The organism is Chromobacterium sphagni (genome assembly GCF_001855575.1).
GTDB lineage: Bacteria > Pseudomonadota > Gammaproteobacteria > Burkholderiales > Chromobacteriaceae > Chromobacterium > Chromobacterium sphagni.
Window position 1 is genome coordinate 2,184,214 of record NZ_MKCS01000001.1, and the last position, 112,052, is coordinate 2,296,265.

Below are 112,052 nucleotides of genomic sequence, written 5' to 3' on the forward strand. Positions count from 1 at the left end.
AGGGCGACGCCCTGGTGCCGCGCGCCTGGGGCAACCAGGGTGTGCGCTTCAATCCGGAGTTCCTCAACGGCGTCGGCCGGCTGATGGCGCTGGCCAGCAGCCAGCTGCAGGATGGCGAAAACAGCCGCTTCGAACTGCAGCCGCTGCCGACGCCCGGCCTGTCCGAAACCGTGCTGACGATAGACGGCCAGGAGCTGCGCTACCGCAACGGTCCGCAGCCGTGGCAGCCGTTCAACTGGCCAGGCAGCGGCGGCGGCGAAGGCGCGCGCATCCAGGTGGTGAACTACGCCGGCGCCAGCACTGTGGTGGGCAACCAGCAGGGCCGCATGGGCCTGATGCGCCTGTTGTCCAGCGCCAAGGTCGGCGACGGTGCGGACGGCTCCTCCCAGTTGAGCTGGACCCTGCCCAAGGGCAGCGGCGCCGAGGCGCAGACGGTACGTTTCAATTTCCGCATGCTGGGCGGCGTCAATCCGCTGCAGTTGAACCGGCTTTACAAACTGACGTTGCCTGAACGCGTGACGTTGTAATTGGAGATGAGCGGCATGGCGTTCAATTTCAAGCGCACCCTGGAGGTGCCACCGCAGTTCTGCATTTTCGGCAAATTGCCGCGGCGGGCGGATTTCGTGCGGGTCAATGCCACCCATCCGGCGGCCATGCAGCTGGACCAGTTGCTGGCGCAAAGCCTGCAGCGGATGGCGTTCGACGAGGGTGCCACCCGCCGCTACCTGGCGATGCCGGCCACTTCGTTCGTGTTGCAAAGCCGCGACCAGAACTGGCTGTCGCTGGGCGTGATCCAGCCCAGCCGCGACGAGGGCGGCCGCAGCTATCCGCTGGTGGCGGCGTCGCTGGTGGCGATAGACAACGCGCTGCCGCCGACCGCCATCCTGCTGCTGGCCAATGAGCTGTTCTTCACCGGCTTGAAGGATCAACTGGCCAACGCCATCGACAATTCGGTGGAAATGCTGGCCTGCAAGCAGTTTCTGGAGGAGCAGCTGCGCTTCGGCGCCTCGTCGGTGGCCGACATCGACCTGGCGCAGCAGCTGTTGGAAAAACACCTGGCAGTGACGCCGGCATCGGCGTTGGCGAACGGCCTGCGCGAAATGGGCGACGGCGATCTGGAGTCGGTGCTACTGGCTTTCGTGTTCCACCACCGCCTGCTGCGCAAGTTCCGCGACAGCCTGCCGGTGCAGGCCTACTTCCTGCCGCTGCCGGCGGTCGAGGGCGAGAACGTGCTGGCCGCCGTCACCTGGCTGGCGCTGTACCACGCCGCCACTTTCGACAATGGCGACGCGCAGGAGCAATGCCTGATCCTGCGCCGGCCGGAAGGCCATTTCCTGGTGCTGCTGCCGGCCGGCCTGAACGAGCAGATCGCCAGCCAATGCTGGGGCGCGCCGCTGGACGCCAAGTTCGTCGTTGACATCAACGACGCCAAGGCGCCGTGGCGCAGCCATCAGGCCTATGCCGAGGCGGCCTATGTGCTGGGCCGGCAACTGAACGATCCGGGCCTGTCTTTGGCACAGCTGCGGACTGTTTTAACCAGTCTTTCGCGCAATATCGCGTAGTCATTTTTGAACCTTTTGAACATCTAGAGAAAAGCCATGGGTAAAGAAAGCACTCAGAAAAAACTGTCGAGGGTACGTCCGCCGCGCGTGCAGATCACCTACGACGTGGAGATTGGCGACGCGATCGAAACCAAGGAACTGCCCTTCGTGCTGGGCGTGCTGGGCGACTACTCCGGCCACAGCAAGGAGCCGCTGCCGAAGATGAAGGAGCGCAAATTCGTCCAGATCGACCGCGACAACTTCGACGAAGTGCTGAAAGGCATGGCGCCGCGACTGGCGATGAAAGTCGACAACGCGCTGAAGGACGACGGCAGCCAGCTGTCGGTGGAGCTGAATTTTGAAAGTCTGGCCGATTTCGAACCGCAGAACGTGGTGCGCCAGATCGATCCGCTGAACCAGTTGCTGGAAGCGCGCACCCGTCTGGCCGACCTGCGCAACAAGCTGGCCGGCAACGACAAGCTGGAAGAGCTGCTGGACGAAGTGGTGCGCGACACCGAAAAACTGCGCCAGATCGGCGAGCGCGGCGGCAAGCAGGAAGGAGGCGAACAGTGAGCGCGGAACTGCAACAACAGGCGGCCCCGGCTGCGGCGGTGGGCGGCAGCCTGCTCGACAGCATCATCGAGCAAAGCCGCATCGCCACCAACGACAGCGAAAAAAGCCACACCCGCGATCTGATCGGCGAACTGGTGGACCAGGTGCTGAAAGGCAGCGTGACGGTATCGCGCGACCTGTCCGCCAGCATCGACGCCCGCATCGCCGAGATCGACCAACTGATCTCGGACCAACTGAACAATGTGATGCACCACGGCGACTTCCAGAAGCTGGAAGCGTCCTGGCGCGGCCTGAAGTACCTGGTGATGGAGTCGGAAACCAGCACCCAGCTGAAGATCAAGGTGCTCAACGCGTCAAAGAAGGATCTGGTCAAGGACTTCAAGGCCGCGGCCGAATTCGACCAGAGCGCGCTGTTCAAGAAGATCTACGAGGAAGAGTACGGCACCTTCGGCGGCGCGCCTTACGCCGCGCTGGTGGGCGACTACGAATTCACCCGCCATCCGGAAGACTTCTATCTGATGGACGAGCTGTCGCACGTGGCCGCCTCCGCCCACGCGCCGCTGATCACCGCCGCCGCGCCCGGCCTGTTCGGCCTGGAGACCTTCGCCGACATCGGCAAGCCGCGCGATCTGGCCAAGATCTTCGACACCGTCGAATACGCCAAGTGGAAGTCGTTCCGCGAGTCGGAAGACTCCCGCTACGTCGGCCTGGTGCTGCCGCACGTGCTGGGCCGCCTGCCCTATGGCCGCGACAACGTGCCGGTGGAGGATTTCGACTTCGAGGAAAACGTCGACGGCAGCAACCACGACAAATACCTGTGGACCAACGCCGCCTACGCCTACGCTGCGCGCCTGACCGACGCCTTCGCCCAGTACGGCTGGCTGGCGGCCATCCGCGGCGTCGAGGGCGGCGGTCTGGTGGAAGGCCTGCCGGCCCACACCTTCAAGACCGACGACGGCGAAGTGGCGCTGAAGTGCCCCACCGAAGTGGCGATCACCGACCGCACCGAAAAGCTGCTGTCCGACCTGGGTCTGATCTCGCTGGTGCACTGCAAGAACACCGACTACGCGGCCTTCTTCGGCGGCCAGTCGGTGCAGAAGGCCAAAACCTACAACACCGATTCGGCCAACGCCAACGCGCGCCTGTCCACCCAGCTGCCCTACATCTTCGCGGTATCCCGCATCGCGCATTACATGAAGTCCATCATGCGCGACAAGATCGGCAGTTTCGCCTCGCGCCAGAACGTGCAGGACTACCTGAACACCTGGCTGGCCCAGTACGTGCTGCTGGACGATTCCGCCAGCCAGGAGGCCAAGGCCAAGTATCCGCTGCGCGAAGCGCGCGTGGACGTGGTGGAAGTGCCGGGCAAGCCCGGGGTCTACCGCGCCGCCGCTTTCCTGCGTCCGCACTTCCAGCTGGATGAACTGACCATTTCATTGCGTCTGGTAGCCGAGTTGCCGCAACCGGCGGGCTGACGCTTTGCTAGCTAGGGGGTGAAATCCCCCCATTTTTCGACCCTTCGTAAGGAGAAGTACTAATGGCTTTTGATGCATTCCTGAAAATTGATGGCATTCCTGGTGAGAGCGGCGACGACAAGCACAAAGACTGGATCGAAATCCAGTCGTTCGCACACAAGCTGGAACAGCCGGCCCAGGCTTCGGCCAGCACCGCCGGCGGCGCAACCGCCGAGCGCGTGAACCACGCGGTGTACGAAATCACCCACTTCCTGGACAAAGCCAGCCCAAAGATCTATGAGGCTTGCTGCACTGGCAAGCACATCAAGGACATCACCATCGAGCTGTGCCGCGCCGGCGGCGACAAGGTGAAGTACATGGAGATCAAGATGGAGCAAGTCCTGATCGCCAAGGTTGAGCCGCAAGGTTCCGCCACCGATTCCGGCTTCCCGTCGGAAAAGGTGAGCTTCAGCTACGGCAAGATCAAGTGGACCTACACCCAGCAGAAGCGCGCCGACGGCGCCGGTGGCGGCAACGTCAGCGCCGGTTGGGACCTGACCGCGAACAAAGTTATCGCCTGATTCCGCCTGCGGAATGTGAACCCGCCCGGACCTGGGCGGGTTTTAAGTCTTTTATTGTCACTTGGGGAAGTGTAGCTATGAAACGTTTGTTGATTACCGTGGCTGTCGCCGTGCTGTGTAGTGCTTGCCAGACGGTGCCCACAGCGGCTCAACAGGCCGAAAAACAGGCTGCTGCCGCCGCCGAGCAGGCCAAGTCCGAAATAGCCAAGGCCGCTGCCGCCAACTACGCCGCCGACTCCACGCTGATCCCGTTCGAAAAGATGAACGGCAAGCTGACCCCGGTGGGCGAAGCCCAATTGGATCTGCTGCTGCCCGATCTGAAAACCGCCAAGTCCATCATCATCCGCGGCCACTGCTACCGCAATGATATCGGCAATGCCAAGGCCGCCGCCCAGGCGCGCGCCGCCGCGGTAAGACAGTACCTGCTGATGGCCGACATCCCGTCCAGCAAGATCACCGTGCGCTTCGACACCGAGCGTCCGCTGCACGGCGTGCGCCTGCTGGTGAGCAACTGATCGCGGCGGATCCGCATTGAAGCCGCACCGCTGTTATCGCCCCATCAGCCTGGCAAGCGATAGCCGGCGCGGCCGCAATTTTCAGCCTTATCACTATCGATTCAAACAAGAATATCCATGGACCTCCTCGCCAGCTTCGCCTCCGCCTTCAGCCAGGACCACCGCCTGCTCACCCTCGGCCTGGGCGACGGCCACATCGCGGCCGAGCAGTTGCTGCCGCAAAGCCTGGACGGCGAGGAAGGGGTGTCCAAACCGTACCGCTTCACCCTGACCTGCCTGTCGCCCGATGGCGCCATCGAACTCAAGACCCTGCTCGGCCAGCCGGCCCGCATCGGCATCGCCGACGCCCAGGGCGTGGAGACGGTGCGCTGCGGCGTGGTCTCGCAAGCGCGGCTGCTAGGCTCGGACGGCGGTTTCGCCAAGTATGGCCTCACGGTGGAGCCGCCGTTCGCGCTGCTGCGCCACCGCCGCACTTCGCGGGTGTTCCAGGACCTGACGGTGCCGGACATCGTCCAGCAGATCCTGCGGGAACACCAGGCCGCCAACCCCGCCTTCGCCCGGGGGCAGGCGCTGCAGATCCAGGCGGGCCCGGCGTCGCCGCGCAGCTACTGCCTGCAATACCGCGAGAGCGACTACGACTTCATCGTCCGCCTGCTGCACGAGGAAGGCTACGCCTGGCGCTTCGAGCATATCGACGGCGACAGTCCCCAGGTCAAGCTGGTGGTGTTCGACGACGCCTACAGCCTGCCGCCCGCCCCGCTCGAACGCGTGCGCTTCCACCGCAGTGACGCCACCGAAGAGGAGGACGGCCTCACCGGCTGGAACAGCAGCCGCCAGATTGTGCCCGGCCAGGTGGCGCTGGCCAGCTTCGACTACCAGCCGGTGTCCACCCGGCACACCGGCGACAGCAGCCAGATCGACCAGGGCCAGGGCGGCGGCGCGCTGCAATCCAGCCTGCAGGACTACGACGCCCAGGGCCTGTATTACGCCGGCGACGCCGACCAGCTGTCCCGCTACGCCCAGCTGCGCCAGCAGGCGCACGATCTGCAGGCCAAACAATTCGAAGGCGCAGGCTCGGTCCGCGGCCTGACCGCCGGCCAGTGGTTCCGCCTTGACGACCACCCGGCGCACCAGGCCGACAGCGCCGAACAGCGCGAATTCGTGGTCACCGGCCAGACCTTGCGCGCCCAGAACAACCTGCCGGCCGACCTCACCCGCCAGTTGAACCAGGCCGCGCCCGGGCTGCTGGCCCTGGGGCTGGAGAGCGACGCCGCCGTGACCGCCGGCGCCCAGGCCGCGCCGTTCGCCACCACGCTCCAGGCCCAGCGCCGAGGCATCCCGCTGACGCCGGCCTACGCCCACACCGCGCAGGCCAAGCCGACCAGCCTGGGCGTGCAGACCGCCACCGTGGTCGGTCCGCCGGGCGAAGACGTCCACACCGACCAACAGGGCCGCATCAAGGTGCAGTTCCACTGGCAGCGGCCGGACGAACACCCGACCATCGGCGCCGGACTCGACGACAAGTCGTCATGCTGGCTGCGCGTCGCCATGCCCAGCGCCGGCGCCGGCTGGGGGCACCAGTTCATCCCGCGCATTGGTCAGGAAGTGCTGGTCGACTTCATCGAAGGCGACATCGACCGGCCGGTGATCACCGGCGTGCTGTACAACGGCAGCCACCCGACGCCCGACTTCAGCGGCGCCGGCTCGCTCCCCGCCAACAAGACGCTGTCCGGCATCAAGAGCAAAGAACACCAGGGCGGCGGCTACAACGAGCTGCTGTTCGACGATACCCCCGGCGAAGTGCGCGCCAAACTCAGTTCCGAATCCGGCAAGACCCAACTGAACCAGGGCTTCCTGACCCAGCCGCGCAGCAACGGCAAGGCGACGCCACGCGGCGAAGGCTTCGAGCTCAGAACCGACCAGCACGGCGCCATCCGCGCCGCCCACGGTCTGCTCTTGTCCACCGAAGCGCAGAACGGCGCTGGGGGCAAACAGCTGGCGCGCGAGCACGCCCAGAGCCAGCTCGACGCCGCCCTCTCCCTCAGCCAGGCGCTGGCCGAAACCGCCACTGGCCAGCTGGCGGATACGATGGAAACCGGCCCCGACGCCATCGGCCCGGACAACGCCAAAGCCGGCAAAAAACCGGACGGCCACCTGCAGCACCACGTCGACGCGCTGAAGGCCTGGGAAGCGGGATCGAACACCGACAAAGACGGCAAAACGGCGAAAGAGCAAGCCGGCCGGCAGCCGCTGCTGGTGCTGTCCGGCCCGGCCGGCATCGCCTCCCTGACCGAGCAAAGCCAGACGCTATTCGCCGGCAGCAACCTGAACCTCGTCGCCCAGCGCGATGCCAACCACACGACGGGGCGACGCTGGCTGCACAACGTCGGCCAGCACATCAGCCTGTTCGTGGCCGGGGTGAAAGACAAGGTGGCGCTGAAGCTGATCGCGGCCAAGGGCAAGGTGCAGATCCAGGCGCAGAGCGACGCGATGGAGATCACGGCGGATCAGGATGTCGCCATCACCTCGGTCAAACAGAAAATCCACTTCAACGCCAAGAAGGAAATCCTGCTGACCAGCGGCGGCGCTTACGTGCGCATCAAGGACGGCAAGATCGAGCTGCACGCGCCGGGCACCGTCAGCTTCAAGGGGGCCAGCCATGATTGGAGCGGGCCGGCGAGCATGAACCTGCCGTTCCCGCAGTTTCCCAAGGAGGTGTGCGTAGAGTGCCTGCTGCGTAGCGCCAAAGCCGGTTCTGCTTTCAGCAAGGTGCAATGATGAAGCTGATCCATTCTTTTGATACCGAGGCGCTGGCAACCCTGTTGCAGCAAGACGCGTCGTTAAGCGAGAACTTGCAGCAATATTTGCTGTTTGATGGCGCGCTCAATCCTGGCTTGCTCAAACATATTCGTCTTAGCGGCATGCCATGGCTCAGCGTGTTTACCCAAAGCGATGATGGCGATGAACAGTTGATGTCCGCGTCGCCGTTATTGGTGCAGTGGGAAGAACTGCGGTACGCGCAGATACAGCGTTTTCTGATGCAGTGTGATGGCATGCCTATGGTCAGCGTGTGGCGCACCCCGGAAAGCTTGCCCGAGTTGGCGGCGCGTTTGCTGCCGTGGTGTGTGGTGAAGGCGGATGACCAGCATTTCAACCTGCGCTTTCCAGATACCCGCCGCCTGGTAGACATCGTGGGCGTGCTGGATGATGAACAGCGCGGTCAGTTTTTTGGCCCGGCGGTCTTGTGTGTCGTTCCCACGCGTTTCGGCGCTTGGGAAACCTTGGCCATGCCGCGAGAGGCGCTGCCTCTGGCAGAGAAGGCGGTATTGAATGCCGAGCAAACCCTGGCATTGATTCGCGCAGGGGAGGCGGATGAAACGCTGTATCACATGCAATTCCATCGCGCGATACGGCCTGAGGTGCTGGCGGATTGCCATCCTGCTGTCGAGCAAGCCTTGTCGCAGGCCGACAAGAATGGCGTGGATGCGCCGGATGAACGTTATCAATGTTGTCTGGATGCGTTGCGGGATCCCGCAGCGTTCAATTTGAGGGGATAGGGCATGTTGGGTCGAATCGGCAAGTGTTTGGCTTTGGTGTTGGCGTTGCTGCCGCTGTCTGCCATGGCGGATGAGTTTGTTGGGGATTATGTGCTGCAGCCCTCGGGCGAGATGCAGCAGATTTATGGCGATGACGGCAAACCGGCGCGCTTGGTGACCGTGGAAAAGCGCGATGGCGGTTATTGGTTGAATGTTAAAGGCCTGATGGGCAGCGGAGAGCCGCAAAAGGCGGAGCTGCAAAAGGATGGCAAATACCTGGCGCAGTGGCTGGGCTGGACGCCAGATGCTGATGCGCCGGCCATCCGCTCCACCGCACTGGTGGGCGACCGGATCGCGCTGTTCCATATCGCCAAGGGCACCGAACTGCAAAGCGCCAATGGGCGCAGCCACGTGATGCGCACGGATTACTTGCTGGTAATGCCGGGCATGGATCTGGCGCTGGAGCGTGTGCCGGCAGACCAATGAGCCTGACGCAAGCGAGGTGTTGCCGCTGGATGGTTCCCTCGCTGGCTTGCCTAATGCTTAGCGCCTGCGCCGGCATGGGCGGCCAGCTGGGCGCGTCGATGACGGTGGTGAATTACAGCGGCAAGGGCTACGACTGGGTGGCGGTGGCGCAGCCGCAAACGCCCAAGCAGGCGGAAGCGGCGGAAATGATTGGCCCATACGGCGCGGGCGGCATCATGTGCTGCGTCAACCTGCCAGCCCAATGGCAGCCGGGCATGCAATTGATAGTCCAGACCAAGGATGAAACCAAGGCTAAGACCGCTGCGGAATGGGATAAGGAGAGAATTCCATTACAGCTACGCACTGTGGATGTGCCACGTTATGAGGCCAGCGATGTCGGCACGGTATGGGTGCAATTGCTGCCGGACGACAAGGTGGCGTTGGTGGTCAGCCGTTACGACCCCACGAATGCAAATTGGCCGGGTGCGATCAAGGGCTGGCCGAAGCCTTCTCTGGAGTACCGTCGCCAATTATGGGATCAGGAAATGAGACTTTTGACTAAAGATCTTGCTGATTTCCAAGCGCAGATTAAGAAAGATAGTGCGAATCGGGAAAAATACCAAGATGCCATTGATTCTGTTCAGGATCAAATCAATAGATTGGGAGGGCGGCCGTGACGAAGCTCTGTGGTGATATACCAATCACAAGCCATGATCCGAGCCAATATGAAGTTTTTTTTGATAGTTCGGATCGGGCGGCAATAAGAAAATATGAGCAGAGGGAACTTCCCCCAATAGGCAACCCAAACGCCAGCTGCGATTTTAATCTGTTTTTCGGTTTTTTCTTCGACGGCACGCGCAATAACTATAACCTCTGCACCGAAAACGAGGGGTTTTCCAATGTGGCGCGCTTGTACGACACTTACCCAGGTAAGGCTGTGCCGGGGTGGTCAAAGAAGCACTGCCTCTGGACGGGAGTGAGGATTATCCCCACTTTTTCAAAGTGTATATTCCGGGTGTAGGCACGCCGTTTCCGCAAGTCAATGATCGCGGAGGCAGCAGGCTAGATTTGAAAAACAGGAGACTCAGGTGGGTATCGTGATGAAAAGAATGGTCTGGCTACTGTTGTGTTGCACGGCGCTGAGCGCTTGCGCCGGTATGGGTGGCCAGTTGGGCGCGTCGATGACGGTGGTGAATTACAGCGGCAAGGGCTACGACTGGGTGGCGGTGGCGCAGCCGCAAACGCCCAAGCAGGCGGAAGCGGCGGAAATGATTGGCCCATACGGTGCGGGCGGCATCATGTGCTGCGTCAATCTGCCGGCCAAATGGCAGCCAGGCATGCAATTGATAGTCCAGACCAAGGATGAAACCAAGGCCAAGACCGCTGCGGAATGGGATAAGGAGAGAATTCCATTGCAGCTACGCACTGTGGATGTGCCACGTTATGAGGCCAGCGATGTCGGTACGGTGTGGGTGCAGTTGCTGCCGGACGACAAGGTGGCGCTGGTGGTCAGCCGTTACGATCCATCGAATGCGAATTGGCCGGGTGCGATCAAGGGCTGGCCGAAGCCTTCTTTAGAGTATAAAAGGAAAATCTGGGCAGAAGATTTGAAAAGAGAAACAGAATTATTAAAAGTTATGCAGCAGGCTATACAGGATCCGAAGGTGAGTAATAAGGATAGGCCTGCTATGCAAGAAACAATAAATGATATTAAGATAAATATTGATAAGCTTGAGAGGGCATTGAAATGACAGCGCTAGCAAGCTTATATGATACTTCGTGGTCGGATCCTACAAATGCCGCGAAATTTTTTGATCCAGTAAAAGATATTCCAAAGTTAAGGCAGTTCGAAAAGCGGGAACTTCCCCCAGTAGGTAACCCAAACGCCAGCTGCGATTTCAATCTGTTTTTCGGTTTTTTCTTCGATGGCACACGCAATAACTATAACCTGTGCACCGAAAACGAGGGGTTTTCCAATGTGGCGCGCTTGTACGATATTTACCCAGGTCAGGCTGTGCCGGGGGTGGTCAAAGAAGAACTGCCTTTGGACGGGAATGAAGATTATCCGCACTTCTTCAAAGTGTATATTCCGGGCGTAGGCACGCCGTTTCCGCAAGTCAATGACAGCGGAAAGGGCATGGATGCCACCTTTGGCGCCGCCTCCGCCTTGTTTGGCCATGAGCGCATCGTCTGGGCCTTGATGCAGGCGATCAATAACCTCAACCGCTATTTTGTTGGGCAGGAGCTGCTGGACAAGGGCAAGATCGCTGCACTGAGCAAACAACTGGTGATTACCGGCTGGCACTTGAAGAAAGAGCGCTGGCTGACCGCGCGCGAAATGGAGCAGGGCAAGCAGAGCACCTACGATCTGCTGCGCGCGCAACTGAAGCTGCTGCACGGCTCGATCAAGGATTTCATGCATGCGCCGGGCGAGAAGCCGGCCAATATGTCCAAGGGCAAGGTGGGGAATATCCATCTGTCCGCATTCGGCTTTTCGCGCGGCGCCACCAAGGCGCGCTGCTTCAGCAACTGGATGCAGCGCCTGTGCCAGCTGGATGCGGAATTGACCGACCAGCCGGGGCAGATGACTCTGGGCGGCTTCCCGGTGAAGTTCGACTTTTTGGGCATCTTCGATACCGTGGCATCGGTGGGCCTGGCCTCGTCCACGCTGTTGTTCGACGGCCATGCGGAATGGGCGGACGCGGAGACCTCGCTGCGGGTGCCCATGGGCATGCCCTGTGTGCATCTTGTGGCGGCACATGAAATCCGCCGCAGCTTCCCGCTGGACTCGATCGAAATGGGTGCGGGCGTGCCCCCGGGCGGCGAAGAGATCATGTTTCCCGGCGTGCATTCGGATGTGGGCGGCGGCTATCTGCCCAAGGAGCAGGGGCGTGGCGTGTCCGACAAAGGCAGTGACATGCTATCGCGGATTCCCTTGGCGGTGATGTACCGCAAGGCGCGGCTGGCCGGCGTGCCGCTGAAGGCGGAAAAGGCCAAACCTGCCGCCCAACTGCGCATGCAGGTGGACCCAAAATTGATAGCCGACTTCAACGCCTATCTCGCCACGCTCGGCGTCGAGGCCGGCAAGCCCGCGCCGGAAAAAGCGTATAAGAGCTTGCTGAAGGATTTGTATTTGCCCTACATCGCCTGGCGCTTGAGCTGGGTGGACAAGCAGGACGATGCGTCCTTGCGCGCGCATTTCGACAATCTGCAAAACGCGTCCAACACGGACGTCAACGACTTGCTGGGCGGCAACGTCAGGCTGGCCGAACATCTCAGCTATTACAAGCGTTGGAGCAGTGGCGAGATGGAGCAGATTGGCAAGATGAGAAAGGCTTACTACCCGCCGACGCTTGATCCCAAGGTGGTCAAAGACTGGGCCGAGTTCAAGGACATTTGGCCGGAGCTGGAAAAGGGCGAGCAATCTTCATTGCTGAAACCGGCCGCCAGCCGTCTGTTCCAGTATTACGTGCATGATTCCTATGCCTGGTTCCGGCTAACCGGCAAGGAAGAGCCAGAAATTTTGGCCATGCTGGAGAAAATGTCGCATCAGGACCCAAATACCTTATCGGAAGAGGAAAAAGGTTGGGTCAAGTTATATGTGGAATCTGGCCGCAAACAGGTTCCCAAGGGCGTGACAGGCGGGCAGGAGCCATTCAGCGTAGGCGCCGGTTATCTGCGTTATCGCAAAGTGTATGCCGGGGCAGATAATGTTTTGCTGACCAGACGCGGATTCAATGCATTTGATGCTCAGGTTGCATGAGTTGAAGAATAAATAACAGGTGGATATGAATCGACGTAATTTTATGATGGCGCTTCCGGCCTTAGCGCTCAGCGCTTGCGCCACCCCGGCTTTGTTCAAACAGAGCCAGGCCGATAATATTGTTTATTACGATGAAAATGCGCAAGGCTTTTTTGTTACCGCCGATGGAAAAAACTTGGTGGTGCTGGGCAAGGATTATCACTATGTAATGGATGATCTGGGCAATTTGCCATTGCTGTTGAAATCTTCATTAAAGCCGAGATTGCAAGCATCTTTCGATTATTTTTCGGTATCCACCAAAAACAAGGTGGATGGCTATGTCAATCTGACTTTAACGGGGGAAGTCTCGGATACAGAGCGCAAGTCGCTGCTCGATGAAAAATTCCAATACGATAACTACCCTGGCAGTTGGAAAAAAACTTACCATGCCCATGGCACGCGTTACTCTGCGAAAGGATTTGAGATGCCCGCAAGTATCGGCAAGTTTAATCAACCCTATACAATTCGCGTGGCGGAGCACCACTCGCCAGGTTTGAAACGGGCGATCATATTGCTGACCCCTGTGACGCTTGCTGTTGATGGTGTCTTAGTGTTGGGCGGGATTGTGATGTTCCCCTTGGCTGTCGGCGTATTAGCCGCTACCCACTGATAATATTTGCCCAGACGATGCTTGAATCTCTTCTCCCCTACTACGAACGCGAACTCGGCCAGCTGCGCGAGCTGTCCGGCGAGTTCGCGCGTCGCTATCCCAAGATCGCCGGCCGGCTGCAGATGGAAGGCGACCAGTGCGCCGATCCTCACACCGAGCGGCTGATCGAATCGTTCGCGCTGCTGGCGTCCCGCATCCACAAGAAGCTGGACGACGAATATCCCGAGGTGGCGGAGAGCTTCCTCGATGTGCTGTATCCGCATTATCTGCAGCCTATCCCGTCGGCCACCATCGTGCAGTTCGAGTGCGATCCGGCGCGGCCGGAGATCGCCAAGCGCTATCGGGTGGAGCGCGGCCAGCCAGTGCATGCGCCGGCCATCGGCGGGGTGGTGTGCAAGTTCCGCAGCGCCTATCCGGTCGACCTGTATCCGCTGTCGCTGCACAGCGCCAAGCTGGAGCTGACCAGCGGCTCGCCCTATCTGCGCCAGCTGGCGCCGGATGCGGCGGCCTTGTTGACGCTGGAATTCCACACCCACGGCGGCCTGGCGGTCAGCGATATCGGCCTGGAGTGTTTGCGCTTCTTCCTGGACGGCGAGCCGGCGCTGATGCACCTGTTGTACGAGCTGATGCTGTCCAAGGTGCTGCGCATCCGCGCAGGCGACGGCAGCGAGGATCCGGCCAGGAATGTGGTGCTTCCGGCCTCTGCCATCCGTCCGGTGGGTTTCGGCCGCGACGAGGGCATGCTGGAGTACGACGAGCGCTCGTTCATGGGCTACCGTTTGTTGACCGAATACTTCTGCTACCCGGAAAAATTCCTGTTCCTGGACATCGCCGATCTGGGCAAGGCGGCGTCGCGGCTGCAAGGCGAGAAGCTGGTGCTGCAGCTGGCGCTGGCGGACTACCCGGACAGCGAACGCCATCACCGCCTGCAAAGCCAGTTGCAGGCGCATCACCTGAAGCTGGGTTGCGCGCCCATCGTCAATCTGTTCCACCATCCCGCCGAACCCATCCGCGTCAGCCACCAGAAGGCCGGCTACGCGGTGCTGGCGGATTCGCGCAAGCAGCAGGCCTACGAGATCATCCAGATCCGCCGCGTGGTGCGGGTGGAAAAATCCGGCGATGGCGAGAGCAGCGAGGAAGTGCCGCCGTTCTATGCCACCCGCCACGGCGGCGAACAGCAGGCGCCGCGCTTCTACTGGCACACCAGCCGCGAAGGCTCGCCGCGCGCCGGCGACAAGGGCACCGACCTGGAGCTGCACCTGGTGGACCTGCAGTTCAATATGGTGCGGCCGGCGGCCGAGGTGCTGAGCCTGGACCTGCTTTGCAGCAACCGCGATTTGCCGGAGCAGATTCCGTTTGGCGGCAGCCAGGCCGCGCAGCGCACCGATTTTTCCTTGCCGGGGCATTCGGTGGTGAAGCGGGTGCGGCTGCTGCGCAAGCCGTCCGCCAGCCAGCGCAGCCCGCTGGGGCGCGCGGTGCAGTGGCGGCTGATTTCGCATCTGTCGCTCAACTATATGTCCATCGTCGATTCCGGCGTGGGCGCCTTGCAGGAAATGCTGGCCTTGTACAATCTCACCGCTTCGCCGGTGAACGTGCGGCAGATCCAGGGCATAGCGGGCATCCACAGCGAGGCGGCGGTGACGCGCGTCAGCGGGCGCGATTTCGCCGGCTTTGTGCGCGGCAGCGAAATCCGCCTGAAACTGGACGCGGATTATTATGTCGGCGGCAGCGTGTATCTGTTCGCTTCCATCCTGGAGCGTTTCTTCGCGCTGTACTGCGCGCCAAACAGCTTCACCCGCCTGCGGGTGGAAACCGTGCAGCAGAACGAGGAGGTGGTATGGCCAGCCCGAGCCGGCGAAGCCCTCGTGATCTGAGGCAGGAGCTGGCGCGCGACGCCAGCCAGTTTGGCTTCTTCCAGGCGGTGCGCCTGCTGGGCCTGGCCGCGCGCAAGCGTCCCGGCGTCCGCCGCAGCCGGCTGCCGGACACGCTGCGTTTCCGCACGCTGGCGTCGTTGTCGTTTCCCGCCAGCGAGCTGATCCAGTATCGGCCGGCGGAAGAGGACGGCGGCGGCCCGGACGAGATGACCATCAGCTTCCTCGGCCTGACCGGCCCGAGCGGCGTGCTGCCCACCGCGTACACCGAGCTGTTGCTGGAACGCAAGCTGCGCCACCGCGACAGCACCATGCACGCTTTTTTCGACCTGTTCAGCCACCGCGCCGGCGCGCTGTTCTACGAGGCCTGGTGCAAGTACCGCAGCTGGGTGAACGTGGAGGCCGGCGAGCGCGACGGCTTCACCCGCAACTTGCTGGACCTGGGCGGAGTGGGCTTGTCGCAGCTGCGCCAGCAGATGGGGCCGGGCGCGCGGCTGGACGAGCGCATGTTCGTCTACTTCGCCGGCCTGCTCAGCCAGAAGCCGATGTCGGCGCAGGCGTTGACGACGCTGGTGGAAGGCTTTTTCGGCGTCGAGGCCTGCCTGGAGCAGTTTGTCGGCCAATGGCTGGCGGTGCCGCAGGCGGAGCAGAGCCAGCTGGGCCTGGACGGCTGCGAGCTGGGTTTTTCCGCATTTGCCGGCGAGCGCATCTGGGACAGGCAGACCAAGCTCAAGCTGCGGCTGGGGCCGCTCAGGCGCGCCGAGTTCGACGCGCTGCAGCCGCACGCCGACGGCGCCCAGGCGCTGCGCGCGCTGATGCAGTTCGCGCTGGGCCACGCGCTGGCGGTGGAGGTGTGCCTGGTGCTGGACAAGCGCGACGTGGCGCCGGCGGTATTGGGCGCCGCCTCGCTGCGCCTGGGCGGAGACGGCTGGCTGGGCATGCCGGAGCGCCACCCCGACGATATGCGCTACACCCTGTTGAACTGAGTGGAAAGGCACGCAATGAGCATTTTGTCGCGCTTGCTGGGGCGCAAACCCGCGCCTGCCCTGCGAGTGGAAAAACCGGATACGCCGCCTGAGCTGCAGGCCGCGGTGGCCGCTTTGCAGCAGGAGCAATGGCAGCAGGCCTTGCGGCTGGCGCAGCCGCCAGGGCCAGTGGGCGACGGCGTTTTCCTGCAGGCACAAGTTGTTCGAACTGGAGCCTGGCGCCCACAACGCGCTGCAGCTGGCCACCAGTTCGGTGATGGCGGGAGACGTGGCGCGCGGCAAGACGTGGCTGATGAAGTTCGACCAACTGAACCATGCCAGCCGCGAGGTGCCCTGCGCGTCGGCCTACGTCAATTTCATTTCCGCGTTGGCCCAGGCCGGCCATGCGCGGGAAACGCTGCCGTATTTGGCCTGGCTGCGCGAGCTGCACCGCCAGCTGAAGATCACCGACGACATGTTCCTGCACCAGCGCGGCGTGCCGTTTTTCCATGTGTTCCTGGAAAACAGCTGGCCCTTGTTGCGGCAGTGCCTGGACGACAAGCAGTTGCTGGATTGGCATGAAGCCATGCTGGCGGACCTGGACGAGGGCGGCTGCGCCGAGGTGCGCGCCTGGCTGGCCCAGCAGTTGCCGGCGCCGGCGGCAAACGACGAAGCATTCAAAGAATCCCCTTAATTTTTAGTATTGGAAGCATATGTCCGTATCGCTGAAATCCCTGATAGACCGGTTGACGCCCACCGCGCGCCAGGCCATCGAGCAGGCCGCCAGCCGCGCGCTGGCCCGCACCCATTTCGAGATTGAGATCGAGCATGTGCTGCTGGCGATGTTCGGCCAGGACAACAACGCCGCGCTGGCCGCGCTGCAGGCTCTGGACGCCGACCTGCCGCGGGTGGAGCGCGAGCTGGACGCCGCGCTGGACGCCTTCCGCAGCGGCAACACCCGCAACCCGGTGCTGTCGGCCTGGCTGCCCAAGTGGCTGGAAAAGGCCTGGCTGTCGGCCAGCGCCGAATACGGCCAGGACCAGGTGTCCACGCTGGACCTGCTGCTGGCGCTGTGGAGCGACGACGCCTTGCGCGGCGCGCTGCAGTCCGGCTCGGCCGCGCTGGCGCGCCAGGACGCCGGCAGGCTGCAGGGCGCCTACGTCGCGCTACGCAAGCACGGCGGTGAGGCGGCGGCCAATGCCCAGGCTGCTGAAGCGCAGGATGACGACGCCGAGGCGGAGGCCCAGGCGCCGCAGTTGCGCCGCGGCAGCCCGGGGCTGGACAAGTACACAATAGATCTCACCGCCCAGGCGCGCGCCGGCAAAATCGACCCCATCCTGGGCCGCGACGTCGAAATCCGCCAGATGATAGACATCCTGATGCGCCGCCGGCAGAACAACCCCATCCTCACCGGCGAGCCCGGGGTCGGCAAGACCGCGGTGGTGGAAGGCCTGGCGCGCAAGATCGTGCTGGGCGAGGTGCCGCCGGTGCTGGCCGGCGTTACGCTGCGCACGCTGGATCTGGGTTTGCTGCAGGCGGGGGCAAGCGTCAAGGGCGAGTTCGAAAACCGCCTGCGCCAGATGATAGACGAGGTGAAGGCCAGCCCGGCGCCCATCATCCTGTTCATCGACGAGGCGCACACCCTGATCGGCGCCGGCGGCGCAGCCGGCCAGAATGACGCCGCCAACCTGCTCAAGCCGGCGCTGGCGCGCGGCGAGCTGCGCACCATCGCCGCCACCACCTGGGCGGAATACAAGAAGTATTTCGAGAAGGACGCCGCGCTGGCGCGCCGCTTCCAGGTGGTGAAGGTGGAGGAGCCGGCGCCGGAGATCGCGGTGCAGATGGTGCGCGGCCTCACCCACGCGATGGCCGACCACCACCAGGTGGAAATACTCAACGAGGCGGTGGCCGCCGCCGTGCACCTGTCCAGCCGCTACATTGCCGGTCGCCAGTTGCCGGACAAGGCCATCAGTGTGCTGGACACCGCCTGCGCCCGGGTGGCGCTGTCGCGCGCCGGCAAGCCCGGACCGATAGAGGACGTGTCGGTGCTGATCGCCAACATCGACCGCGAAGTGGCGGCGCTCAAGCGCGAGGAGGGCCACGCCGAGCGTATCGCCGAGCTGGACGCCCAGCGCAAGGAGCTGCAGGCCGACCTGGAACAGCTGCATGAGGCTTGGGAGGCGCAGCGGAAGCTGGTGGCCGAAATCGACGGACTGAAGGCGCAAAAGGACGAGGCCAAGTCGGCCAAGGGCAAGAAGATCAGCCCGCTGCAGGCCAAGCGCAAGGCGCTGCGCGAGCTGCAAAAGGCGCAGCCGCTGGCGTTTGAATGCGTGGACGAAAGCGTGATCGCCGACGTGATTTCCGGCTGGACCGGCATTCCGCTGGGCCGCATGGTCAGCAACGAGCTGGAGCAGGTACGGAAGCTGGCGCAGCTGTTGGGCGAGCGCGTCATCGGCCAGGACCACGCGCTGGAGCAGATCGCCGAGCGGGTGCAGATCGCCAAGGCCGGCCTGGAGGACCCGGGCAAGCCCAAGGGCGTGTTCCTGCTGGTGGGGCCGTCCGGCGTCGGCAAGACCGAAACCGCGCTGGCGCTGGCCGAGTCGCTGTATGGCGGCGAGCGCAATCTGATCACCATCAATATGTCTGAGTATCAGGAAGCGCACAGCGTGTCCGGCCTGAAAGGCTCGCCGCCGGGCTATGTCGGCTACGGCGAGGGCGGCGTGCTGACCGAGGCGGTGCGGCGCAAGCCCTACTCGGTGGTGTTGCTGGACGAGGTGGAGAAAGCGCATCCGGATGTGCTGGAGCTGTTCTTCCAGGTGTTCGACAAGGGCGTGCTGGAAGACAGCGAAGGCCGCGAGGTGGATTTCAAGAACACCATCATCCTGCTGACCTCGAACGCCGGCACCGACTTGGTGATGCGCGCCTGCGAGCATGGGGTGACGGTGGAGGACGTCAACCGCGACCCGACCGCGGAAGACCTGGTGGAAATCCTGCGGCCGATATTGCAGAAGACCTTCAAGCCGGCTTTCCTGGGCCGCCTGACCATCGTGCCCTATTTCCCGATCAGCGACGAGGTGCTGCGCGCCATCGTCGGCCTCAAACTGGACAAGATCCGCCGGCGCATCGCCGACAACCACGGCGCGCAGGTTGAGTTCCCGGAGGAACTGGCCGAGCAGATGGCGGCGCGCTGCCTGGATGTGGACAGCGGCGCGCGCAATGCCGACGCCATCCTCACCCGCACGTTGTTGGCGCAGATTTCCAGCGACCTGCTGTCGCGGATGGCCGCTGGCCGGCCGGTGAAGAAGATCGCCGTCTCGCTTAAGGGCGAGCAGGTGAAAGTGCGACTGAGCTAAGGAGTTATCCGCATGTGGAGAATGTTGGGCCTGTTCGGCGGCCTCACCATAGGCTGGTGGGGCCTGCTGTGGCTGGTGTTGCCGGTGAGCTGGCAACGCATCAGCCCGTCCGCGATTTTGTTGCTGCACCTGGGGCCGCCGATGCTGTTGAGCGTCGGCATCAAGCTGTGGGCGCATCTGAAGGAAAAACGCGCCCAAGCCGAAGCGCAGCGGCAGGAGGCGCTGGCGCAGAGCGAGCGCGACGGCCAGCGCGAGGCCGCGCGCGCGCAGCATATGGCCGCGCTGGCGGAGCGACAGCGCGCGGTCGGCTGCCGCTGGCTGTGGGCGGCGGCGCTGCCGGCCAAAGACGAACCGGCCTGGTTGGCCGAGACCGCCGACGGCAGCTACTGGCAGGCGCTGGATGCGGACGACGTGGAGCCGGGCGAGGCGCTGGACGCGCTGGAACCCTATCTGGCGGAGATGTTGTCCAGCTTGTACGCCGAGGCGCCGGGCGCGGCCTGGTTGCCGCTGTATCTGGAGACGATGCCGCTGGTGTCCGGCGTGGAGCAGTTGACGCGGGCCAAGGCGCTCAAACAGGCCGCGGCGGCCGAGGCCCTGGGCGCGGATTGCCACGTGTCCGGCGATTGCCGCTTTCTGCCGGGCAGCGGGCCGATCGCCGACCGCGTGCTGCAGGCGCTGCAGCAGGACCCGGAATTGCCGGGCGTGGTGGTGGTGGCCGCCGACGCGCCGCTGGCGCAACAGGATGACGACGAGGATTGGGGCGCGCCGGACCCGGCGCTGCAGGCGCACCGCCGCTGGCACGGCGAGCCCGGCATGGCGGTGGTGGCGATGGTGTTCCTGCGCGACGGTCTGCCGGTTCCACAGGCGATGCTGGCGGAAGAGGGCGCCGATCCCTATCAGCCCTACTGGGAGAAGGAGTTCTCCGGTCCGGCCGCCGGCTGGGGCGCGGTGCCGGCCAGCCGCCAGGCCAGCCTGGCGCAGCTGCCGCTGCTGGCGGTGATGGCGCAGTCCAGTTCGGCAAGCTTGGCGCAGGACAAGGCGCTGCAACTGGCGCGCCAGCTGCAGCCGGTGCTGGACAACGCGCTGGTCAACGCCGCGCTGCTGGATTATCCGTTCAGCCCGGAAGAGGCCAAGCCGGACACGCGGCAGGCGGCCGGCCTGGCTTGGCTGTGCCACAACAGCGGCCAGATCGACGTCGGCGGCGTGCGGCTGGCGGCCATCGCCACCGCTTTGTCGCGGCATGAGGTCGAATTGCACCCGATAGACGAGGCCAGCAATGTGGTGCGCGAATGGGGCGATGCCGGCGCGGCTACGTCCATGCTGCTGGCCGCCACCGCGGTGAGCCACAGCGCGCGGCTGCAGGCGCCGGCCGTCATCACCCAGTTCCATCACGATCAGGTGTCGCTGGCGCTGGCCAGGCCGCCTGCAGAGGAGACCATGGCATGAAGGCGGCAATCCGTTTGGGCGACCCCACCGACCATGGCGGCAAGGTGGTGAGCGCCGCGTCCAGCACCACGCTGTTCGGCAAGCAGGTGGCCTGCGTCGGCGACTCTGTCACCTGCCCCAAGGACGGCCACGTCAACTGCACCATCGTCGAAGGCGACGGCGGCTGGCTGGTGGGCGGCAAGGCGGTGGCGCTGGACGGCCACAAGGTCAGCTGCGGCGCCACCCTGATTTCCACCCTGCCGCAAGTCGGCAAGGCTTAGCTCCCTGTATTGGGGCATGGCCCCGGAAACGAAGACAGAATCATGGAATACAATATCGAACATCTGTTGCAGCCGGTAAGCGTCCACGCTCCGGCCGGCGAAGACCTGGCCTATTCCGCCACCTTCGACCAGATCCGCGAGGCGCGTCGCAGCGACGACCCGTCGCTGTCGCAGGGCGACTGGGAACAGGCGCTGAAAACGGCGGAATGGCCGCAGGTGGTGCGGCTGTGCGAGGACGCGCTGCAGAACAAGAGCAAGGACCTGCAACTGTTGGCCTGGTATGCCGAGGCCCAAGTGCAGGTCAACGGCGTGGCCGGCCTGGCGCGCGGCTTGGCGCTGGTCAATGGCTGGCTGGGGCAGTATTGGGAAAACGGCTTCCCGGAGCTTGACCCGCACGATCTGGACGAGCGGGTGGCCAAGCTGGAATGGCTGAACCAGCAGCTGGGCGGCGCGCTGCGCAATGTCCCGCTGATCAAGTCGGAGTTCGGTGCTTACAGCTGGAACCAGTGGCAGCAGTCGCGCGAGGTGGAGAACCTGGGCTTGAAGGACAGCGCAGCCCGTGAGGCCGCCATCGCCGAAGGCAAGCTCAGCGGCGAAGCGTTCGAGAAAGCCGCTGCCCAGTCCGGCCACGGCTGGTTCCAGGCCAAGGCCGAGGAGCTGGTGAGCGCGCTGACCGCCTATGAGGCGCTGGACGCGCTGGCGGACCAGCGCTTCGGCGCCGCCGCGCCCAGCCTGGCTGACATCCGCAACGCCATCTACGCCTGCCAGGACCTGGTGCTGCGCTACCGCCAGCAGTTTGCCGTCAACAAGCCGGCCGCCGCCCCGCAGCCGCAGCCCGCAGAGGAAAGCCGCACCGTGAGCCAAGCCGCCCCCAGCCCGGCGTACAGCGCCGCCCCCGCCAGCACGTTCAACGGCCAGATCCGCAGCCGCGAGGAAGCGGTGCGCATGCTGGGCGAAGTGGCGCGCTACTTCCGCCACAACGAGCCGCACAGCCCGGTGTCGCTGCTGGCGGAACGGGCCGCGCGCTGGGCCGAGATGAGCCTGGAGGAGTGGCTGCAGCATGTGGTGAAGGATAGCGGCACCCTCAGCCAGCTGCAGGAGCTGCTGGACGTCAAGACCGAGTAAAGTCCCCGCCGCCCGGCTATTGGCGGCGTACGGCGGATTCGCATGGCGCGGCGCCTTCATCGGCCCGCGCCATATTTCGTTTCCAGGCCGGGTGCGGGCATTCAATCCGTTGCCTGGCGCAGCCTGGGCGGGGAGTTGCTGCCCAGGCTGGCGCGGCGCTACCCGCGGCGGCGGCCAGGCTGGAGCTGGCCGCCGCCTATGGCGGGCTGAGCGCAGTTGAGCGCGGCCGAGTCCAGGCTCTGCGCTGCGACGTCAGCCTGCCGCGTTTCGGTTTGGAGCCGGAGCTCTGGCGGCAGTTGGCCGGCGAAGTCTCCCAAGTGTTCCATCTGGCGGCCAGCGTCGATTTCGCTCTGCCGCTGGCCGAGTCGCGCGCCGCCAATGTGGATAGCTCCCGAGAGGTGCTCGCCTTCTGCCGCGCCTGTGCCTGGCGCGGCAAGCCGGACTTCCGGCCCAACTACGTGTCCACCGCCTATGTCGCCGGGCGGCGGCAGGGGTGGTTGACCGAGTCCGAGCGCAACTGCGGCCAGGCGTTCTGGAATGCCTACGAGCAGTCCAAGCTGGAGGGCGAGGAGATGGCTGCGGCGGCGATGGATGAGATTGCGCTGACGATTTACCGGCCAAGCCAGATCATCGGCGAATCTCGGAGCGGCCGTATTCGCAAGTTCTTCGGCTACTACGAATTCCTCAAGCTGGCGGAGCGCGACCGGATGCCGGTGCTGTTGGCTGATCCTGGCGCCCGGCCTGATCTGGTGCCCACCGATTACGTGTGCGACGCGATGCTGCATCTGAGCGAGCGTCCCGAGGCGGCCGGCCGCGTCTATCACCTGACTGCGGGCCTGTCGCAGAGTCTGAGTTTCGAGCGCATTTTCGGTTTGATGTACCAGGTGCTGGCCGAGCGCGGCGGCGGAGTCCGTCAGCCGCGGCGGTATCGTCACGGCGAATTGGAGGCGCTGGCGACGCCGGCCGAATTGCAGCGCTACCACCTCAGCCCGCTCAAGCTGCTGCAGCGCACCTACCGGCCCTATCTCGACTCGGAGCGGGATTTCGATTGCGCAGCCACCCAGCGCGAACTGGCCGCAGCAGGCATCGTGCTGCCCGACATCGAACGCACGTTGCGCTTGTCTACCGGATACGCGCTGGACTCCCGCTATGGAACGGCGGGAAGCTCGGCGGCCGCCAATTTGAAGTTGTCTGACAGAATGCAGGATGGAAGCCATGAAGCCCAAGTTGCTTGAGATACTGTGATGCCCTCATTGCCGCGCGAGCCTGCGGCTGGCCGAGGTCGAGGCCGGCGGCGATGCCGGCGTGGAAAGCGCAGCTGGACTGCTCCGGCTGCGGCAACGACGGCCAGCTTGGCCTGAATCAGGGCTATCTGAGCTATGCCAGCGGCGGTGAGCAGTGGTTGGCGGGGCGGGAGCGCTTCAGCTGGGGACCGGCCACTTTCCGTTCGCCCAGCAACCCGTTTTACTTCGATAGCGGCAAGACCAATCCGTTGGCGGATACGCCGGGCATAGACCTGGCGCGCTGGACCCACAGCCAGGGAGCCTGGCGGCTGACTTCCGCCTATGTTTCCGATACCCGCACGCTGGCCCCGCCGCGGCAATTGCAAACCATGTTGTTCAAGCGGGATCGCCAGGGCGACAGCACCTTGTTCAGCTTGATTGTCAGCCAGCCGCGCAGCCAGGGCCTGGGGCCGTTCTGGGGCGGTTTCGCCCAGTACACGCCTGACGATGCCTGGCTGTTGTATGCCGAGGCCTCTAGCCAGCGCGGCCAGACACCGCCTTCCACGCAGGGCGTCGCCGCGCCGCAGGCCGGCTCTCGCTGGTTGGCCGGAGCCAGCTATACCCGGGAAAGCGGGCAGGTGTTGTCCGCCGAATATCTGTTCAATGGCAGCGGCCGTCCGACGGGCTGGGTGCCATTGCCGTCGGACGGCCAGGCATCGCTGCGCAACCGCCATTACCTGTGGGCCAGCCTGCAGAGCAATCCACAGGAGCTGAACCGTTACTGGCGGCTGGAGTGGACCTTCAATCTGGACGATCGCAGCCGCAACGCGATGGCTTACGGCGAGACGCGGTTGAGTGACCGCCTGTCCGGCTTTGCGATGCTCAATCTGACAGGAGGCGGCGCGGGCTCGGAATATGGCGGCGCGTTCCGCGGCAGCCTGACTCTGGGATTGAAGCTGTACCTGCTGTGAGTCCTTTGGCAAGGCCTGCGCCTGCGCAGCAAGCAATGCCGTTGGGGCGGCGTGTGTGCGCTTCCGTGCTTGATCCATTCCTACTATTCGGTGCCGGAGCCGGCGACGATTTGTTTGAATGCGCTCGTTTCGATGGGCGTGCGTGGATGTCCTGTTGCGTGCCGTTTACGGTGTTTACGGCGTTGGCGGCTTGCCGCCGCCAACGCCGTAGGCCTATGGGGTCAAACGCGCTCCAGCACGATGGCCAGGCCTTGACCCACGCCCACGCACATGGTGCATAGGGCATAGCGTCCGCCGGTGGCTTGCAGTTGGGCGGTCGCGGTCAGCGCCAGTCGGCTGCCGCTCATCCCCAGAGGATGGCCCAGCGCGATGGCGCCGCCATTCGGGTTCACTCTTGCGCAATCATCCTGAAGCCCTAGCGCTCGTGTGACCGCCAATGCCTGGGCGGCAAAGGCCTCGTTCAGCTCAATGACATCGATGTCTTCGATGCGCAGCCCGGCCTTGCGCAGCGCCTTGAGGCTGGCCTCGATCGGACCTGCGCCCATGATGCGCGGCGCGATGCCGGAGCTGGCGGATGCCACCACCCGCGCGCGCGGACGCAGGCCATGGCGTTGTGCCGCTGCGGCCGAGGCGATGATCATCGCCGCCGCTCCGTCATTGACGCCGGAAGCATTGCCGGCGGTGATGCTGGAGTCGGGGCCGAATAGCGCTTTTAGCTTAGTCAGCTCTTCCAGCGAGGTTTGGCGCGGGTGCTCGTCGCGGTCCACGATCAGTGGGTCCTGCTTGCGGCGCGGAATCGGTACCGGAATGACTTCGCTTGCGAAGAATCCGGTTTCCAGCGCCGCGAAATAACGCTGTTGGCTGCGCAGCGCGAAGGCGTCCTGATCCTGGCGGCTGACATTGAAATCGCGCGCCACATTCTCCGCGGTCGCCGGCATGGTGTCCACGCCATACCGGCTCTCCATGGCCGGGTTGACAAAGCGCCAGCCGATGGTGGTGTCGTAAATCTGCATGTCGCGGCCGAAGGCCTTTTCCGACTTCGGCATTACGAACGGCGCGCGCGACATCGATTCCACGCCGCCTGCGATCAACAATTCGGCTTCGCCGGATTTGATGCCGCGCGCCGCCAGCGCCACCGCGTCCAGGCCGGACGCGCACAGGCGGTTGACGGTCAGGCCCGGGACCGTTTCCGGATAACCTGCCAGCAGCAAACTCATGCGGGCCACATTGCGGTTGTCCTCGCCGGCTTGGTTGGCGCAGCCCAGGATCACCTCGTCGATCGCCGCCGGGTCTAGCCGCGGGTTGCGTTCGAGCAGGGCGCGCAGCGGGATCGCCGCCAGATCGTCGGCGCGCACTCCGGACAACGCGCCGCCAAAGCGGCCAATGGGAGTGCGCACAGCGTCGCAGATGAAAGCGTCGGTCATCATGGTTTCCTTTCAGCTCAGGCTGACTTGCGGTTGCAACAGGGTGGACAGCAAGCCGCGAGCGGCGTCAATCTCGTCGGCGCAAACATGGTGCGGCATGCCCGGATACACGCGGAAATCCACCTCGGCGCCGGCGCGGCGGAAGGCTTGTGCGGTGTGCTCGATGCGCTCCAGCGGCATCCAGCTGTCGCAATCGCTGGTGCCGAAGAACGCCGGGAAATCCAGTTGTCGGGGTGGCGTTCCCCACTCCACGCCCTCGGGGCCGAACAGACCGCCGGAGAAGGCTATCAGTCCGCCAAACGAGGCCGGGCGGCGGTAGATGTACTCGGTCGCCAAGCAGGCGCCCTGGGAAAAGCCCATCAGTACGATCTGGCGGTCGGCGAAGCCGTAGCCGCGCAACTCTTCGATGGTGGCGCTGACGCAGTCCAGCGCCTGGTCCAGCGAAGGCTGATTGCTGTCCAGCGGCGCCATGAAGCTGTGGGGATACCAGGTTAAGCCCTTGGCGATCGGCAGGATGTAGGCGACATCGGCCAAGCCGATGGCCTCACCGTTCTTGTAGGCCTCCTGGGCGCTCTGGCGGCGGCCATGCAGCAGCACTACGGCAAGCTTGGCCTGGTTCAGCGGCGCGCCGTAGATTTCCAGGTCGTGCTCTTTATGCGGGGTTTGAGCGGTTGCGTTCATGGAAGTCAGTCCTTGATGATGAGGTATTACCGGATGCCCAAGATCTGTTTGGCTTCAGCAGGAGAGGCAACGTCGCGGCCGACTTCTCCGGCCAGCCGCGCCAAGCGTTCCACCAACTGAGCGTTGTCGCGGGCCAGTTCGCCATAGCGGTAATAAACGTTGTCTTCCAGGCCGGTGCGCACATGGCCGCCCAGCAGCATGGTGTGGAGATTGATCGCCAGTTGGTGTTTGCCGATGCCTAGCGCCGACCACACGCTGTCCTGGGGGATGCTCTCCACGAAATGCAACAGGTTCTTGCAAGTGGCGGCCGCGCCGCCTTGTATGCCCATTGCGAAGCTGAAGCACAGAGGACCAGTCAAATAGCCATCTTCTTGCAATTTCAGCGCCTCGCCGATGATGCCCTGGTGGTAGACCTCGATTTCCGGCTTGGCGTGGTATTCGCGGATATCCAGCGCCAGCGCCCGGGCCAGTTCTGGCGGATTGATAAAGGGTTTGCTGCCATGGTTGACCGAGCCGCAGTTGAAGGAGGCGATGTCTGGACGGAATTGCAGATGATTCCAGGCCTCTTTCTTCTCCAGGTGCGGCGGCAGATTCAGGCCGGAAGTGCTCAGATTGATCAGGATGTCGCAGCGCTCGCGGATGCGGTGGACGATCTCGCCGTAGATTTCCGCGTCATAGCTGGGTGTGCCGTCCGGATTGCGGGCGTGGATGTGAGCTACCGATGCGCCGGCGTTCCAGCAGTCGTAAGCCGTCTGGGCGATTTCCTCCGGCGAGAACGGCACCGCCGGATTTTTTTGCCGGCTGGTGATGCCGCCATTGATGGCGGCGATGATGATGAGTTTTTGCATGGTGGGAAAGCTCGGTTAAAAAATAGGGGAATGGTTATGAGCGAGGGGTCAGGTCTTGTTGTGGGCGGGGACCGCTCGTGGCTGTCCCGCGGAGTCCGGGCGCTTGGACACCAGATAAATCCCGATGCCGATCAGCACCCCGCCCGCCAGTTCGTGCAGCGACAGTGAATAACCGAAAGCGGCAAAGGAAATTAGCGTGGCGAATAATGGCGATAGAAACAGGAAACCGCTGGTGCGCACCGCGCCGCCCAGCTCCAAGGCCATGAACCACAAGGCCATGGCTCCGGTAGTGGCAGGCAGCGCCAGCCACAGGAAAGCCATGAGTGTCTTGTCGGTATGAGGGAAGGCCAGGGCTTCGCCGCTGGCGTAAGCCAATAGCGCCAGGCAGGCGGAGCCCACCAGCATTTGCCAGTAAGTCAGCACCCAGACGTTAACGGCGATGCGGCTGCGCTTGATCACCAAGGTGGAGGCCGCCCAGCAGGCCGCGCCGCACAATACCAGCGCGTCGCCGGCGCCAAAGCCGTCCAGTTTGTTGAGTCCGATGCACATGGCTACGCCGAAAAAAGCAATGATCAGACCGACGGCTGCCAGCGGGTGGATTTTTTCTTTCAATACCAGCCGGGACATCAGGGCCACGATCAGCGGTGTGCACGCCATTAGAATGGCGGCTTTGGCCGGTGTGGTGATTCTCAGGCCAAGATTGAGAAAGCCCATTGAGCCGGCCGTCTGCAGCAAGCCGATCAGAGCCAGAACGCCCCAGGGGCGATGGCGGACAAAGGTATGCCGGTAGCGGATGCGCTGCCATAGCAGGATGGGGATGATGCCGGCGGAGGCGGCAAGAAAGCGGAATACGGCGGCCCATAGCGGCGGCATTTCCGAGAGCACGATTTTGGAAGAGGGGAACGTTGAGCCGAACAAGAAGGTTGCCGCCAAGATGAGCAGCCAGTACTTCTTGTGATTATACATAGCGTTAGACATGTATTAGGCCTAGCATAAAAAGTTTATTTATTCATATATCATATTCGAATAGTTTGCACCGTGCTTCTTGAAAGCAGACAATCATTGCTTCAAATAAGACAGGATGGGAGTCGGCGGCGCGGTAGGCAGAGCGCGCAGGGGCTCTGCCGCGATGACGAGGAAATGCTTTGGCAGCGGAGAGTTGGCGGTACCGCTCAGGAGAAATACTGGCTGGGAGCCCTATTCATGATGCGGCGGAACATCGAGGAGAATGCGCTCGGAGTGTCATAACCCATATCGGACGCGATCAGGGTGATCGGTTCGCCGGCGCTCAGCCGCGGCAAAGCGGATATCGCGCAGACTTGTTGGCGCCAGTATAGATAGGACACGCCCAGCTCTTGTTGGAACAGCCGCGCCAGGGTACGGCTGGATGCGCCCACTAACTCGGCCCATTCATTCAGGTTGCGGCGGTCGCCCGGATTGTTCAGTATCGTCGAACATATGCGTTGCAAGCGGTGGTCGTTTAGCGGCGGCAAAGGCAGGGCCGCCTCCGTAGACCATTCGATCTCGCTGAGCAGTAAATCCAGCAAACGCTCCTCCCGCTGATTGGAATGCAGAATGCTGCGGGTGCGCATCAGGCGGATGATGATCTCTCGCATAAGCGGCGAGATGGCGACAGCTTTGGGCGTGCGAGGCAACTGCTCCAGATAGTGGGCAGATTGGATATACAATGTGCGCAAAGACACTAGGCCGCGCGCCCGCATGCTGTGTTCCACGTTTGGCGGCATCCAGATGCCGCGCTGGGGCGGCACCAGCCACAGGCCGGTACTGGTAGACAATTCCATCACGCCGGTGGCGGCGAAAATCAATTGTCCTTCGCAATGGCTGTGTTTGCCGACCTGATGCCCGCTGGGGAAGTCCTTGGACATGGTCCACGCGAAAACGTCCGCTAGGTGTGCATCGCTAGATTCTGTTGCCATGCTGCTGCTTTCTTGGGTTTGTCGAGGTAGGCCGAAGAACCGCTGAATAATACTGCACCGCACAAAATATTCATATAGAATAAAATCTGATGCTTTCCTGGCTCGCAGGCACTGAGTCTGACTTGGTCGGATGGCGGCGTTGTTCATGCTTGCTATTTATCCATGCGCCGTGTCTTGCGGTCGAACGGCAAGCGAAACGGGCATCCAGAACCTGCCACTTCATTGGAGAGGACGGGTGTTTGACGGCGCTGTTGCATAAATCCTGGACAGGGCGAGCTTCCCCTTTCCCCAAACAGATTTATGCCACAGCCACCGTGCGCGGACGGCCCTGCATGCTGAAGCGGTTCAAGATGGCGGCACGCACTTGCAGCTTTGCCACTTGGCCATCGAAGCGCCGGGCTGTCACCCTTTCACCCAGCAACTTGAAGCAATGCATCTTGGTTTCGACCAAGCTGCGGCGATGGTAGCCACTCCAGCGTTTCCAGATCGCCCTGCCCAATCGCTTGGTGGCCCGCAGAATCTCGTTTCGAGCCAGCACACCCGGCCAACTTCCTTTCCACGGCCGCGCATTCTTGCGCGTCGGGATGCACTCGATTGCGCCGCGCGCGGCAATCGCCTCATGACATGCCTTGGTATCGAAAGCCCCTCGCCACTCACGCAGGCTATCGGCTCATCGACCGGGATTTGCACCAAGAGCGAAGGCAGCATTTGCGCATCGCCCTGGCGCTTGTCTGTCACCTCCATGGCGCGGATTTGCAGGGTTTTCGCATCGATGCCCAAATGCACCTTGCGCCATTGCCGGCGATACTCCGCGCCATGCTTCTTGGTTTTCCACTCGCCTTCGCCCAGCATTTTGATCCCAGTGCTATCCACCAGCAGATGCAGCGCGCCTGAGCTTTTCTGGTTGGGAATCTTGACCTGCAGCGTCTGCTGCCGGCTGGATAGCGTGCTGTAATCTGGGACGCCCCAGTCCAGGCCCGCCAACTTGATCAGGCTTTGCATGAAACCGATGGTCTGCCGTAAAGGCAATCCAAACAGGTTTTTGATGGTCAGGCAGAATGGAATGGCGGCATCAGAACAGATCATCCGATTTCTGCGCGAAGCGGAGGCAGGCATGCCGATTGCCGAGCTGTGTCGCAAGCACGCCTTCTCGAAGGAATTCTGCAGCCGTGCCATGTTGACCTGGGCACACGCCCGTGGGGTTCAGCTGTTTCTCATCGAGCCGGGGAAGCCCAATCAGAGCGCTTATATCGAATCGTTTAACGGACGCTTCCGCGATGAGTGTCTGAACGAACACTGGTTCACCAGCCTACGCCATGCCCAGGTCGTCATCGAAGCTTGGCGGCGGGAATACAACGACGAAAGGCCCAAGAAGTCCATTGGTGGTTTGACGCCGGCAGCTTACGCCAAATCACTCGCTGAAAAATCAGGTAAATTAGCTCCGGACTCTAAAGCCCTCTGCTACTGAAAACGGGGGGGGGGGGCGTCGCCTGGATTCTAAATTTCACCTGTCAGCTATTCAGAAAAATTCAGGAAAGGTAATTAATGACGACTCCCGGTTTGGATCGAGATAAATATGCTAAAGCTAGTAAGTGGCAGAAGATCTCTCATTGGATATTTGTTTTTTGCGGCTTGCTTAATTATTTTTATTTTCCTTCGAGGAAAATAGCTGCCCCATTTTAGACGTCGAAGTTCAGACTTGATCTGACAGTCTCCGTTTTTGGGAAAAGGTGGGGGAAAGGGGATAGACCACGTTTAATTTCATCAGGTTGTGTTGATGGAAAACGTGGTCTGTTCCCCTATTTTTCTGAACCAGCAGGTGGGCACCTTCATGGCCAACAAGGCGGCGAAGGAGGCTGCGGACAAGGCGAATTTTGACCCGAGCAAGAGCGAGACGGAAAGAGCGCAATTGCAGGCTGCTGCGGATGATGCCGCCAAGTGGGCGCCGGGCGGTAGCTACAGCCAGATCCTCACCGCCGTTACGGCCGGCATAGGGGGCAACGTGGCCAATGGCCTGGCCGGCATGGCGCAGAACGCCGGCATCGCTTACCTGCAGGGACTGGGTGCGCAGGAAGTGAAAAAGCTGGCGGACCAGTTGGAGAAAGACCAGAACCCCAAGGTAGAAAGCGAAACCGTCCGCGCGGTGTTGCACGCTGCATTGGCTTGCGTCGGCGCGAATGCCAGCGGCCAGAGCTGCGGCGCGGGGGCGGCGGGCGGGGCGGCCAGCGTGGCGCTGAATAATGCGCTGGACGCCATCCAGCACACCAATGCCGACAAGATGACAGCGGAAGAGAAGTTGCAGCGCGAGAATTTGGTCAATGCCCTGGTGACGGGCGTGGCGGCCAGTACGGGCGGCGCGAACACGGCCGCAACGACGGTGAATGCGGCGAAGACGGAGATGGAGAATAATGAGTTTGGGAAGGATGAGCAGTTAAAATCGCAAGGCTTGGTAGCCGCACAGAAAATCTGCCCAGATCAAAAGTGTCGTGACGGGTACTCCAAGAAAATTGACAAGTTGATTCGGGACTCCTCAGTTGCTCAAGTGAGACCTAATATTGATGTTGTGGTGGGGGAAAAGGATCATGTTTCTTTCTATCCTGAGAGAAGTGCAAAGAATTATAGCTTTCTTTCTGATAACCAGAGCTGAACAGTCTCAGGTCAGATAGCCTATGGAGTTGGTATTCAGGTTACTTTGGATAGTAAGGGAGGCTGGTCTGCTAACCCAGTAGTTGGTCAGGGTTTAAATGGATTTGTAGGGGTGACGACAAATGTATATGGTAATCCTGACGGTATTCATTCTCAGGCTTCAGTGAATGGAGGTGCTTTGTTCTCTTATGGGGCCACAATAGGTGTTAGTAAGAATGGGGCGTTCTTGCAAACGCAAGTTGGTGTAGGATTGGGTGAGTTTGTTGGCTCTAAAGTGCAAGGTTCTGTTTCGATTCCACTAAAAGGGGTGTCTAAGTGATAGTTATGCTATTTATTGCCTTGGCGGCAGTAGGAGCAATGTTTCAAAAAAGGCTGTGTGAGTTGAATGGTGATAAGTTTCATTTTTTATTTACGCCAGATAAAAAGGTTTCGTCAAAGCTGCATGTTGCATTGTTTTTTGGGTATCGTAAGTATGGTGATAAGGAGTTGACTTTTTTGGGGGTTATTACTCAGATATTAGCTTTGGTAATTTTAATTATTTTTCTAAAGATAGATTTTTTTAATCATGACTCAATGGTTTGTGCGGGCATTTTATTGATGCAAACGGGCTTTGTTGCACAAATCACCGCGTACCCCAGATATCTCCACTACGTCAACGCCGCGGCGGAACTCCCGGCTTCACCGGGATTCAGCCCAACAGTGGACGATTTCGCGTAGGGCGGATGCCCCGTTCACGGGGCGATCCGCCGCTGAGAGCTTGGCAGATGACTGCTTGCCAAACTTGACCCCGGCGCGGTGTAAGGGGGATAATTCTTGGTTTATTCAAATGCTTAGTCAACGCCGCCTTGAGGGCGAAAAGGCAGGCACTACGCAATGAGAGCGAGTGGTGCCGTCGCACTTTGTGTAGCACCGGCGTGACGGAAATAGGCGGAAATCAGCCGGAATGAATGTAAACAAGACTGCACCAAATGGCGCTGAAACCCGCGCCAGTCAAGAATCTCACGGGAATAGACCGTCCCGGCGCATGAGCGTGGCGCCTATGCTGGATCGGCGCTACTGGTCGTAAAATCCAATAAATTTCAATTGATTGGCGTTGTTGTTTTTGCGCTGTAGCACTGTCGAATGCACCGAATGACAAAGCCGCCTGGGACACCAAGGCGGCTTTGTCATTCCGGATTATCATGCTTGTTGCGCAATGAAACGCGTTATCGCCCAATGCAGTCGTTCGCCATCGGATACAGATGCTGTGTTAGTGCAATGATGCGCCCGGTCGTGGGCCTATCATCGATTCGATTCCTTCCTGTTCCACTTCTTTCAGGAAAAGATCGAATGCTTTTTGGTCGGACTCAAACTCGCCGTCGAAGACGATGGAATTGTTGTACTCATCCACAATTTCGAGCGTCCATCCCGTGTCAGGCAAGCGGTAAATACACACTTCTACGGTCTTGCCCTTGACGGTGTATTGCTGTTGCAACGGGGATTCAATCAAGTCATTTTCGTCGTACATAGTAGGACCTGCTCATGGGTTAGGCATGGCTTGGATGGTAACACTGGTATGCTTCAACGGTTGGCGCCAGCTTCCGGTACGCTTGAGTACGCTACTTTGGCCTGTCCTGGCAGGTAGGCAGGTGCAGCATGTTCTCTTTCAAGGAAGTGACATTAAATGAGTTTTCACCTGTACTTTAGTGTAGGTTTGTCGACTTTCTGACGAGACCAGCTTGTTGATGCTTGCAGGGCATCATAAAATCCTTATCCCCTTTTAGTTCAATGACATACCCTCTTTGGAGGGTATTTTTATTTGGGAATCGGATGGATTTGAACGCACTGCTGGCCAGTTTCGCCTCCGCCTTTGGCCAAGATCGACGGGTATTGACTTTGCAGCTGGGTACCGGGCAGATCGCCGCCGAGCAGCTGCTGCCGCTTAGCCTGCAGGCCGAAGAGGGTCTGTCCCAACCTTACCGCTACACGCTGACCTGCCTGTCGCCGGACACCCATATCGAACTGAAGTCGCTGCTGGGCCAGCCGGCGCGCATCGGCATCGAGGATGCTTCGGGCGGCGAGTCCATCCGCTGCGGCGTGGTAGGCGAGGCCAGACTGGCCGGCGCCCATGGCGGCTTCGCCAAGTACGAGCTGACGATCGAACCGCCGTTCGCGTTGCTGCGTCACCGTCGCACTTCGCGCGTGTTCCAGGACCTGACGGTGCCGGACATCATCCAGCAGATACTGAGCGAACATCAGCAGAGCAATCCGGCCTTCGCCCGGGTGCAGACCCTGTCCATCCAGGTGCAGCCGGCCCAGCCGCGCAGCTACTGCCTGCAATACCGCGAGAGCGATTACGAATTCATCGTCCGCCTGATGCACGAAGAAGGCTACGCCTGGCGCTTCCTCCATCAAGACGACGATGGCCCGCAAGTTCAGCTGGCGGTGTTCGATGACCCGCACAGCCTGCCGGCCGCCCCCCTGAGCCGCGTGCGCTTTCACCGCGCCGACGCCACCGAAGACGAAGACGGCCTGACCGAATGGCAAGCCGCCCGTCAGATCGTGCCCAGCAGCGTGGCGCTGGCCAGCTACGACTACAAGCCCGTCTCCACCCAGCACAGCGAAGACGGCAGCCGCATCGAACAAGGCCAGGCCGGCCAGTCGCTGCAGAGCAGCCTGACCCAATACGACGCGCCGGGCCTGTATTACGCCGGCGACGATGAACAGCTGGGCCGCTACGCCCAGCTGCGCCAGCAGGCGCATGATCAGCAGGCCAAGTCCTTCAGCGCTAGCGGCACCGTGCGCGGCCTGCAGCCGGGCCAATGGTTCCACCTGGACGACCATCCGGCACATGAAACTGATAGCCCGCAACACCGCGAATTCGTGGTCACCGGCCAGCGCTTCCAGGTGCGCAACAACCTGCCGAAGGATCTGGCCCAGCACGTCGGCGCCCAAACCGACGCCGCCCCGTTCACCACCGCCCTGCAGACTCAGCGCCGCGGCATTCCGTTGACCCCGGCCTATGCCGGCACCGCGCTGGCCAAGCCCAAATCGCGCGGCGTGCAGACCGCCACCGTGGTCGGCCCGGCAGAACCGACGGACCAAGCCGCTGACGAGATCTACACCGACGACCAGGGCCGCATCAAGGTGCAATTCCACTGGCAACGGCCAGAGGAGCATACAACCTTCGGCGCCAACCTCGACGACAAATCCAGCTGCTGGCTGCGCGTAGCCATGCCTAGCGCCGGGGCTGGTTTCGGCCACCAGTTCATCCCGCGCATCGGCCAGGAAGTGCTGGTCGACTTCATCGAAGGCGACATCGACCGCCCGCTGGTGACCGGCGTGTTCTACAACGGCAGCCACCCGACGCCCGACTTCAGCGGTGCTGGCGCGCTCCCCGCCAACAAAAAGCTGTCCGGCATTAAATCGAAAGAACACCAGGGCGGTGGCTACAACGAGCTGCTGTTTGACGACACACCCGGCGAAGTGCGCGCCAAACTCAGCTCCGAATCCGGCAAGACCCAGCTGAACCAAGGCTTCCTCACCCACCCGCGCAGCAACGGCAAGGCCCAGCCGCGCGGCGAAGGCTTCGAATTGCGCACCGACCAGCACGGCGCCATCCGCGCCGTGCATGGTCTGCTCTTGTCGACCGAAGCGCAGAACGGCGCCGGCGGCAATCAGCTGGCGCGCGAGCATGCGCAAAGCCAGTTGCAGTCCGCCGTCGCGCTGAGTCAGGCGCTGGCGGAAACCGCCACCGGCCAGCTCGCCGATACCATGGAAACGGGTCCTGAAGAGATCAGCCCGGACAACGCCAAGGGCAGCAAGCAGCCTGATGGCCATCTGATGCATCATCTGGATGCCCTCAAGGCTTGGGAAGCCGGCAGCAATACCGACAAGGACGGCAAGACGGCCAAGGATCAACCAGGCCAGCAACCATTGATCGTTCTTTCGGGGCCCGCTGGCATCGCCAGCGTTACCGAGCAAAGCCAAACCGTCTCAGCCGGCACCAATCTCAACTTGGTCGCTCAGCGCGATGCCAACCACAGCACGGGACGACGCTGGCTGCACAATGTCGGTCAACACATCAGCCTGTTCGTGGCCGGGGTGCAAGACAAGATGGCCATGAAGCTGATTGCTGCCAAGGGCAAGGTACAAGTCCAGGCGCAGAGCGATGCGATGGAGCTGACAGCAGATAAGGACCTCACCATCACTTCGGTAAAGGGCAGGGTGCAGATCGCCGCCCGTCAGGAAGTGCTGCTCGCTAGCGGTGGCGGCTACATTCGGATTGCTGGCGGCAATATTGAGGTGCATTGTCCCGGCGAGGTCAGCATTAAGGGGGCTCGCCATAGCCTGAGCGGTCCAACTAATTTGGCAAGCGCTTTTAAGCAGGAAGGAAGAAAAGCAGATCTACATATTCGCTATGAAGATGTTGATGGAAACAGTCCTGCCGAAAAAGCCATCAAACTTCGCACGCGAGATGGTGGTGAATTATCAGCCAGTCCTGATGATTCAGGATGGTTTAAGCTGGAAAATGTGGACTTTGATAACTTCATTGCTTCGCAAGAAGCGCGTCGGAAAAATTAAATTATGCAAGGCAAAATGCTTCCGGAAAATATCGTATATATTGATCTCCCTGGCGAAAATGCAAAAGGGGTAATGACGGGGTGTGCTAATCGAATTATTCTAAAAAAGCACCGGGATGTAATCGTTGAAATTAATATCAAGAAAGGCGATACATACCTTGCAAGATCGATCCAATCTGATTTCTACTGTGACCGTGACAAGCAACTAATACAATACAAAAAGAAACAGCATGTTATTTTTAAGGATGGAGAAAAACTCCATCTTTGGGTTTCTCGTGATTTTAAAGGCTGTTTAGTTATTGAATCTTTGCCCGGGGGATTGATTGGCCAGTTCAAGGTAAATGCTATAGATGTAAATAATTATGGAAGTGCACCCAGGGACAAACCTGCCCCATTCATGATTAGTTTGTCTGGCAGTCCAAAAAAAGAAGCAGGCTCAGCTGTGCATCCTCACGGAACGTCGATGCTTGAACTGAATAACCTAAACCCTTACAATTCAAACCCAGTCAAAGTGCACGCTGCGGATATGAAGCCTGTTGTGGATAATCATCAAATTGTTCAGGTTGTGGATTTGAATGTTAAAACTGCTCCTGCGGAATTGTGGGAGCATTTTAAAAAGGGCGGGGATGGGACTGGATTGTATAACTATGACCCCAGCAAGGTGGCCACGCGTAACTGGCTTTATGGGCAGTTAGCAGGAACAACTGCATATGTGGCAGATAATTGGGAATGGCTGAGGCATGCAATTGACACCAAAACCAGCAAAGGGACGCAGTTGGTAAAAGCCCGCTTTCATTATGTAAGAGGAAAGCTGAGAATATACTTTTCAGGATACAGCAGGAACAATCCTGTTTTTGGCGCTGGCGGGTTTGGCATAAAAAATGAAAATGTTTTGAAGATTTTTTATGGGGCGGGAGATGTAAAAAGTACTTTCTCTTCGGCATGGCAAGCTGCGCGCTCAACAGTAAAAGGTAATGCTCTGATCACCTTTATATTCTCATCAGCAACCGCGGTAGCAGAGTGGCAAGCTGATGCAAAGAAAGATGGGTATGACTTGTTTGCTAATATATTCGTTTCGTTATTGAAGGCAATATTAGTTGCTTACATAACATCTTTTGCAGTAGCGATTATTGGAGCGCTGTGGTGCATAATTGTGGGTAGTTCAATGGCAATTCTTGCAATTGGGGCGATAACCATTGTATTAACCTTAGCTTTTTCTTACGTGGCGGATGCTTCGGATAAAATGATTGGAAAAGCTCTCGTGAATGATGGGAATGGCGATGGCATGGCAGCATATTTAGCCCCCTTGCTGAGAGAGGCAGAAAAAAAGATATCTTCAAATTGGAATTATTTGAAAAATAAATTTGGAAGTGAATATGAAAAATTCTCTTTGGAAGGAGTGTTTTAATTGAGAATAGACAAGGGAATTTTTCATGTCTTGGAGCGCTTGTGCCTTGCCTCGATGGCTGTTTTTCTGACAATAGCACTTGCTCTGAACTCAATGCTATACCAAGGATCTTTAAGCGATGTGGTATCTATACTCTGCTATGTCGTTCTGACGTTAGGAGTCGCTTACCTAATAGCCCTTCAATTCAAGAGGGAGAAAAAACAAATCGAGTTTGGAGTATTGTCATTCTTGTCTATACTTCCTATTTCTATGTTTTTTGATATGACCCTTTTGGGCCAATTTATTCATGTTTCAAAATTTTCTTTGATCAGTGTTTTAATTTTATTTTTCTCTATAACAGTAAATGCATGGTGGGCCTATAGGATGGCTCGTGGGTTTAAAAAAATATTCTATACACCTGATTTGCGAAATCAAATATATAAAGAGACAGATGGTTTTTTCCTGTTCAAGCGTGGAAGTCAAGAATTGCCGATGAAACGTGTTGGTATTTCTCTTGGTGTCTCAGTGTCAGCACTGGTAAAGATTATGCCTGTTTACATTATCCTTATATTCTTATCGTATTTTAGAAATGAATTAAATTTATTGCAAAGCATCTTATCTCTACTGTCACTACCTTTGGCAATGATGTTTAATGGAGTTCTTGTTTTTTGTTTTTGTATCTATTTGTATTATCCGTCTATTTTGAAGAGAAATGACAAAAAAGAAGTTGTCTATCAATTTTAGAGACTGGCTTGTAATTAGGTATAGTCATTTTTTTATGGGGAAGATTTTCAATAGCATAGGGCATGTTGAGCAATTGACGCATGTCTGGCAACGTGCCATTCAGTTTGCTGTTGATTGGCGAGCTTCAAATTGGAGGTGCGATGGGACGTCCAGTCCGCCGCGATGTCGCCAAGCGATTGGAGAGCATCGGCATCTTTGAGTTTTTCATTAGCCATCTTGGTATGCCAACTGGTGGGTCTTTCGACATATATTCCGCTCTACGGTGAATGATTTCGCGTAGGGCGGATGTCCAGCAAGCGGGGTGATCCGCTACTGCATGATTGACAGATGTCTGCTTGCCAAACTTGACCCCGGCGTGGGGTAAGGGGGATAATTCTTCGTTTATTCAAATGCTTAGTCAACGCCGCCTTGAAGACGGGAAGGCAGGCACTACGCAATGAGAGCGAGTGGTGCCATAGCTCCTGAAAGTCGCACTTTGTGTAGCACCGGCGTGACGGAAATAGGCGGAAATCAGCCGGAATGAACGTAAACAAGACTGCACCAAATGGCGCTGAAACCCGCGCCAGTCAAGAATCTCACGGGAATAGACCGTCCCGACGCATGAGCGTGGCGCCGATGCTGGACTGGACCGACCGCCACTACCGCTACTTCGCCCGCCAGATCACTCGCAACGCCTGGCTGTACACCGAGATGGTGACCACCGGCGCGCTGCTGCACGGCGACGTGGCGCGCCACCTGCGCTTCGACGACGCCGAGCACCCGGTCGCGCTGCAACTGGGCGGCAGCGAGCCGGCCGAGCTGGCGCGCTGCGCGCGCCTGGCGCAGCAATGGGGCTACGACGAAGTGAACCTCAACGTCGGCTGCCCGTCTGAAAGAGTGCAGAAAGGCGCTTTCGGCGCCTGCCTGATGGCCGAGCCGCAATTGGTGGCGGACTGCGTCAAGGCGATGCGCGACGCGGTGGACATCGACGTCACCGTCAAGCACCGCATCGGCATCGACCAGGTCGAGCATTACGACTACTTGCGCGAATTCGTCGATGTGGTGGCCGACGCCGGTTGCCGCACCTTCATCGTCCATGCCCGCAACGCCATCCTGAAGGGCCTCAGCCCCAAGGAAAACCGCGAAATCCCGCCCTTGAAGTACGACTACGTCTACCGGCTGAAGCGTGAGCGGCCGGAGCTGGAAATCCTGCTCAACGGCGGAGTGAAGACCAATGCCGAAATCGCCGAGCATCTGAAGCACGTCGACGGGGTGATGGTGGGGCGCGAGGCCTATCACAACCCGTGGCTGATGGCCGATTGGGACGCGCTGTTCTACGGCGAGCAGGCGGCGGCGCCGGAACGCGAGCGGGTGGTGGATGCCATGCTGCCCTATGTCAGCGCCCGCCTGGGCGACGGCAGCCATCTGCGCCACATCGCCCGCCACATCCTGGGCCTGTTCCAGGGCATGCCGGGCGCGCGCAACTGGCGCCGCATGCTGTCCGACGCCAAGCTGCTGGACGGAGCCGACGCCGGCCTGCTTAGCCAGGCGCTGCAGGCGACGCTGCAGGGCCGCCGCGCTTAGCCCGTGTTGCCATCGCGAGCCGCCGGCGCGTCCTGCGGCCGTTTTGGGCGGCCCGGGCCGCCCTTTGTCTTTGTTGTCATGCCCGGCATGACTGTCTGGAGGTGAATCCCAAGTGAAGAAATTGCAGAAGTTGATGCTGGCTTTGTCTCTGTCGTCCGGCCTGGCCCAGGCGGGTCCCGATGACGTGCTGCACATCTACAATTGGAGCGGCTCGCTGTCCGACAACATCGTGCGCCAGTTCGAGAAGCGTTGCGGCTGCCGCGTGGTGCAGGACTACTACGGTGACAACGAGGAAATGCTGGCCAAGCTGGCCGCCGGCGCCAAGGGCTACGACATGGTGTTCCCGTCCAGCTTCGTGATCCAGGCGATGACCAAACAGAAGCTGCTGCAAGCTCTCGATCACGGCAAGATTCCCAATCTGCAGAACGTCGCGCCGGCCTACCGCTCGCAGGCCTATGATCCGGGCAACCGCTACACCGTTCCCACCGTGCTGACGCTGACCTCGGTCGGCTACAACGTGGAAAAGCTCAAGCAGCTGGGCGTCGATCCCGGCAGCTGGTCGGTGATCTTCGATCCCGCGGCGCTGCGGAAGATCAAGGGCAAGGTGACGGTGCTGGACAGCTCGCGCGAGGTGTTCGCCGCCGCGCTGTTCTATCTGGGCAAAGACCCGAACCGGGCCAGCGAAGCCGACATGCGCGCCGCGCGCGACGTGATCCGCAAGGCCAAGCCGTACTGGGCGGCCTTCTCCAACGCCAGCTACCTGAAACAGCTGGCGGTGGGCAATATCTGGGTGGCGCTGGGCTACTCCAGCGAATTCTTCCAGGCCGGCGAAGACGCGCGCCTGGCCAGGCGGCCGTTTCATATCGGCAATGTGCCGCAGCGCGAAGGCAACGAGCTGGGCGTGGATACAATGGCGATACTGGCCGGCGCCAGGCGGCCGGACCTGGCTCACCAGTTCATCAATTTCATGCTGGACGGCAAAAACGCCGCCCAGCTCACCAACCTCAACGGCGCCACCAACCCGGTGGCCACGGCCAGCCCTTACTTCCGCGCCGACCTGAAAAGCCATCCAGTGATCAATCCCAGCCCGGAACAGGCGAAAAAGTGGACGGTATTGCGCGAATTGACGCCGCAGGAGCGCCGCTTGATGGCGCGGATGTGGACGGAAGTGAAGGTCAGCCGCTAAGCTGGCGGCCTAGTCAGGAAAGATGAATACAATGTTCGATCAACTGGTTCTCGCCAGCAACAATGCAGGCAAGCTGAAGGAGTTCGGCGCGCTGTTCGCCGAGCTTGGCATCACGGTGCGGCCGCAGCGCGATTTCGATGTGCCGGAATGCCCGGAGCCCTACCACACCTTCCTGGAGAACGCGCTGGAGAAGGCGCGCCATGCCAGCCGCCTCACCGGCCTGCCGGCGCTGGCCGACGATTCCGGCATCTGCGTGGAAGCGCTGGGCGGCGCGCCCGGGGTGTTTTCCGCCCGCTTCGCCGGCGAACCGAAGTCCGACGCGCGCAACAACGCGCTCTTGGTGGAGAAGCTCGAGGGCGAGGCCAACCGCCGCGCCTGGTATTACTGCGTGCTGGTGTTGGTGCGCCACGCCGACGATCCGCAGCCATTGGTGGCGGACGGCATCTGGCTGGGCGAGGTGAGCGAGCGGCCGGCCGGCGACGGCGGCTTCGGCTACGATCCCTATTTCCATCTGCCCAGCCACGGCTGCAGCGTGGCCGAGCTCGACGCGGCGGAGAAGAACCGCGTCAGCCACCGCGGCCAGGCGCTGGCGGCGCTGCTGGCCAAGCTGAAGGCGCTGGCATGAGCGTGGTGGACCTGTCGGCGCTGAAGGGCGGCCTGCGCGAACTGCCGCCGCTGGCGCTGTATATCCATTTCCCATGGTGCATACGCAAGTGCCCGTACTGCGACTTCAACTCGCACGAGCCCAAGAGCGGCTTCGACGAGATGGCGTACGTGGATACGTTGTTGCGCGATCTGGAATTCAGCCTGCCGGCGGTATGGGGCCGGCCCTTGACCAGCATCTTCATGGGCGGCGGCACGCCCAGCCTGTTCAGTCCGCAGGCGATGGATGTATTGCTGGCCGGCGTCCGCGCGCGGATGAAGCTGCATCCGGATGCCGAGATCACGATGGAGGCCAATCCCGGCACCTTCGAGATAGACCGCTTCCGCGGCTACCGCGAGGCCGGCATCAACCGCTTGTCCATCGGCATCCAAAGCTTCAACCCCCGGCATCTCAAATCGCTGGGCCGCATTCATGACGGCGACGAGGCGAAGCGCGCGGTGGAAATCGCGCTGACCCACTTCGACAACGTCAACCTGGACCTGATGTACGCGCTGCCGGGCCAGACACTGGATGAGGCGCTGTCCGACCTCGATATCGCGCTGTCCTACGGCATTACCCACCTGTCGGCCTACCACCTGACGATAGAGCCCAATACCCTGTTCGCGGCGCAGACGCCGAAGAACCTGCCGGACGACGAGACGTCGGCCGACATGCAGGAGGCGCTGGAGTCGCGACTGGCAGTGGCCGGCTTCGAGCACTACGAAACCTCGGCTTTCGCCAAGCCCGGCCGCCACAGCCGCCACAACCTCAACTACTGGCAGTTCGGCGACTACGTCGGCATCGGCGCCGGGGCCCACGGCAAGATCAGCAGCCACCAGGGCATCGCGCGCCAGATGCGGCACAAGCAGCCGGCGGCCTATATCCGCGCGGTGGCGGAGGGCATGCCGCTGCAGAGCGAGCAGCGCGTCGCACGCGCCGACCTGCCGTTCGAATTCATGATGAACCTGCTGCGCCTGACCGGCGGCTTCGAGAGCCGGCTGTTCCAGGAGCGCACTGCCCTGCCGCTGCTGTCGATCCAGCGCCAGTTGGCCGAAGCCGAGGCGCAAGGCCTGCTGCTGCGCGACGCGGCCATCATCCGGCCCACGTTGAAGGGCCAACGTTTTCTCAACGATCTGCTCACCCTGTTCCTGAAAGAAGGAGATGAATAATGGCTAAGGAAATCATCCACACCGACAAGGCTCCGGCCGCCATCGGCGCTTACTCGCAGGCCGTCAAGGCAGGCAACACCGTTTACCTGTCCGGCCAGATCCCGCTGGACCCGGCCAGCATGGCCGTGGTGGAAGGCGGCTTCGCTGCCGAAACCCACCAGGTATTCAAGAACATGAAAGCGGTGTGCGAAGCCGCCGGCGGCAGCCTGGACCAGATCGTCAAGCTCAACGCCTACCTGACCGACCTGTCCAACTTCGCCACTTTCAACGAAATCATGGCGCAGTACTTCAGCCAGCCTTACCCGGCGCGGGCCGCCGTCGGCGTGGCCAGCTTGCCCAAGGGCGTGCTGGTGGAGGCCGAAGCGGTGATGGTGCTGTAAGTTTCAACCGCATCGAATGAAAAAGCCCCGGGTTTGCGCCCGGGGCTTTTTTGCGGGTATGGGGGGGCGGCATGCGGGCGCCGCGAGTCGGTGATCTTGTTGACAGTGGCCGGATCCGGCCGGATTTGGCATGTTGCGGCAAATGAATCGACTGGGAGTGCGCAATGAAGGGTTTACTGCCGGTTTGTCTGTTGTTGTCCGCCGCCGTCTGCCAGGCGCAGATTTTCAAATGCCGCGATGGCGACGGACGGACCAGCTATAGCCAGCAACCATGCCCAGTCGGCAGCAGCAGGCTGGAGATGGATGGGCGCCAGTCATTGAGTGTGATCGAACAGGAGGCGAGGCAGCGCGCGTCGCGGCAGCAGTATGGCAAAGAGTTGCAAGATTGGGCCGGCAAGCGCGACAAGGCGCGCCAGGCTGAGGAAAAGGCGGCGCAGCGCGAACGGCAGGCGGGCCGCAAGAAATGGCTGGTGGAACGGCAACATTGCCAGAGGCTGGCGGACAAGCAGGCATCACTGCGGCAAAGCCTGTATCAGGGACAGGCAGTCAAGGAGTTGGATCGCTTGAAGCTCAGACTTGCCAAGGTGGAGGATCAGATGCAGGATCGGGCATGCCATTTATATAAGGACGATTGATGCCGACTTACCGTTTCGAGCTTGTCAATGTATTTGCCGAACAACGTTTCGGCGGCAATCCGCTGGCGGTGTTCCCGGATGCTGCCGGCCTGTCCGACGCGGACATGCAACTGATCGCCCGCCAGTTCAACCTGTCGGAAACCGTGTTCCTGCTCCCCGGCGATAGCGAAGCCGCGGCCAGCCTGCGTATTTTCACGCCAAATTATGAATTGCCGTTCGCCGGCCACCCCACGCTGGGCAGCGCGGCGGTGCTGCACGCGCGCGGCGAGGTCGGCGACAGCTTCGCGCTGCGCACCCGTTCCGGCCTGATCCCCATCCTGTATCGGGACGGCCTGTTCCGCCTGAGCGCGCCGGCCGCCACTGCGCGGCCGGCGGATTGTGGCCGTGAACAGGCGGCCGCGATGCTGGGCCTGTCGCCGAGCGACATCGCGCAGGATCCGCAATGGCTGAACGCCGGCAGCGAGCAACTGTTGATCGGCCTGGCCAGCCGCGAGGCGGTATTGCGCGCGCAACCCGATCCGGCCTTGTTCCGCCGCCACGCCACCCTGCGCCCGGGACGCAGCGTCGCCTACGTCTGGCATCAGCAGGACGGCGTCGCCGCCGTGCGGCTGTTTTTTGAGCAGCAGGGTGCGGTGATCGAGGACCCGGGCACCGGCAGCGCCTGCGCCAACCTGGGCGGCTGGTGCGTGCTGAACGGCCTTGCGCCCTTGTCCTGGCGACTGGAGCAGGGGGAGGCGATAGACCGGCCAAACAGGCTTTACCTGGATATCGACGCCGCCGGGCAGGTGCGGGTGGGCGGCCGGACATGGCCTATGGGGCGGGGCGAGTTCAAATTGTGACGGCGCGGCGGCTTGACGATGCGGCCTGCTGTTGGCATCCTAGAGTCGCTGCTCCAAACTGTTGTTTCATAACAAATGAACGAGGAAAACATCATGATTCGAATCGCCAAAGCCGCTTGCCTGGCTACCGCGCTGGGCCTGGCCAGCCAATTGGCTCTGGCTGGCAGCGCCGCCGGCCTGTGGAAGACCATAGACGACGAAACCCACCAGGCCAAGGCGCTGGTGCAGATCAACGAAGGCCCCAACGGCGAGCTGACCGGCAAGGTGATCAAGCTCTACCTGCATCCGGAAGCGGTATGCGACAAGTGCGACGGCGCCAACAAGGGCAAGCCGGTCAATGGCATGCAGATCCTGTGGGGCCTGAAGAAGCAGGGCGACGAGTGGAGCGACGGCCAGATCCTCGATCCCAAGTCCGGCAAAATCTACACCTCCGGCGCCAAGCTGATGGAAGACGGCAAGAAGCTGCGCGTGCGCGGCTATATCGGTCCCTTTTTCCGCAGTCAGGTTTGGGAACGTCAGCAGTAAGCGGCAGCGCTCTGTCTGAACGGACTGGGCGGAAGCCGGCGTCAAGCCGCTTCCGCCTTTTGCATTCTTGAGTACAATCTGCCCTCATGACTCCGCCGACCGATCTTGCCAACCAGCCGCCCACGGTGCCGGCTGCGCTGGCCAAAAAGCTGGAGAAGCTGGGCATACGCCGCCGCTTCGACCTGGTGCTGCACCTGCCGCTGCGCTACGAGGACGAAACCCATCTTTATCCTATCGCCGACGCGCCCTATGGCCAGCCGGTGCTGGTGGAGGGCGCCGTCGTCTCGCACGAGGTCAGCTTCAAGCCGCGCAAGCAGCTGCGGGTGCAGATCGAGGACGGCAGCGGCGTGCTGTTGCTGCGCTTCATCCATTTCTATCCCAGCCAGATCAAGCAGTTCGCCGAAGGCAGCCGCGTGCGCGCGCTGGGGGAAATCCGCCGCGGTTTCCTGGGCGACGAGATGGTCCACCCCAAAACGCGCGAAGTGCGCGAAGGCGCGCCGCTGGCGGAAAGCCTCACCCCGGTCTATCCCACGGTGAACGGCCTGACCCAGCCGATGCTGCGCAAGCTGGTGCATGGCGAGCTGCGTTTGCAGCAATTGGGCGAGGTGTTGCCACCGCCGCTCCTGGAGCCGCTGGCCTTGCAGCCGTTCGCCGAGGCGATCCGCCTGCTACACCAGCCGCCGCCGGAATGGTCGGCGCAGCAATTGGCCGATCCGCGGCTGCCGGCCTGGCAGCGGCTGAAGTTCGACGAGCTGCTGGCGCAGCAGCTGTCTATGCGGCTGGCCTACCGCGCGCGCCGGCAGGGCAGCGCGCCGCGCATCGTCGGCGATGGCAGTCTGAGCGCCCGCCTACTGCAAAACCTGCCGTTCCAGCTCACCGCCGCGCAGCGCCGGGTGCTGGAGGATATACGCGCCGATCTGGCACTGCCGCATCCGATGCACCGGCTGCTGCAGGGCGATGTGGGCAGCGGCAAGACCATAGTCGCCGCGCTAGCGGCCTTGTCCGCCATCGAGGCGGGCTATCAGGTGGCGCTGATGGCGCCGACCGAAATCCTGGCCGAGCAGCATTATCTCAAATTGTCCGGCTGGCTGGCGCCGCTGGGAATCGGCGTGGCCTGGCTGTCCGGCAGCCTGAGGAAAAAGGCCAAGGCGCAGGCGCTGGAGGAGATCGCCGCCGGTCGTTGCCGGCTGGCAGTGGGTACCCATGCGCTGTTCCAGGACGATGTGCGCTTCGAGAGGCTGGGGCTGGCGATCGTCGACGAGCAGCACCGCTTCGGCGTCGGCCAGCGGCTGGCGCTGCAAGGCAAGGGCGAGGAGCCGCACCAGCTGATGATGTCGGCCACGCCCATCCCGCGCACGCTGGCGATGAGCTTCTACGCCGATCTGGACGTGTCGGTGATAGACGAGCTGCCGCCCGGGCGCACCCCTATCGTCACCAAGCTGATAGGCAACCCGCGCCGTCCCGAGGTGGTGGGCCTGGTGGAGCGCACCTGTGCCGAGGGACAGCAGGCCTACTGGGTGTGTCCGTTGATCGAGGAATCTGAAGCCCTGCAACTGCAGACCGCGGTGGATAGCCACCAGCAGCTGCAGCAGGACCTGCCAGGCCGCCGCATCGGCCTGGTGCACGGCAGGATGAAGGCGGCGGAAAAGGCGGTGGTGATGGCGGCTTTCGCCGGTGGCGAGCTGGACGTGCTGGTGGCCACCACGGTGATAGAGGTGGGGGTGGACGTGCCCAACGCCAGCCTGATGGTGATCGAGCACGCGGAGAGGATGGGCCTGGCCCAGCTGCACCAGTTGCGCGGCCGGGTAGGGCGCGGCAGCGCCAGGAGCGTATGCGTGCTGCTGTTCGACAGCCCGCTGTCCGATCTGGCCAAAGCCAGGTTGAAGGTGATCTACGAGAATGTCGACGGTTTCGAGATCGCCCGCCAGGATTTGCAGATCCGCGGTCCGGGCGAATTCCTGGGCGCGCGCCAGAGCGGCTTGCCGATGCTGCGCTTCGCCGACCTGGAGCAGGACCAGCAGCTGCTGGAGGCGGCGCGGGACTTGGCGCCGCAATTGCTGGAGCGCTGGCCGCAGGCGGCCGACGCGCACCTGGAGCGCTGGCTGGCCGGCAAGGAGCAGTTTCTCAAAGCGTAAAAAATCCGCCGCGATTGGGGGAAATCGCGGCGGTGAGGGAGGATTGCTGCAAACAAAAGAAACCATTAATGAAGCCAGCACATATTAGCAATGTGTGAATTAAAGGCTCAAGCGCAGCCAGCCTTTCCCTTGACCCAGATCAAGCATGAAAAAAGCCACCGCGAGCGGTGGCTTTTTCATTGCGGGCAGCAGGTATCAGAACCACTGCGCCGCCAGGTAGTACAGGCCGCCGGCCAACGCCATCGACGCTGGCAGGGTGAACAGCCAAGCCAGCGCGATCGAGCGCACGGTGCCCATCTGCAGGCCGGCCTTGTCGGCGATCATGGTGCCGGCCACCCCGCTGGACAGCACGTGGGTGGTGGATACGGGGAAGCCGAACCAGCTGGCCAGGCCGATGGAGACCGCCGCGGTGGTCTGCGCCGCCACGCCCTGGGCGTAAGTCATATCCTTCTTGCCTATTCCTTCGCCGACGGTCTTCACCACGCGCTTCCAACCTATCATGGTGCCGATGCCCAAGGACAGCGCGACGGCGACGATCACCCAGGTGGGCGCGTATTCGGTGGTGGTGGTCAGGTCCTTGCGCAGGTTGTCCAGCAGCTGCCTGTCGTCCGAGCTCAGCTTGGGCAGGGCGGACGCCTTCTTGGCTGCGTCGTCCAGGCACAACAGCTGCGTGCGCACGTCCCAGCGCTGCGAGGCGCTCAGCTTGTGGTAGTCGGAGCCATCGCCCATCAGGGTCAGCAGATTCTGCGCGGTGGCGACGGTCTGCTGCGGGTGGCATTCGTACTGGCTGGTGCTGGTGGACTTGACGATGATCTTGGACAGATCCGCTTCATGGCGCTGGTAGAACTGCTGCAGATGCTGCGCCGCGTCGCGGGTGCGTTCCAGCTGGTACGGGGTGCTGTCCAGGTTGAGCACGAACTTGGCCGGTACGATGCCGATCAGCACCAGCATGATCAGGCCGACGCCCTTTTGGCCGTCGTTGGAGCCGTGGGCGAAGCTGACGCCCATCGCCGACACGATCAGCATGAAGCGGGTCCAGAACGGCGGATGCTTGCGGCCTTCGACCTGCTGGCGCTGGTATGGCGTCTTGTGCACATTGCTGTGCGGACGGAAGCGTCGCAGCAGGATGACGATCAGGCCCGCGACCACCGCGCCGACCACCGGCGAAACCAGCAGCGAGGCGCCGACATCCACCGCCTTGCCCCAGTTGATGCCATGGGACAGCGAAGTGTGGTTGATCAGGCTGTTGGCCACGCCGACGCCCAGGATGGCGCCGATCAGCGTGTGGCTGCTGGATGCCGGCAGGCCCAGATACCAGGTGCCCAGGTTCCAGATGATGGCGGCGGCCAACAGCGCGAACACCATCGACATGCCGCGGGTGGTGTTGACCGAGATCAGCAAGTCAACCGGCAGCAGGTGGACGATGGCGTAGGCCACGGCCAGTCCGCCGCTCATCACGCCGAGGAAGTTGCAGATGCCGGAATAGAACACGGCAAGGCGCGGCTTCATCGACTGGGTGTAGATGACGGTGGCGACGGCGTTGGCGGTATCGTGAAAACCGTTGATGAACTCAAATGCGAGCACGAAGCCCAGCGAAAGCATCAAAGTGATGGCTACATGGGTGTCGAGCCCGGAGAACAGGTCCAGCATGGCGAGTCTGCGATAATCGTAAAGGCGGGATTGTTGGGTTCCAGGCCAATGGCGTCAAGTGTTTATAAAAAAAAAATAAACCCTGTGGTTTTGCCTGCGAAAACGGCAAAATCAGCTTGACAGCATCGGCGGGCAAGCCAGCTAAGTCCATGATTTTTCATCATGTCATCGGCATCGCGTGCTGGCTGTGATATATGGTGCGCGGCTGGCGGCATCGATATTTGTCATGCGCGCCAGCCGCGGCGGCGGGAAGGGGTCAGCCGAACTTGCCGGTGATGTAGTCTTCGGTCGCCTTCTGCTGCGGGGTGGTGAAGATGGTGTCGGTCTTGCCGAACTCCACCAGCTCGCCCAGATACATATAGGCGGTGAAGTCGGACACCCGCGCCGCCTGCTGCATATTGTGCGTGACGATGGCGATGGTGTAGTCCTCCTTCAGTTCATGAATCAGCTCTTCGATGTGGGCGGTGGAAATCGGGTCCAGCGCCGAAGTCGGTTCGTCCAGCAGCAGCACTTCCGGCTTGGAGGCCACCGCGCGGGCGATGCACAAGCGCTGTTGCTGGCCGCCGGACAGCGAGTGGCCGGACTGCTTGAGCTTGTCCTTCACCTCGTCCCACAGCGCGGCCTTGCGCAGCGCCCATTCCACTCGGTCTTCCATCTCGCCCTTGGACAGTTTCTCGTACAGCTTCACGCCGAAGGTGATGTTGTCGTAGATCGACATCGGAAACGGGGTGGGCTTCTGGAACACCATGCCCACCTTGGCGCGCAGCAAGTTGACGTCGATGTCGCGCGCCAGGATGTTCTGGCCGTCCAGCATGATGTCGCCCTCGGCGCGCAGGCCGGGGTAGAGCTCGTACATGCGGTTGAAGGTGCGCAGCAGCGTGGACTTGCCGCAGCCGGACGGGCCGATGAAGGCGGTGACCTTGTGCGGGGCGATTTCCAGCTGGATGTTTTTCAGCGCGTGGAAGTTGCCGTAGAAGAAATTGAGGTTGCGGACCTCGAGCTTGGTAGAGGGGCTAGCCATGGTTGTCATGCCTTAATTCGATTGATTTTTGCTGCCGCCCATCCAGCGGGCGACGATGTTCAGGGTCAGCACGCTGAAGGTGATCAGCAGCGAACCCGCCCACGCCAGTTTGTGCCAGTCCTCGTAGGGGCTCATGGCGAACTGGAAGATCACGATCGGCAGGTTGGCCATCGGCTGGTTCATATTGCTGTTGAAGAACTGGTTGTTCAGCGCGGTGAACAGCAGCGGCGCGGTTTCGCCGGAGATGCGCGCCACCGCCAGCAGGATGCCGGTCAGCACGCCGGCCTTGGCCGAGCGCAGCGTGACGGTGAGAATCACCTTCCATTGCGGCGCGCCCAGCGCGATGGCCGCCTCGCGCAGGCTGTTGGGCACCAGGCGCAGCATGTTCTCGGTGGTACGCACCACCACCGGGATCACCAGGATGGCCAGCGCCACCGAGCCGGCCCAGCCGGAGAAATGCCCTACCGACACCACGTACACTTCGTAGACGAACAGGCCGATCACGATGGACGGCGCCGACAGCAGGATGTCGTTGATGAAGCGGGTGGCCGGCGCCAGCCAGCCGCGCTGGCCGTATTCGGCCAGGTAGATGCCGGCCAGGATGCCGATCGGCGTGCCGAACAGCGTGCCGAAGCCGGTCATCACCAGGCTGCCGTAGATGGCGTTGGCCAGGCCGCCGGTGCTGCCCGGCGGCGGGGTGCTTTCGGTGAACACGCGCCAGTCTATGCCGGACAAGCCGTATTGCAGCAGGGTGGCCAGAATCCAGAACAGCCAGAATAGGCCGAACACCATGGTGAACATCGAGCCGGCCATGGTCAGGCGGTTGACCACGCGGCGGCGGCGGTAGGTGAGACTGTCCTGTTTCAGGCTGACAGGCGCGCGCTGGAGGGCTTGGCTCATGGAACTTTGGCTCATGGAGGAGGCGTCTTTCATATCAGGAAGGCTGGCCTTCCTGCTTCTTCAGGCGCAGCAGCAACAGCTTGGAGCAGGACAGCACGACAAAGGTGATGAAGAACAGGATCAGGCCCAGTTCGATCAGCGAGCCCATGTATAGGTCGCCGTTGGCTTCGGCGAACTCGTTGGCCAGCGACGAGGCGATGGAATTGCCCGGCTCGAACAGGCTGGTGGTGAAACGGGTGGAGTTGCCGATGACGAAGGTCACCGCCATGGTTTCGCCCAGCGCGCGGCCGAGGCCCAGCATGATGCCGCCGACCACGCCGGTCTTGGTGTAGGGCAGCACGATGTAGCGCACCACCTCCCAGGTGGTGGAGCCCAGGCCATAGGCCGATTCCTTGAGCATCACAGGCACCACCTCGAACACATCGCGCATCACCGAGGCGATGAAGGGAATCACCATGATGGCCAGGATCAGGCCGGCAGTGAACATGCCAATGCCCATCGGCGCGCCCTGAAACAAGAAACCCAGCAGCGGCAGATCGCCCAGATTTTCGATCAGCCAGGGCTGGATGTGGTCGGAGAAGAAGGGCGCGAACACGAACAAGCCCCACATGCCGTAGATGATGGACGGGATGCCGGCCAACAGCTCGATGGCGATGCCCAGCGGGCGCTTCAACCAGCTGGGGCACAGTTCGGTCAGGAACAGCGCGATGCCGAAGCTGACCGGCACGCCGATCAGCAGGGCGATGACGGAGGTGGCCAGGGTGCCGAAGATGGGCACCACCGCGCCGAATTTGTTCTGTACGGGATCCCAGTCGGTATTGAACAGGAAGCCCCAGCCGAAGCCCTTGATGCTGGGCATCGCGCCGATCAGCAGCGAAATGAGGATAGCCACCAACAGCGCCAGCACCAGGAAGGCGAAGCAGCGGGTGGTGATGCGGAACAGCTTGTCCAGCAACATCTGGTAGGTCAGCTGCTGCTCATTGCTCAGTTTTTGCATGTGTCGATTCTTGATGGTTCAGACACAAGGCCGGAGAGAGCTCACTCTCCCCGGCCTGGGTGACGATCAGTATAACTTCAGCTTGTCAGTTCCAGACAGTCTTGCCGCTGCCGTCGGTGATCTGCTTCCAGCTGGAGCGAATGATGGTCTTGACGTTGTCCGGCATCGGGATGTAGTCCAACTCCTGCGCGGTCTTGTCGCCGTTCTTGTAAGCCCAGTCGAAGTACTTCAGCACTTCGGTGGCCTGAGCCGGCTTGTCCTGCTTCTTGTGCATCAGGATGAAGGTGGCGCCGGCGATCGGCCAGCTCTGCTTGCCGGGCTGGTTGGTCAGCAGCAGGTAGAAACCCTGGGCCTTTTTCCAGTCGGCGTTGGCGGCGGCGGCCTTGAACGAGGCTTCTTCCGGCTTGACGAAGGCACCGGCCTGGTTCTGCAGCAGGCCGTAGCTCAGCTTGTTCTGCTTGGCGTAGGCGTACTCGACGTAGCCGATCGAGCCCTTGATGCGCGACACGTAGTTGGCCACGCCTTCGTTGCCCTTGCCGCCGACCGAGCTGCCCTTCCAGCTGACGGCGGTGTTGGAGCCGACGTCCTTCGCCCATTCCGGCGAAACCTTGGACAGGTAGTTGGTGAAGATGAAAGTGGTGCCGGAGCCGTCGGAGCGGCGCACCACGGAAATGCGCTGGTCAGGCAGCTTGACGCCAGGATTCAGCTTGGCGATTGCGGCGTCGTTCCACTTGGCGATCTTGCCCATGTAGATGTCGGCCAGCAGCGGGCCGGTGAACTTGATCTGGCCGGCGGCGATGCCCGGGATGTTGTACACCGGCACCACGCCGCCCATTACGGTCGGGAATTGGGTCAGGCCGGACTTTTCCAGCTCTTCGGGCTTCAGCGGCATGTCGGAGGCGCCGAAATCGACAGTCTTGGACTGGATCTGCTTGATGCCGCCGCCGGAACCGATGGACTGGTAGTTCATGTTGTTGCCGGTGTTGCCCTTGTAGGTGGCGGCCCACTTGGCGTACAGCGGATAGGGAAAGGTCGCGCCGGCGCCGGTGATGTCGGCTGCGTAGACCGAACCTGCGATCAGCACGGAACCAAGAGCCGCTGCCAGACGTACAGACTGTTTCATGCTTAACTCCCGAACGATGTAATGAGACTGCTGTTGTGATTGCCGCCATCGTATAGCTGAAATCTTGCAGTAATATTACAAGTCGTAAATGCTTGACCTGAAGACGTTGGTGCGGTCCGGTGGGCAGGGTATAATCCGTCGCAACAATACATACGGTGGAGAGACAGATGTCCGGCAAGCTGGTGATTGGCAACTGGAAGATGAACACCCGCGGCGACAGCGCCCGCCAGCTGGCGGCCGAGCTGCTGGCGGATCGGGACACCAATCGCGAGGGGGTGGCCATCGCCGCGCCGGCGGTCTATCTGGCTGAGCTGGCCGAGCAGCTGAAGGGCAGCGGCATCGCGCTGTCGGCGCAGGACGTCAGCCGCTTCGACGCCGACGGCGCCTTCACCGGCGAGGTGAGCGCCGCGATGCTGGCGGATGCCGGCTGCCGCTACGCGCTGGTCGGCCATTCCGAACGCCGCCAGTATTTCGCCGAGAGCAACGAGGCGCTGCTGAAGAAGATGCGCCATGCCATCGCCGCCGGCCTGGTACCGGTATTGTGCGTCGGCGAGACGCTGGAGCAGCGCGAGGCGGGCGATTATATGGAAGTGGTGCGCCGGCAGCTTGCGCTTCTGGCCGACATCGACCATGGTGATGAATACGTCGTCGCTTATGAGCCGGTATGGGCCATAGGCACCGGCAAGGTTGCCACTCTGGAGCAGATCGCCGAAATCCATGCATTCATCAAAAATTGGTGCTTGCAAAAGGCCGGGGGCTCGGCTAAGATTCGCGTCCTCTACGGCGGCAGTGTCAAAGCAGAGAACGCCGAGTCCATTCTGGCGACGAAACACGTCGACGGAGCATTGGTCGGAGGGGCCTCTCTGGACGCCCGTTCATTCAGAGTGATTTGCCAAGCCGCAGGAAAAATGATATAGTATGGAACTTCTCAAGACGCTTATTTGGATTGTAAACCTCCTGTCCGCAGTGAGTATCATCGTCCTTGTTCTGATGCAGCACGGCAAGGGTGCCGATATGGGTGCGGCGTTTGGTAGCGGATCATCCGGCAGTCTGTTCGGCGCGTCTGGTTCCGCGAATTTTCTGAGTAGAACGACCGCGGTAGCTGCGGTGGTGTTCTTCTCCGCCTCCATGGCGCTGGCTTTCCTTTCCGGGGGTGGGAAGGATAATCTCGGTGTCATGGCGGGAAAGATTGAACAGGTTGCGCCGCAAATCCCGGCAGGCGCGCCTAATAACAAAGCTTCGGGCACAGCTTCCAAAATCCCGGAGTGACAATTTATAGCTTTGCTGTGCCGACATGGTGAAATTGGTAGACACGCTATCTTGAGGGGGTAGTGGCGAAAGCTGTGTGAGTTCGAGTCTCACTGTCGGCACCACCATTCAAAAACAGGCCACCGGGACTCCGGTGGCCTGTTTTATTTGGAGCCTAGGGGGGGTGACCCCTCTTTTTTTGGGGGTGTACGGGAAATGCTGCAAAACTACTTTCCCATTCTGATGTTTGTCATTGTCGGACTTTTGGTCGGCGTGGGCCCTATCTTTCTGGGCAAGCTGCTGGCGCCAAATCGTCCCGACTCTGAGAAACTTTCTCCATACGAATGCGGCTTCGAGGCCTTCGAAGATGCCCGCATGAAGTTTGACGTCCGCTATTACCTGATTGCCATTCTCTTCATCCTGTTCGACCTGGAAATTGCCTTCCTGTTTCCTTGGGCCGTGGTGCTGAAGGACCTGGGCGTTTATGGTCTTGGCGTGATGATCGAGTTTCTGGCCGTGCTGACGCTCGGCTTCGTCTACATGTGGAAGAAGGGAGCTCTGGAATGGGAGTAGAAGGGATTCTGGAGAAAGGCTTCGTCACGACGACGGCCGACAAACTTATCAACTATACCCGAACCGGTTCGCTGTGGCCGATGACCTTCGGTCTGGCCTGTTGTGCGGTCGAAATGATGCACGCCGGCGCGGCGCGTTATGACCTGGACCGCTTCGGCGTCGTGTTCAGACCCAGCCCCCGCCAGTCCGACCTGATGATCGTCGCCGGCACGCTGTGCAACAAGATGGCGCCGGCGCTGCGCAAGGTCTACGACCAGATGGCCGAGCCGCGCTGGGTGATTTCCATGGGATCCTGTGCCAACGGCGGCGGGTATTACCATTATTCCTATTCTGTAGTTCGCGGCTGCGACCGCATCGTGCCGGTCGATGTCTATGTGCCGGGCTGTCCTCCGACGGCCGAGGCGCTGCTGTACGGCATCATCCAGCTGCAGAACAAGATCAAACGTACCAATACCATCGCCCGCTAAGGTAGAAACTTATGGCCTCCAAGAAAATGGAAGCGTTGGGGTCGGTCGTTGCCGAGGCGCTTGGCGACAAGCTCGTGCGCAGCACGCTGGCCCTGGATGAGCTGACCATCGTGTGCAAGGCGGCGGATCTGTCTGCCGTGGCCGTCACGCTGCGCGACCACGCCGAGCTCGCTTTCGAACAGTGCATCGATCTGTGCGGCATGGACTACAGCGCCTACCGCGACGAACCGTGGGATGGTCCGCGCTTCGCCGTGGTCTACCACCTGTTGTCGGTCAAGCTGAACCACCGCATCCGCCTGCGCGTCTTCGCCGAAGACGATTCCTTCCCGGTCGTCCCGTCGGTCAACGGTGTCTGGAACGCGGCCAACTGGTTCGAGCGCGAAGCGTTCGACTTGTACGGCATCGTGTTCGAAGGCCACCCCGACCTGCGCCGCCTGCTGACCGACTACGGTTTCGTCGGCCACCCGTTCCGCAAGGATTTCCCGCTGTCCGGCCACGTCGAGATGCGTTATGACCCGACCCAGCAGCGCGTGATCTACCAGCCCGTCACCATCGAGCCGCGCGAAATCACTCCGCGCATCATTCGCGAGGAGAACTACGGTGGCTGAAATCCGTAACTACACCCTCAACTTCGGCCCGCAACACCCGGCGGCGCACGGCGTGCTGCGTCTGGTGCTGGAGCTGGACGGCGAAGTCGTCCAGCGCGCCGACCCGCACATCGGCCTGTTGCACCGCGGCACCGAGAAGCTGGCCGAGCACAAGACCTTCATCCAGTCGCTGCCCTATATGGACCGTCTCGACTACGTGTCGATGATGTGCAACGAGCACGCCTACTGCCTGACCATCGAGAAGCTGATGGGCATCGAGGTGCCGGAGCGCGCGCAGTACATCCGCGTGATGTTCGCCGAAGTGACCCGCGTGCTCAACCATCTGCTGTGGATCGGCGCCCATGCGCTGGACATCGGCGCGATGACCATGTTCCTGTACGCGTTCCGCGAGCGCGAGGATCTGATGGACTGCTACGAGGCGGTATCCGGCGCGCGCATGCACGCCGCCTACTTCCGTCCGGGCGGCGTCTATCGAGACTTGCCGGATTCGATGCCGCAGTACACCGTGTCCAAGATCAAGAACGCCAAGGAGCTGGCGCGCCTGAATGAAGGCCGCAAGGGTTCGATGCTGGACTTCATCAGCGATTTCACCGAGCGATTCCCCGGCTACATCGATGAGTATGAAACGTTGCTGACCGACAACCGCATCTGGAAGCAGCGTACCGTCGGCATCGGCGTGGTGAGCCCCGAACGCGCGCTGAACCTCGGTATGACCGGTCCGATGCTGCGCGGTTCCGGCATCGCCTGGGATCTGCGCAAGACCCAGCCGTACGACGTCTACGACAAGATGGACTTCGACGTGCCGGTGGGCGTGAAGGGCGACTGCTACGACCGCTACCTGGTGCGGGTGGAAGAGATGCGCCAGTCCAACCGCATCATCCAGCAGTGCGTGGCCTGGCTGCGCGCCAACCCCGGCCCGGTGATCACGGACAACCACAAGGTGGCTCCGCCTTCGCGCGAAGGCATGAAGTCCAATATGGAAGACCTGATCCACCACTTCAAGCTGTTCACCGAAGGCATGCACGTGCCGGAAGGCGAGGCTTACGTGGGCACCGAACACCCGAAGGGCGAGTTCGGCGTCTATCTGGTATCCGATGGCGCCAACAAGCCGTACCGCCTGAAGATCCGCGCGCCGGGTTATGCCCACCTGGCGGCGCTGGACGAGATGGCCAAGGGCCACATGATCGCCGACGTCGTCGCCATCATTGGTACCCAGGACATCGTATTTGGGGAGATTGACCGCTGATGCTGTCCGCACAATCGTTAGCCTTGATCGACCGCGAGGTCGCCAAATATCCCGCAGACCAGAAGCGCTCGGCCGTCATGGGCGCGCTGCGCATTGCGCTGGATGAGCGCCGCGCCAGCGGCAGGACGCCGGAAGAACGCTGCCTCAGCACCGAGCTGATCGAGTTCGTCGCCAACTACCTGGGCATCGCCCCGGTGGCGGCCTACGAAGTGGCGACCTTCTACAACATGTACGACATGAAGCCGGTGGGCCAGTACAAGATCACCGTCTGCACCAACCTGCCCTGTGCGCTGTCTGGCGGCGTCAACGCCGCGCAGTACATCTCGCAGAAGCTGGGCATCGCCATCGGCGAGACCAGCGCGGACGGCAAGTACACCTTGCTGGAAGGCGAGTGCATGGGCGCCTGCGGCGACGCGCCGGTCTTGCTGGTGAACAACCACAAGATGTGCAGTTTCATGACGCCCGAAGCAATCGATAAAAAACTGGCGGAGTTGAAATAATGGCAGTCTTCGTCAATGGCGTGATTTTCGACGGCGTCGACACCGCGCAGCCCGACTGCTGGCGGCTGGACGCCTATGTGGCCCGCGGCGGCTACCAGGCGCTGCGCAGCATCCTCGAGCGCAAGATGGCGCAAGAGGACGTGATCGCGGAAGTGAAGAACTCCGGCCTGCGCGGCCGCGGCGGCGCGGGCTTCCCCACCGGCCTGAAGTGGAGCTTCATGCCGCGCTCGTTCCCGGGCGACAAGTACGTCGTCTGCAACACCGACGAGGGCGAGCCGGGCACCTTCAAGGACCGCGACATCATCCGCTACAATCCGCATTCGCTGATTGAAGGCATGATCATCGCCGGTTACGCGATGGGCACCAAGGCCGGCTACAACTACATCCACGGCGAAATCTTCGAAGACTACGTGTTGTTCGAAGAGGCGCTGGACGAGGCGCGCAAGGCGGGCTTGCTGGGCGAGAACATCCTGGGCTCCGGCTTCAGTTTCGACCTGTTCGCGCACCACGGCTATGGCGCCTACATCTGCGGCGAGGAAACCGCGCTGCTGGAATCGCTGGAAGGCAAGAAGGGCCAACCGCGCTTCAAGCCGCCGTTCCCGGCCAGCTTCGGCCTCTACGGCAAGCCGACCACGATCAACAACACCGAGTCCTTCGCCTCGGTGCCGTTCATCATTCGCGACGGCGCGCAGAAGTTCCTGGAGGCAGGCAAGCCCAACAACGGCGGCACCAAGCTGTTCTCGGTGTCCGGCCACGTCAATCGTCCGGGCAATTACGAGATTCCGCTGGGCACCCCGTTCTCGGTGCTGCTGGAAATGGCCGGCGGCATGAAGGACGGCAAGAAGCTGAAGGCGGTGATCCCGGGCGGTTCGTCCGCGCCGGTGCTGCCGGGCGACGTGATGATGCAATGCACGATGGATTACGACAGCATCGCCAAGGCCGGCTCCATGCTCGGCTCCGGCGCTGTCATCGTAATGAATGAAGACGTGTGCATGATCAAGGCGCTGGAGCGTCTGGCCTACTTCTATCACGAGGAATCCTGCGGCCAGTGCACGCCGTGCCGCGAAGGCACCGGCTGGCTGTACAAGGTGATCCATCGCATCGCGGGCGGCCAGGGCCGTGCCGGCGATCTGGAGCTTCTGGATTCCGTAGGCAACAACATGGCCGGCCGCACCATCTGCGCGCTGGCCGACGCCGCGGTGTTCCCGGTTCGCAGTTTCACCAAGCATTTCCGCGCAGAGTTCGAGTACGCGATCGAACACGGAAAGACCTTGGTGGATCACAAATGGTGTTGAGCGATGCTTGAAATCGAAATCGACGGTAAGAAACTGACGGTGCCGCAGGGCAGCACCGTCATCGAGGCTGCCCACTCGGTGGGCACCTATATTCCGCACTTCTGCTACCACAAGAAGCTATCCATCGCGGCCAACTGCCGCATGTGCCTGGTGGAAGTGGAAAAGGCGCCCAAGCCGCTGCCGGCCTGCGCCACTCCCGTGACCGACGGCATGAAGGTCCATACCGCCTCGCCGTTGGCCAAGAAGGCCCAGCAGGGCGTGATGGAGTTCCTGCTGATCAACCACCCGCTGGATTGCCCGATCTGCGACCAAGGCGGCGAATGCCAGCTGCAGGATCTGGCGGTAGGCTATGGCAACTCGACCTCGCGTTACGAGGAAGAGAAGCGCGTGGTGGTGGGCAAGGACATGGGCCCGCTGGTTTCCGCCGAGGAAATGTCGCGCTGCATCCACTGCACGCGCTGCGTCCGCTTCACTGAAGAAGTGGGCGGCTTCCAGGAAATCGGCATGGCCAACCGCAGCGAATTCTCGGAAATCCTGCCCTTCCTGGGCAAGACCGTGGATTCGGAAATCTCCGGCAACGTGATCGATCTGTGCCCGGTGGGCGCGCTGACCTCCAAGCCGTTCCGCTACAGCACCCGCGCCTGGGAGCTGTCGCGCCGCAAGTCGGTCAGCCCGCACGACGGCCTGGGCTCCAATCTGGTGGTGCAGGTCAAGCAGAACGAAGTGATGCGCGTGCTGCCGCTGGAGAACGAGGCCATCAACGAATGCTGGATCGCCGACCGCGACCGCTTCTCGTACGAAGGCCTGAACAGCGCCGAGCGTCTGACCAAGCCGATGATCAAGTTCGACGGCAAGTGGCACGACACCGACTGGGAAACCGCACTGGAATACGTGGTGAAGGGCCTGAACGGCGTGTCCGCCGATCACGGCAAGGACGCCATCGGCTTCCTGACCAGCCCGCACTCCACCACCGAAGAGCTGTTCCTGGCGCAGAAGTTGGCGCGCGCCTTCGGCGTCAACAGCGTCGACTACCGCCTGCGCCGCAGCGATTTCTCCGCCGACGCGGCGAAGCAGGGCGCCGAATGGCTGGGCTCCACCATTGCCGAACTGGCCGCCGCCAAGTCGGTATTGGTCGTTGGCTCCACGCTGCGCAAGGAGCAGCCGCTGCTGGCCTCGCGCCTGCGCGCCGCGGTGAAGCAGGGCAATGAGCTGAACATTATCCATGTCGCCGACGACAATCTGCTGACCAAGATCAACGGCAAGCTGATCGTGTCGCCGCTGGCTTTGGTGAACGCGCTGTCGCAGGTGCTGAAGGCTGTGCTGGAGATCAAATCCGGCGAAACCGCCATCGATCTGTCCGCCGTGGATGTTTCCGCAGAATCCCGTCGCATCGCCGAGAGCCTGAGCGCCGCCGAATCGGCCGCCGTGGTGTTGGGCAATGTCGCCCAGCATCATCCGGCCTACGGCCAGTTGCTGTCGCTGGCGCAGGAAATCGCCCGCCTGTCGGGCGCGCGCTTCGGCATTCTGGCCGAAGCCGCCAACAGCGTCGGCGCCGAACTGGCGGGCGCGCTGCCGACCCGTGGCGCGCTGGGCGCGGCCGTCAACGCCGGCGACAACGCCGCCGCGATGATCGCCAAGCCGCGCAAGGCCTATGTGCTGTTGAACACCGAAGTGGAGTTCGACAGCTACAACAGCCAGGCCGCCGTGGCCGCGATGAAGCAGGCCGCCACCGTGATCGCGCTGACCGCCTACAAGGGCCAGGGCCTGCTGGATTACGCCGACGTGCTGCTGCCGATCGCGCCGTTCTCGGAAACCGCTGGCTCCTTCGTCAACATGGAAGGCAAGCTGCAGACCTTCAACGGCGTGGTGAGGCCGCTGGGCGAAACCCGCCCGGCCTGGAAGGTGCTGCGCGTGCTGGGCAATATGCTGAGCCTGCCGGGCTTCGACTACAACAGCGTCGAGGAAGTGCGCGCCGAGTTCGCCAAGGGCGACCTGGCCGCCGCGCTGAACAACGCGCTGTCCGCGGTCGCGGCCAAGCCGGCTATCGCCTCCGGCATCGTCCGCGTCGGCGAAGTGCCGATGTACCAGTCTGACGCCATCTGCCGCCGCGCGCCGTCGCTGCAAGCCACCAACGAGGCCAAAGCCCCGGTGGCGCGCGCGCACAGCAGCCTGCTGCAGAAACTGGGCATCGCCGCCGACAGCACCGCGCTGCTCAAGCAGGGCGAGGGCGAGGCGCGCGTCAAGGTGGAAGCCGACGACAGCCTGCCGGCCGATGTGGTACGGGTTGCCTCCGCGCACGCAGCTACGCTGCTGCTTGGCGGCATGTTCGACGCTATCGAGATCAAGCAGGGGTAAACCATGGAGTTCTTGCAAGGTATTCTTGGCAATGACGCGGGGCTCGTGGTGTGGACCCTGCTGAAGATTGTCGCCATCGTATTGCCGATGTTGGGTTGCGTCGCCTACCTGACGCTGGCCGAGCGCAAGGTGATCGGCTACATGCAGATCCGGATCGGCCCGAACCGGGTCGGTTATTTCGGCCTGCTGCAGCCTATCGCCGACGCGGTCAAGCTGCTGATGAAGGAAATCATCCTCCCCACCAACTCCAGCAAGGGTCTGTTCCTGCTGGCGCCGGTGCTGGCCATCGGCCCCGCGCTGGCGGCCTGGGCGGTGATTCCGTTCACCGAGAACCTGGTGGTGGCCAACGTCAACGCCTCGCTGTTGTACATCCTGGCGTTGACCTCGATGGGCGTTTACGGTGTGATCATCGCCGGCTGGGCGGGCAACTCGAAGTACTCTTTCCTGGGCGCGATGCGCTCCGCCGCCCAGATCGTGTCCTACGAGCTGGCGATGGGCTTCGCGCTGGTGGGCGTCTTGATGGTGTCCGGCAGCCTGAACCTGGTCGACATCGTCAAGCAGCAGTCGTTCGGCATGGGCGGCGGCTCGCTGCTGTCCTGGAACTGGATCCCGCTGTTCCCGCTGTTCATCGTCTACCTGATCTCCGGCGTGGCCGAGACCAACCGCGCGCCGTTCGACGTGGCGGAAGGCGAATCGGAAATCGTCGCCGGTTTCCACGTGGAATACTCGGGCATGGCCTTCGCCATCTTCTTCCTGGCCGAATACGCCAACATGATCCTGGTCGCCGCGCTGACCTCCATCCTGTTCCTGGGTGGCTGGCTGTCGCCGTTCCCGGCGTCGTGGGCGCTGCTGGGCGCCGGCGGTTTCCACTGGCTGGCGATCAAGGTGTCGCTGGTGCTGTTCTGCTTCCTGTGGTTCCGCGCCACTTTCCCGCGCTACCGCTATGACCAGATCATGCGCCTGGGCTGGAAGGTGTTCATTCCGGTGACCCTGGTTTGGATTCTGGTGGTGGGCGTGTGGATGTTTACCCCGCTGTCGATTTGGCACTGAGACAGGGGATAGGTGAAAAAATGAATTCGATCCGCAACTTTTTCAAGACCTTCCTGCTGGTGGAGTTGGTCAAGGGCCTGATGGTCACTGGCCGCTACTTCTTCGCCCGCAAGATCACCGTGCAGTTCCCGGAAGAGAAGACGCCGATCTCGCCGCGTTTCCGCGGCCTGCACGCGCAGCGCCGCTACGCTAACGGCGAAGAGCGCTGCATCGCCTGCAAGCTGTGCGAGGCGGTGTGCCCGGCATTGGCCATCAGCATCGAATCGGAGCAGCGCGATGACGGCACCCGCCGCACTTCGCGCTACGACATCGACCTGACCAAGTGCATCTTCTGCGGCTTCTGCGAGGAAGCCTGTCCGGTGGATGCGATTGTGGAAACCCACATCTTCGAATACCACGGTGAAAAACGTGGCGACCTCTACTACACCAAGCCGATGCTGCTGGCGATTGGCGACAAGTACGAGGCCGAGATCGCTGCCAACAAGGCAGCCGATGCCAAGTATCGCTAAGGGGAGGCCATGAACCTTACAACGGTAATTTTCTACGTTCTGTCCGCCATCCTGATTTTCGCCGCGCTGCGCGTGGTGACGGCCAAGAACCCGGTGCACGCGGTGCTGTATCTGGTGCTGGCCTTCTTCACCAGCGCCGGCCACTGGCTGCTGCTGGAGGCGGAGTTCCTGGCGATCACCCTGGTGCTGGTCTACGTCGGCGCGGTGATGGTGCTGTTCCTGTTCGTGGTGATGATGCTGGACATCAATATCGAGAAGCTGCGCGAAGGCTTCTGGAAGAACCTGCCGGTGGCCGCCACCGTCGGTTTGATCATGGTGTTCGAGATGGCGCTGATCCTGATGAGTCCGGCCGCAGGCCTGGGCGAGTTCAAGGCCGCTGCGCCGCTGGCCGCCGACTACAGCAACGTCAAGGTGTTGGGCCATCAGCTGTACACCACCTACCTGCTGCCGTTTGAAATCGCGGCGGTGGTGCTGCTGTTGGCCATGGTGGCCGCCATCGGCCTGACCATGCGCGCGCGCAAGGACAGCAAGGCCATCGATCCGGCGATCCAGGTGAAAGTCCGTCGTGAAGACCGCGTCCGCATCGTCAAGATGGACGCCGTAAAACAAGTGGAAGAGGCCGCGGCCGATTCCGGTGAGCAACAGGCCTGACGGCCAATCAACCACAAGGGAGGAAACGTGCTGACACTGACTCACTTTCTGGTGCTGGCCGCCATCCTGTTCGCCATCAGCGTGCTGGGGATTTTCCTGAACCGGAAAAACCTGATCGTGCTGCTGATGGCCATCGAGCTGATGCTGCTGGCGGTGAATTTCAACTTCATCGCGTTCTCGCATTACCTGTCGGATTCGGCAGGCCAGATCTTCGTATTCTTCATCCTGACGGTTGCCGCCGCCGAGTCCGCCATTGGTCTGGCGATCCTGGTGGTGCTGTTCCGCAACCTGCAGAGCATCAACGTTGAAGACTTGGGCAGCCTCAAGGGCTAAGGCAAACCGGAACCTTTACAAAGCACAAAAGCATGGATATGAAGAGCTTATACCTGCTGATTGCACTCGCTCCGCTGGCGGGTTCCATCATTGCAGGCCTGTTTGGATGGGCGATCGGACGGCGCGCTTCGCACGTCGTGACGATAGCCGGCGTGGCGGTTTCCGCCGCGCTGTCGCTCAAGGTGCTTCTGTCGTTCCTCAATGGATCGGCGGAGGTTTTCAACGGACCGGTTTACACCTGGCTGACGGTCGGGGGCTATGAGTTCTCGGTAGGCTTCCTAGTGGATTCGCTGACTGCGATCATGCTGGTGGTGGTCACCAGCGTGTCGCTGATGGTGCATATCTACACCATTGGCTATATGCAGGAAGACCCGGGCTACCAGCGCTTCTTCAGCTACATCTCGCTGTTCACCTTCTCGATGCTGATGCTGGTGATGAGCAACAACTTCGTCCAGCTGTTCTTCGGCTGGGAAGCTGTGGGCCTGGTGTCCTACCTGCTGATCGGTTTCTGGTTCAAACGCCCGACGGCGATCTACGCCAACCTGAAGGCCTTCCTGGTCAACCGGGTCGGCGATTTCGGTTTCCTGCTCGGTATCGGCATGGTGCTGGCCTACTTCGGCGGTTCGCTGAACTACAGCGACGTGTTCGCCGCCGCTCCGGCGCTGGCGCACAAGACCGTCACCATCATCCCGGGCCACGAGTGGTCGCTGCTGACCGTCACCTGCGTGCTGCTGTTCATTGGCGCGATGGGTAAGTCGGCGCAGTTCCCGCTGCATGTGTGGCTGCCTGACTCGATGGAAGGTCCGACCCCGATCTCCGCGCTGATCCATGCCGCCACCATGGTGACGGCCGGCATCTTCATGGTGTCGCGGATGAGCCCGTTGTTCGAGATGTCCGACACCGCGCTGAACGTGGTGCTGGTGGCAGGCTCGATCACCGCGCTGTTCATGGGCTTCCTCGGCATCGTGCAGAACGACATCAAGCGCGTGGTGGCCTACTCCACGCTGTCGCAGCTGGGTTACATGACCGTGGCGCTGGGCGCGTCGGCCTACCCGATCGCGATGTTCCATGTGATGACCCACGCCTTCTTCAAGGCGCTGCTGTTCCTGGCGGCCGGCTCGGTGATCATCGGCATGCACCATGATCAGGACATGCGCAATATGGGCGGCCTGCGCAAGTACATGCCCATCACCTGGATCACCTCGCTGCTGGGTTCGCTGGCGCTGATCGGCACGCCGTTCTTCTCCGGCTTCTACTCCAAGGACTCGATCATCGAGGCGATCGCCGCTTCGCATCTGTCCGCGGCCGGCTTCGCCTACTTCGCCGTGATCGCCGGCGTGTTCGTCACCGCCTTCTACTCTTTCCGCATGTACTTCCTGGTGTTTCACGGCAGGGAGCGCTGGATGGAGAACCATGGTTCGCAGCACGCGCACCATGGCGACCATGAGGACGAAGAGGAGTCGCACGACCACCACCACGGCCTGGGCCCGAACGACAAGCCGCACGAAAGCCCGTGGGTGGTGACCCTGCCGCTGGTGCTGCTGGCCATCCCGTCGGTGCTGGTCGGCTTCTTCGGCATCGACAAGCTGGTCTACGGCGACTTCTTCAAGGGCGCGCTGTTCGTCAACAACGAAGCGCACCCGGCGATGGAAGAACTGGCGCACGAGTTCCACGGCGCCGTGGCCATGGGCCTGCACTCGTTCACCAGCCTGCCATTCTTGCTGGCGCTGGCCGGCGTGGTTACCGCCTGGTACTTCTACATGAAGGCGCCGCATATTCCGGCCGCCATCAAGAAGAAGTGCGCCCCGGTCAACAAGCTGCTGGAGAACAAGTACTACCTGGACGAGATCTACTTCGCCGTGTTCGCCAAGGGCTCGCGCGCGCTGGGCACCTTCTTCTGGAAGATCGGCGACATGCTGCTGATCGACGGCTTGCTGGTCAACGGCACCGCCAAGCTGGTGGGTTGCGTTTCCGCCGTCACCCGCCGTCTGCAGACCGGTTTCATCTACAGCTACGCCACCGCGATGATCATCGGGGTGCTGGGCCTGATGACCTGGTGGTTCCTGCCGCTGATCTTGCGCTGAGTCCGGGCTTCGGGATTGAAATAACAATATAGGTTTGATTATGTTCACAAATCTGTTAAGTCTGGTGATCTGGACGCCGATACTGGCCGGCCTCGTGGTGCTGGCCACCGGCGGCGACCAGCGCGCGCCGCTGGCGCGCTGGCTGGCCGTGGCGGGGGCCCTGGCGGGCTTCCTGCTGTCGGTGCCGCTGTTCACCGAATTCAACAACCTCAACGGCGGCATGCAGTATGTCGAGATGAAGCCGTGGATCGCCGCGCTTGGCATCAACTACCACCTGGGCGTGGACGGCATCTCGATGCTGTTCGTGGTGCTCAACAGCTTCACCACGCTGTTGGTGGTGATCGCCGGCTGGCAAGTGATCCAGAAGCGCGTCGCGCAGTACATGGCCGCCTTCCTGATCATGTCGGGCCTGATCAACGGCGCCTTCGCCGCGCTGGACGCCATCCTTTTCTACGTCTTCTTCGAAGGCATGCTGATTCCGATGTACCTGATCATCGGCGTCTGGGGTGGTCCGCGCCGCGTTTACGCGTCGATCAAGTTCTTCCTGTACACGCTGCTGGGCTCGCTGCTGATGCTGGTGGCGCTGATCTACCTGTATTTCCTGGCCGGCAAGAGCTTCGATATCCAGTCCTTCCACGCCATCGCCAAGATCCCGCTGACCGCGCAGCTGTTGCTGTTCGGCGCGTTCTTCCTGTCGTTCGCGGTGAAGGTGCCGATGTGGCCGGTGCACACTTGGCTGCCGGACGCCCACGTGGAAGCGCCGACCGGCGGTTCGATGGTGCTGGCGGCGATCACGCTGAAGATTGGCGCTTACGGCTTCCTGCGGTTCGCGCTGCCCATCCTGCCGGACGCCTCGCGCGAACTGGCGCCCATCATCGTTGGCCTGTCGCTGGTGGCGGTGGTCTACATCGGCCTGGTGGCGCTGGTGCAGTCTGACATGAAGAAGCTGGTGGCCTACTCGTCCATCTCGCACATGGGCTTCGTCACCCTGGGCCTGTTCATGTTCACCGGTTCCGAATTGAACCAGTGGGCGGTTGAAGGCGCGCTGGTGCAGATGGTGTCGCACGGCTTCGTTTCCGCCGCGATGTTCTTCTGCATCGGCGTGATGTACGACCGCGTGCACAGCCGCAACATCGCCGACTACGGCGGCGTGGCCAACAAGATGCCCATCTTCGCAGCTTTCATGATGCTGTTCGCGATGGCCAACTCCGGCCTGCCGGCCACTTCCGGCTTCGTCGGCGAGTTCATGGTGATCATGGGCGCGGTGCAGGTGAACTTCTGGTACGCCGCGCTGGCCGCCACCACGCTGATCTTCGGCGCCGCTTACACGCTGTGGATGTACAAGCGCGTGATCTTCGGCGACGTGGCCAACGACCACGTCGCGGCGTTGAAGGACGTCAACAAGCGCGAGTTCCTGGTGCTGGCCATCCTGGCGCTGATGGTGCTGGGCATGGGCCTGTATCCGCAGGCTTTTGTTTCCAAGATGCACCTGGCGGTCAATGACCTGATCGCGCATGTTGCGCAGACCAAGCTGTAAGGGCGGAAGGAATAAACACAATGAATTGGGCTGATCTCAACCTGATACCCGCCATGCCCGAGCTGTTCCTGATCGGCGCGCTGCTGGTGGTGTTGATGCTGGATCTTTTCATCCCCGATGAAAAGCGCGGCATCACCTACGGCCTGACGCTGCTGACCCTGGTCGGCACGGCGGCGGTGCAGGTATACACGTTTACCCCGTATCCGGTGACCACTTTCTCCGGCATGTACGTCGCCGATCCGCTGGCCAACCTGGTCAAGCTGGCGATGTACGGCGTCACTGCCATGGTGCTGGTCTACAGCCGCCAGTACACCGCCGACCGCGGCCTGTACAAGGGCGAGTACTTCTCGCTGGCGCTGTTCGCGCTGCTCGGCATGAACCTGATGGTGTCGGCGTCGCACTTCCTCAGCCTGTACATGGGCCTGGAGCTGCTGTCGCTGGCGCTGTACTCGCTGATTGCGCTGCAACGCGATTCGGTGGCCGCCACCGAATCGGCGATGAAGTACTTCGTGCTGGGCGCGCTGGCTTCCGGCTTGCTGCTGTACGGCATCTCGATGATCTACGGCGCCACCGGCACGCTGGAGCTGGCCGGCGTGGCCAAGTCCATCAAGTCGCACTCGGCCAATGGCCTGCTGTTGATCTTCGGCCTGGTGTTCATCGTCGCCGGCCTCAGCTTCAAGCTGGGCGCGGTGCCGTTCCACATGTGGGTGCCTGACGTCTACCAGGGTTCGCCGACTTCGGTGACGCTGATGGTGGGCGCGGCGCCCAAGCTGGCGGCCTTCGTGTTCGCGCTGCGCATCCTGGCCCAGGGCCTGGACGTGCTGGTCGGCGACTGGCAGGCGATGCTGGTGATCGTGGCCGTGCTGTCGATGGCCATCGGCAACATCACCGCCATCGTGCAGACCAACATCAAGCGCATGCTGGCCTATTCCACCATCTCGCACATGGGCTTTTTGCTCCTGGGCGTGCTGGCCGGAACCCAGCAGGGCTATTCGGCGGCGCTGTTCTACGCCGTGGTCTACGTGGCGATGTCCATGGTCGGCTTCGGCATCATCCTGGCGCTGTCGCGCAAGGGCTTCGAATGCGAGAACATCGACGACCTGAAGGGCCTGAACAGCCGCAACAGCTGGTACGCGCTGCTGATGCTGCTGGCCATGTTCTCGATGGCGGGCATCCCGCCGCTGGCCGGCTTCTACGCCAAGTTCGTGGTGATCAAGGCCATCCTGGACATCGGCATGGTCAAGCTGGCGGTGTTCGCGGTATTGATGTCGGTGATCGGCGCCTTCTACTACCTGCGCGTGGTCAAGGCCATCTACTTCGATGATGCCGTCGACAATAGTCCGATCGTGGTCCGCGGCGACATGAAGCTGGTGCTGTCGATCAATGCGCTGGCGCTGCTGGCGGTGGGCGTGATGCCGGAATCGGTGCTGGAGCTCTGCCTGCAGGCGATGCGCCAGTCGCTGACCCTGATCTGACGGGATAAGGCGCATGCAAACCAGCATCACCATCCTGCTCCTGCTGGCCGTGGCGGCCGCCAACCTGCCCTTCGCCACCACCCGCGTGGCCGGTTTCGTCAAGGTGGCGCGCAAGCATTTCGGCTGGCAGGCGCTGGAGCTGGCGGTGCTGTTTCTTCTGGTGGGCGGCCTGGCCAGGTTGCTGGAGGCGCGGCAGATGCCGGTGCACGAGCAGAACTGGCAGTTTTACGTCACCACCTTCGCGTTGTTCCTGGTGGCGGGCTTCCCGGGCTTCGTCTACCGTTACTTCTGGCGCAAGCCGGGGCAGTAGCCGCCGCCGGCGGTTCTGAAAAAGCACTGCATGCGCAGTGCTTTTTTTATTTAGATTTGTTGCGGCGCTTGCTTTTTTGCGGCGGCGGGTTGACATTGTCATGACTTGTGCGCGCCGCCCGCACGCGATGCGGGTCAATCTTATCCACAACCATCATGCTCAAATTCCTGCGTTGCCTTATTTCCGTTCTGCTGCTGGCCGGAGCGGCCCAGGCCAAACCGCTGCAGCCCGCCAGGCACGGCGATTTCATCCACTACACTTACGCGCTGACCTGGCAGCCAGGCTTCTGCGCGACCGGCGACGGCTGCCTGCCCGATCAGCCCAAACAGCAGCTGATCGGCCTGCACGGACTGTGGCCGTCGCTGCCGCAAAGCCTGATCCAGCAGGGCGTGCCGGTGCAGCAGTGGTGGGCCAAGGGTTGCGGCTTCTTCCCCCACACGCTGGCCATCCCCTTGCCTCCGCCCGAACTGAGAGAGCAGCTGCGGGAGGTGATGCCGCAGTTGAAGGACGATTTGTACACTCATGAGTACGTCAAGCACGTGCAGTGCTTCGGCTTCGGCGCCAGCGAATTTTTCGGCGCGGCGATGAATATGCGCCAGGCCGTCGTCGACAGCGGCTTCGGCGCCTACCTGCTGGCGCAGGCCGGCCAGACGCGCAGCCGCGAGGAGCTGGCGGCGGAGTTCTCCAAGGCCTTCGGCACCAACCAGGTCCGTTCGCTGCAGTTGCAGTGCGGCAAGGACGGGCGGCAGCGCAATGTGCTGACCCAGGTCTGGTTCACGCTGCGGGCGGACAAGCTGGAAGATTTTCCCAAGGCGGATGCCTTCGTCAACACGCCGGACGGCGAGTACGAAGACAGCTGCGGCCAGCCTTTCCTGATGCCCGGCTGGTGAGCGCGGCGTAAAAAAAACCGCCCGGCGGATGCCGGACGGCTTTCTTGCGCATGGCGGCAAGGCTTAGTCGGTGCCGTAGCGCGGCGAGCGCGGGCCGTACAGCACGCCGTTGGCCTGTCCGCCGGACAGCAGCATATTGCTGGTCATGCCTGCCACCGGGTAGGTGGCGTCGCTGGCGCTGTTGACGATTTGCTTGATCGCGGCGCTGACCAGCATGCCGATCAGGCCGCCGCCGGAGTTGTTGTTGGCGGCATTGTTGCCGTAGGCGCTGCCGGCCCAGATTTCCTGACCGGTCTTCAGGTCCACCAGCCTGGCCTTGACCGAGACTTCCGCCACGCTGTCCAGCACGCTGTAATGCACGCCGTAACGGTTGACGGTGGCGTACAGCGCGGCGTCGGCGCCGAAAATCTGGCGCAGCTTGGCCGGCGGCACCTGCTGGATGTCGTTGGCCATGGTCAGGCCGTTCTGCTTGAAGGTTTCGCTGACCAGCGTCACCGGCAGCACATAGTAGCCGGCCTCGGCCAGCGGATAGCTCATCTGCGACAGCATGCCGTTGGTGGCGTTGACGTCGGGCGACTCGTTGAGCGGCGGCAGGATCAGGATGGAGCGCGGACGGCTTTGCTTGTAGGCGGTGTAATCGCGCTTCACCGGAGCGGCGCAGCCGGTGGCCAGGATGGCGAGCGTGGCGGCGGCGCCGATTTTTGCAAGGTGCTTGAACATGGTTTTTCCTTATTTCTTCAGCTTGGCCAGCAGGAAATCCATGTAGGCGGCCGACTCCGGGAACAGTTTCTTTTCGGTCTGCAGTTCCTGAACCATCTGGTCAGGCTTGCCGGCCGAGGCGTACAGCAGGCCGAGGTGGGCGTGGTAGCCCGGCGGCGGCATATTGCCCTTGGCCTCGATTTTCTGCAGGCCTAGCTCCATCACGTCAATCTGCTTCTGCGCGTCGGCGCCGTCGCTTTTCAGATAGCTGTAGACCTGCGGCTGATAGCCTTCCCATTGGTACAAGGTTTGGGGGGCGGTGCCGCAGGCGCTCAGCACGGCTGTGCCGGCCAGCAAGGCCAGCATGCCGCTGTATTGTTTTATCTTCTTAGTGTTCATTGTCTCTATCGCTGAGGGTGATTACTTGCCGGGCTGCCAGGCGCCGGAGTCTATGCCGTTGACCAGATTGTTCACCGCCTCGCGCACCGCCAGGTCCAGTACCTTGCCGTTAAGCGTGGAGTCGTAGCTGGCGGTGCCGCCGAAGCCGACGATTTCGCGGTTCGACAGGCTGTACTCGCCGGCTCCCTGGGCGGAGTACACCACTTCCGAGGTCAGGGTGTTGACCACGTTGAGGCTGACCTTGGCGTAGGCGATCTGCTGCTTGCCGCGGCCGAGGATGCCGAACAGCTGCTGGTCGCCCACTTCCTTGCGGCCGAACTCGGTGACGTCGCCGGTGACCACGTAGTCGGCGCCCTTCAGCTTCTGCGCCTGCTGCTTCAGGCCGGCTTCCTGCTTGATTTCCTGCATATTGTCGCGGTCTAGCACATTGAAGCGGTTGGTCTGCTGCAGATCGGTGATCAGGATGGTCTTGGCCTGGCTGCCCAGATGGTCGACGCCGTCGGAGAAGATGCCGCGCATGAAGCTGGAGCGGTTGTCGAACTTGCCGACTGCGATCGGCGCGCGCGCGCCGCTGTAGGGCTTGCCGGCGCTGGCGACTTGCGCGACGGCCAGGGTCTGGGAGCTTTCGGTGGCGCAGCCGGCCAGCATGGCGGCGGTCAGCAGCGCCGGGGCGATATGCTTGATACGCATGGATTGTCTCCAGTAGCTTGGTATGTAATTGAATTGAAAAAAGATTAACAATATAGCGCAATGCCTGTGAAACATTGTTGCGTAATGGTTGGCGAACGGTGATGGGGAGGACGGCCGGGCGCGGGGCCCGGCCGGGAGCGCGAGCTCAGTAGAAGCGGGCTTCGCCTTGCGGGCGGTTCTTGAAGCGTTTGTGCAGCCAGAAATACTGGTCGGGGATTTCGCGGATGCGTTCCTCCAGGAAGGCGTTCATGCGGCGGGTATCCGCTTCGACGTCCTCGCTGGGATAGTGGTCCCATGCCGGGTAGAACTCCAGCTCGAAGCGGTCGCCGACGCGGCGGGCGATGGCCGGCACCACCTTGGCGCGCGCCAGTTTGCTGATGCGCGACAGGCCGGTGATGGTGGCGGCTTTGACGCCGAAGAAGTCGACGAACACCGAGTCGCGTACGCCGAAGTCCTGGTCCGGCAGGTAGAGGAAGGGCGCATGGTCCTTGCGCATCGCCTTGATGATGGGGCGCAAGCCCTCCTGGCGCGACACGATGTAGGCGTTGTCGTAGCGTTGGCGGCCGGCGTAGATCTGGCGGTCCAGCGTGTCGTTCTTCTGGTGCGAATAGACGCTGACCAGCGGAATGTACTGGTTGAGCGCGTACACGCACATCTCGAAGCCGACGAAGTGCGGATAGAACAGGATCACGTCTTCGCCTTGATCGCGCAGGTCGGTGACGTAATGCAGGTTCTTGATGGTGACCAGCTGGTCTATGCGCTGGGCGGAACTCCACCACACCACGCCATATTCCAGCACCATCCGCATCATGTGCTGGCAGTTCTTGCGGATCAGCCGGCGCCGTTCGGACATCGGCACCTGCGGAAAACATAGCCTGAGGTTGATCAGGCCGACGCGGCGGCGGCCGCGGGCCAGCAGGTAGGCCAGATTGCCAAGGCCGCGGGCCAGCAGGCCGATGACCGGCATCGGCAGCAGGCGGATCAGCCAGAGCAGGGCGAAAGCGAGTTTCATGCTTGTCCTTGTTGATTGTCTGGCCGGATGACGCCGGCCGGGCATTTGTAACGGTTGTAGCTCCACAGGTATTGGCTGGGGAAGCGTCGGATCAGGTTTTCCACTTGGGCGTTCATCTGCGCGCAGTCGGCGTTCTTGTCGCCGCTGAACGGTTGCGCCAGCGGTTCGATATGGACGGCGAAGCCCTGGCCCTTAGGCAGGCGTTCGCCGACGAAGAACAGCGTGGTGACGCGGCTCATCTGCGCCAGGCGCGGCACCAGCGTCATGGTGTAGGCCGGCTGACCGAAGAAGGGCGCCCATATGCCCTCGCCGTTGCCCGGCACCTGGTCGGGCAGGATGATGGTGGCCTCGCCCGATTTCAGCGCTTTCATCAGCACTCGTACGCCGGCTGAGGTGGCCGGCGCGGTCTTGCCCTTGCCGCGGGCGCGTCCGGCCTGCATCACCGGTTCCAGCCAGGTCAGCTTGGGCGGGCGATACATGGCGGTCAGCGGAAAAGGCAGGCGCGAACTGATGTAGCGGCCGGCTATGTCGTAGCTTCCCAGGTGCGGAGTGACAAAAACTATGCCATGATCATCAATCAGCGCCTGTTCGACATATTCCCAGCCATGGCAGACTTTGACCATGGCGGCGATGTCTTCCGGGCTGCGGCACCAGGCGATGGCCAGCTCCAGCGCGCCCTTGCCGGTTTCCGCGGCGCTGCGTTTGACTTCACGTGGTAAAACCTGATACTTTTCGAAGATTTTACTAGAACTTAAATTCTCTCGCAGCCGCATGGCGAAGCGCGGAGAAGCATGATAAGTCAGTCGTCCTAGAACGGCACCCAAACCTTGTAGCCAGGATAGGGGCAGGTGCGCCAGGAAAGACAGCAGTAGATGGACTAGCTTGGACATATGAAAGCGCAGTCTTGGTCTCAAAGCGACCTATTTTATCATCACAAGGTTTTGTATTTTTTGGGAACGCAGAATAAATGAGTGAATACCTGTTTACCTCGGAATCCGTATCCGAAGGTCACCCGGACAAGGTCGCCGACCAGATATCCGACGCCATCCTCGACGCCATCCTGCGCGAGGACAAGCACGCCCGGGTAGCGGCCGAGACTCTGGTCAATACCGGATTGGTGGTGCTGGCCGGTGAAATCACCACCAGCGCCAATGTCGACTATATCAAGATCGCGCGCGAAACCATCAAGCGCATCGGTTACGACGACTCGGAGCTGGGCTTCGATTTCCGCGGTTGCGCGGTGATGGCCTGCTACGACAAGCAGTCTCCGGATATCGCCCAGGGCGTGAACGAGGGCGAGGGCCTGGATCTGAACCAGGGCGCCGGCGACCAGGGCTTGATGTTTGGCTACGCTTGCGACGAAACCCCGACGCTGATGCCGTTCCCGATCTACTACGCGCACCGTCTGGTGCAGCGCCAGGCGGAACTGCGCAAGGATGGCCGCCTGCCGTGGCTGCGCCCGGACGCCAAGAGCCAGATCACCTGCGTTTACGATGGCGCCACCGGCCTGCCCAAGCGCATCGATACCGTGGTGCTGTCCACTCAGCACAGCCCGGACATCGACCACAAGACGCTGACCGAGGCGGTGATCGAAGACATCATCAAGCCGGTGCTGCCGCCGGAAATGATCACCGCGGAAACCAAGTTCCTGATCAACCCGACTGGCCGCTTCGTCATCGGCGGCCCGATGGGCGACTGCGGGCTGACTGGCCGCAAGATCATCGTCGACACCTACGGCGGCGCGGCTCCGCACGGCGGCGGCGCGTTCTCCGGCAAGGATCCGTCCAAGGTTGACCGTTCCGCCGCCTACGCTGGCCGCTACGTCGCCAAGAACATTGTCGCCGCCGGCCTGGCGCGCCAGTGCCAGATCCAGGTGTCGTACGCCATTGGCGTGGCCGAACCGACCTCGATCGCGGTGGATACCTTCGGTACCAACAAGATCCCGAACGAAAAGATCGTGGAATTGGTGAAGAAGCATTTCGACCTGCGTCCGAAAGGCATCATCCAGATGCTGGACCTGCTGCGTCCGATCTACGGCAAGACCGCCGCTTACGGCCACTTCGGCCGCGAAGAGCCGGAGTTCAGCTGGGAGCGCACCGACAAGGTGGAGGCGCTGCGCGCCGACGCCGGGCTGTAAGCGCGATTCCGCAAAATAAAAACCGCCGGTTTCGGCGGTTTTTTCGTTTCCGCCGTTCAAGGCGGCGCGGTTCAGGCGCTCAGACGGCGGCGCGCACGCTGCAGTTTTTGCCGGCGGCCTTGGCCTGGTACAGCGCCTTGTCGGCATGGTGGTATAACTGCGCCAGTGTTCGGCCGTGGCGCGGCAGCGCGGCGATGCCGCAGGAGAAGCTGGTATGGAAGCGCTGCTCCTGGCCGGAATGGCTTAGCCGTGAAAAGCTGTCGCGCCAGTGTTCGACGCGCAACTGCGCCTGCTCGGCGTCGCTGCCGGGCAGCAACACCAAAAATTCCTCGCCGCCAAGCCGGCAGACGATGTCGGCGGCGCGGCATTCCCGTTGCAGCAGCCGCGCCAGCGCCTGCAACACCTGGTCGCCCACCTGGTGGCCATGGCTGTCGTTGATGCGCTTGAAGTTGTCCAGATCTATCATCGCCACCGCTATCGGCCGGTTGTCGCGTTCGGCGCGGCGGCTTTCGCGCGCGAAGGTCTCATCCAGATAACGGCGGTTGAACAGGCCGGTCAGCGGATCGCGCAGCGTCTGCTGGCGCAGCGCCGCCTGAAGTTGCTCGATTTGCGCCAGCCGTTCTATCAACTGCTGATTGGCGCTTTTCAGCGCGTCCTCCGCTGCGCGCCGCTGGGTAATGTCGCGCATCACCAGCATGCGGGTATGGCTGGGCTGCCTGCCCTGTAAGCGCGTATGTCCAGAATGATGCCGCTGTCCGGCACCATCAGCTCAAGGTGCCGGCCTTCCTTCTCCAGCATGGCACCGCCCAGCCAGGGCGCGGGCAGCGCGTTGCCTTGCAGCTGCCGCGCCGGTTTGCCCAGCATTCGCGCGCCGGAGGGATTGATATCGAGGATGCGCAACTGTTGATCCACCACCACAATGCCGTCGCCCATCGCTTCGAAGGCGCGGGTGCGCGCCACCGGCACCAGATAAAGCTGGCGCAGGTAGAGCAGATCTATGGCGAACACCATGCCGGTGAAGGCGAAGGAGTGCGGCGTGGGGTCGAGTCCCCGCAGCGGGAAGGCGCCGCTCAGGTAGAGAATATTTCCCAGCCACGGGGCGACCGCGCTAAGCATCAGGGTAATGAACTGTCCGCGGAAATGCGCCGGATAGTAGTGCAGCGAGCGGATCAGCAGCAGGCTTCCCAGCAGCATCATCAGATAGGAATAGCCGGCCACGCCCAGCCAGAACACCGGCCCGTGGCCGTAGATCAGCAGGTTGTAGCCGGAGGGGCTGGGCCGGTAGCTGGTCCAGACCAGATGATGGTATTCGTTGCCGGCGGCTAGCAGCAGGCAGGTCAGGGGGATGGCGAACAGGGTAGCCAGCCAGTAGCGGCGGCGCATCAGGTCGATGTGGTTGTAATCCAGCGCCAGCAGCAGGAACAACACCGGGGTGCCGAGAGTGCCGATGTATTCCACCTTGGACCAGAATATCTTGGCGGCTAAGCTGGTGGCCGATAGTTCGCACATGGCGCCGCCGGCCCAGAAGGCGACTGCAGCCATCAATAGCGCCAGCTAGCGCACCCCGGCGAATTGCCTGCGGTTCCAGGCGATGATGCTGATGGCGGCGGAGAGCAGCGCCGCCAGGCCCGACAGGGCGGCCAACGGGGTGAATGTGAAGGACATGGTCTGACGAACGATGAAAAGACGGCCAGTTTATCGCCTAGGCATGACTTGTCCTATCCTTTCGCGTATGACTAGGTATAATTACTTCGCATCCCGAGGAGCGCTGCGAGGATCGGTTCAAGATTGAGCCGCATCCCCAGGCTCGGGAGGCGTGGAGACGAAAGTCTGCGACAAAACGGCGCTCACCTGACTCATGACCGTGGCGGGTACGGGATGGCGGGTGAGCCCTATCCCTCCCGGCCGCGTGAACAAGGATTGCTCACGATGGCTGATTTTTCCGATTTTCACGTAGCTGACATCAAGCTTGCCGACTGGGGTCGCAAGGAACTGAATATCGCCGAGACCGAAATGCCCGGTCTGATGGCGACCCGCGACGAATACCGTGCCAGCCAGCCGCTGCGCGGCGCCCGTATCGCCGGCAGCCTGCACATGACGGTGCAGACCGCGGTGCTGATCGAGACCCTGACCGCGCTGGGCGCCGAAGTGCGCTGGGCGTCGTGCAATATCTTCTCCACTCAGGACCACGCCGCCGCCGCCATCGCCGCCGCCGGCATCCCGGTATTCGCCTTCAAGGGTGAAAGCCTGGACGAATACTGGGAGTTCAGCCACAAGATCTTCGAGTGGCCGGAAGGGCAACCGGCCAACATGATTCTGGACGACGGCGGCGACGCCACCCTGCTGCTGCTGCTGGGCAGCAAGGCCGAGCAGGACATCGGCGTGATCGCTCACGCCACCAACGAGGAAGAGACCGCGCTGTTCGCCTCGATCAAGCGCCACCTGGCCATCGATCCGCGCTGGTATTCCAAGCGCCTGGTTCACATCCAGGGCGTGACCGAGGAAACCACCACCGGCGTGCACCGCCTGTACCAGATGCAAAAGGACGGCCACCTGCCGTTCCCGGCGATCAATGTCAACGATTCCGTCACCAAGTCCAAGTTCGACAATCTGTACGGCTGCCGCGAATCGCTGGTTGACGGCATCAAGCGCGCCACCGACGTGATGATCGCCGGCAAGGTGGCGGTGGTGCTGGGTTACGGCGATGTGGGCAAGGGCTGCGCGCAAAGCCTGCGCGGCCTGGGCGCCACGGTATGGGTAACCGAGATTGACCCGATCTGCGCGCTGCAGGCTGCGATGGAAGGCTACCGCGTGGTTCGGATGGACGAGGTGGCCGGCGAGGCCGACATCTTCGTCACCGCCACCGGCAACGTCGGCGTGATCACCCACGAGCACATGAAGAAGATGCGCAATAACGCCATCGTCTGCAATATTGGCCACTTCGACAGCGAAATCGAAGTCGCCAGCCTGCGCCAGCACCGGTGGGAAAACATCAAGCCGCAGGTGGACCACATTATCTTCCCGGACGGCAAGCGCGTGATCCTGCTGGCCGAGGGCCGCTTGGTGAATCTGGGCTGCGCCACCGGCCACCCCAGCTTCGTGATGTCCAACAGCTTCACCAACCAGGTGCTGGCGCAGATCGAGCTGTTCGCCAACGGCCAGAACTACGACAAGAAAGTGTATGTGCTGCCCAAGCATCTGGATGAAAAGGTGGCGCGGCTGCACCTGGCGCGCATCGGCGCCCGCCTGACCGAGCTGTCCGATCAGCAGTCGGCCTACATCAGCGTGCCCAAGCAGGGTCCTTATAAGCCGGATCACTATCGTTATTGATTTTTGAACCAAGGCGCAACGGACAGCCCCCCTAGAATGGAGCTGTCCGTTTTTTTCGGACCAGGATAAAGCAGCCAGGCACATCGAGGCCGGCGACGACAAGATAGCCAGGGCGATAGAGAGGATCACGATGACGCAGACGCCACGCACCTTCAGTTTCGAGTTTTTCCCGCCCAAGACGCCGGAGGGCATCGCCAAGCTGCGCACCACCCGCCAGCAGCTCGCGCAGTTCAAGCCGCAGTTTTTCTCGGTGACTTTCGGCGCCGGCGGAACTACCCGCGACGGCACGCTGTCCACCGTGCTGGAGATCCGCAGCGAAGGCCAGGCGGCGGCGCCGCATCTGTCCTGCATCGGCTCCACCCGGGAAAACATCGCTGCCATCCTGGACGAATACCGCAACAACGGCATCCGCCATCTGGTGGCGCTGCGCGGCGACATCCCGTCCGGCATGGTGGCGGCCGGCGAGTTCCGCTACGCCAACGAGTTGGTGTCTTTCATCCGCGAACAGCACGGCGGCCACTTCCACATCGAGGTGGCGGCCTATCCTGAGTTCCATCCGCAGGCACGTTCGGCCGAGGACGACATCAACAATTTCGTCCGCAAGGTGCGGGCCGGCGCCGATTCGGCGATGACCCAGTATTTCTTCAACGCCGACAGCTATTTCCGTTTTGTCGACGAGGTCCGCGCCCGCGGGGTGGACATTCCGGTGGTGCCGGGTATCATGCCGATCTCCAATTTCGGCCAGCTGTGCCGCTTCTCCGACATGTGCGGGGCGGAAGTGCCGCGCTGGCTCAGGCAGCGGATGCAGGCCTATTATGACGACACCGCGTCCATCCGCGCGCTGGGGCTGGACGTGGTGACCGAGCTGTGCGACCGCCTGCTGCAGGGCGGCGCGCCCGGCCTGCATTTCTACACTTTGAACCAGGCAGGACTGGTCTCCACCATCTGGCAGAGGCTGGGCCTGTGACGGCCGGCGGGCGCTCGAAGCGGGCGCCCGCGGCTTGCAACATCAGGAAGCCTCATGCAAGAAAACAGAATTAGCGGAACCGAGCCCAGGAAATCGTTGCTGGGCCAGGTCATTTTCAGCAGCCGTTGGCTGCAACTGCCCATCTACCTGGGCCTGATCGTGGTGCAGGGCGTCTACGCCTGGAAATTCCTCGCCCAGCTGTGGGAACTGCTGCTTGGGCTGGATCACATGACCGAGACCGACATCATGCTGGCGGTGCTGGGTCTGATCGACGTGGTGATGATCGCCAACCTGCTGGTGATGGTGACGGTGGGAGGCTACGAAACCTTCGTCTCCAGGCTGCGCATCGACAGCCATCCGGACCAGCCGGAGTGGCTGGACCACGTCAACGCCTCGGTGCTGAAGGTAAAGCTGTCGATGGCCATCATCAGCATTTCGTCGATCCACCTGCTGCAGACCTTCATCAACGCCAGCCGGATAGACGAGCACACCATCAAGTGGCAGCTGTTCCTGCATCTGGCCTTCCTGCTGTCGGCGGCGGCCATCGCCTATACCGACAAGCTGCTGTCCAGCACCACCGCGCAGCAGCAGGGGCACTGAGCCTCCTGCGGCGCCCACCATGAGAAATGGCCCTCGCGGGCCATTTCTCATTGCGTTTTGCAAGCTCTCACATGCTGCGCAGCTGTCCCAGCGGCAGCGCGGTGGTGCGCTTGATCTCCTTTAGCACGAAGCTGGACTTCACATCCTCGACGCCCGGATGCTGCAACAGCTCGTCCATCACGAAGCGCGAGAAGTGCTCCATGTCTTCGAAGTAAACCTGCAGCAGGTAGTCCATCTCGCCGGTCATGGCGAAGCAGTTGATCACCTCCGGCCAGTTCTGCACCGCCTCGATGAAGCTTTGCAGATGCAGATTGCCGCGTTTCTCCAGCGTAACTCGCACCCAGGCCTGCAGGCCCAAACCGATATGCGCAGGATCGAGCAGGGCGACGTACTGGCGGATGACGCCAGACTCTTCCAGCTGTTTCAGCCGGCGCAGGCAGGGCGACGGGGACAGGGCTACGCGTTCGGCCAGCTCGACGTTGGTCAACCTGCCGTCATGCTGTAGTTCGGCCAGAATACGCAAGTCTGTCTTGTCTAATGTGAGACTTGGCATATTTTCTCCTGATTATCGGTATGTTGAGACATTTTATTCTTCAATATTGCTCAAAGTAAGCCATTTAGCAAGATAATTGCTGCCAGCTTTCCATAGAATAAAAAGCCTAAATCAAGCAAACGGCAGCATCAGACTGCCGGTGCATGTCGATGGTGTGTGACAGCAGATAACGATTCGTTCGGAGGAGAGCTTGCCGTGCCGCCATCGGCGGTCGGCGCCTGTTCACGTGTCCCCGCGTGAACCGCGGTTTTCCTCTCTCTGTCTCTTCCCGCCCTGTCGAACTGCCATCCGCCCGCATCGCGGGAGGGAGGGCGGCCTGCTTACATAACGCGGTCCGCCTGCAGACGTTTACAAGTAGCGCTCAAGCCGAGTCGATTGTCGGTGCAAGAAAATTCCTGCGCCGGCCTATAACAGAGGAGAAACTGATGAAAATGGAAGCCATGCTGCAAAATCCGCTAGCCACCGACGGTTTTGAGTTCGTCGAATACACCGCTCCCGACGCCGATGGCGTGGAGAAGCTGAACCAGCTGTTCCTGTCGCTGGGCTTCACCGAGGTCGCTCGCCACCGCAGCAAGGACGTGCGTCTGTATCGTCAGGGCGACATCAACTTCATCCTGAACGCCGAACGCAGCCAGCCGGCCAGCGAGTTCGCCAAGGCGCACGGCCCGTCGGCTTGTGCGATGGCCTGGCGCGTCAAGGACGCCGCCAAGGCGTACGAGTATGCGCTGTCGCACGGCGCCAAGCCCTATCAGCGCCCGGTCGGCGCGATGGAGCTGAACATCCCGGCGGTGCAGGGCATAGGCGGCTCCGCGCTGTACTTCGTCGACCGCTACGGCAAGGGCAAGGACATCTACGAGATCGACTTCGTGCCGCTGGAGGGCGTGGACCAGCATCCGGCCGGCGTCGGCCTGACCCTGATCGACCACCTGACCCATAACGTCAGCCGTGGCAATATGGCGACTTGGGCCGACTTCTACACCGGTATCGCCAACTTCCGCGAGATCCGCTACTTCGACATCGAAGGCAAGCTGACCGGCCTGGTGTCCAAGGCGATGACCAGCCCCTGCGGCAAGATCCGCATCCCGATCAACGAATCGTCCGACGATAAGAGCCAGATCGAGGAATTCCTGCGCCAGTACAACGGCGAAGGCATCCAGCACATCGCGCTGACCACCGACGACATCTACGCCACGGTGGAAACGCTGCGCGCGCGCGGCACCCGCTTCCTGGATACGCCGGACACCTATTACGCCAAGGTGGACAGCCGCGTGCCGGATCACGGCGAAGACGTGGCCCGCCTGCAGAGGAACCACATCCTGATCGACGGCGCGCCGGTTGAAGGCATCTTGCTGCAGATCTTCACCGAAACCGTGATCGGCCCGATCTTCTTCGAGATCATCCAGCGCAAGGGCAACGAGGGCTTCGGCGAAGGCAACTTCAAGGCCTTGTTCGAGTCCATCGAGGAAGACCAGATCCGCCGCGGCGTGCTGAAGGGTGACTGATAGCCGGTTGCCGCCAGGCCGGGGTTGCCCCGGCCTGGTTTAGAGTGCTTGCCCATGGAAGCCGGTTTTCCCGCCGCCATGGGTTTCGATGCTTTATCGATCAGGACATTCATCATGCGTAAATGGATCAGTTTTCCGCACCGTGAGGGCACTTTCTCGCGCCAGGCGCACGCCGACTTCCCGGCCGAGGCCATCTACGAGCGCGAAGTGGGCCGCAGCGGCTTCTTCGGTCCGGCCACCCACCTGCACCACAAGCATCCGCCCACCGGCTGGAGCAACTGGGAAGGCCCGCTGCGTCCGCGCGCCTTCGACCTGAACGAGCTGCCGCACGGCACGCCGGCGCCGTGGGACGCGCCGCTGGTGTTGCACAATAATCAATGCAAGCTGCGGATCTGGCGCTGCGACAAGGCGATGACCCAGCTGTTCCGCAACGCCGACGGTGACGACCTGCTGTTCATCCACGCCGGCAGCGGCGAGCTGTTCTGCGACTACGGCCACCTCAGCTACCGCGACGGCGACTACATTCTGGTGCCGCGCTCGACCAGCTGGCGCATCGAGCCGGCGGCGCCCACCACCATGCTGCTGATCGAAACCAGCAATGGTGGCTACCAGCTGCCGGAAAAAGGCCTGGTGGGCCCGCACGCCATTTTCGACGAGGCGATGCTGGACGTGCCGGCGATAGACGACGCCTTCCGCGCGCAGCAGACAGAGGAGGAATGGCAGGTGGTGATCAAGCGCCGCGGCGCGCTGTCCACCGTCACCTACCCGTTCAATCCGCTGGACGCCATCGGCTGGCACGGCAATAACGCGGTGGCGCGCATCAACTGGCGCGACATCCGTCCGCTGATGAGCCACCGCTATCACCTGCCGCCGTCGGCGCACACCACTTTCGTCGCCGACGGCTTCGTGGTGTGCACCTTTGTGCCGCGGCCCATCGAGTCCGATCCGGGCGCGCTCAAGGTTCCGTTCTATCACAACAACGACGACTACGACGAAGTGATCTTCTACCATGCCGGCGACTTCTTCAGCCGCGACAACATCAAGCCCGGCATGCTGACCTTCCACCCGGCCGGCTTTACCCACGGCCCGCACCCGAAGGCCTTCGCCAAGGCGATGACCGAGCCGAAGAAGTTCACCGACGAAGTGGCGGTGATGATAGACGCCCGCGACGCGCTGGAGCAGGGTCCTGGCCTCGCCAGCGTGGAGTGGCAGGGATATGTCGACAGCTGGAAGCCGAAGCAGGCCTGACGCCATTGTGGCTGCGCTTCTCCCTCGGCCTGCTCGCGACGCCATCGCGTTCAGGCCAGGTCGAGCATTGATATCGAGGAACGGTCCGAAGCGGCCGTAAGCAGAAAGAACATCAAGATGAAATTAGCCACCTACCAAAACCACACCCGCGACGGCCAACTGCTGGTCGTCAGCCGTGACCTCTCCCGCGCAGTGGCGGTGCCCGCCATCGCCGCTACCCTGCAGGCCGCGCTGGACAACTGGGCGCTGGCCGAGCCGCGCCTGCAGGAAGTCTACGCCGCGCTGAACCATGGCCAGGTGCCGGACGAGATCGCCTTCGATGCCAGGCGTTGCCACAGCCCGTTGCCGCGCGCCTACCAGTGGGCCGATGGCAGCGCTTACCTGAACCATGTCGAGCTGGTGCGCAAGGCGCGCGGCGCCGAAGTGCCGGAGAGCTTCTATGTCGACCCGCTGATGTACCAAGGCGGCTCCGACGCTTTTCTCGCGCCCACCGCCGACATTCCGCTGCGCGACGAGGCCTGGGGCCTGGATTTCGAGGGCGAAGTGGCGGTGATCACCGGCGATGTGCCGCTGGGCGCGCCTGCCGACGCCAAGCATATCCGTCTGTTGATGCTGGTCAACGATGTGACGCTGCGCAACCTGATCCCGCCGGAACTGGCCAAGGGCTTTGGCTTCTTCCAGAGCAAGCCGGCCACCGCCTTCTCGCCGGTGGCGGTCACCCCGGACGAACTGGGCGATGCCTGGCGCGAAGGCAAGGTGCATTTACCGCTTCTGGTGGACTACAACGGTGGCTTCTACGGCAAGCCCAATTGCGGCGTGGAAATGCAGTTCAGCTTCCCGCAACTGGTGGCGCATGTTTCCAGGACCCGCGAACTGGTCGCCGGCTCCGTGGTCGGCTCCGGCACCATCTCCAACAAGGACCGGGCGATGGGCTCCTGCTGCCTGGCCGAGCAGCGGATGATCGAAACCATCGAGCAGGGCGCGCCGAAGACCCCGTTCATGACGGTTGGCGACAGCGTGCGCATCGAAATGAAGAACGCAGCCGGCGAAAGCATTTTCGGCGCGATCGAGCAAAGGGTTGTCAAGCATGGCTGAACGCGTGCTGTACGGCTACTTCCGTTCCAGCGCCGCCTACCGGGTGCGCATCGCGTTGAATCTGAAGGGGCTGGCGTACCGGCAGCGGCCGGTCAACCTGCTCAAGGGCGAGCAGAAGAGCGCCGAGTACCTGGCGCTCAACCCGCACGGCATGGTGCCGCTGCTGGACGACGGCGGGGTGAAAATCGTCCAGTCGCTGGCGATCTGCGAATATCTGGACGACGCCTACCCGGACACCGCGCGGCTGTTGCCGTCGGACCCAGTGGCCAGGGCGCGCGCGCGTTCGATTGCGTTGGCGATCGCCGCCGACATCCACCCGTTGCAGAACCCGCGCGTCGGCAAGCATTTGCAGGCGGAGTTCGGCGTCGGCGAGGATGGCAAGACCGAGTGGATCCGCCACTGGATCCGCACCGGTTTCGACGCGCTGGAGCAACAGCTGGCGGCATCGCCTGCCCGCTACGCGGCGGGCGACGAGCCGACGCTGGCCGACGTCTGCCTGTTGCCGCAGGTGTTCAGCGCGCGCCGTTTCGCTGTCGACCTGGCGCCTTATCCGCACATCGTGCGGATAGCCGAAGCGCTGGACGCGCTGCCGGCCTTTGCCGATGCCCATCCGGCCAAGCAGCCCGACGCGGTGTGAGCTAAGTGTTTGTTCCCGCAGCCTGTCCGCCTTGGCGGGCAGGCTGCTTTGTTTTGCGCGGGCTTTTGCCAGGCATGTTCCTGCAATTATTTCTTGACGCAATGGGCTTCATCTGATTAAATGCGTGGCTCTGACGGCGCAGCAGCGCTGAAGGAAAAAGTGGCCAGTTAGCTCAGTTGGTAGAGCAGCGGATTGAAAATCCGCGTGTCCGTGGTTCGATTCCGCGACTGGCCACCACAGCAAGGCCAGTTAGCTCAGTTGGTAGAGCAGCGGATTGAAAATCCGCGTGTCCGTGGTTCGATTCCGCGACTGGCCACCAGATTCAGACGCCCAGCAAGCAATTGCTGGGCGTTTTGCGTTGTGCCGCAGGCCGTGACGGGTGGATCGTGAAATCCCGCGGCGGCGAGCGGTGTGAATGTCTTGGGCTGATGAAAATGGCGGCGCCATTACCTGGGCGGGCAAAGCCGCCTGTCTTGAGCTTTTCTCCAGATGTTGGCAAGGATGAGACCATGCCGGTAAATCGCAGCATGCTGGTGTTCGGAGTATTGATGATGGGTGTTTGCGGCTTGTTTGGCATGCATCCGGCTTCTGCGGGTGTTTATGAAGTGGCCCCGCAGGGCGAATATGCCCGGATCGATACGCGATTTCTAGAGATGCAGTCCAGGGGCTTGAGAACGGGTCGGCCGGGAAGCGGGAGGCGGCGATCGCCGCTATCAAGGCTCATCCCGAAAGCTACGCTCTTCCGGTACTATATGCGCTATCCGGGATTCTGTTTTCGGCAGGGGAAAAGGATGATGCCGCATTCTGGTTCTATGCGGGCCAGTTGCGGGCGCGGATTGACGCCAATATATGCACGGACTCGTCTGCTGCCGGGGCTGTCGGAGTTTTGAATAACCGCTATGGCCCGCCGATCAACGTATATGCTTTTCAAGACATGGCCAAGCTGAAGAAGCTGATTCCCAAGGTGGTGGAGTGGGAGCGTGGCTTGCCCTATCGTTATGATCGCCGCTGGATCAATCTCTATGGCATGGACGGAGTGATGTCCGGCTTGCAGGCTCGAGACGGGGCTGACTCTGCGAGAGGGTTCAGTCATCCTGAAGATCAGTGGGATGCCATTGCCGAGAAGACTCGGACTTTTTATTTGGATTCCTTCTGGAAAATGGTCAAGCGGAGAGGGGCCGAGAATTGAGTTGTGGAGACGCTGCGATTGTAGCAAGGCGGTTGGCTCCAGGCTGATCCTAGGTATGGCAGTTTGATTGAAAAGAGCGCGTCCACCGACGCGCTCTTTGTCGAAATGGCTATGCCGGCTATCAATTTGATTGGCCCATGGACGCAGACTGCCAGCGTGGACGGTGCTACCGGGCATCGTTGGCGTAGATCGGCTTGGCGGCCTGTTTCGTCTTGAGGAAGGTCCGGTTTTGCAAATGGGCCGGATCGGCCGGCGTGCGGCTGCACCACCAGGTGATTGCGGCTGGCCGCGCCGGCTTTCAGTCTTCGACGGCGTGTTTGGATAGGCGCGCGCGAGGGAGGGCGGCGGCGATCAGCAGCGCGCAGACTCCCGCCGCCAGCGCCAGGCTGAGCCCGGCCCGGGCGCCGTAGGCGTCGGTTGCCAGGCCGCACAGCGAGGCGCCGCCGGCCACGCCCAGCTGGATGCCGGTGACCAGCCAGGTCAGGCTTTCAGTCAAGCGCGCGCGCGGAACCGCCTTTTCCACCATTTCCATCGCGACGATCAGCGTCGGCGCGAAGGACAATCCCGACAGCAACATCACCGCCGCCAGCCAAACGACATTCGGCGCCAGCGCGATCAAGGCCGAACTGGCCGCGGTGGCTGCGCAGCAGCACAGCAGCAGCCTATCCAGCGGCATCGCCGGCTTGAGCGCGCCGAAGACCAGTCCGCCGATGCCGGAACCCAGCGCGTACAGCGCCAGCACCCAGCCGGCGGCGAACGGCAAACCCTGCGCCTTGGCGAAGGCCACGGAAGCGACATCGATGGTGCCGGCGATGGCGCCCAGTGTTCCCATCAACAGCGCCAAGGTCGGCACCGGCCGCAAAAAGAGCGCCGAACGGCGGCTGTCCGGCGTGATGGGATGGGGCGGCGGTTCGGTGGTTTTCTGCTGCAGCAGCGCGGAAACGCTGAATAGGATAAGCAGCGCGGCCAAGAGCGGGCCGGCCTCGGGAAACCAGACCATGCACAGGCCTATCGACAGCGGTGGCCCCATGACGAAGGCGATCTCGCTCAAGACGCTGTCCAGCGCGAACGCCGTCGGCAGCAGCGCCTTGCCTTCCAGCAAGCGCGCCCAGCGCGCCCGGGTCATCGCCGGGATGCTGGGCAGGCAGCCCGCCGGGGCCGCGCAGAGGTATAGCGTCCAATGTGGCGCGTTCAGGTGGTTGCACAGGACCAGCGCCAGCAGGGCGAAAGCGCCGATGCCGGTGGCCGGAGGCAGTACCCGGCTTTGGCCATAGCGGTCGGCCAGCCGCGATACCTGCGGCGAAAGTAGGGCTGAGGACAGCGTCAAAGTGGCGGCGACCGCGCCGGCTAGGCTGTAGCTGTTACGAGTCAGCGACAGCATGGTGATGACGCCCACAGCCACCATCGTGCCGGGCAGGCGGGCCACCCAGCCGGCTAGCGCAAGCGCCGCGACGCCCGGCGTGCGGAACAGCTGGCCGTATCGATTGCTCATGGGGGTTTTCCTTGCGATTTGCGGCGCGCCGGCGGGGAGCGCTCGTGCCAATGGGTCAAGCTAGCCGTCCCTTATGTCTTTGTCAATTTGGCGGAGGCCGGCTTCAAGCGGCCGGAGGCAAGAAAAAAGCACGCCATCAGGCGTGCTTTTTTCCATCGGCGTCCAACTCAGCGCGGCGGCAGCGGCGGCGCGTCGTTGGCATAGATCGGTTCGGCCCGCGCCGGACTGGCCTGTTCCGACTGCAGGATGGCCCGTCCTTGTTGCCGGGCGAGATCCGCCAGCGTGTTCAATTGCTCCGAGGTCTGGACCATCAGGTGATTGCGGCTGCGGCGCATGTCGCCGACGATGGACTCCAGGCTGGAGACGCCGGGCTTCAGCAGCTCAGTCGCGGCGATCAACTGGCCGGTGCGGCCGACGCCGGCGCGGCAGTGGATCACCGGCAGCATCTTGTCCCGATGCTTGAGCGCGCTGCTGTTGCCGCGCTGGTAGACGCCAATCTGCTTCTCTTTCACAGTATTGACGTGTTCGGCCAGCGCTTTGAGCGCGGTGGCCCCTTGCGCGCCGAAGTCTGCCCAGTTGGGCACATGCAGCACCGGAATGGAGATTTTCTTGCGGTCTCCATCCTGCACGGCCAACTGGTAGGCGCGCACTTCCAGGCCGCCGGCCAGCCGGGTGTGGCCGCTTTCCCGCGCGGCGACGGCAACCTTGCCGTATTGGCCGCTTTGGGAAAAGTAGGGCGGCAGCGGATTGCGGCTGCCCTGGCTGCCGGCGATGTCGTGGTCGGAGGCCAGCACCACCAGCACCGGGGTGCGGTTGGCGGCCAGCATGGCGAAATAGCTTTCGAGCTGACCGGCGCCGGGATACTGGCTGGCGATGGCGACATTGACGCCATCCACCTGCACGCGGTTGGCCGGCAGGCGGGCGCCGTCCGGCGCCTGCACCATGGTGGCGGCGGCGGTGGGGATGTCGCGGAAGCGGGCGCTGGCCAGGTCGTCGACGAAGGGCGCTCCGCTGGCGGCCGGCCCGGCCTGCTGCTGCAATTGGTTGAACAGGCCGGTACGGTTGTCGCTGCTGCCCAGCGCGCGGGCCAGTGCGGCCTTTTGGCCATCCGGGGAGCCGGCGGCGGGTTGCGTCAGCTTCAGATGCTGCAGGCCGCGGCGCTGGCTCAGCGTGGCGGTTTCCTGTCTTAGCGCCTGAGGCGCCTGCTGGTCGGCCCAGCGCAGGTGCGGCTTGGCGCTGGGGCCGGCCTGGTGAGCCCGGTCTTGGGCGTTGGGGCTGGTGTGGCTGTTGGCGCGGGTATTCAGCCGGGTCGCCAGATCGTTGAGGCGGATGTCGCGCGGCCGCTCCTGAGGCTCCAGCAACTGATGTTGGCGCAGGAATTGTTGCGCGCGGCGCGTCTGGTCGGGATGCAGCAGGTAGGAGCGCCCGGTGTAGACCACCAGGCTGCCGTCCTTGCGGATGCCGATGCGGGCGGTGTCTGCGTCGATGCCGCCGCTCAGTTGGTTAAGTTGGCAAAGGTTGGGCCGGGCCATGTGGATGCCGGTATGGATGGTGCTCATCTTGCTTCTTTCTTAGTGGATTGCCCTGCGGGCTTATGGCGGAGCCGGGCGAGCGGGCGCGGCTCCGAAAGGACTCAACGCGGCGCGTCGGCCGTCTGCAACAGCGCCTCGGCGCGGGCGACCAGCGCATCGAAGGCGGCGGCGAGCTGGGGCAGGTCGAGGCCGCGGCATGGCAGGCGCAGCCAGCAGCACAACCGGTGTTCGGCGTCCAGGGCGGCAACCGGTTGCCAGGCCTGCCCGCACAGCTGGTTGCCGCGCAAGGCCTGGGCCTGCAGCGTTTCTTCGCTTTGGGGCGGGCATTCGCCCAGTTCCGCCAGCATGAACCAGTTGTCGTGGTCGATGGCGCCCAGGTGGACGTTGAAGCGTTGTTCCACCGTCAGGCTGATCACTTCCTGGCCGGAGGCCGGAGCCGGTGCGGCGAAACCCAGATGTTGCAGCAATTCGCTGGCGCAATGGTGAAAGGCGGAAAGGTCTTGCATGGAGCGGCATCCTTGCCCGGCGGTGTCCGGGAAATACATTTGTCAATTAGGCGATTCTTATGCATGCGGCCGAAGCCGGCTTCCAGAATTCGCTCATGGCAAGGGGCGGGCGATGGTTCGCTGGGTCCGCGCTTGGTGGGAATGGTCGGCAAGCGGATTGGCTGCATTGGCATTTGCGCAACGATTCGCGCGCAAGGCGGTCCGACTGTTAGCGCTATCAGCGTATAATCAACCACTTCCGCCGCACCGGAGTTCGCATGTCTTACCGTTTCATCGCCTCGGATCTCGACGGCACCCTGCTGGACCAGCACCACGCCGTCAATTCCCTCACCGCCGTCACTTTGCAGACCCTGGAAGCCAGGGGAGTGCAGTTCGCCCTCGCCACCGGCCGCCATCATCTGGACGTTAAGGGCATACGCCAGGCGCTGGGCGTGCGCGCCCACCTGATCACCTCCAACGGCGCCCGCATCCACGATCCGGACGGCAAGCTGATCCATAGCCACGACATTCCGCCGCAGCTGGCGCGCGCGCTGGCGCAGCCGGAGTTCGCCGTTGGCGCCATCCTCAATTTCTATCTGGACGACGAGTGGCTGATCGACCAGCCATGCCAGGATTTCCTGGACATGCATCGCGATTCCGGCCTGCAGTACCGCATCAGCAAGCTGGCCGAGCACGACGGCGTGGGCGTGGGCAAGGTGCTGTACATCGGCGAGCATGACCATCTGCTGCGGGTGGAACAGGCCTTGCAGCAACGCTTCGGCGCGCAGCTCTACATCACCTTCTCGCTGGAGAACTGCCTGGAGGTGATGGCCGCCGGCGTGTCCAAAGGCCATGCGCTGGGGCTGGTGCTGCAGCGGCTGGGCATCGACCCGGCGCATTGCCTGGCCTTTGGCGACGGGCAGAATGATGTCGAGCTGCTGCGCGCCGCCGGCCACCCGCGGCTGATGGGCAACGCGCATCCGCGCCTCAGCGGCGAACTGCCGGACGCCCGCCGCATCGCCAGCAATGCCGAGTCCGGCGTGGCGCAGCACTTGCGCGAACTGTTCGCGCTGTAGGCGCCGGCTGGTAAATCTCTCGCTCCGCTAGGCAAAGCGCGGCGGGGCGCGATAATCTGGAAGAAGGAAGCCGCGCAGTTCTGTTTGAGATCGTCGATTGAGTTCACCAAGCCGTATGGCGTTCGTCCGGGAGATGCCATGAATTCATCCTGTCTTGAAAACGAAAGCGCAGTCGAGCACGCGCCTGGCCATGCCATCATCGCCGAGATGCTGGCGCAGGCCGGCATCGCCATCAACGGTTGCCAGCCCTTCGACATCCGCGTCGTCGACCCCCGTTTCTACCGCCGCGTGCTACAGCAGGGCTCGCTGGGGCTGGGGGAGAGCTATATGGACGGCTGGTGGGAGTGCGAGCGGCTGGACATCTTCTTCCAGCGTGCGCTGCGCGCCGGCCTGGAGCACAGGCTGCCGCGCGGCTGGCGCGACATCCTGTATGTGCTTGCCGCCCGCCTGGTCAATCTGCAGTCGCTGCGGCGCGCGCGCCGGGTCGGCGAGCGGCATTACGACCTGGGCAATGATCTGTTCGAGGCGATGCTGGACCCGCACATGCAGTATTCCTGCGGCTATTGGAAGGACGCGTCCACGCTGGAGGAGGCGCAGGAGGCCAAGCTCAAGCTGATCTGCGACAAGCTGCGACTGGCCCCCGGCATGCATCTGTTGGACATCGGCTGCGGCTGGGGCGGCCTGGCGGCCTATGCCGCCCGCCACTATGGCGTGTCGGTCACCGGCGTCACCATTTCCCGGCAGCAGTTGCAGCTGGCGCAGCAGCGCTGCGCCGGGCTGGACGTCGACATCCGGCTGCAGGATTACCGCCATCTGCATTTGCAGGCAGACCGCATCGCCTCCGTCGGCATGTTCGAGCATGTCGGGCCGCGCAATTATTCGGCCTATTTCGAGATCGCCGCCCGCAATCTGAAGCCTGACGGCCTGTTCCTGCTGCATACCTGCGGCTCGAAGCAGACCGACGCTCGGGTGGACCCGTGGACGGAGAAATACATCTTTCCCAACGGCTGCCTGCCCTCGGTCCATCATATCGCCCAGGCCAGCGAGCCTTATTGGCTGATGGAGGACTGGCACAACTTCGGCGCCGACTACGACCTGACGCTGATGGCCTGGCTGCAGCGCTTCGTCCAGGCCTGGCCGCAACTGGCGGCCAACTATTCCGAGCGCTTCTACCGCATGTTCAGCTATTACCTGTGCGCTTGCGCTGGGGCGTTCCGCGCGCGCGACCTGCAGCTGTGGCAGGTGCTGTTTAGCCGACATGGGGTGGAGGGCGGGTTGCGGGTGGCGCGCTGAGGCGCGCGGGAAAAGAAAAACGCCAGCGGAATGCTGGCGTTTTTGTCGGCGCTACCGCTTGGGTCAGGCTTGCAGCGCGGCCGCCAGCGTGCTTGCCTGGTCGCCGACGATCAGGTGCAGCGTGCCCGGAGCAAGCTGCATCACGGCCATCACGCCGGCGGCGCGGGCCGCCGCCTCGTCGAAGCGGGCGCCGTCCTTCAGTTCCACCCGTAGGCGGGTGTGGGCGATGGCTTCGACCTTGGCGAGGTTGGCCTTGCCGCCCAGCGCCTGCTTCAGCGCGCCGACGTCGGCTTGCGCCGCCGCGGGGGCTACGGGCGCAAGGGAGGGAGCCGGCTGGGCCGGAGCGGCGGGAGCGACGCTCACTTCCGCATCGGCGCCGGCGCCGCGCAGGTAGATTTCCATATCGGTTTTCAGGTTTTCCGAGCGCGGGCCGAAGATGGCCTGCACGCCGCTGCCCACCACCACCACGCCGGAAGCGCCCATGCCCTTCAGGCGGGCCTGGTCCACCTTGGCGATGTCCTGCACCGAGATGCGCAGGCGGGTGATGCAGGCGTCCAGGCTGCGAATGTTGCTGCGGCCGCCGAAGGCCAGCACCAGTTCGCGGGCGCGCTGGTCTTCGCTGACCGCCGCGCCGGCTTCGCTGCTTTCATCTTCGCGGCCCGGAGTCTTCAGGTTGAACTTGACGATGACGAAGCGGAACACGCTGTAGTAGATCGCGGCGTAGATCGGGCCGAGGATGAACACGTACCAGGCATGTTTGGCCTTGTCGCCGATCAGGTTGAACATCAGGAAGTCGATGCCGCCTTGCGAGAAGGTGAAACCCATGTGCATGTCCAGCGTGTTGGCTACGAACTGCGCCGACGCGGCCAGACAGGCGTGGATGAAGTACAGCACCGGGGCGACGAACAGGAAGGCGAATTCGATCGGCTCGGTGATGCCGGTGAGGAAGGAGGTCAGCGCGGCGGAGATCATGATGCCGCCGACCTTGACGCGGTTTTCCGGCCTGGCGGTGTGCCAGATGGCGACCGCCGCGGCGGGCAGGCCGAACATCTTGAACAGGAAGGCGCCGGACAGGATGCCGGCGGTCGGGTCGCCGGCGAAGAAGCGGTTTATGTCGCCGTGGATGACGGTGCCGTTGGCTCCCGGGAAGGCGCCGATTTCAAAGAAGAACGGCACGTTCCAGATGTGGTGCAGGCCGAAGGGGATCAGCATCCGTTCGACAAAGCCGTACACGGTGGCGGCGGTCGCCGGGCTGCTGTAAGCCGCCCACATCGAGAAGGCCTTGATGCCGTTGCCGATGGGAGGCCAGACGAAGGACAGCACCACGCCCAGCGCGATGGCGCCGATGGCGGTGATGATGGGCACGAAACGCTTGCCGGCGAAGAAGCCCAGGTATTCGGGCAGGCTGATCCGGTAGAAGCGGTTGAACATGTATGCCGCCAGGCCGCCGGCCAGGATGCCGCCGAACACGCCGGTCTGGATCGACGGCAGGCCCATGATGGTGTCGGGCTTGATTCCCATCAGACCGGCCATCACGCCCAGGGTGGCGGTGGTGACCAGATGGCCGATCACGGCAGCGATGGCCGCCACGCCGTCGTTTTCGGTGAAGCCCAGCGCCACGCCCACGGCGAAGATCAGCGGCAGGTTGCCGAAGATCACGTCGCCGGAGTGCTTCATCAGCGACAGGATCGCCAGGATGACAGTGTTCTGGGTGTGGAAGTCGGTCGCGCCGATACCAAGCAGCAGACCGGCCACCGGCAGTACCGCCACCGGTAGCATCAGGGCCTTGCCCACTTTCTGCAAGTTAGCGAATGCTGAGCTAAACATGATTATTATCCTGCTTTGACATGCTTATGAAATGTCGAGCGGCTGTGACGCCGTCCCCCTCTATACAAGCCCCGTCGCCTGGCCTTGCCGCCAGCGTGATGCGGACGGCGCCAGGTTCACCCTGGCGGTCTCCCCGTCCGGCATTGCGGCGCGTCCCGCGCCGGGACTCATTCCTTAGCGAGCGTGTTGGTTCAGATGGTGGCGCACGTCGGTCACGGTGGACAGCGCCAGCACATCGTTGGCCAGTTGTTGGCACTCGGCCAGGCTCCAGCGCGCCAGCGTGGCTTTCACCGAGGCGACGGCGGGGGTGCTGACCGACAGCTCCGATACGCCCATGCCCACCAGCAGCGGCGCGGCGCGCTCGTCGGAAGCCAGGCCGCCGCAGACGCCGACCCATTTGCCGTGGGCGCGGGCGCCGTCACAAGTCATCGCAATCATGTTGAGCACCGCCGGATGCAGCGCGTCGGCCTGCTTGGCCAGCTGCGGGTGGCCGCGGTCCATCGCCAGCACGTATTGGGTGAGGTCGTTGGTGCCGATGGAGAAGAAGTCCACTTCCGGCGCGAAGCGCGCCGCCAGCACAGCGGCCGACGGCACTTCCACCATGATCCCCACCTTGACGTCATGCTGGCCGCAGGACTGTTGTTCTTCCACCAGCACCGCCTTGGCGGCGCGAAGCTCTTCCAGCGACGCCACCATCGGGAACATGATGTGCAACTGGGTCAGCGGCGCGGCCTGCAGGATGGCGCGCAGCTGGGTGCGCAGCAGATCCGGGCGGTCCAGGCTGACGCGGATGCCGCGCAGGCCGAGGAAGGGGTTGTCCTCCTTGGGCAGCGGCAGGTAGGACAGCGGCTTGTCGCCGCCCACGTCCAGCGTGCGCACCACCAGCGGACGGTCCTTGCCCAGCGCTTCGGCTACCGCGCAGTATTCCGCCGCTTGCTCGGCTTCGGTCGGCGCGGTGTCGCGGTTGTCGAACAGGAATTCCGAACGCAAGAGACCCACGCCTTCGGCCCCCTTGGCCACCGCTTCGCGCGCGTCGGCGGCATTGCGGATATTGGCCACTACGTCGACTCGCACGCCGTCGCGGGTGGCGGCCGGCTGCATCGAGCCCTTGGCCTCATCGGCGCGGCGCTCTGCCAGGCGGGCGATTTCCTGCTCGGCGGCGGCCAGTTCGGCGGCATTCGGGGCAATGGCCAGCGTGCCTTCGCTGCCGTTTAGGATGACCTGCCGGCCCTCCGGCAGCTTCAGCGCCGCTTGCGAGATGCCGCAGATCGCCGGGATGCCCAGCGAGCGCGCCAGGATGGCCACATGGCTGGTGGCGCCGCCGGTGCGGGTACAGAAGCCCATCACCTTGGACGGGTCCAGCGCCGCGGTGTCGGACGGCGCCAAGTCTTCGGCGATCAGGATGGAGCCGGCAGGCAGTTCCAGCGCGGCCTGCTTGATGCCGGCCAGCAGCGCCAGCACGCGGCGGCCGACGTCGCGGATGTCGTTGGCGCGTTCGCGCAATAGCGGATTGTCCTGGGCTTCCAGCCGGGCGGAGTAGGCGCTGAACGCGGCGCGCCAGGCCCAGCCGGCGGACTTGCCTTCGGCCAGGCCGGTGTAGGTCAGCGCCAGCAGGTCGGGGTCTTGCAGCAGTTCCTGATGCATGGAGAGGATGGCCTGCTTGGCCGGGTCGGACAGTTGCGCCTTGACCAGCTCGATCTGGGCGGCCGCCTCCTCGGCGGCGCGGGCGAAGCTTTGTTGCTCGATATTGCCGCCCTTGCCTTGCTCGGGCACGTCGAATTCCTGCAGGCGGTGATGAACGATGCGGCCGATGGCGATGCCAGGCGAGGCGCCCACGCCCACCAGTTGCTTGTCGCTGTCCTGCTGTTGGATGGCGATGGGGGCTTCTGCCGGCGCTTGCGGCGCCTCCCCCGGCTTCTCGCCGCAGCGGTCGTTAAGCAGCTGGGTCAGTTCGGCGATGGCGGCAGCGGCGTCGCCGCCGTGGGCGCGGATGCGCACCGCGTCGCCCAGCTTGGTGGCCAGACCCATCACGGCCACCACCGATTTGGCGTTGGCCTCCTTGTCGGCCAAGAGCAGCTGGATGTCGGAGGAGAAGCTCTTGGCCTTGCTGGCGAACACCGCTGCGGGGCGGGCGTGCAGGCCGGCTGGGTTGCCGATGACGATGTCGGCCGACAGTTTCGGCTCGCCGTCCTGAAGCTGCGCCACCGCCTGGCCGTTGGCCAGCTGCAGGCTCAGCACCACGTCGCGGCCGGCATGCACCATGCCTTGGGCCGCTTGCATGCTGTGCACGCTTTCGCCGTTGGTGACGATGATCTGGGTGAGCAGGCTTGCGGCGTTGCGGCCCACCTGATCGATGTCGAAGTCGATCACGGCCTGGCCGGCGCTGACTTGCTGGCCTTGCTCGACCAGCGGGAAGAATCCTTCGCCCTTCAGCATCACGGTGTCGATGCCGATGTGCACCATCACTTCCACGCCTTCGGCAGTAGTGATGGTCAGCGCGTGGTGGGCGGAATGCAGATTGCTGACCACGCCTGCCACCGGCGCCAGCAGGCTGCCGGAAGTGGGATCGAGCGAGACGCCGTCGCCAACCATCTTGCCGGCAAACACCGGGTCCGGGACGCTGTCCAAGGGGACCAGCCACCCGGAAAGGGGGGCCAGAACATCGAGTCTTGGTGCGGTGGTGCCCATGAGAAACTCCTCAATTCGTGGATAATTCCAGTCGTTTTATTACGAGCGTCAATCAAGCCGGTTGGTTTTGTTCTGGCATTTGGCCCGCTAGGGTACACCCTGAGGCTTGGCTTGTCCTGACAGGATTCCGACAATTATATACAGGCTGTTGCCATGCGGCGTCGGCGGCCGGGCACAGGCGTATCTTGCCTAATATGTAGTTAAACTACAGACAAATTACGCAGCAGCTTGATGGCAATCAAGAAAATGTGCAAGTCGGAATTGTCCAGATTGGCTGCTGCGTTGCAGCATCCGTTCGCGAGTCGTGGAAATAGCGCTTGATTCTTGCGGGCTTGGGAAAGATAGGCGGGGAAAGGCCGCTGTTGCATTTTTGTAATGCAACTCTAATCGGCGGAGCCTGAAAGGAAAAGCCCCGCCGGAAGGTGGCGGGGCGGGAGGGCTTATGCTTTGGCTGTTGCCGGATTACGCGCCGGCTCACCCAGCAGGAACAGCGCAAGCGAGCTGGCGATCAGAAAGGCGGGATATTCCCAGCCGCCGCCCTCATTGGTGAACATCCAGCCCTTGGCGCCGTGCACCAGCGCGATGGCGCCCAGCAGTTGAGGGATCAGCAGCAGGGCGACCCAGCGCGCCTTGACGCCGGCGAGCAGCAGCAGGCCGCCGCCGATTTCCACCGCGATGGCGACATAGCCGAAGAAGCCGGGCAGGCCCAGGCTGGCGAAGTAGGTGGCGGTGCCGGCCGGGGTGAACACGAACAGCTTGAGCGCGCCGTGCGCGAGGTACATCAGGCCCAGCGACAGCCGCAGCAGCAGGATGGCGATATTGGGGTTTTGCAGGCGGTTCATGGCAAGCTCCGGGTGGGATTGGTATGGCGCTATTTGACCATCGGCTTTATATTCAATAAATATCTGATATTGAAAATTATTGTTTACCTTAAAGAAATAATATGGACAGATTCTCCGAAATCCGCGCCTTTGTCTGCGTGGCGGAATTGGGCAGCTTCGCCGCCGCCGCCGACCGGCTGGAATTGTCGCGGGCGATGGTGACCAAGCTGGTAGCGTCGCTGGAGAACCGGCTGGGCGCCCGGTTGATGCATCGTACCACCCGCAAGCTGTCGCTGACCGAGGCGGGCGAGACCTATCTGTCGCAGGCCGGCAGCCTGCTGGCGGAATTGGACGAACTGGACGCGCTGCTGTCGCATGGCGCCAGCGAGCCGGTGGGACGCCTGCGGGTGTCGGCGCCGGTGTCCTTCGGCATGCGCTACCTCGGCCGCATCATCGGCGGCTTCCACCAGCGCCATCCGCAAATCGAGGTGGAGCTGAGCCTAAACGACCGGCGGGTGGACCTGGTGGAGGAGGGCTTCGACCTGGCCTTACGGGTATCCAATCTCAGCGACTCCACACTGGTGGCGCGCCGCTTGGCGCAAATAGACGATCTTTTGGTGGCTGCGCCATCGTACCTCGCGCGCCACGGCGCGCCGGCACACCCGTCGGAGCTGGCTTCGCATCAGTGCCTGTTGTATGCGCTGACGGCGCAGCCCAATGTCTGGGATTACCAGGCGCCGGACGGCAGCCGCGACAAGGTGCGGGTGAAGGGGCCGCTGAAGGCCAATAACGGCGATGTGCTGACCGACGCGGCGATCAACGGCATGGGCATTGTGCTGCAGCCGCGTTTCCTGGTGGAGCAGGCCTTGGCCGATGGCGGCCTGGTGGCCATCCTGCAGGATTACCACTGGCATTGCCTGGACTTGTCGGTGGTCTACCCGGTGCGCAGGCATGTGCCGGGCAAGGTCAGGGTGTTTGTCGATTATCTGGCGGAATTCTTTGCCTGACGGCGTAATGACTTGAACATGTTAAAAGGAGGGAAATGGCGATGCGCGGGTTTTGGCTGTTCGCGGCGATTTGGATGGGATTGAGCCTGCAGGCATCCGCCCGGAGGCGAATTGCCAGCATATCCCGCTGCCGGTGTACCTGATACGGGCCGAGATGGATAAGGTGTAGGGGGACACCACGGTAGTATTTCGCACAGATGCGGCTGGGCGCTATGGCAGCCTGGTGGGGATGGAGTTTTCCGCAACGATTCCGGAAGATTACCGCGAAGATTTCCGTCCGGTCCTTCTCGCCTTGCTGCCGGAATGCCAATGCAAGCCCAATATCAGCCTTTGGCAGCGCCTCCGCTTTGCTCAGGAACGCTAGCGCGGCTTGCCGCCGGGCAATCTCTGTGGCCCTGAAACTGACTGGGGATGCAGCATCTTGCTGGATGGTTTCGGCAGCAGCGGCGGCGGCTTGCGCGGATCGGCGCCTATATTGATGTTCTAATGGAAAATATCTTTATCAGTCCTATAAAGGAAGCCGGCGCCGCGATTGCGCCGGACGGTATGGGAAGGAGAAGGATATGCGAAAAGCGATATGGCTGGCCGGCCTGTTGGCCGCCGGCATGGCGGCGGGCGCCGCGGCAACGGGCTGCGCTCACCAAGAGGCGCCGGATTACCCGTTGAAAGCTCTGCGCGACGAGGTGGGCGGCGTGGTCAAAGTGAGGTTTCATACCCGGGGCGACGGCACGGTGGCTGGGATCGAGAGTGCGGAGTTCCGGCAGATTCCGCCGCAGTATCGCAGCGGTTTCCGCTCGGAGATCAACAAGGCCCTGCGCGAATACCGTTGTGCGCCGGACGTCAGCTTGACTCAGGAGTTTGCGTTCCGGACGGAGGATGAATGACACCGGGCGGCGCGTTTCCGCGCCGCCTCATGTTCAGGGATAGAACCAGTACAGGCTGTATCCCATCGCATGCACCTTGCCGGCGTCCAGCCGCATGGTGATCTTCACTTCGCTGTTGGAGTTGAAGCGGCCCGGCTTCAAGTCGTCCGGCTTCAGGTATTCCTTGGGCGCGAACACCTTGCGGATCAGCACCTGATCGTCGCTGTCCTTCAGCGTCACCTCCAGCATCGGGAAGGCTTGAGCGTACTGGGCGTGGTTCTTCAGCGTGGCGGACAGCTGGATCAGGTTGGGGTAGTCCGGCACGAAAGCCAGTTCCGACCACTCGGTGCGGATCAGCCCGATATCGGTCGGCCAGGGCACCTGGCAGTCCAGCGCGCGGCACATATTCTCCAGTGCCGGGCGCATTTCCGGCACTTCCGCCGCGATGCGGGTGCGGTTGATGTAGATCAGTTGCGCGGCCAGGAACAGCACGCCCAGCACGGCCAGCATGGCCAGCACGCCGTTCAGCCAGGGGCTGGGCGGCTTGTGGTGGGCGGCTTCCTCCTCTTCCTCGGCGTCGGCATCGGTGAACAATGGCGGCTCGATCGCCGGCCGCTGCGGTTTGGCTTCGGTTTCCGCCGGGCTTTCCGCGCGGCGGCGGCTGCCGAAGACGTCCGGCTCGGCAGCAGGCAGTGGCGGCTCGTCAAACGGATTGCCGATGGGCGTGGTGATCTGGCGGTTCTGCATGGCTTCCGCCAGCGCGCGCTGGAACTCTTCCAGCTCCGCTTGGGCGGGTTCCGGCTCGGCCGCCGGCGTCGCCGGGATGGCGGCGGCGGACGGGGCGGTCAGCGGGCTATCGGTTGCGATTGCGAGGTCTGGATGGTTGTCTTGCGGATCGAAATCCGGCACTTCCAGCTCGAAATCGTCGATGGGGTCGCGTCCGGAGCCGTGCGCGGCGTGGTCGGGAGCGGGGGAGGGCTCGGCAACCGGCTCGGGCGCCGGCTGCGTGACGACAAAATGATCCGGCGCCTTGAACACATGTGAACAGCGCCCGCAACGCACCAGTCCATTGGCTGCGGCTAACTGGCTGTCATTGACCTTGAAACGGGTCTGGCAGTTGGGGCACTGTGTCGTATATGTCATACCGTGGCGCGTCGGGTTCCTGTCAATCGAGTCCATCCTTCGTCGAATACCGGCGCATCCATCTCAAACCACTGGTTGTAGATGGCAGACAGTTCGTCGGCCTGTTCGGCGAGGATGCCGGAAAGAACGATTCTACCACCGGTTTTGACATGGCTAGACAGCAGCTCGCCGAGCATGCGCAGGGGATTGGCCAGGATGTTGGCCAGCACCACGTCGTAGGCGGCTTGCGGATTCTGGTCCGGCAGGAAGAAATCGGCCTTGACGCCGTTCTGCTCGGCATTGTCCTGGCTGGAGCGCACCGCCTGCGCATCGATGTCGATGCCGATGGCGGAGGCCGCGCCCAGCTTCAGCGCGGCAATGGCCAGGATGCCGGAGCCGCAGCCGTAGTCGAGCACCGATTCGCCGCCCTTGAGTTGCTTGTCCAGCCATTGCAGGCACAGCCGGGTGGTCGGGTGGCTGCCGGTGCCGAAAGCCAGGCCCGGGTCCAGCTGCAGGTTGACTGCGTTGGGCTCCGGCGCGTCGTGCCAGGTCGGGGTGATCCACAGCCGGTCGGAGATGCGGATCGGTTCGAACTGCGATTGCGTCAGGCGCACCCAGTCCTGCTCCTCCACCCGCTCCACCTTGTAGCCGGGCATCGCCAGCTGGCAAGCGTTGGCCGCGGCGGCGATCAACAGCGCCACGTCGGCGCTTTCGTCGAACAGGGTGATGATGCGGCTCTGGCTCCACAACTGGTCCACCGGTTCGCCCGGCTCGCCGAAGATCGGCTGTTCGCGGTCGGTGCCGGCCCAGGCGTCTTCGATCGCGGTGGACAAGGCGCCCGCGTCCATCAGCGCGTCGGCCAGTTTTTCCGCGATGGCGGAGTCGGAATCAATGGTGGCTTGCAACCATGCCATCAGGCTTCCCCTTTTTTCTGCTGCAGGCGGTGTTCCAGATAATGGATGCTGGTGCCGCCGCGCTGGAAGGCCGCATCCAGGAACAGTTCCTGGTGCAGCGGGATATTGGTCTTGATGCCGGAAATCGCCATTTCCGACAGCGCCACGCGCATCCGCGCCATCGCCTGCTCGCGGGTGTCGCCGTAGGCGATCAGCTTGCCCACCATCGAATCGTAGTGCGAGGGTACGGTGTAGCCCTGGTAGATGTGCGAGTCGATGCGGATGCCGGGGCCGCCGGCCGGGTGATAGCTTTCTATCTTGCCTGGCGACGGAATGAAGGTGAACGGATCCTCGGCATTGATGCGGCATTCCATTGCATGGCCGTGCAGCATGATGTCTTTTTGCTTATAGCGCAGTTTCTCGCCGGCGGCGATGCGGATCTGCTCCTGCACGATGTCCACGCCGGTGATCATTTCGGTCACCGGATGCTCCACCTGCACGCGGGTGTTCATCTCGATGAAGTAGAACTCGCTGTTTTCGTACAGGAATTCAAAGGTGCCGGCGCCGCGGTAGCCGATGCGGCGGCAGGCTTCGGCGCAGGCTTCGCCTATCTTCTGCCGTTGCTTGTCGGTGATGCCCGGGGCCGGCGCCTCCTCGATGATCTTCTGGTGGCGGCGCTGCATCGAGCAGTCGCGCTCGCCCAGGTAAATGGCGTTGCCGTATTCGTCGGCCAGGATCTGGATTTCGATATGGCGCGGTTCCTGCAGGAACTTCTCCATGTATACGGTGGGATTGCCGAAAGCGGCGCCGGCTTCGGTGCGGGTCATCTGCACCGAGTTGATCAGCGCGCCTTCGGAGTGCACCACGCGCATGCCGCGTCCGCCGCCGCCGCCCGATGCCTTGATGATCACCGGGTAGCCGATTTTCTTGGCGATCTTGACGATTTCCGCCGGATCGTCCGGCAGCGCGCCTTCGGAACCGGGCACGCAGGGTACGCCGGCGGCGATCATCGCGTTCTTGGCCGACACTTTGTCGCCCATCTCGCGGATGGTGTCCGGGCGCGGGCCGATGAAGACGAAGCCGGACTGCTCGACGCGTTCGGCGAAGTCGGCGTTTTCCGACAGGAAGCCGTAGCCGGGATGGATGGCCTGGGAGTCGGTGACCTCGGCGGCGGCGATCAGCGCCGGCACGTTGAGGTAGCTCTTGCCGCTGGGCGCGGGGCCGATGCAGACCGATTCGTCGGCCAGCTTCACGTATTTGGCTTCGCGGTCGGCTTCGGAGTGCACGACCACGGTTTTGATGCCCATTTCACGGCAGGCGCGCTGGATGCGCAGCGCGATTTCACCACGGTTGGCGATCAGAATTTTTTCGAACATGGAATTTCTCCGCGATCTGGCCCCGGCCAGGCGTGTCGCCTGGGGGCCGTTGCTGTCACGTCAAACGACAAGGGCACAGACCTTGGCCGTGCCCTGAATCTCGCGATGTCGTCCGAGTGCTTTACTCGATGACGAACAGCGGTTCGCCGTATTCCACCGGCTGGCCGTCTTCCACCAGGATGGCTTTCACCACGCCCGAACGGTCGGCTTCGATCTCGTTCATCAGCTTCATCGCTTCGATGATGCACAAGGTATCGCCGGCGTTGACGCTCTGGCCCACTTCGACGAAGGACTTGGAGCCGGGGCTCGGCGAGCGGTAGAAGGTGCCGACCATCGGCGACTTCATCGCGTTCTTGTCGCTGGCGGCGGGCGCTGCGGCTTCGGCAACCGGAGCCGCCGCAGCGGCTGGCGCGGCCGACGGCGCAGCGTACATCTGCGCCATCGGTTGGGCGTAAACCTGCTGGTTGGCGGATACGCGGGTGATACGGACTTTTTCTTCGCCCTCGGTCACTTCCAGTTCGGCGATGCCGGACTCTTCGACCAAGTCGATCAGTTTCTTCAGTTTACGCAGGTCCATTGTCAATCCTTCAGAATGGGATGTTCTGTAACGGTGGTCAGGCTTGCGCGGCAAGATGCCGTACGGCGTGCGCAAGCGCCAGCTCGTAACCGTGGGCGCCCAGCCCGCAGATGACGCCGACCGCCAGATCGGAAAAATACGAATGCTGGCGGAACGGCTCGCGGGCGTGGACGTTGGATAGATGTACTTCAATGAACGGCAGCTTGACCCCGGCCAGCGCGTCTCGCAGCGCGACGCTGGTGTGGGTGAAGGCCGCCGGATTGATCAGGATGAAGGCGGTGCCGTCATCCAGACATTGGTGTATGCGTTCTATCAATACATGCTCGGCGTTGCTCTGCAACGCCGATAAGGCAAAACCAGCCGACTTGGCCTGTTTGACCAAGCGCTGATTGATGTCGTCAAGGGTGTCCCGGCCATAGTGTTGAGGTTCCCGCGCCCCAAGCAGATTGAGGTTAGGGCCGTGCAGCACGAGGATGGATCGGCTCAAAGCCTGACTCCTGTTTTTCATCTTGGCCGCGAGTTTGCCGCAATTCGCCGCAAAATGTCCAGCATTTGCGGAATTTAAAACGGTTGTTTAGGCAAGGCTGGCCGCGGCCAAACACTGATTTTAGAGTGAAAGCATTAGATTTTAAGGGGAAAATCATTGTGGCATGTTTGCAATATGTAAATGGAATATCGGCGTCGGTCAAGCCTGCCCAAGCGACGATATGATGCGCGGCACTGTGCCGGGCGGGTTGGCGCGGGTATAATTTGCCGATTCTGAATGATTGTTCCCGTATGCAGCTCTCCGACTTCGATTACCACCTGCCTGAGGCATTGATTGCCCAGCATCCGCCCGCGGTTCGCGGCGCCAGCCGCCTGCTGCACGTGGACGGCATGAACCTGTCCGACCAGACTTTCGCCGATCTGCCTGCCAGATTGCAGGCCGGCGATCTTCTGGTGTTCAACGACACTCGCGTTATCCGCGCACGGCTGTTCGGCGAGAAGGCCAGCGGCGGCAAGATAGAGGCGCTGATCGAGCGCGTGCTCGACGACCACACCGCGCTGGCGCACGTGCGCTCGTCCAAATCGCCCAAACCGGGCAGCCGGCTGATCTTCGCCGGCCGCTGGGAGGCGGAGATGGTCGAGCGCCAGGGCTCGCTGTTCAAACTGCGCTTCCTGGCCGAGGACAAGCTGTTCGACATTCTGGAGGCCTCCGGCAAGCTGCCGCTGCCGCCTTATATAGAGCGCAGCGCCGAAGGCGACGACGATGAGCGCTACCAGACCGTCTACGCCCGCGAGCAGGGCGCGGTGGCGGCGCCTACCGCCGGCCTGCACTTCACCGACGAACTGCTGGCCAAGCTGCAGGCCGAGGGCGTGGAAACCGCCTTCGTCACGCTGCACGTCGGCGCCGGCACCTTTCTGCCGGTGAAGGTGGAGAATGTGGCCGAGCACAAGATGCACAGCGAGATCTACGAAATCCCGCAGGCGACGGTGGACGCGATCGCCCGCGTCCGCGCCCGCGGCAACCGCGTGGTGGCGGTGGGCACCACCAGCGTGCGCGCGCTGGAGTCCGCCGCGCGCGGCGGCGACCTGGCGGCCGGCCGCGGCGAGACCGACATCTTCATCACGCCAGGTTACCGCTTCCGCGTGGTGGACCGCCTGCTGACCAATTTCCATCTGCCCAAGTCCACGCTGCTGATGCTGGTATCGGCGTTCGCCGGTTACGACGAGATTCGCCAGGCCTACCGTCATGCGGTGGAACAGCAATACCGCTTCTTCAGCTATGGCGACGCCATGCTGTTGGAGAAAAAAGACTAAGGTTTCCTTATGAAGGCGCCGGGGGGCACTGCCCGTCCGGTCTGACGCAGTCGAACCAACAGAAAGCAAGCCATGTCCATAGCCGTTCCCAACGCTGCCCAGCCGATGGAAATCCAGCTGCACGCCGTGTCCCGGGTGCTGGAAATCGCCTTCGACGACGGCGCCCGCTTCGAGCTGCCGTGCGAATACCTGCGCGTCCACTCCCCGTCGGCGGAAGTGCGCGGCCACGGCGTCGGACAGGAAACCTTGCAGGTGGGCAAGCGCCATGTCGGCATCACCGCGCTGGAACCCATCGGCCACTACGCGCTGAAGATCACTTTCGACGATGGCCATGACAGCGGCTTGTACAGCTGGAGCTATCTATACGAGCTGGGCGCCAGGCGCGACCAGTACTGGCAGCAATATCTGGATAAGCTCGCCGCCGCCGGCGCGAGCAGGGAGTGAGCATGGACAAGAGCACGCATTTCGGTTTCAAGACCGTCGACGAAAGCGAGAAGGCCGGCAAGGTGGCCGAGGTGTTCCATTCGGTGGCCGGCAAGTACGACGTGATGAATGATCTGATGTCGGGCGGCCTGCACCGCGTCTGGAAGCATTTCACCCTCACCACTTCCGGCGTGCGCGCCGGCGACAAGGTGCTGGACATCGCCGGTGGCACCGGCGACCTGGCGCGCGGCTGGGCCAAGCGCGTCGGCAAGACCGGCGAAGTCTGGCTGACCGACATCAACAGCTCGATGCTGACCGTCGGACGCGACCGCCTGCTGGACGAGGGCGTGATCCTGCCGGTGTCGCTGGCCGACGCCGAGAAGCTGCCGTTCCCGGACAATTACTTCGACGCGGTGTCGGTGGCTTTCGGCCTGCGCAACATGACCCACAAGGACGCGGCGCTGAAAGAAATGTGCCGGGTGCTGAAGCCGGGCGGCAAATTATTCGTGCTGGAGTTCTCCAAGGTGTGGAAGCCGCTGGCGCCGTTTTACGACTTCTACTCGTTCAAGGCACTGCCCATCATGGGCAAGCTGGTGGCGAACGACGCCGACAGCTACCAGTATCTGGCCGAATCCATCCGCATGCATCCGGACCAGGAAACCCTGAAGCAGATGATGCTGGACGCTGGTTGCGGCAAGGCCGACTACCACAATCTGACAGGCGGCGTGGTGGCGCTGCACAAGGGCTTCAAGTTCTGACCTCAGCCGGGAGCGCGCGATGGCCATCCAGATAGCAGCCTTCAACCATCTGCTGAACCAGCATCCGGCGCGGCGCGCCGAACTGGCGGCTCACGTTGGTCGCCGGGTGGCGATTGTCTTGCCGCCGTTGGAAGTGGCCGGGGTGATTACCGATGACGGCTGGCTGGCCGCCTGCGCGGGCGAGCCGGAGGCGAGGCTCAGGCTGCGCCATGGCGCGCTGTTGTCGCAGTTGTCCGGCCAGCCCCCGCAGCTGGCTGACATCGCGCTGGAAGGCGACACCGAGCTGGCGACCGCTCTGGGCCGTATCGTCGGCCAGTTGCATTGGCATGCCGGCGAAGACCTGTCGCGGGTGTTCGGCGACGTCGCCGCGCAGCGGATCGAGACCCTGGCGCGCGGCCTGTTCGGTTTCAAGGGCCAACTGGCCTTCCGCCTGGCGGAAAACTGGGTGGAGCATCTGCGCGAGGAAGCGCCGGTGCTGGCCAGCCGCCATCTGGTGGGCCGCTTCGTCGCCGAGGTGGACCATCTGCGCGATGACGCCGGCCGGCTGGACAAGCGCCTGGCGCGGCTGGAAGCCGCGCTCAATAAACAGAATTCCCAGACCTGACGGACTTTATGTCGATATCGCGTTCGCTGAAGATAGTTGCCACCCTGTACCGCTATGGTCTGGACGATTTCCTCGAGGGCCACTCCAAACTGGCCTTTTTGCACAGGCTGTTTGCCCTGTGCCCGGTGAGCCGCGACGTCAGCGCGCCGCTGCCTGAGCGGGTGCGGCTGGCGCTGGAAAGTCTGGGGCCGATCTTCGTCAAGTTCGGCCAGGTGCTGTCCACGCGCCGCGACCTGCTGCCGCCGGAATATGCCGACGAGCTGGCGCGCCTGCAAGACCGGGTGCCACCGTTCGACGGCGCATTGGCGCAGCAGGTGGTGGAGGCCAGCCTGGGGCGCAAGCTCGATCAAATCTATGTCGATTTCAATCTGACGCCGGTGGCCAGCGCCTCGGTGGCGCAGGTGCACAAGGCTTGGCTGAGGCAGCCGGATGGCGGCCGCGGCCGCGAAGTGGCGGTGAAGGTGCTGCGCCCGGGCATCCTGCCGGTGATCGAGCAGGACTTGTCGCTGATGCGCACGCTGGCCGGCTGGGTGGAGAAGCTGTTCGCCGACGGCAAGCGGCTGAAGCCGCGCGAGGTGGTGGCTGAGTTCGACAAATACCTGCACGACGAACTGGACATGATGCACGAGGCGGCCAACGCCTCGCAGCTGCGGCGCAACTTCAAGGGTTCGCAGCAACTGATCGTGCCGGAAGTGTTCTACGACTATTCCAGCCGTGACGTGCTGACGCTGGAGTGGATGCACGGCATCCCGGTGGGCCAGGTGGACAGGCTGCGCGAGGCCGGAGTCGACCTGAAGAAGCTGTCCCGTTTCGGCGTGGAGATTTTCTTCACCCAGGTGTTCCGCCACGGCTTTTTCCACGCCGACATGCATCCGGGCAATATTTTCGTCGCGCCGGACGGCCGCTATATCGCGTTGGATTTCGGCATCGTCGGCAGCCTCACCGACACCGACAAGCACTATCTGGCGGTGAATTTCCTCGCCTTCTTCAACCGCGACTACCACCGCGTCGCCACCGCCCACATCGAGTCCGGCTGGGTGCCCAAGGAGACCCGGGCGGAAGAGCTCGAGGCGGCGGTGCGCACGGTGTGCGAACCCATTTTCGAGAAGCCGCTGTCGCAGATCTCGTTCGGCATGGTGCTGCTGCGCCTGTTCGAGACCAGCCGCCGTTTCAACGTGGAAATCCAGCCGCAGCTGGTGCTGCTGCAGAAGACGCTGTTGAACATTGAAGGCCTGGGCCGCCAGTTGGACCCGGAACTGGACTTGTGGGACACCGCCAAGCCCTTCCTCACCAAGTGGATGAACGAGCAAGTGGGCTGGCGCGGCCTGCTGCGCACCTTGAAGCACGAGGCGCCGCAATGGGCCACCACGCTGCCGACCTTGCCGCGCAAGCTGAACGAGGCGCTGGGCTCCGGCACCACCGAACTGCTGGTGGAGGGCTACATCCAGCTGATGCGCGAGCAGAAGCGGCAGAATTTCCTGCTGATGCTGATCGCCGTCCTGCTGGCGGGATTGCTGGCCAAGGTGCTGTGGTAGACCGGCGATGCCCGCCGCGAGAAAACCGTCCATTCCGCATTGAATGGGCGGTTTTTTCTTTTCCGGTCCGGTCGCGCGGCCGGGGCGGCGAACGGCGCAAAATCAGCCGATTGGCATGACCTTGCCATGGCATGGTGCTAATTATCGCGCGGGTAGCTTGGCGCCGGGAAAAATGCGGTAACCTTGATCAAAGTCACTGCTAATAAGGAGCTGCTTATGTTAAGCCGCAACGCGGCCTTGCCGCGCATCGTCATCGTCGGGGGCGGGGCCGGGGGGCTGGAGCTGGCCACCCGGCTCGGACGCAAGCTGGGAGCGCGCCACCGCGCGCAGGTGGTGCTGGTGGATGGTTCGCCCACCCACATCTGGAAGCCGCTGCTGCACGAGGTGGCCACCGGCGCGCTCAATACCGGCGAGGACGAGGTCAACTATTTCGCCCACGCCTTCCGCAACGGCTACGACTTCGAGTTCGGCTACATGCAGGGCCTGGATCAGGCGCGGCGCACCATCAGGCTGTCCGCGATAACCGGCAGCGACGGCCTGCCGCTCAGCCCGGAACGTGAAATCGGTTACGACTGGCTGGTGCTGGCGGTGGGCGCCGAGGCCAATGACTTCGGCACCCCCGGGGTGGCCGAACACGCGATGTTCCTCAATACTCCCGCCGACGCCGAAAAACTGCGCCACCGCGTGCTGGAGCAGGCTTTCCGCTGCAGCAACGGCGCAGCGCCTGGCAAAGCGCTCAGCATCGCCATCGTCGGCGGCGGCGCCACCGGCGTGGAACTGGCGGCCGAGCTTAACCATACCATGTGCGAGCTGCACCATTACGGCGCGCGGCTGCAGCCGGAGCGGGTGAGGATCAGCGTGATCGAAGGCGCCGACCGCATCCTGGCCGCCGCGCCGCCGTCGCTTTCCGCCTATGCCGAGGAGCAACTGGCGGCCAAGCGCATAGGCGTGCTGAGCAACAGCCGGGTGGCGGCGGTGGAGGCCGACGGCGTGGCGCTGAGCGATGGCCGCAAGATCGAGGCCGACATCACGGTGTGGGCGGCCGGCGTCAAGGCGCCGGGCTGGCTGGCCAGCCTGGACGGTCTGGAGGTCAACCGGGTCAACCAGCTGGTGGTGGACGCCCGGCTGCATTGCGCCGGCGGCGACTGCGTGTACGCGATGGGCGATTGCGCCGCCGCGCCGGACGGAGACAGCGGCCGCTTCCTGGCCGCCACCGCCCAGGTGGCGCACCAGCAGGCGCGCTATCTGGCCGACGAGCTGGAGCGCCGCCTGGCCGACAAGCCGGCGCGGCCGTTTGTCTTCAAGCCGCAGGGCATGATGGTGTCGCTGGGCAAGCACACCGCGGTGGGCAGCCTGGCGGCGCTGGTGGGCCCCAAGCGCGATTACCATGTGGAGGGGCGCGGCGCCAAGCTGATCTACGCCTCGCTGTACCGGATGCACCAGGCGGCGGTGCACGGCTGGATGCTGGCGGTGCTGCTATTCATCGGCGACAAGCTGCGTCGGGCCGCAAGGCCTGCGTTGAAGCTGCATTGAGGGCAATTTCTGCCTGCGCCGCGGCTTGAGGGCCGAGATCCTTGCATCCATGGCATGAATGTTTTGAATGGTTTGCCGGGGTTTCTCAGGCCGTTGGGGCGGCCTGGGGGTGCCAGGGGGCTGGCCGCGCAGCCCCCTGGCACATCGGGCGGGCGGAACCGCCATCAAAATCATCGTCCGCGCAGCGGACTCCACGCTGATATGGCTACGCGGGAAATGCGGCCCGCTGTTTCCGGCGGCTAGTTGAGCGTTTGTCCGAGACCTTCTAAGTTGTCGTCCCCTTGCTGCGCCGCAGCTTGACCCGGCCTCCCGCTTCCCCGATGCTGTCTTGACGTATGCATAAGTCGGCGAGGGGATATGGCGGCATCGATAGAAGTGGGGCAGTGGCTGAACCAGCGGCCGCTGGGGCGTTTCCAGCTGCGGCTGCTGGTGCTGTGCGGACTGTGCATGATATTGGACGGTTTCGACGTGCAGGCGATGGGCTATGTCGCGCCGGCCTTGCTGGAAGACTGGGGCGTCGCCAAGGCGGCGTTGGGGCCGGTGTTCAGCGCCGGCCTGTTCGGCCTGCTGCTGGGCGCGCTGCTGTTCGGCGCGCTGGCCGACCGCATCGGCCGCCGCCCGGTGCTGCTCGCCTGCACGCTGCTGTTCGGCATCGGCATGCTGGCGACTGCGGCGGCGCAGACGCTGCCGCAATTGATGCTGCTGCGCTTGCTCACGGGCATCGGCCTGGGCGGCATCATGCCCAACGCGATGGCCCTGGCCGGCGAATACAGTCCGGCCGCGCGGCGCGCCAGCCTGATGATGCTGATCTCCTGTGGATTCACCGCCGGCGCCTTGCTGGGCGGCCTGTTGGCGGCCTGGCTGATTCCGGCCCACGGCTGGCGCTCGGTGTTTCTGGCGGGCGGCGTATTGCCGCTGCTGTTGTGGTTGCCGATGCTGCGGGCCTTGCCGGAGTCGGCGCAGTTTTTGCTGCTGCGCGGCCGCGCGGCGCAGGCTGCGCGCTGGCTGCGCAAGATGGCGCCCGAACTGCCGGCGGATGCCCGGCTGTGGCTGGATGAAAAGCCGTCCGCCAGCAGCCCGGTGGCTGCGCTGTTCGCCCAGGGGCTGGCGCGGCGCACGCTGCTGTTGTGGCTGCTTAGTTTTCTCAACCTGATCGTGTTGTACTTCCTGTCCAACTGGATGCCGTCCTTACTGCGCGCGCAGGGTCTGACCATGCGGCACGCGCTGCTGGCCGGCAGCATGTTGCAGTTGGGCGGCGTGCTGGGCACCTTGAGCATGGGCTTCTGGATAGATCGGGACGGCTATCGCCGCGTGCTGCTGGCCGGTTTCCTGGCGGCGGCACTAGGGCTGTGGCTGCTGGGGCGGACCGAAGGGCAGGCGCTGTGGCTGTTCATCCTGCTGTTCGGCACCGGCTTCGCCATCATCGGCGGCCAGCCAGCGGTGAATGCGCTGGCGGCCAGCTCCTATCCCACCGCTCTGCGGGCCACCGGCGTCGGCTGGAGCCTTGGGGTGGGCCGCATCGGCTCGGTGCTGGGCCCGGGGTTGGGCGGAGTGCTGATAGGCCTGGGTTGGAATCAGCAGGCCTTGTTCGGCCTGCTTTCGCTGGTGGCGCTGGCTTCGGCGGCGGCGGTGTGGGCTTACCACCGCCAGGGCGGCAAGCCGCAGCGGCAGGGCGCGGCCTAGATCGCCAGCAGCGCCGCCACCACGCGGCGGTCTTCCGCCAGCAGGATGTTGAAGGTGCGGCAGGCGGCCTGGGTGTCCATGCATTCCACGCCGATGCCGGCCTGGGTCAGCGCCGCGTACAGCCGCGGGTGGACGAAGCGCTGGCTGGCGCCCGAGCCGAACAGCACCACTTCCGGGCGGTAGGCCAGC

General features: G+C 62.6%; 107 protein-coding genes, 3 tRNA genes, 2 pseudogenes and 1 riboswitch (2 of these 113 only partly in view). Of the genes and pseudogenes, 78 read left to right on the plus strand and 34 right to left on the minus strand.

Going from position 1 to position 112,052, the window contains the following annotated elements; all coding sequences use genetic code 11:
- From tssM to BI347_RS10445, 22 genes are all read left to right on the plus strand, one after another.
- Window positions 1–527 carry the 3' portion of a type VI secretion system membrane subunit TssM gene (tssM, locus tag BI347_RS10340; RefSeq protein ID WP_071116391.1) on the plus strand. 3,274 nt of this gene lie to the left of the window's left edge, so 527 of the gene's 3,801 nt are visible here — the last part of the coding sequence; the start codon falls outside the window, past its left edge; the stop codon is at window positions 525–527.
- Between the two features lie 15 nt (window positions 528–542).
- Window positions 543–1,562, plus strand: a complete 1,020-nt coding sequence (tagF, locus tag BI347_RS10345; protein ID WP_071115827.1) for a type VI secretion system-associated protein TagF — start codon at window positions 543–545, stop codon at window positions 1,560–1,562.
- A 36-nt stretch (window positions 1,563–1,598) separates the two neighbouring features.
- Window positions 1,599–2,114, plus strand: a complete 516-nt coding sequence (gene tssB, locus BI347_RS10350; protein ID WP_071115828.1) for a type VI secretion system contractile sheath small subunit — start codon at window positions 1,599–1,601, stop codon at window positions 2,112–2,114.
- Window positions 2,111–3,589 carry a type VI secretion system contractile sheath large subunit gene (gene tssC / locus BI347_RS10355; protein WP_071112502.1) on the plus strand — a complete coding sequence of 493 codons (1,479 nt, stop codon included), beginning with the start codon at window positions 2,111–2,113 and terminating at the stop codon, window positions 3,587–3,589. The genes tssB and tssC overlap by 4 nt, the downstream gene beginning before the upstream one ends.
- Window positions 3,590–3,651: 62 nt before the next feature.
- On the plus strand, window positions 3,652–4,149 hold the full coding sequence (locus BI347_RS10360) for an Hcp family type VI secretion system effector (protein ID WP_071112503.1): 498 nt from the start codon (window positions 3,652–3,654) through the stop codon (window positions 4,147–4,149).
- A 77-nt stretch (window positions 4,150–4,226) separates the two neighbouring features.
- A complete protein-coding gene (locus BI347_RS10365; protein ID WP_083338807.1) occupies window positions 4,227–4,664 on the plus strand; it encodes an OmpA family protein in 438 nt (145 codons plus the stop codon).
- Window positions 4,665–4,781: 117 nt separating this feature from the next.
- Window positions 4,782–7,442: a type VI secretion system Vgr family protein gene (locus BI347_RS10370; RefSeq protein WP_071115830.1), complete on the plus strand. Its 2,661-nt coding sequence runs from the start codon at window positions 4,782–4,784 to the stop codon at window positions 7,440–7,442.
- Entirely contained in the window at window positions 7,439–8,221 is a 783-nt protein-coding gene (locus tag BI347_RS10375) for a DUF4123 domain-containing protein (RefSeq protein WP_071112506.1), read from the plus strand. The genes BI347_RS10370 and BI347_RS10375 overlap by 4 nt, the downstream gene beginning before the upstream one ends.
- 3 nt (window positions 8,222–8,224) lie before the next feature.
- Window positions 8,225–8,686 (plus strand): hypothetical protein, encoded by a 462-nt coding sequence (locus BI347_RS10380; RefSeq protein ID WP_071112507.1) that lies wholly within the window; start codon window positions 8,225–8,227, stop codon window positions 8,684–8,686.
- A complete protein-coding gene (locus tag BI347_RS10385; protein WP_083338808.1) occupies window positions 8,683–9,342 on the plus strand; it encodes a DUF3304 domain-containing protein in 660 nt (219 codons plus the stop codon). Before BI347_RS10380 ends, BI347_RS10385 begins: the two co-directional genes overlap by 4 nt.
- 411 nt (window positions 9,343–9,753) lie before the next feature.
- A complete protein-coding gene (locus BI347_RS10390; protein WP_083338809.1) occupies window positions 9,754–10,416 on the plus strand; it encodes a DUF3304 domain-containing protein in 663 nt (220 codons plus the stop codon).
- Complete coding sequence (locus BI347_RS10395; protein ID WP_083338810.1) at window positions 10,413–12,428, plus strand: T6SS phospholipase effector Tle1-like catalytic domain-containing protein; 2,016 nt, start codon at window positions 10,413–10,415, stop codon at window positions 12,426–12,428. Before BI347_RS10390 ends, BI347_RS10395 begins: the two co-directional genes overlap by 4 nt.
- Window positions 12,429–12,453: 25 nt before the next feature.
- The gene (locus tag BI347_RS10400) at window positions 12,454–13,077 is read left to right on the plus strand and encodes a YidX family protein (RefSeq protein WP_139166928.1); all 624 of its coding nucleotides are present in this window, start codon (window positions 12,454–12,456) and stop codon (window positions 13,075–13,077) included.
- Window positions 13,078–13,094: 17 nt separating this feature from the next.
- Complete coding sequence (gene tssF / locus BI347_RS10405; protein WP_071115834.1) at window positions 13,095–14,951, plus strand: type VI secretion system baseplate subunit TssF; 1,857 nt, start codon at window positions 13,095–13,097, stop codon at window positions 14,949–14,951.
- Complete coding sequence (gene tssG, locus BI347_RS10410; RefSeq protein ID WP_071116392.1) at window positions 14,915–15,934, plus strand: type VI secretion system baseplate subunit TssG; 1,020 nt, start codon at window positions 14,915–14,917, stop codon at window positions 15,932–15,934. Before tssF ends, tssG begins: the two co-directional genes overlap by 37 nt.
- A gap of 199 nt (window positions 15,935–16,133) precedes the next feature.
- Window positions 16,134–16,607, plus strand: coding sequence for a hypothetical protein (locus BI347_RS10415; protein WP_071115835.1), 474 nt, complete (start codon window positions 16,134–16,136; stop codon window positions 16,605–16,607).
- A 19-nt stretch (window positions 16,608–16,626) separates the two neighbouring features.
- A complete protein-coding gene (tssH, locus tag BI347_RS10420) occupies window positions 16,627–19,266 on the plus strand; it encodes a type VI secretion system ATPase TssH (RefSeq protein ID WP_071115836.1) in 2,640 nt (879 codons plus the stop codon).
- Window positions 19,267–19,278: 12 nt separating this feature from the next.
- The gene (locus tag BI347_RS10425; protein WP_071115837.1) at window positions 19,279–20,712 is read left to right on the plus strand and encodes a hypothetical protein; all 1,434 of its coding nucleotides are present in this window, start codon (window positions 19,279–19,281) and stop codon (window positions 20,710–20,712) included.
- Window positions 20,709–20,972, plus strand: coding sequence for a PAAR domain-containing protein (locus BI347_RS10430; RefSeq protein WP_071115838.1), 264 nt, complete (start codon window positions 20,709–20,711; stop codon window positions 20,970–20,972). The genes BI347_RS10425 and BI347_RS10430 overlap by 4 nt, the downstream gene beginning before the upstream one ends.
- A gap of 42 nt (window positions 20,973–21,014) precedes the next feature.
- Window positions 21,015–22,097 (plus strand): type VI secretion system protein TssA, encoded by a 1,083-nt coding sequence (gene tssA / locus BI347_RS10435; protein WP_071115839.1) that lies wholly within the window; start codon window positions 21,015–21,017, stop codon window positions 22,095–22,097.
- 113 nt (window positions 22,098–22,210) lie between these two features.
- Window positions 22,211–23,332: an SDR family oxidoreductase gene (locus BI347_RS10440; protein WP_275638244.1), complete on the plus strand. Its 1,122-nt coding sequence runs from the start codon at window positions 22,211–22,213 to the stop codon at window positions 23,330–23,332.
- 62 nt (window positions 23,333–23,394) lie between these two features.
- On the plus strand, window positions 23,395–24,291 hold the full coding sequence (locus BI347_RS10445) for a hypothetical protein (RefSeq protein ID WP_071115841.1): 897 nt from the start codon (window positions 23,395–23,397) through the stop codon (window positions 24,289–24,291).
- 221 nt (window positions 24,292–24,512) lie between these two features.
- Here the strand turns inward: BI347_RS10445 and pcaF are convergent, their stop codons facing one another.
- The 6 genes and pseudogenes from pcaF to BI347_RS22655 all read right to left on the minus strand — a co-directional run.
- Complete coding sequence (gene pcaF / locus BI347_RS10450) at window positions 24,513–25,718, minus strand: 3-oxoadipyl-CoA thiolase (protein WP_476727294.1); 1,206 nt, start codon at window positions 25,716–25,718, stop codon at window positions 24,513–24,515.
- A gap of 9 nt (window positions 25,719–25,727) precedes the next feature.
- Entirely contained in the window at window positions 25,728–26,396 is a 669-nt protein-coding gene (locus BI347_RS10455) for an alpha/beta hydrolase (protein ID WP_071115843.1), read from the minus strand.
- Between the two features lie 26 nt (window positions 26,397–26,422).
- Window positions 26,423–27,244 carry a beta-keto acid cleavage family enzyme gene (locus BI347_RS10460; RefSeq protein ID WP_071115844.1) on the minus strand — a complete coding sequence of 274 codons (822 nt, stop codon included), beginning with the start codon at window positions 27,242–27,244 and terminating at the stop codon, window positions 26,423–26,425.
- Window positions 27,245–27,292: 48 nt separating this feature from the next.
- Window positions 27,293–28,222 carry a DMT family transporter gene (locus tag BI347_RS10465; protein ID WP_071112523.1) on the minus strand — a complete coding sequence of 310 codons (930 nt, stop codon included), beginning with the start codon at window positions 28,220–28,222 and terminating at the stop codon, window positions 27,293–27,295.
- Window positions 28,223–28,416: 194 nt separating this feature from the next.
- Entirely contained in the window at window positions 28,417–29,328 is a 912-nt protein-coding gene (locus BI347_RS10470; RefSeq protein ID WP_204378030.1) for an AraC family transcriptional regulator, read from the minus strand.
- Between the two features lie 151 nt (window positions 29,329–29,479).
- Window positions 29,480–30,261: pseudogene (locus tag BI347_RS22655) on the minus strand (IS5 family transposase); the annotation flags it as partial.
- Window positions 30,262–30,334: 73 nt separating this feature from the next.
- On the opposite strand from BI347_RS22655, the pseudogene BI347_RS10480 reads away from it, so the two are divergent.
- The 3 genes and pseudogenes from BI347_RS10480 to BI347_RS10490 all read left to right on the plus strand — a co-directional run.
- Window positions 30,335–30,649: pseudogene (locus tag BI347_RS10480) on the plus strand (integrase core domain-containing protein); the annotation flags it as partial.
- A gap of 309 nt (window positions 30,650–30,958) precedes the next feature.
- Window positions 30,959–31,828 (plus strand): hypothetical protein, encoded by an 870-nt coding sequence (locus BI347_RS10485; protein WP_071115846.1) that lies wholly within the window; start codon window positions 30,959–30,961, stop codon window positions 31,826–31,828.
- 323 nt (window positions 31,829–32,151) lie between these two features.
- Complete coding sequence (locus BI347_RS10490; RefSeq protein WP_139167202.1) at window positions 32,152–32,544, plus strand: hypothetical protein; 393 nt, start codon at window positions 32,152–32,154, stop codon at window positions 32,542–32,544.
- A 532-nt stretch (window positions 32,545–33,076) separates the two neighbouring features.
- On the opposite strand, the gene BI347_RS10495 is transcribed toward BI347_RS10490, so the two are convergent.
- Window positions 33,077–33,334, minus strand: coding sequence for a hypothetical protein (locus tag BI347_RS10495; RefSeq protein WP_071115848.1), 258 nt, complete (start codon window positions 33,332–33,334; stop codon window positions 33,077–33,079).
- A gap of 302 nt (window positions 33,335–33,636) precedes the next feature.
- On the opposite strand from BI347_RS10495, the gene BI347_RS10500 reads away from it, so the two are divergent.
- Genes BI347_RS10500 through BI347_RS23535 form a run of 3 tightly spaced genes read left to right on the plus strand, consistent with a single transcriptional unit; the run spans window position 33,637 to window position 38,520 of the window.
- On the plus strand, window positions 33,637–36,390 hold the full coding sequence (locus BI347_RS10500; protein WP_083338814.1) for a type VI secretion system Vgr family protein: 2,754 nt from the start codon (window positions 33,637–33,639) through the stop codon (window positions 36,388–36,390).
- A gap of 3 nt (window positions 36,391–36,393) precedes the next feature.
- Entirely contained in the window at window positions 36,394–37,797 is a 1,404-nt protein-coding gene (locus tag BI347_RS23530) for a hypothetical protein (protein ID WP_139167203.1), read from the plus strand.
- Entirely contained in the window at window positions 37,798–38,520 is a 723-nt protein-coding gene (locus BI347_RS23535; protein WP_139167204.1) for a hypothetical protein, read from the plus strand.
- 47 nt (window positions 38,521–38,567) lie between these two features.
- Here BI347_RS23535 and BI347_RS23960 read toward each other — a convergent pair whose 3' ends face one another.
- A complete protein-coding gene (locus BI347_RS23960; RefSeq protein WP_158020764.1) occupies window positions 38,568–38,735 on the minus strand; it encodes a hypothetical protein in 168 nt (55 codons plus the stop codon).
- Between the two features lie 304 nt (window positions 38,736–39,039).
- Between BI347_RS23960 and dusA the strand changes: the two genes are divergently transcribed.
- The 9 genes from dusA to recG all read left to right on the plus strand — a co-directional run bounded on the left by dusA (window position 39,040) and on the right by recG (window position 47,595).
- A complete protein-coding gene (gene dusA / locus BI347_RS10510) occupies window positions 39,040–40,083 on the plus strand; it encodes a tRNA dihydrouridine(20/20a) synthase DusA (RefSeq protein ID WP_083338815.1) in 1,044 nt (347 codons plus the stop codon).
- 112 nt (window positions 40,084–40,195) lie between these two features.
- Window positions 40,196–41,269, plus strand: a complete 1,074-nt coding sequence (locus tag BI347_RS10515) for an ABC transporter substrate-binding protein (protein WP_083338816.1) — start codon at window positions 40,196–40,198, stop codon at window positions 41,267–41,269.
- A gap of 31 nt (window positions 41,270–41,300) precedes the next feature.
- Entirely contained in the window at window positions 41,301–41,894 is a 594-nt protein-coding gene (gene rdgB, locus BI347_RS10520) for an RdgB/HAM1 family non-canonical purine NTP pyrophosphatase (RefSeq protein ID WP_071112530.1), read from the plus strand.
- Window positions 41,891–43,081, plus strand: coding sequence for a radical SAM family heme chaperone HemW (gene hemW, locus BI347_RS10525; protein WP_071112531.1), 1,191 nt, complete (start codon window positions 41,891–41,893; stop codon window positions 43,079–43,081). Before rdgB ends, hemW begins: the two co-directional genes overlap by 4 nt.
- Window positions 43,081–43,461: a RidA family protein gene (locus tag BI347_RS10530; RefSeq protein ID WP_071112532.1), complete on the plus strand. Its 381-nt coding sequence runs from the start codon at window positions 43,081–43,083 to the stop codon at window positions 43,459–43,461. Before hemW ends, BI347_RS10530 begins: the two co-directional genes overlap by 1 nt.
- A 164-nt stretch (window positions 43,462–43,625) precedes the next feature.
- Window positions 43,626–44,096 (plus strand): DUF4124 domain-containing protein, encoded by a 471-nt coding sequence (locus BI347_RS10535; protein ID WP_071112533.1) that lies wholly within the window; start codon window positions 43,626–43,628, stop codon window positions 44,094–44,096.
- Complete coding sequence (locus BI347_RS10540) at window positions 44,096–44,935, plus strand: PhzF family phenazine biosynthesis protein (RefSeq protein ID WP_071115850.1); 840 nt, start codon at window positions 44,096–44,098, stop codon at window positions 44,933–44,935. The genes BI347_RS10535 and BI347_RS10540 overlap by 1 nt, the downstream gene beginning before the upstream one ends.
- 93 nt (window positions 44,936–45,028) lie before the next feature.
- The gene (locus tag BI347_RS10545; protein WP_071112945.1) at window positions 45,029–45,460 is read left to right on the plus strand and encodes a DUF2147 domain-containing protein; all 432 of its coding nucleotides are present in this window, start codon (window positions 45,029–45,031) and stop codon (window positions 45,458–45,460) included.
- Window positions 45,461–45,546: 86 nt separating this feature from the next.
- Window positions 45,547–47,595, plus strand: a complete 2,049-nt coding sequence (recG, locus tag BI347_RS10550) for an ATP-dependent DNA helicase RecG (protein ID WP_071112535.1) — start codon at window positions 45,547–45,549, stop codon at window positions 47,593–47,595.
- A gap of 195 nt (window positions 47,596–47,790) precedes the next feature.
- Here recG and BI347_RS10555 read toward each other — a convergent pair whose 3' ends face one another.
- From BI347_RS10555 to pstS, 5 genes are all read right to left on the minus strand, one after another.
- The gene (locus tag BI347_RS10555; RefSeq protein WP_071115851.1) at window positions 47,791–49,245 is read right to left on the minus strand and encodes an inorganic phosphate transporter; all 1,455 of its coding nucleotides are present in this window, start codon (window positions 49,243–49,245) and stop codon (window positions 47,791–47,793) included.
- A gap of 256 nt (window positions 49,246–49,501) precedes the next feature.
- Window positions 49,502–50,275 carry a phosphate ABC transporter ATP-binding protein PstB gene (gene pstB / locus BI347_RS10560; protein WP_420837166.1) on the minus strand — a complete coding sequence of 258 codons (774 nt, stop codon included), beginning with the start codon at window positions 50,273–50,275 and terminating at the stop codon, window positions 49,502–49,504.
- Between the two features lie 3 nt (window positions 50,276–50,278).
- Entirely contained in the window at window positions 50,279–51,166 is an 888-nt protein-coding gene (gene pstA / locus BI347_RS10565) for a phosphate ABC transporter permease PstA (protein ID WP_071112946.1), read from the minus strand.
- Between the two features lie 34 nt (window positions 51,167–51,200).
- Window positions 51,201–52,163 (minus strand): phosphate ABC transporter permease subunit PstC, encoded by a 963-nt coding sequence (pstC, locus tag BI347_RS10570; protein ID WP_071115852.1) that lies wholly within the window; start codon window positions 52,161–52,163, stop codon window positions 51,201–51,203.
- An 85-nt stretch (window positions 52,164–52,248) separates the two neighbouring features.
- Window positions 52,249–53,286 (minus strand): phosphate ABC transporter substrate-binding protein PstS, encoded by a 1,038-nt coding sequence (gene pstS / locus BI347_RS10575; protein WP_071112539.1) that lies wholly within the window; start codon window positions 53,284–53,286, stop codon window positions 52,249–52,251.
- Window positions 53,287–53,453: 167 nt separating this feature from the next.
- On the opposite strand from pstS, the gene tpiA reads away from it, so the two are divergent.
- The 19 genes from tpiA to BI347_RS10670 all read left to right on the plus strand — a co-directional run bounded on the left by tpiA (window position 53,454) and on the right by BI347_RS10670 (window position 70,417).
- Window positions 53,454–54,203 carry a triose-phosphate isomerase gene (gene tpiA, locus BI347_RS10580; protein ID WP_083338818.1) on the plus strand — a complete coding sequence of 250 codons (750 nt, stop codon included), beginning with the start codon at window positions 53,454–53,456 and terminating at the stop codon, window positions 54,201–54,203.
- A 1-nt stretch (window position 54,204) separates the two neighbouring features.
- Window positions 54,205–54,555, plus strand: coding sequence for a preprotein translocase subunit SecG (gene secG / locus BI347_RS10585; protein ID WP_071112540.1), 351 nt, complete (start codon window positions 54,205–54,207; stop codon window positions 54,553–54,555).
- 19 nt (window positions 54,556–54,574) lie between these two features.
- Window positions 54,575–54,659, plus strand: a tRNA-Leu gene (locus tag BI347_RS10590).
- Between the two features lie 91 nt (window positions 54,660–54,750).
- Entirely contained in the window at window positions 54,751–55,107 is a 357-nt protein-coding gene (locus tag BI347_RS10595) for an NADH-quinone oxidoreductase subunit A (protein ID WP_071112541.1), read from the plus strand.
- Window positions 55,098–55,574 (plus strand): NuoB/complex I 20 kDa subunit family protein, encoded by a 477-nt coding sequence (locus BI347_RS10600; RefSeq protein WP_011134497.1) that lies wholly within the window; start codon window positions 55,098–55,100, stop codon window positions 55,572–55,574. Before BI347_RS10595 ends, BI347_RS10600 begins: the two co-directional genes overlap by 10 nt.
- An 11-nt stretch (window positions 55,575–55,585) precedes the next feature.
- Window positions 55,586–56,182 carry an NADH-quinone oxidoreductase subunit C gene (locus BI347_RS10605; protein WP_071115853.1) on the plus strand — a complete coding sequence of 199 codons (597 nt, stop codon included), beginning with the start codon at window positions 55,586–55,588 and terminating at the stop codon, window positions 56,180–56,182.
- Entirely contained in the window at window positions 56,175–57,428 is a 1,254-nt protein-coding gene (locus BI347_RS10610; RefSeq protein ID WP_071112543.1) for an NADH-quinone oxidoreductase subunit D, read from the plus strand. Before BI347_RS10605 ends, BI347_RS10610 begins: the two co-directional genes overlap by 8 nt.
- Window positions 57,428–57,928, plus strand: a complete 501-nt coding sequence (gene nuoE, locus BI347_RS10615) for an NADH-quinone oxidoreductase subunit NuoE (RefSeq protein ID WP_071115854.1) — start codon at window positions 57,428–57,430, stop codon at window positions 57,926–57,928. Before BI347_RS10610 ends, nuoE begins: the two co-directional genes overlap by 1 nt.
- Window positions 57,928–59,223: an NADH-quinone oxidoreductase subunit NuoF gene (gene nuoF / locus BI347_RS10620; RefSeq protein WP_071115855.1), complete on the plus strand. Its 1,296-nt coding sequence runs from the start codon at window positions 57,928–57,930 to the stop codon at window positions 59,221–59,223. The genes nuoE and nuoF overlap by 1 nt, the downstream gene beginning before the upstream one ends.
- Before the next feature lie 3 nt (window positions 59,224–59,226).
- Complete coding sequence (gene nuoG / locus BI347_RS10625) at window positions 59,227–61,578, plus strand: NADH-quinone oxidoreductase subunit NuoG (protein WP_071115856.1); 2,352 nt, start codon at window positions 59,227–59,229, stop codon at window positions 61,576–61,578.
- A gap of 3 nt (window positions 61,579–61,581) precedes the next feature.
- Window positions 61,582–62,628, plus strand: coding sequence for an NADH-quinone oxidoreductase subunit NuoH (nuoH, locus tag BI347_RS10630; protein WP_071112547.1), 1,047 nt, complete (start codon window positions 61,582–61,584; stop codon window positions 62,626–62,628).
- Window positions 62,629–62,657: 29 nt separating this feature from the next.
- Window positions 62,658–63,137, plus strand: coding sequence for an NADH-quinone oxidoreductase subunit NuoI (nuoI, locus tag BI347_RS10635; RefSeq protein WP_204378076.1), 480 nt, complete (start codon window positions 62,658–62,660; stop codon window positions 63,135–63,137).
- A gap of 9 nt (window positions 63,138–63,146) precedes the next feature.
- A complete protein-coding gene (locus BI347_RS10640) occupies window positions 63,147–63,788 on the plus strand; it encodes an NADH-quinone oxidoreductase subunit J (RefSeq protein WP_071112549.1) in 642 nt (213 codons plus the stop codon).
- A gap of 27 nt (window positions 63,789–63,815) precedes the next feature.
- A complete protein-coding gene (gene nuoK, locus BI347_RS10645) occupies window positions 63,816–64,121 on the plus strand; it encodes an NADH-quinone oxidoreductase subunit NuoK (protein ID WP_043580285.1) in 306 nt (101 codons plus the stop codon).
- Window positions 64,122–64,153: 32 nt separating this feature from the next.
- Window positions 64,154–66,205, plus strand: a complete 2,052-nt coding sequence (gene nuoL, locus BI347_RS10650) for an NADH-quinone oxidoreductase subunit L (protein ID WP_071115857.1) — start codon at window positions 64,154–64,156, stop codon at window positions 66,203–66,205.
- Window positions 66,206–66,245: 40 nt separating this feature from the next.
- Window positions 66,246–67,742, plus strand: a complete 1,497-nt coding sequence (locus BI347_RS10655) for an NADH-quinone oxidoreductase subunit M (protein ID WP_071112551.1) — start codon at window positions 66,246–66,248, stop codon at window positions 67,740–67,742.
- A 20-nt stretch (window positions 67,743–67,762) separates the two neighbouring features.
- Window positions 67,763–69,217 carry an NADH-quinone oxidoreductase subunit NuoN gene (gene nuoN, locus BI347_RS10660; protein ID WP_071115858.1) on the plus strand — a complete coding sequence of 485 codons (1,455 nt, stop codon included), beginning with the start codon at window positions 67,763–67,765 and terminating at the stop codon, window positions 69,215–69,217.
- A 13-nt stretch (window positions 69,218–69,230) separates the two neighbouring features.
- Window positions 69,231–69,527 (plus strand): DUF2818 family protein, encoded by a 297-nt coding sequence (locus tag BI347_RS10665; RefSeq protein ID WP_071112553.1) that lies wholly within the window; start codon window positions 69,231–69,233, stop codon window positions 69,525–69,527.
- 155 nt (window positions 69,528–69,682) lie between these two features.
- Entirely contained in the window at window positions 69,683–70,417 is a 735-nt protein-coding gene (locus BI347_RS10670; RefSeq protein WP_083338819.1) for a ribonuclease T2 family protein, read from the plus strand.
- A 63-nt stretch (window positions 70,418–70,480) separates the two neighbouring features.
- Here the strand turns inward: BI347_RS10670 and BI347_RS10675 are convergent, their stop codons facing one another.
- The 5 genes from BI347_RS10675 to BI347_RS10695 form a co-directional block, all read right to left on the minus strand.
- On the minus strand, window positions 70,481–71,137 hold the full coding sequence (locus tag BI347_RS10675) for a DUF799 domain-containing protein (RefSeq protein ID WP_071115859.1): 657 nt from the start codon (window positions 71,135–71,137) through the stop codon (window positions 70,481–70,483).
- Window positions 71,138–71,146: 9 nt separating this feature from the next.
- Window positions 71,147–71,515, minus strand: coding sequence for a DUF4810 domain-containing protein (locus BI347_RS10680; RefSeq protein WP_071115860.1), 369 nt, complete (start codon window positions 71,513–71,515; stop codon window positions 71,147–71,149).
- A gap of 21 nt (window positions 71,516–71,536) precedes the next feature.
- Window positions 71,537–72,205 (minus strand): CsgG/HfaB family protein, encoded by a 669-nt coding sequence (locus BI347_RS10685; protein ID WP_071112556.1) that lies wholly within the window; start codon window positions 72,203–72,205, stop codon window positions 71,537–71,539.
- Between the two features lie 145 nt (window positions 72,206–72,350).
- Window positions 72,351–73,217: a lipid A biosynthesis lauroyl acyltransferase gene (locus BI347_RS10690; protein WP_071115861.1), complete on the minus strand. Its 867-nt coding sequence runs from the start codon at window positions 73,215–73,217 to the stop codon at window positions 72,351–72,353.
- Window positions 73,214–74,107, minus strand: coding sequence for a lysophospholipid acyltransferase family protein (locus BI347_RS10695; protein ID WP_071112558.1), 894 nt, complete (start codon window positions 74,105–74,107; stop codon window positions 73,214–73,216). Before BI347_RS10695 ends, BI347_RS10690 begins: the two co-directional genes overlap by 4 nt.
- A gap of 77 nt (window positions 74,108–74,184) precedes the next feature.
- Here BI347_RS10695 and metK point away from each other — a divergent pair, with 77 nt between their 5' ends.
- The gene (metK, locus tag BI347_RS10700) at window positions 74,185–75,354 is read left to right on the plus strand and encodes a methionine adenosyltransferase (protein WP_071112559.1); all 1,170 of its coding nucleotides are present in this window, start codon (window positions 74,185–74,187) and stop codon (window positions 75,352–75,354) included.
- A 79-nt stretch (window positions 75,355–75,433) separates the two neighbouring features.
- On the opposite strand, the gene BI347_RS10705 is transcribed toward metK, so the two are convergent.
- Entirely contained in the window at window positions 75,434–76,042 is a 609-nt protein-coding gene (locus BI347_RS10705) for a GGDEF domain-containing protein (RefSeq protein WP_158020766.1), read from the minus strand.
- Complete coding sequence (locus BI347_RS10710; protein WP_071115863.1) at window positions 76,042–76,896, minus strand: histidine kinase N-terminal 7TM domain-containing protein; 855 nt, start codon at window positions 76,894–76,896, stop codon at window positions 76,042–76,044. The genes BI347_RS10705 and BI347_RS10710 overlap by 1 nt, the downstream gene beginning before the upstream one ends.
- A gap of 212 nt (window positions 76,897–77,108) precedes the next feature.
- Window positions 77,109–77,210, plus strand: a riboswitch (S-adenosyl-L-homocysteine riboswitch).
- A gap of 73 nt (window positions 77,211–77,283) precedes the next feature.
- Here BI347_RS10710 and ahcY point away from each other — a divergent pair.
- The 3 genes from ahcY (at window position 77,284) to BI347_RS10725 (ending at window position 80,251) form a co-directional block, all read left to right on the plus strand.
- A complete protein-coding gene (ahcY, locus tag BI347_RS10715; RefSeq protein WP_071112562.1) occupies window positions 77,284–78,684 on the plus strand; it encodes an adenosylhomocysteinase in 1,401 nt (466 codons plus the stop codon).
- A gap of 130 nt (window positions 78,685–78,814) precedes the next feature.
- Window positions 78,815–79,651, plus strand: a complete 837-nt coding sequence (gene metF / locus BI347_RS10720) for a methylenetetrahydrofolate reductase [NAD(P)H] (RefSeq protein WP_071112563.1) — start codon at window positions 78,815–78,817, stop codon at window positions 79,649–79,651.
- A 54-nt stretch (window positions 79,652–79,705) separates the two neighbouring features.
- Window positions 79,706–80,251 carry a TIGR00645 family protein gene (locus tag BI347_RS10725; protein ID WP_071112564.1) on the plus strand — a complete coding sequence of 182 codons (546 nt, stop codon included), beginning with the start codon at window positions 79,706–79,708 and terminating at the stop codon, window positions 80,249–80,251.
- A gap of 67 nt (window positions 80,252–80,318) precedes the next feature.
- On the opposite strand, the gene BI347_RS10730 is transcribed toward BI347_RS10725, so the two are convergent.
- Window positions 80,319–80,804: an Lrp/AsnC family transcriptional regulator gene (locus BI347_RS10730; protein ID WP_071112565.1), complete on the minus strand. Its 486-nt coding sequence runs from the start codon at window positions 80,802–80,804 to the stop codon at window positions 80,319–80,321.
- A gap of 425 nt (window positions 80,805–81,229) precedes the next feature.
- Here BI347_RS10730 and hppD point away from each other — a divergent pair, with 425 nt between their 5' ends.
- From hppD to BI347_RS10760, 6 genes are all read left to right on the plus strand, one after another.
- Window positions 81,230–82,306 carry a 4-hydroxyphenylpyruvate dioxygenase gene (hppD, locus tag BI347_RS10735; protein ID WP_071112566.1) on the plus strand — a complete coding sequence of 359 codons (1,077 nt, stop codon included), beginning with the start codon at window positions 81,230–81,232 and terminating at the stop codon, window positions 82,304–82,306.
- 114 nt (window positions 82,307–82,420) lie between these two features.
- Window positions 82,421–83,554: a homogentisate 1,2-dioxygenase gene (locus BI347_RS10740; RefSeq protein WP_071116394.1), complete on the plus strand. Its 1,134-nt coding sequence runs from the start codon at window positions 82,421–82,423 to the stop codon at window positions 83,552–83,554.
- A 117-nt stretch (window positions 83,555–83,671) separates the two neighbouring features.
- Window positions 83,672–84,649: a fumarylacetoacetate hydrolase family protein gene (locus BI347_RS10745; RefSeq protein ID WP_071112567.1), complete on the plus strand. Its 978-nt coding sequence runs from the start codon at window positions 83,672–83,674 to the stop codon at window positions 84,647–84,649.
- Window positions 84,642–85,286 carry a maleylacetoacetate isomerase gene (gene maiA, locus BI347_RS10750; RefSeq protein ID WP_071112568.1) on the plus strand — a complete coding sequence of 215 codons (645 nt, stop codon included), beginning with the start codon at window positions 84,642–84,644 and terminating at the stop codon, window positions 85,284–85,286. The genes BI347_RS10745 and maiA overlap by 8 nt, the downstream gene beginning before the upstream one ends.
- Window positions 85,287–85,447: 161 nt before the next feature.
- Window positions 85,448–85,523, plus strand: a tRNA-Phe gene (locus BI347_RS10755).
- A 6-nt stretch (window positions 85,524–85,529) separates the two neighbouring features.
- Window positions 85,530–85,605 (plus strand) — tRNA-Phe (locus BI347_RS10760).
- 3 nt (window positions 85,606–85,608) lie between these two features.
- Here BI347_RS10760 and BI347_RS23540 read toward each other — a convergent pair.
- On the minus strand, window positions 85,609–85,863 hold the full coding sequence (locus BI347_RS23540) for a hypothetical protein (RefSeq protein ID WP_139167205.1): 255 nt from the start codon (window positions 85,861–85,863) through the stop codon (window positions 85,609–85,611).
- 357 nt (window positions 85,864–86,220) lie between these two features.
- Here BI347_RS23540 and BI347_RS10765 point away from each other — a divergent pair, with 357 nt between their 5' ends.
- The gene (locus BI347_RS10765) at window positions 86,221–86,475 is read left to right on the plus strand and encodes a hypothetical protein (protein ID WP_071112569.1); all 255 of its coding nucleotides are present in this window, start codon (window positions 86,221–86,223) and stop codon (window positions 86,473–86,475) included.
- 298 nt (window positions 86,476–86,773) lie between these two features.
- Here the strand turns inward: BI347_RS10765 and BI347_RS10770 are convergent, their stop codons facing one another.
- From BI347_RS10770 to BI347_RS10780, 3 genes are all read right to left on the minus strand, one after another.
- Window positions 86,774–87,967: an MFS transporter gene (locus BI347_RS10770; protein ID WP_071115864.1), complete on the minus strand. Its 1,194-nt coding sequence runs from the start codon at window positions 87,965–87,967 to the stop codon at window positions 86,774–86,776.
- A gap of 167 nt (window positions 87,968–88,134) precedes the next feature.
- A complete protein-coding gene (locus BI347_RS10775) occupies window positions 88,135–89,526 on the minus strand; it encodes a protein-tyrosine phosphatase family protein (RefSeq protein ID WP_071115865.1) in 1,392 nt (463 codons plus the stop codon).
- Window positions 89,527–89,600: 74 nt separating this feature from the next.
- Window positions 89,601–90,005 carry a CesT family type III secretion system chaperone gene (locus tag BI347_RS10780; RefSeq protein WP_071115866.1) on the minus strand — a complete coding sequence of 135 codons (405 nt, stop codon included), beginning with the start codon at window positions 90,003–90,005 and terminating at the stop codon, window positions 89,601–89,603.
- A gap of 257 nt (window positions 90,006–90,262) precedes the next feature.
- Between BI347_RS10780 and BI347_RS10785 the strand changes: the two genes are divergently transcribed.
- Both BI347_RS10785 and cfa read left to right on the plus strand, forming a co-directional pair.
- Window positions 90,263–91,060, plus strand: coding sequence for a Cof-type HAD-IIB family hydrolase (locus BI347_RS10785; RefSeq protein WP_071115867.1), 798 nt, complete (start codon window positions 90,263–90,265; stop codon window positions 91,058–91,060).
- 138 nt (window positions 91,061–91,198) lie between these two features.
- Window positions 91,199–92,353, plus strand: coding sequence for a cyclopropane fatty acyl phospholipid synthase (gene cfa / locus BI347_RS10790; RefSeq protein WP_071115868.1), 1,155 nt, complete (start codon window positions 91,199–91,201; stop codon window positions 92,351–92,353).
- Between the two features lie 63 nt (window positions 92,354–92,416).
- Here the strand turns inward: cfa and ptsG are convergent, their stop codons facing one another.
- The 3 genes from ptsG to BI347_RS10805 all read right to left on the minus strand — a co-directional run bounded on the left by ptsG (window position 92,417) and on the right by BI347_RS10805 (window position 97,710).
- Entirely contained in the window at window positions 92,417–94,180 is a 1,764-nt protein-coding gene (gene ptsG, locus BI347_RS10795; RefSeq protein ID WP_071112574.1) for a PTS glucose transporter subunit IIBC, read from the minus strand.
- A 174-nt stretch (window positions 94,181–94,354) separates the two neighbouring features.
- Window positions 94,355–96,868, minus strand: coding sequence for a phosphoenolpyruvate--protein phosphotransferase (gene ptsP / locus BI347_RS10800; protein ID WP_071115869.1), 2,514 nt, complete (start codon window positions 96,866–96,868; stop codon window positions 94,355–94,357).
- 440 nt (window positions 96,869–97,308) lie between these two features.
- Entirely contained in the window at window positions 97,309–97,710 is a 402-nt protein-coding gene (locus tag BI347_RS10805) for a DoxX family protein (RefSeq protein ID WP_071115870.1), read from the minus strand.
- 101 nt (window positions 97,711–97,811) lie between these two features.
- On the opposite strand from BI347_RS10805, the gene BI347_RS10810 reads away from it, so the two are divergent.
- Both BI347_RS10810 and BI347_RS10815 read left to right on the plus strand, forming a co-directional pair.
- Window positions 97,812–98,696: a LysR family transcriptional regulator gene (locus tag BI347_RS10810; protein ID WP_071115871.1), complete on the plus strand. Its 885-nt coding sequence runs from the start codon at window positions 97,812–97,814 to the stop codon at window positions 98,694–98,696.
- A gap of 563 nt (window positions 98,697–99,259) precedes the next feature.
- The gene (locus BI347_RS10815) at window positions 99,260–99,580 is read left to right on the plus strand and encodes a hypothetical protein (RefSeq protein ID WP_071112578.1); all 321 of its coding nucleotides are present in this window, start codon (window positions 99,260–99,262) and stop codon (window positions 99,578–99,580) included.
- A gap of 33 nt (window positions 99,581–99,613) precedes the next feature.
- Here BI347_RS10815 and BI347_RS10820 read toward each other — a convergent pair whose 3' ends face one another.
- The 5 genes from BI347_RS10820 to aroQ form a co-directional block, all read right to left on the minus strand.
- Window positions 99,614–100,702 carry a DUF3426 domain-containing protein gene (locus tag BI347_RS10820; protein WP_071115872.1) on the minus strand — a complete coding sequence of 363 codons (1,089 nt, stop codon included), beginning with the start codon at window positions 100,700–100,702 and terminating at the stop codon, window positions 99,614–99,616.
- Window positions 100,699–101,595: a 50S ribosomal protein L11 methyltransferase gene (gene prmA, locus BI347_RS10825; protein WP_071115873.1), complete on the minus strand. Its 897-nt coding sequence runs from the start codon at window positions 101,593–101,595 to the stop codon at window positions 100,699–100,701. The genes BI347_RS10820 and prmA overlap by 4 nt, the downstream gene beginning before the upstream one ends.
- On the minus strand, window positions 101,595–102,950 hold the full coding sequence (gene accC, locus BI347_RS10830; protein ID WP_071115874.1) for an acetyl-CoA carboxylase biotin carboxylase subunit: 1,356 nt from the start codon (window positions 102,948–102,950) through the stop codon (window positions 101,595–101,597). The genes prmA and accC overlap by 1 nt, the downstream gene beginning before the upstream one ends.
- 121 nt (window positions 102,951–103,071) lie before the next feature.
- Window positions 103,072–103,527: an acetyl-CoA carboxylase biotin carboxyl carrier protein gene (gene accB, locus BI347_RS10835; protein ID WP_071112582.1), complete on the minus strand. Its 456-nt coding sequence runs from the start codon at window positions 103,525–103,527 to the stop codon at window positions 103,072–103,074.
- Between the two features lie 37 nt (window positions 103,528–103,564).
- Window positions 103,565–104,035 carry a type II 3-dehydroquinate dehydratase gene (gene aroQ / locus BI347_RS10840; RefSeq protein ID WP_193430969.1) on the minus strand — a complete coding sequence of 157 codons (471 nt, stop codon included), beginning with the start codon at window positions 104,033–104,035 and terminating at the stop codon, window positions 103,565–103,567.
- Between the two features lie 269 nt (window positions 104,036–104,304).
- Between aroQ and queA the strand changes: the two genes are divergently transcribed.
- The 7 genes from queA to BI347_RS10875 all read left to right on the plus strand — a co-directional run bounded on the left by queA (window position 104,305) and on the right by BI347_RS10875 (window position 111,863).
- Window positions 104,305–105,327: a tRNA preQ1(34) S-adenosylmethionine ribosyltransferase-isomerase QueA gene (gene queA, locus BI347_RS10845; protein WP_071112584.1), complete on the plus strand. Its 1,023-nt coding sequence runs from the start codon at window positions 104,305–104,307 to the stop codon at window positions 105,325–105,327.
- 72 nt (window positions 105,328–105,399) lie between these two features.
- Entirely contained in the window at window positions 105,400–105,771 is a 372-nt protein-coding gene (locus tag BI347_RS10850; protein WP_071112585.1) for a gamma-butyrobetaine hydroxylase family protein, read from the plus strand.
- Window positions 105,772–105,773: 2 nt separating this feature from the next.
- Window positions 105,774–106,508 (plus strand): bifunctional demethylmenaquinone methyltransferase/2-methoxy-6-polyprenyl-1,4-benzoquinol methylase UbiE, encoded by a 735-nt coding sequence (gene ubiE, locus BI347_RS10855; RefSeq protein WP_071112586.1) that lies wholly within the window; start codon window positions 105,774–105,776, stop codon window positions 106,506–106,508.
- Window positions 106,509–106,527: 19 nt separating this feature from the next.
- A complete protein-coding gene (locus BI347_RS10860; RefSeq protein ID WP_071112587.1) occupies window positions 106,528–107,112 on the plus strand; it encodes a ubiquinone biosynthesis accessory factor UbiJ in 585 nt (194 codons plus the stop codon).
- 8 nt (window positions 107,113–107,120) lie between these two features.
- Window positions 107,121–108,647, plus strand: a complete 1,527-nt coding sequence (gene ubiB, locus BI347_RS10865; RefSeq protein ID WP_071112588.1) for a ubiquinone biosynthesis regulatory protein kinase UbiB — start codon at window positions 107,121–107,123, stop codon at window positions 108,645–108,647.
- 216 nt (window positions 108,648–108,863) lie between these two features.
- Window positions 108,864–110,180, plus strand: coding sequence for an NAD(P)/FAD-dependent oxidoreductase (locus tag BI347_RS10870; protein WP_071112589.1), 1,317 nt, complete (start codon window positions 108,864–108,866; stop codon window positions 110,178–110,180).
- Between the two features lie 357 nt (window positions 110,181–110,537).
- Complete coding sequence (locus BI347_RS10875; RefSeq protein ID WP_239690862.1) at window positions 110,538–111,863, plus strand: MFS transporter; 1,326 nt, start codon at window positions 110,538–110,540, stop codon at window positions 111,861–111,863.
- On the opposite strand, the gene BI347_RS10880 is transcribed toward BI347_RS10875, so the two are convergent.
- Window positions 111,860–112,052, minus strand: partial view of an Mth938-like domain-containing protein gene (locus BI347_RS10880; RefSeq protein ID WP_071112591.1) — the 3' portion only. 176 nt of this gene lie beyond the right edge of the window; 193 of the gene's 369 nt are visible here — the last part of the coding sequence; its start codon lies off the right edge, out of view; the stop codon is at window positions 111,860–111,862. The two genes, BI347_RS10875 and BI347_RS10880, sit on opposite strands and share 4 nt — an antisense overlap.

What these genes read in the sequence shown, in the direction of transcription:
- tagF (WP_071115827.1), top strand. Translation starts at nt 543, where the DNA reads ATGGCGTTCAATTTCAAGCGCACCCTGGAGGTGCCACCGCAGTTCTGC.
- tssB (WP_071115828.1), top strand. Translation starts at nt 1,599, where the DNA reads ATGGGTAAAGAAAGCACTCAGAAAAAACTGTCGAGGGTACGTCCGCCG.
- BI347_RS10360 (WP_071112503.1), top strand. Translation starts at nt 3,652, where the DNA reads ATGGCTTTTGATGCATTCCTGAAAATTGATGGCATTCCTGGTGAGAGC.
- BI347_RS10365 (WP_083338807.1), top strand. Translation starts at nt 4,227, where the DNA reads ATGAAACGTTTGTTGATTACCGTGGCTGTCGCCGTGCTGTGTAGTGCT.
- BI347_RS10370 (WP_071115830.1), top strand. Translation starts at nt 4,782, where the DNA reads ATGGACCTCCTCGCCAGCTTCGCCTCCGCCTTCAGCCAGGACCACCGC.
- BI347_RS10375 (WP_071112506.1), top strand. Translation starts at nt 7,439, where the DNA reads ATGATGAAGCTGATCCATTCTTTTGATACCGAGGCGCTGGCAACCCTG.
- BI347_RS10380 (WP_071112507.1), top strand. Translation starts at nt 8,225, where the DNA reads ATGTTGGGTCGAATCGGCAAGTGTTTGGCTTTGGTGTTGGCGTTGCTG.
- BI347_RS10385 (WP_083338808.1), top strand. Translation starts at nt 8,683, where the DNA reads ATGAGCCTGACGCAAGCGAGGTGTTGCCGCTGGATGGTTCCCTCGCTG.
- BI347_RS10395 (WP_083338810.1), top strand. Translation starts at nt 10,413, where the DNA reads ATGACAGCGCTAGCAAGCTTATATGATACTTCGTGGTCGGATCCTACA.
- BI347_RS10400 (WP_139166928.1), top strand. Translation starts at nt 12,454, where the DNA reads ATGAATCGACGTAATTTTATGATGGCGCTTCCGGCCTTAGCGCTCAGC.
- tssF (WP_071115834.1), top strand. Translation starts at nt 13,095, where the DNA reads ATGCTTGAATCTCTTCTCCCCTACTACGAACGCGAACTCGGCCAGCTG.
- tssG (WP_071116392.1), top strand. Translation starts at nt 14,915, where the DNA reads ATGGCCAGCCCGAGCCGGCGAAGCCCTCGTGATCTGAGGCAGGAGCTG.
- tssH (WP_071115836.1), top strand. Translation starts at nt 16,627, where the DNA reads ATGTCCGTATCGCTGAAATCCCTGATAGACCGGTTGACGCCCACCGCG.
- BI347_RS10425 (WP_071115837.1), top strand. Translation starts at nt 19,279, where the DNA reads ATGTGGAGAATGTTGGGCCTGTTCGGCGGCCTCACCATAGGCTGGTGG.
- BI347_RS10430 (WP_071115838.1), top strand. Translation starts at nt 20,709, where the DNA reads ATGAAGGCGGCAATCCGTTTGGGCGACCCCACCGACCATGGCGGCAAG.
- tssA (WP_071115839.1), top strand. Translation starts at nt 21,015, where the DNA reads ATGGAATACAATATCGAACATCTGTTGCAGCCGGTAAGCGTCCACGCT.
- BI347_RS10445 (WP_071115841.1), top strand. Translation starts at nt 23,395, where the DNA reads ATGCCGGCGTGGAAAGCGCAGCTGGACTGCTCCGGCTGCGGCAACGAC.
- pcaF (WP_476727294.1), bottom strand. Translation starts at nt 25,718, where the DNA reads ATGATGACCGACGCTTTCATCTGCGACGCTGTGCGCACTCCCATTGGC.
- BI347_RS10455 (WP_071115843.1), bottom strand. Translation starts at nt 26,396, where the DNA reads ATGAACGCAACCGCTCAAACCCCGCATAAAGAGCACGACCTGGAAATC.
- BI347_RS10460 (WP_071115844.1), bottom strand. Translation starts at nt 27,244, where the DNA reads ATGCAAAAACTCATCATCATCGCCGCCATCAATGGCGGCATCACCAGC.
- BI347_RS10465 (WP_071112523.1), bottom strand. Translation starts at nt 28,222, where the DNA reads ATGTCTAACGCTATGTATAATCACAAGAAGTACTGGCTGCTCATCTTG.
- BI347_RS10470 (WP_204378030.1), bottom strand. Translation starts at nt 29,328, where the DNA reads ATGAACAACGCCGCCATCCGACCAAGTCAGACTCAGTGCCTGCGAGCC.
- BI347_RS10485 (WP_071115846.1), top strand. Translation starts at nt 30,959, where the DNA reads ATGGAAAACGTGGTCTGTTCCCCTATTTTTCTGAACCAGCAGGTGGGC.
- BI347_RS10490 (WP_139167202.1), top strand. Translation starts at nt 32,152, where the DNA reads ATGCTATTTATTGCCTTGGCGGCAGTAGGAGCAATGTTTCAAAAAAGG.
- BI347_RS10495 (WP_071115848.1), bottom strand. Translation starts at nt 33,334, where the DNA reads ATGTACGACGAAAATGACTTGATTGAATCCCCGTTGCAACAGCAATAC.
- BI347_RS10500 (WP_083338814.1), top strand. Translation starts at nt 33,637, where the DNA reads ATGGATTTGAACGCACTGCTGGCCAGTTTCGCCTCCGCCTTTGGCCAA.
- BI347_RS23530 (WP_139167203.1), top strand. Translation starts at nt 36,394, where the DNA reads ATGCAAGGCAAAATGCTTCCGGAAAATATCGTATATATTGATCTCCCT.
- BI347_RS23960 (WP_158020764.1), bottom strand. Translation starts at nt 38,735, where the DNA reads ATGGCTAATGAAAAACTCAAAGATGCCGATGCTCTCCAATCGCTTGGC.
- dusA (WP_083338815.1), top strand. Translation starts at nt 39,040, where the DNA reads ATGAACGTAAACAAGACTGCACCAAATGGCGCTGAAACCCGCGCCAGT.
- rdgB (WP_071112530.1), top strand. Translation starts at nt 41,301, where the DNA reads ATGTTCGATCAACTGGTTCTCGCCAGCAACAATGCAGGCAAGCTGAAG.
- hemW (WP_071112531.1), top strand. Translation starts at nt 41,891, where the DNA reads ATGAGCGTGGTGGACCTGTCGGCGCTGAAGGGCGGCCTGCGCGAACTG.
- BI347_RS10530 (WP_071112532.1), top strand. Translation starts at nt 43,081, where the DNA reads ATGGCTAAGGAAATCATCCACACCGACAAGGCTCCGGCCGCCATCGGC.
- BI347_RS10535 (WP_071112533.1), top strand. Translation starts at nt 43,626, where the DNA reads ATGAAGGGTTTACTGCCGGTTTGTCTGTTGTTGTCCGCCGCCGTCTGC.
- BI347_RS10540 (WP_071115850.1), top strand. Translation starts at nt 44,096, where the DNA reads ATGCCGACTTACCGTTTCGAGCTTGTCAATGTATTTGCCGAACAACGT.
- BI347_RS10545 (WP_071112945.1), top strand. Translation starts at nt 45,029, where the DNA reads ATGATTCGAATCGCCAAAGCCGCTTGCCTGGCTACCGCGCTGGGCCTG.
- recG (WP_071112535.1), top strand. Translation starts at nt 45,547, where the DNA reads ATGACTCCGCCGACCGATCTTGCCAACCAGCCGCCCACGGTGCCGGCT.
- BI347_RS10555 (WP_071115851.1), bottom strand. Translation starts at nt 49,245, where the DNA reads ATGCTGGACCTGTTCTCCGGGCTCGACACCCATGTAGCCATCACTTTG.
- pstB (WP_420837166.1), bottom strand. Translation starts at nt 50,275, where the DNA reads ATGACAACCATGGCTAGCCCCTCTACCAAGCTCGAGGTCCGCAACCTC.
- pstA (WP_071112946.1), bottom strand. Translation starts at nt 51,166, where the DNA reads ATGAGCCAAGCCCTCCAGCGCGCGCCTGTCAGCCTGAAACAGGACAGT.
- pstC (WP_071115852.1), bottom strand. Translation starts at nt 52,163, where the DNA reads ATGCAAAAACTGAGCAATGAGCAGCAGCTGACCTACCAGATGTTGCTG.
- pstS (WP_071112539.1), bottom strand. Translation starts at nt 53,286, where the DNA reads ATGAAACAGTCTGTACGTCTGGCAGCGGCTCTTGGTTCCGTGCTGATC.
- tpiA (WP_083338818.1), top strand. Translation starts at nt 53,454, where the DNA reads ATGTCCGGCAAGCTGGTGATTGGCAACTGGAAGATGAACACCCGCGGC.
- secG (WP_071112540.1), top strand. Translation starts at nt 54,205, where the DNA reads ATGGAACTTCTCAAGACGCTTATTTGGATTGTAAACCTCCTGTCCGCA.
- BI347_RS10595 (WP_071112541.1), top strand. Translation starts at nt 54,751, where the DNA reads ATGCTGCAAAACTACTTTCCCATTCTGATGTTTGTCATTGTCGGACTT.
- BI347_RS10600 (WP_011134497.1), top strand. Translation starts at nt 55,098, where the DNA reads ATGGGAGTAGAAGGGATTCTGGAGAAAGGCTTCGTCACGACGACGGCC.
- BI347_RS10605 (WP_071115853.1), top strand. Translation starts at nt 55,586, where the DNA reads ATGGCCTCCAAGAAAATGGAAGCGTTGGGGTCGGTCGTTGCCGAGGCG.
- nuoE (WP_071115854.1), top strand. Translation starts at nt 57,428, where the DNA reads ATGCTGTCCGCACAATCGTTAGCCTTGATCGACCGCGAGGTCGCCAAA.
- nuoF (WP_071115855.1), top strand. Translation starts at nt 57,928, where the DNA reads ATGGCAGTCTTCGTCAATGGCGTGATTTTCGACGGCGTCGACACCGCG.
- nuoG (WP_071115856.1), top strand. Translation starts at nt 59,227, where the DNA reads ATGCTTGAAATCGAAATCGACGGTAAGAAACTGACGGTGCCGCAGGGC.
- nuoH (WP_071112547.1), top strand. Translation starts at nt 61,582, where the DNA reads ATGGAGTTCTTGCAAGGTATTCTTGGCAATGACGCGGGGCTCGTGGTG.
- BI347_RS10640 (WP_071112549.1), top strand. Translation starts at nt 63,147, where the DNA reads ATGAACCTTACAACGGTAATTTTCTACGTTCTGTCCGCCATCCTGATT.
- nuoL (WP_071115857.1), top strand. Translation starts at nt 64,154, where the DNA reads ATGGATATGAAGAGCTTATACCTGCTGATTGCACTCGCTCCGCTGGCG.
- BI347_RS10655 (WP_071112551.1), top strand. Translation starts at nt 66,246, where the DNA reads ATGTTCACAAATCTGTTAAGTCTGGTGATCTGGACGCCGATACTGGCC.
- nuoN (WP_071115858.1), top strand. Translation starts at nt 67,763, where the DNA reads ATGAATTGGGCTGATCTCAACCTGATACCCGCCATGCCCGAGCTGTTC.
- BI347_RS10665 (WP_071112553.1), top strand. Translation starts at nt 69,231, where the DNA reads ATGCAAACCAGCATCACCATCCTGCTCCTGCTGGCCGTGGCGGCCGCC.
- BI347_RS10670 (WP_083338819.1), top strand. Translation starts at nt 69,683, where the DNA reads ATGCTCAAATTCCTGCGTTGCCTTATTTCCGTTCTGCTGCTGGCCGGA.
- BI347_RS10675 (WP_071115859.1), bottom strand. Translation starts at nt 71,137, where the DNA reads ATGTTCAAGCACCTTGCAAAAATCGGCGCCGCCGCCACGCTCGCCATC.
- BI347_RS10680 (WP_071115860.1), bottom strand. Translation starts at nt 71,515, where the DNA reads ATGAACACTAAGAAGATAAAACAATACAGCGGCATGCTGGCCTTGCTG.
- BI347_RS10685 (WP_071112556.1), bottom strand. Translation starts at nt 72,205, where the DNA reads ATGCGTATCAAGCATATCGCCCCGGCGCTGCTGACCGCCGCCATGCTG.
- BI347_RS10690 (WP_071115861.1), bottom strand. Translation starts at nt 73,217, where the DNA reads ATGAAACTCGCTTTCGCCCTGCTCTGGCTGATCCGCCTGCTGCCGATG.
- BI347_RS10695 (WP_071112558.1), bottom strand. Translation starts at nt 74,107, where the DNA reads ATGTCCAAGCTAGTCCATCTACTGCTGTCTTTCCTGGCGCACCTGCCC.
- metK (WP_071112559.1), top strand. Translation starts at nt 74,185, where the DNA reads ATGAGTGAATACCTGTTTACCTCGGAATCCGTATCCGAAGGTCACCCG.
- BI347_RS10705 (WP_158020766.1), bottom strand. Translation starts at nt 76,042, where the DNA reads ATGCGCGACATTACCCAGCGGCGCGCAGCGGAGGACGCGCTGAAAAGC.
- BI347_RS10710 (WP_071115863.1), bottom strand. Translation starts at nt 76,896, where the DNA reads ATGGCTGCAGTCGCCTTCTGGGCCGGCGGCGCCATGTGCGAACTATCG.
- ahcY (WP_071112562.1), top strand. Translation starts at nt 77,284, where the DNA reads ATGGCTGATTTTTCCGATTTTCACGTAGCTGACATCAAGCTTGCCGAC.
- metF (WP_071112563.1), top strand. Translation starts at nt 78,815, where the DNA reads ATGACGCAGACGCCACGCACCTTCAGTTTCGAGTTTTTCCCGCCCAAG.
- BI347_RS10725 (WP_071112564.1), top strand. Translation starts at nt 79,706, where the DNA reads ATGCAAGAAAACAGAATTAGCGGAACCGAGCCCAGGAAATCGTTGCTG.
- BI347_RS10730 (WP_071112565.1), bottom strand. Translation starts at nt 80,804, where the DNA reads ATGCCAAGTCTCACATTAGACAAGACAGACTTGCGTATTCTGGCCGAA.
- hppD (WP_071112566.1), top strand. Translation starts at nt 81,230, where the DNA reads ATGAAAATGGAAGCCATGCTGCAAAATCCGCTAGCCACCGACGGTTTT.
- BI347_RS10740 (WP_071116394.1), top strand. Translation starts at nt 82,421, where the DNA reads ATGCGTAAATGGATCAGTTTTCCGCACCGTGAGGGCACTTTCTCGCGC.
- BI347_RS10745 (WP_071112567.1), top strand. Translation starts at nt 83,672, where the DNA reads ATGAAATTAGCCACCTACCAAAACCACACCCGCGACGGCCAACTGCTG.
- maiA (WP_071112568.1), top strand. Translation starts at nt 84,642, where the DNA reads ATGGCTGAACGCGTGCTGTACGGCTACTTCCGTTCCAGCGCCGCCTAC.
- BI347_RS23540 (WP_139167205.1), bottom strand. Translation starts at nt 85,863, where the DNA reads ATGCCAAACAAGCCGCAAACACCCATCATCAATACTCCGAACACCAGC.
- BI347_RS10765 (WP_071112569.1), top strand. Translation starts at nt 86,221, where the DNA reads ATGGCCAAGCTGAAGAAGCTGATTCCCAAGGTGGTGGAGTGGGAGCGT.
- BI347_RS10770 (WP_071115864.1), bottom strand. Translation starts at nt 87,967, where the DNA reads ATGAGCAATCGATACGGCCAGCTGTTCCGCACGCCGGGCGTCGCGGCG.
- BI347_RS10775 (WP_071115865.1), bottom strand. Translation starts at nt 89,526, where the DNA reads ATGAGCACCATCCATACCGGCATCCACATGGCCCGGCCCAACCTTTGC.
- BI347_RS10780 (WP_071115866.1), bottom strand. Translation starts at nt 90,005, where the DNA reads ATGCAAGACCTTTCCGCCTTTCACCATTGCGCCAGCGAATTGCTGCAA.
- BI347_RS10785 (WP_071115867.1), top strand. Translation starts at nt 90,263, where the DNA reads ATGTCTTACCGTTTCATCGCCTCGGATCTCGACGGCACCCTGCTGGAC.
- cfa (WP_071115868.1), top strand. Translation starts at nt 91,199, where the DNA reads ATGAATTCATCCTGTCTTGAAAACGAAAGCGCAGTCGAGCACGCGCCT.
- ptsG (WP_071112574.1), bottom strand. Translation starts at nt 94,180, where the DNA reads ATGTTTAGCTCAGCATTCGCTAACTTGCAGAAAGTGGGCAAGGCCCTG.
- ptsP (WP_071115869.1), bottom strand. Translation starts at nt 96,868, where the DNA reads ATGGGCACCACCGCACCAAGACTCGATGTTCTGGCCCCCCTTTCCGGG.
- BI347_RS10805 (WP_071115870.1), bottom strand. Translation starts at nt 97,710, where the DNA reads ATGAACCGCCTGCAAAACCCCAATATCGCCATCCTGCTGCTGCGGCTG.
- BI347_RS10810 (WP_071115871.1), top strand. Translation starts at nt 97,812, where the DNA reads ATGGACAGATTCTCCGAAATCCGCGCCTTTGTCTGCGTGGCGGAATTG.
- BI347_RS10815 (WP_071112578.1), top strand. Translation starts at nt 99,260, where the DNA reads ATGCGAAAAGCGATATGGCTGGCCGGCCTGTTGGCCGCCGGCATGGCG.
- BI347_RS10820 (WP_071115872.1), bottom strand. Translation starts at nt 100,702, where the DNA reads ATGACATATACGACACAGTGCCCCAACTGCCAGACCCGTTTCAAGGTC.
- prmA (WP_071115873.1), bottom strand. Translation starts at nt 101,595, where the DNA reads ATGGCATGGTTGCAAGCCACCATTGATTCCGACTCCGCCATCGCGGAA.
- accC (WP_071115874.1), bottom strand. Translation starts at nt 102,950, where the DNA reads ATGTTCGAAAAAATTCTGATCGCCAACCGTGGTGAAATCGCGCTGCGC.
- accB (WP_071112582.1), bottom strand. Translation starts at nt 103,527, where the DNA reads ATGGACCTGCGTAAACTGAAGAAACTGATCGACTTGGTCGAAGAGTCC.
- aroQ (WP_193430969.1), bottom strand. Translation starts at nt 104,035, where the DNA reads ATGAAAAACAGGAGTCAGGCTTTGAGCCGATCCATCCTCGTGCTGCAC.
- queA (WP_071112584.1), top strand. Translation starts at nt 104,305, where the DNA reads ATGCAGCTCTCCGACTTCGATTACCACCTGCCTGAGGCATTGATTGCC.
- BI347_RS10850 (WP_071112585.1), top strand. Translation starts at nt 105,400, where the DNA reads ATGTCCATAGCCGTTCCCAACGCTGCCCAGCCGATGGAAATCCAGCTG.
- ubiE (WP_071112586.1), top strand. Translation starts at nt 105,774, where the DNA reads ATGGACAAGAGCACGCATTTCGGTTTCAAGACCGTCGACGAAAGCGAG.
- BI347_RS10860 (WP_071112587.1), top strand. Translation starts at nt 106,528, where the DNA reads ATGGCCATCCAGATAGCAGCCTTCAACCATCTGCTGAACCAGCATCCG.
- ubiB (WP_071112588.1), top strand. Translation starts at nt 107,121, where the DNA reads ATGTCGATATCGCGTTCGCTGAAGATAGTTGCCACCCTGTACCGCTAT.
- BI347_RS10870 (WP_071112589.1), top strand. Translation starts at nt 108,864, where the DNA reads ATGTTAAGCCGCAACGCGGCCTTGCCGCGCATCGTCATCGTCGGGGGC.
- BI347_RS10875 (WP_239690862.1), top strand. Translation starts at nt 110,538, where the DNA reads ATGGCGGCATCGATAGAAGTGGGGCAGTGGCTGAACCAGCGGCCGCTG.